This is a genomic window from Paenibacillus antri (assembly GCF_005765165.1).
Lineage (GTDB): Bacteria > Bacillota > Bacilli > Paenibacillales > YIM-B00363 > Paenibacillus_AE > Paenibacillus_AE antri.
The window spans coordinates 1-115343 of the sequence record NZ_VCIW01000009.1; the positions used below are offsets into that span (position 1 = coordinate 1).

A 115343-nucleotide genomic window follows, 5' to 3' on the forward strand; every position below is an offset into this window, starting at 1 on the left:
CCCTTGGGTATCTACCCCCTCATCGGTTCGAAAAGGAATACCATAAGCAACTCCAGGCTTCATAGACTTGTGTCCACTTTCTTGACAGAAGTCCAGCCCCTGCAATATAAGCGCGAATTTGCGCTTATACATGCTGTTGGGGACACGGATCAGCCGGTTAGGCAAATGCACTGTGTCTTGCTTCGCTTCAGCAACGCCTTCGTGCCGCTGCAAGCCGCGGAACGGCTGAACCCCGTGAAGCAGCGGCAAAAAAAGCCGCCGCAGCCTAGGAGCGAGACGCCCCCGGCAGCAACGGCCAGCTCATGCATTACCCGATCTCCACGCCGTCGCGGTAGACGCGGACGATGTCCAGCTCCGGCGTCAGCAGCACAAGGTCGGCGGCCGCGCCCGCGCGGATCGCGCCGAGCTCGTTCCCGAGCCCGAGCTGCTTCGCCGCGTTGGCGCTCGCGAGGCGGCTCGCCTCCGGCACGGACAAGCCGATGCGCTGAACGACGAAGCGGAACGCTTCGATCATCGTCAGCGTGCTGCCGGCGAGGCTGTCGCCGTGCGTCAACCGCGCCACGCCGCCGCGAACGGTGACGTCGAGCCCGCCGAGCGAATACTGGCCGTCCCCGAGGCCCGCCGCCGCCATCGCGTCGGTGATCAAGACGAGGTTGCCGGCCGTCTTCGTCTGCGTCAGCAGCTTCACGGCGGCCGGGTGGACGTGCACGCCGTCCGCGATCACCTCGGCGACGATGCGAGCGTCGGTCAAGACGGCGCCGACGACGCCCGGATTCCGATGATGCAGCGGCGTCATGGCGTTGAACGTATGCACGGCCTGGTTCAGCCCGGCGTCGACGGCGTCGACGAGCTGGTCGTACGTCGCGTCCGTATGGCCCGCCGCGGCGATGATGCCGAGCTTCCGCAGCTCGCGGATCAGGCCGATCGCGCCTTCCGTCTCCGGCGCGAGCGTCAGCTGCTTCACGAGCCCCGGATAGGCGGTCGCCCAATCCTGCAGCCAGTCCGCGTTCGGCGGGACGATGCGGGCGGGATTTTGCGCGCCGGGCCACTTCGGGCTAATGAACGGGCCCTCGAGGTGGACGCCGAGCAACCGCGCCCCGCGCGAAGACGCCGCGTCGCGATACGCGGCGGTCGCCTGCAGCACGGCGTCGATGTCCGGCTTCGTCGCCGTGACCGTCGTCGCCAGCATCGTCGTCGTGCCGTGCCGGCCGTGGAAGCCGGTGATCGTCTCGTAGGATTCTATTGTTGCGTCCATGAAGTCGCCGCCGAACCCGCCGTGACAATGCAGGTCGATAAAGCCGGGGACGACCCAACCGCCTTGCAGGTCGACGTCGACGGCGCCGGCGCCGGCGGAAGACGCGGATACCTCGACGATGCGTCCGGCGTCGATGCGGACGGTGCCATTTTCCAAGATGCCTTCTTCAGTAACGATATGTCCGCGAACCAAGGTCATCGGAAATGCCTCCCCGCTTCGGCGTCGAGCAGCACCACGAGATGCGGATGGGTTTGCAGCAAGCTCGCCGGGCATTCCGTCGTAATCTCGCCCGTCAGCGCGCGGTGCACGATGTCGGCTTTGTCCGCGCCCTTCACGACGAGCAGAATCGTCTTCGCCTTCAGAATCGTGCCGACGCCCATCGTAATGGCGTGCGTAGGCACGCGTTCCGGCGTTTCGAAGAAGCGGGCGTTCGCGTCCCGCGTCTGATCGCTGAGCTTCACGACGTGGGTGCCGCGGATGAGCGAATGGTCCGGCTCGTTAAAGCCGATGTGCCCGTTATGGCCGAGACCGAGCAGCTGCAGATCGATCTGTCCGTACGATTCGAGCAGCGCGTCGTACCGCTTGCACTCCGCCTCCGGGTCCGCCGCGGTTCCGCTTGGGATATGCGTGCGCTCCGGGGACGCGTCGATATGATCGAAGAGATGCTCTTTCATATAGTACGCGTAGCTTTGCGGATCGGAGGCCGGCAGCCCGACGTACTCGTCCAGGTTGAACGTCGTCGCCTGCTTGTAGCTGACCATGTTTTTGCGGAACGTGCGGATCATTTCCTTGTAGATGCCGATCGGCGTGCTGCCGGTGGCGAGGCCGAGGACGGCGTTCGGCTTCGTCTGGACGAGTCCGGTAATGATACCGGCGCCGGCTTCGTTCAGTTCGGCGTCCGTCGGGAACGTGAGGATGTTCATTTGCGAGCTACCTACCTTTCGTTTTCCGAAAATGCTTTACATTCACGTACGTCTGCTCCAACTTCGGCACGTACGCGTCGAAGCGCGAGCTGACGAGTCCGATGAACAAAATGTCGATGACGTGCAGCTGCGCGATGCGCGAAGCCATGTCGCCGCGCCGCATGCCTTCCTCGAGGGAGGAGGCGAACAACGCGATGTCCGCCGCATCGGCGAGCGGATTCGCGCCGTACTTCGTCAGCGAGATCGTCGTCGCGCCTTGGGCTTTCGCGCAGACGAGCGCGTCCAGCGTCTCCTGCGTCGCGCCCGAATACGAGATGGCCAGCGCGACGTCGCCCGGCCCCAAGTTGGAAGCGGATGTGATCTGAAGGTGCGGGTCGGAGAAGGCGTTCGCTTCTTTCCCGATCCGGATCAGCTTCTGATAGGCGTCCTGCGCGACGATGCCGGATGTGGCGACGCCGTACAGATCGATGCGCCGAGCCCGGTCGAGCGCCGCGACGGCCGCTTCCAGCGCGCCGAAATCGAGCAGACGCGTCGTGTCCGCGATCGAGCGGAGGTGATTGGCCTCCATCGCGGCGACGATGCGCTGCAGCGAATTGCCGGCGACGATGTCTTGGTACGTCGGCTGCTGCTCGGAAGGGGCCGCGAGCTCCTCGGCGAGCTTCAGCTTGAAGTCGGGGAAGCCGTCGAACCGCATCGACTTGCAGAAGCGCGTGATCGTCGCCGTGCTGGCCCCCGCGCGCTCGGCCAATTCGGTAATGCCCGAACGCGTCGCTTCCTGCGGATGCTCGAGAATGTATTCGGCGAGGGCGCGTTCCTTCGGGTGAAGGGAAGACAGCCGCTCGCGGATGGCGTAGAGTATGTTGGACATCGGCACGCCTCCGGTGTGGGTTCATGAAAATAATTTAATCCATTATCGGGAAATGACGAAAATAATTTTCCTTCTTTATTATCATATTCTAGGATTTCCATCGGCGCAAGAGGAACATGCCGGAACGAAACAAAAAACCGCGGCGTCCGAATCGTTCGGTCGTCGCGGTCGTCGGCGTTGCGCGTTCGATCTCAGGCGTCGGATTTCGCGTGCGAAACCGGGCAGCCCTTGCAATAGTTCCCGTCCGGCAGATGATACCGGAGACAGCATTTGCGCCGGATCGGCTTCCCGGTCCAGGCGAACGGATTGAAGCACTGAAGCTCGCCGTACAGCTCGGGCGGAGCTTCTCTCTGAATGTAGAGATAGTCGTCCTCGAGTCGCTCGCGAAGCGCTTCGTCCTCGGCTTCCGTAATCCACAGTCGGTAGAAGTGGTTCAGGTACATCGAACCGTTCTCCCAGAGCAGGTCTTCGCGGACGCCGGTTTGCGCGTGGAGACTCTTGAAGACGAGGTTCCAATTGTGCGCGAACAAGCGAATGACCGTCAGCTCCCGCAGCGATTCCCGAGAAGCGTCATCCGTCACTCGGGCGGTGCGCCCGCCGCACAAGACGGCGAACGGCGGCTCCCCGGGGAACAGGACGGCGATATCCCGGAGCGAGGCGGAACGCGCGATGCCGAGCACGCTGAATTCGTATAAGACGGATATGAGAGAACGGCAGTACCACTTCGTGAACTGCGACGCGGCGACCGTCGGCTTATCGGTGCCGAGCATGCCGGCGACGCGGTCCACGAGCGACTTCACCTGCTCCGGAGAGGCGAGCATCGGACCGGGCAGCCGGTCCGAGACGCCTTCCGGCTCTTCGGTGTAGAAGCCGAGCTGCCGCTGCACCGTCAATCGGGTATCAACGGACATAGGCGGTCTCCTTTTCCTTCTCGGGCGTCGGGTTCGGATCGGAGGTAACGGCCGACGCGTCGCCTCGCGGCGGCTGCGGCGGCTGCGACGGCGCCCGCGAGCCGAGCGGGATGCAGAGCGGCGAGCCGTATACCGGATCCGCGATCATGCGGCAGTCCATCTCGAACACATCGCGGACGAGCGTCTCGTTAACGACCTTCTCCGGCGGCCCTTCGGCGTACACGCCTCCGCCCGCGACCGCCACGATGTGGTGCGCGTATCGACAGGCGAGGTTCAGATCGTGCAGCACCATCACGATCGTGCGGCGCTCCCGCTCGTTGAGGGCGGCGAGCAGCTCCAACACTTCGATCTGGTGCGTCATATCGAGGTACGTCGTCGGCTCGTCGAGCAGGATCGTCTCGGTTTGCTGCGCGAGCGTCATGGCGATCCAGGCGCGCTGACGCTGACCGCCGGACAAGGCGTCTACGGGGCGGTCGGCGAACGGCGTCATGCCGGTCGCTTGGAGCGCCTCTCGGACGACCGTCTCGTCGTCCCGCGTCCATTGCTTCAGCCACGTCTGATGCGGGTACCGCCCTTGCTTGACGAGCTGCAGCACGGTGAGGCCTTCCGGCGCGACGGGGCCTTGCGGCAGGATCGCGAGCTTCTTCGCGACGTCCTTCGTCGGCGAACCGTAGATGTCCTTGCCGTCCAACAGGACGGCGCCCCCGGCAGGCTTCATCAGCCGCGCGATCGACCGCAGCAGCGTCGACTTGCCGCAGCCGTTCTTGCCGATCAGGACGGTAATCTTGGCTTTCGGGATCAAGAGGTCGAGACGATCGATAATCGGCGCGCCGCCGTATGCCAGCGTCAGCCCCTTCGCTTCCATGGCCGTCATTTGCCCTTCCTCCTTAAGAGTAGATATACGAAAAAGGGAGCCCCTACCGCCGCCGTAAACACGCCGGCAGGAATGTCGTTCGGCGGGAACGCGGTCCGGCCGAGCGTATCGGCGATCAGCAGCAGCATGGCGCCGATGCACGCCGATACCGGCAGGACGGCGCCGAACGCCGGGCCGACGAGCCTGCGGGCCATGTGCGGCGCCATCAGGCCGATGAAGCCGATCGCGCCGACTTGGGATACCGCGGCGCCGGCGAGCGCGGCGCTGATCGCGATGAGCGCCGAGCGCTCGCGGGATACCCGGCTGCCGACGCTGGCGGCGACGTCCTCGCCGAGCTCGTGCACGTTCGCCTTGCGGGAGAGCATCCATGCGACGAGGCCGAAGCCGGCCGCCCACGGGAGCAGCGCCCCGACATTGTTCCAAGAGCTGCCGTATACGCTCCCGGTCAGCCAGGTGAACGCCTGCGTCGCCAAATACGTCGGGCTCAGAATGATCATGAACGAAGAGAGCGACCCCGCGGCGGTCTGCAGCGCCACGCCGATCAAGACGAGACGCAGCGGCGAGACGCCGCCCTTCCACGCGAGCGCGAACAACAGCGCGGCGACGGCGACGGCGCCGCCGATCGCGGAGAGCGACAGGCCGGTCAGGCCGATCGCGCCGCCGGTCAGGACGAGGCTCGCGACGCCCGCCGCGGCCGCCCCGCCCGTGACGCCGATCATATCCGGCGAGGCGAGCGGGTTGCGGGACACGCTTTGGAGCAGCGCGCCCGAAGCCGCGAGGCAGGCGCCGGCCAAGACGGACATGGCGGCGCGGGGAAGACGGAACGAATACAGCACCGTCCGCGTCGCGTCGTCGCCGAAGCCGAACGCGCCGCGAAGCACTTCGACCGGCGAAATCCATAAGCTTCCGACGCCGGCGCTGACGCAGACGAGCGCGACGAGCGCGATCGTCAGGACGACCGTCCAGAAGACGGCGCGGCGTTCGATCAAATACGAGAACAAGCGCGTGCGAACCGCGTAACGATTACTTCGCATGAACGTCCCTCCTTGCCACCCATACGAAGAACGGGACGCCGATCAGCGCGGTGACGACGCCGACGGGCAATTCGTTCGGCATCGCGACGAATCGGGCGATTACGTCCGCGCCGAGCAGCAGGACGCTCCCGAGCAGGGCGCTGTACGGCAGCAGCCACCGGTGATCGCGGCCGGCGACGAACCGGGCGATATGCGGCACGACGATGCCGACGAAGGCGATCGGTCCCGCCACGGCGACCGACGAGCCCGCGAGGAGGACGACGGCCGCGGCGGCGCCGAGCTTCACCGCGCCGACGCGTTGACCGAGACCGCGCGCGACGTCTTCGCCGAGCGCCAGCGTATTGAGCGGCGCCGCGAGCGCGAAGCAGACGATCGCGCCGATCGCGAGGAACGGCAGCACCGGGAGCAGCATCGGCATCTCGCGGCCCGCGACGGAGCCGACGAGCCAGAAGATGATCTGATCGAACGATCTTCCGTTCACCAGCATAATGCCTTGCGTGATCGAAGACGCGAAGGCGGTCACCGCGGCGCCGGCGAGCGTAATGTTGACCGGCGAACCGCCGCCGCGGCCGACCGAGCCGAGTCCGTAAGCGGCTCCGGCCGCGAGCGCGGCGCCGAGGAACGCGGCCCAGATGAACTGCGACTGCGAATCGATGCTGAGAACGGAGATCGCGACGATAATGCAGAGCGCCGCGCCGCTGTTGACGCCGAAGATGCTCGGCGACGCGAGCGGGTTGCGCGTGACCGTCTGCATGATCGCCCCGGAGACGGCGAGCGCCGCGCCGACCGCCGCCGCGACGAGCGTCCGCGGCAGCCGGGTATTGCGCACGATCAAGTGATCGGCCGACGTGCCGTCGAAGGCGGCGAAAGCTTGCCAGACCGTATATAAGTCGATGCTTCGGCTGCCGTACGCGATCGACAGAAAGCCGAAGCCGCACAGCAGAACAACGCAGGCGAGAAGTCCGAACGGTTTCTTCATGTGTGATTGAAATCCTTATGAGGTAGGATAAGTTACTTACCCATTGTATGAGAACTGTTCTCACCTGTCAATGAAGATGAGAATCGTTTTCAAAAAATACCTTGACAGGTTGCCGCTTCGTTTGTATAGTGAGGTTTGTCATCTTGCTGAGAATCATTATCAGACACCTATGGGGAGTGGAATTTACTTATGAAAAAGCTGTCGAACATAGCGCTTACGTCGATCGCGTTGTTGGCATTGGCCTTCGGGTTGGCCGCCTGCGGCGGAACGGACTCGCAGCAACCTGCTGCGGAGACGTCCGATTCGACCGAAGCGGCGAACGATAACGGGGCGGCGACGTCCGAGGCGGCGCCGGAAGCGGAGCCGGCCACGCGCAGCTTTACGCACGCGATGGGGACGACGGACGTCCCGACGAATCCGCAGCGCGTCGTCATCCTGACGAACGAAGGCACGGAAGCGCTGCTCGCGCTCGGCGTCACGCCGGTCGGCGCGGCGAAGTCGTGGCTCGGCGATCCGTGGTACGACCACATTAAGGATCAGATGAAGGACGTCGTGAACGTCGGGGAAGAAAGCCAGCCGAACCTGGAGCTCATCATCGGCTTGAAGCCGGACCTCATTATCGGCAACAAGATGCGTAACGAAGAAATCTACGACGAGCTGAGCGCAATCGCGCCGACGGTGTTCGCGGAGACGCTTCGCGGCGATTGGCAAGTCAACTTCAAGATGTACGCCGACGTTCTCGGCAAGACGGCCGAAGGCGAGAAGGTTATGGGCGATTACGAGGCGCGCATCGCGGACCTGAAGACGAAGCTCGGCGACAAGCTGTCGACGCAAGTGTCGATCGTGCGCTTCATGGCGAACGATACGCGGATTTATTGGAAGGATACGTTCTCGGGCGTCATTCTGAGCCAGATCGGCTTGGCGCGTCCGCCGGCGCAGGATATCGACGATTTCGCGGCTCGCGGCGTAACGAAGGAGCGGATCGAGGAGATGGACGGCGACATCCTGTTCTACTTCTCTTACGAGCTCGGCGACGGCGGCGCGACGGCCGTCGAGGATAGTTGGTTGAAAGACCCGTTGTGGCAGACGCTCGACGTCGTGAAAGCGGGCAAGGCGTACAAGGTAAGCGACGCGATCTGGAATACGGCCGGCGGCGTCATCGCGGCGAATCTGATGATCGACGATCTGTATACGTATTTCGAAGTGAAATAAAACAATACGAACGCAAGAAGCGAGCCGGGGAGGGATCCTCGGCTCGCTTCTTTGCGTCGAGCGCCGCCGCGGACGGTTAGCGTCAACGAAATTGGAAATCCTATGCATCATCCGATACGAACGGGAAGGGGAATCCGCACCATGCCGTCCGTCGATCTGCCGTCCGCGGCGCTGCTGGTCTTAGCCGCGCTCGGCATTCTCGGCAACAATTCCACCGTCGCCATCGCCGTCGTCGCGCTGCTCCTGCTTCGCGTCACAAAGCTGCATCAGGTATTCCCGTGGCTGGAGAACTACGGTCTTACCGCCGGCGTCGTCATCTTAACCATCGGCATTCTGGCCCCGATCGCCAGCGGGAGCCTCGACCATCGCGCGGCGGTTGCGTCGCTCCTGCGGTGGCAGTCGCTGGCCGCGGTCGCCGTCGGCTTGTTAGTCGCCTATCTCGGCGGCCGAGGCGTGACGCTCATGTCGCAGCAGCCCGCGGTCGTGACGGGGCTGCTGCTGGGGACGATTCTGGGGGTCGCCCTGTTCCGAGGGGTCCCCGTCGGGCCGCTCATCGCCGCAGGTATCCTCTCGGTGCTGCTCGGCGCGAAATAACCCTCGCGCGCTTATTAGAACGCGAAACTGAGCTGCTCCGGCAGCGGCTTCGCAGGCGCCGGAGCCGCGGCCGAGGGCCGAAGGACGGGAGCCGGCTCGGGAAGGCCGTGCCGAGCCGATACGGCTTCGATGCGCCGCTTCATCTTGTCGGCATACGACCGTTCGACGTAGGCGTTCCGATATAACCGAGCGTAAGGCTGGATCAGCTCCGGGAAATGCATCTCGAGCGTATGGTAATACCACATCTTTACGTCGGGGGACAGCCGCAGCAGCGACGTCATCGCGAAGCCGGCGCCCTGCGCCTTCGACTCGGCGAAGAGCGCGTCGAGCGTCTCTTCGCCGTCGGTGAGCAGCGGCAGAATCGGGGCGACGAAGATGCCGACGGGGAAGCCTGCGTTCGCGAGCGCCCGGACCGCGCGCATTCGCCCGGCCGGATGGGGCGAGGCCGGCTCCAGCTTCCTGGCGATCGCTGCGTCTAACGTGTTGACGCTAATGTTGATCGACGTGACGTCGACGTCGCGCAGCACGTCCAGATCCCGCAGGACGAGCGGCGACCGGGTCGTGACGGACGTCGGGACGCGGTAGCGCGCCAGCACCTGCAGGCAGCGGCGCGTCTGCCGCGCCTTCGCCTCGATCGGCTGGTACGGGTCCGTCGCCGTGCCGACGGCGACGGGACCGATGCGGGGGCCGACGTCGGTGTCGCGCAGGCCGTGCCTGCGCCCGAACGTGCGGAGTTGGGATTCCAACGCTTCGGCGGCGTTCTCCTTAATAAATATATGATGCTGAAACTCGTCGGTAGCTTCCTTGCCGAGGAATGTCTGGAAGGCGCGCGCGTAACAGAAGCTGCAGCCGTGCGCGCAGCCGCGGTAGGGGTTGAGCGACCAGTCGAACGGCATGCGTTCGACCTTCACGCGGTTCAGGACGAGCTTGGCGGTAACGGATTCGAATTGTTTGGTCGTCATACGATACGCTCCTGATTCTATAGGAACTTGTGTTCGTAGTTGAAGTATACCACAGTCGTTTCGCGAATGCGAACACAGGTTTGCATGAAAACGGTGCAACCCTGCATCGCCTTGGTGCGTCTAATCGATATGGAAGCCGGTGGAAAGAGGTGGAGGGATGTCATACAAGCTTATTGGGATGCTGCTCGCGGTCGGCGCGATCGCCGCGGGCTGCATGGCGGCGCCCGGAGAGCGGCCGATATTGCCGGCGAAGGCGCAGATCGAGTCCGCGCAGGAGTCGAATCCCGAGAGGAAGCCCGATCCCGCGGAAGCGAGCTATGCGGACGAAAGCAAATACGTCGGCGAAGAGTTGAAGCTGATCCAGACGATTAACCGGTCCGTCCGATTTCAAAACGAAGGGGACCAAGACGGCTATATGAGCTTGCTCGCGGAAAACAGCAATATGGGCTTTCCGGCCAGCAAGGTGCGGAAGATCGAAGTCGTCGGCATTCGCCTGCATACGCCTAAGGAATTGTCCGCGATCGTAACGACGAGAACGTGGCTGGAAGGGGACGGGGACATCTATTCGGACGGGTTTTACTTGCTTAGCAAGGAAGAAGAGGAATGGAGGATCGTCGATAAAGATTAAATCGATACGAGGCGCGGAACATGAAGAAATCCCCCGGAGGCCAAGCCCCCGGGGGATTTCTTTCTATTATTCCGTAGCGACCGATTGATCGGCTTGCATCGTGACCGGCGAAATCCGGACGAAGTGCGCGTCGACATTCTCGAGCATCGAAGCGATCTTCGCCGCGGTTTCCGCTTGGCCGGATTTCTCCAGCTCGGAGCGGTAGATACCGAGCAGCTCCTTCAGGTCGGCGCGGCTCTTGTCGCCCAGCGCCGTGATGCTGACCTTCGCGCCCTTGGCGACGCGGCGCTTGATCGCCGCTTCGTCGAGGCCAAGCTCCGGCTGCAGACGCTGGTAGATGACGCCGCCCGTCATGCCGGCGCAAATCCAAGGTCCCGGATCGCCCATGACGACGGCGCGCCCGTTCGTCATGTATTCGAACGCGAAGCCCTTCAGGTTCGCGCGGCCGGCCATGTTGCCGATGTCGTCGCGGATCGGACCTACGATCTCGCCGCCGAAGATGACGTCGGCGCCCGAGAGACGGATGCAGGCGCGGGAGTCCGCGTTGCCCTGAACGATGAAGGTACCTTTCTGCGCGCCGTAGGCGAACGACTTGCCGACGGAACCGTTGATGAACGCCTTATGCTTGCTCGGCGCCTTGAGAATCGCGATCTTGCCGCCGAACGCCATCTTCGCTACGCCGTCTTCCGCGCCGCCGTGAACCGTAATGTCCACGCCGCGGGCGTTGAACGCGCCGAGACCGTTCCCCGGCACGGAGCCGTCCGTCAGCTCGAGCGAGATGCCCGGAAGCTGGTCGTAGCTGCCGTCGAACCGGTCGCGGACGCGGTTCGAGGAGAAGCGCGAGCCGATGATGCGCGTCTCTGCGCTGATCTTGCTCCAACGCTTCGCGATCGGCGATTCGAAGCTAAGCGCGCTCGGATACATCGCCGCTTCCGCGCCTACGGCCGCGAGCACCGGCTCGGCGGAAGCCGCAGCGGCTTCTTGCGCCGCCGGAGCGATGAATTGCAGCGGAGCCGGACGAAGGATCGCCGACAGGTCGATCTTCTCGAGCGCGTTCACCTGCTGCAGCAAGTCGGAACGACCGACGAGATCTTGCGCGTTCTTGTAGCCGAGCGCCGCGACGATGTCGCGGACTTCTTCGCCGATGCCCGAGAACAAGCGAACCAAGGCGTCGACCGCGTTGTCGTATACGCGGGGAACGAAGCGGCGGAGACCTTTCTCTTCGGCTTCTTCCATCGAGTCGATCTGCGTCGCGATGCCGACGTGGCACGTGTCGAGGTGACAGCCGCGGCACGTCGTGCAGCCGATCGCTTGCATCGAGATGGAGCCGAAGCCGCAGCGGTTCGCGCCGAGCATCATCATCTTCACGACGTCCGCGCCGGACTTCAGACCGCCGTCGGACCACAGCTCGACGCGGTGGCGAAGACCCGCTTCGATCAACGCGACGTGCGCGAGCTTCGTGCCGATCTCCGTCGGCAGGCCGACGTGCTGCAGCGAGTGCATGCGCGCCGCGCCGGTGCCGCCGTCGAAGCCGGACAGCGTGATGACGTCCGCGCCGGCCTTGGCGACGCCGACCGCGATCGTGCCGATGCCCGGAACGACCGGTACCTTCACGATGATTTTCGCGTTGTGGTTGCTAGCTTCCTTCAACTCGCTGATGATTTGCGCGAGATCCTCGATCGAGTAGATGTCATGGTTGTTCGAAGGCGAGATCAGGTCGGAGCCGATCGTCGCGTTCCGCGCGGCAGCGATCTTCGCCGTAACCTTGGAGCCCGGCAGGTGACCGCCTTCGCCCGGCTTCGCGCCTTGGCCGATCTTAATCTCGAGGAACGCCACCGCGTTCGCGAGCTCGACGTTGACGCCGAAGCGGCCGGAAGCGACCTGCGCGCCGCGCGTCCGCTTATAGCGGCCGAGCATATCCTTGATTTCGCCGCCTTCGCCGTTCATCGTCACCATGTTCAGACGTTCGCCGGCTTCCGCGTAGGCGCGGAACGCCGTCTCGTTCTGAGAGCCGAACGACATGGAAGAGATAAGCATCGGCAGATCGTGGTCGCCTACGCCGATGTTAACGTCCTTCGGATCGAGCGGCTTGCGGCCGTCCGACAACGCCTTCTCGTAATCGAAGTCCGCGACGTGGCGAATGCTGATCGGATTTTTCGCTTCTTCTTCGCGCAGCTTGTCGCGGTAATCCGAGTAAGGAGCCGCGCCGGAAGCCGCGTCGCCGAGCGCTTTCCACATCCGTTGGAAGAAGCGGAAGTTCTTGCCCGCCTTGGCCTTCGGATTGTTGTTATAGTCCTCGTAACGAGCGATCGCGTCCGCTTCGAGCTGCGCGAAGCCCGTGCCCGCGTTTTCGCTGCCGAGGTAGTTGACGATATCGAGCACTTCCGCGACTTCCGGGTGGAGGCCGATCGACGAGAAGAATCGCGTATACCCGCGAAGCTCGTGCGTACCGATCGTGGAGATGACCTTCTCGAGACCCTTCTGAAGCGTAGTGAACACCTTCTGAGCCGCCGCCGCGCCTTCCTTCGCCGCCGCCGTCGAGAACAACACGTACGGGGAAATCAGGTCCGCGCCGAGACCGCAAGCGACCGCGATGTCGTGCAGGTTGCGGACCGAAGCGGAGCGAAGCGCGATCGCCGCTTGACGGCGCAGGTTGTCGCCTTGGCCGAGCTTTACGGACTTCAGCGCGATGTCTACGCGGGAAACCGCGAGATGCGCGTCGATCCAAAGACGGTCGTTGCTGTTCGCTTCGCCGTCGTCGAGCAAGAGCAGGCTGGCGCCGCCGCGAACCGCGGCGATCGCGTCGTCCGCGAGCTTGTCGAGCGCGGCCTTGAGCGATTCTCCGCGGCCGAACGTCAGCGACAACGTCGCGACGGAGCCGGCTTGGGACGCTTCGAACGCGGCAACGAGCGATTCGAGCGACGGCTGGCCGACCGCTTCCAGGCTGCCGACGCCGTTGGAGCCTTCGAGCACGAGCGGAGCCGGCAGCTCGACGCGCAGGCGGCCGTCCGGCTCGCCGTAGATCGTCGGACGAGGGCCGACGACGACGCGGGTGGAGAAGTGCTCCTGCTCGCGATCGCGGTCGATCGCCGGGTTCGTGACGACGGCGACGCTCTCTTTAATGAAGTCTGCAACATTTTGCCGTTCCCAGTTCAGCGCCGCGAGCGGGCCGTCATAGCCGAGTGAGCGGATCGGCTCCGCGCCGGTTTCCGACATCGCTTCGACCATCTGGATGCCCTCGCGATCCCAGCCTGCAGCCGCATACAGCGCATCCGTCACTTGGACGTCCGCGTTCGGAGCCGCAGCAGGGAATTCGTTCTGATAGAACAATTGGCCGCGAAGTCCCGCGAAGTCGACGCGCTGCTTCGCGCGCTCGAGTACGGTCGTCTGAAGCTCTTCGTACGGAATGACTTGCACGTGTTCGCCGCGCGTCAGGACGACGCCGATCTTCTCGCCCGGGGCGATCGGCTTCGGGTCCGCGACCATCTCGCCGACCGTGATAACGCCTTGCTCGGAGGAGAAATAAAGCGATGTTTCGCTTTCGACCATCCACAGCGGGCGAAGGCCGAGAGCGTCTACGCTGAATACGCACTCGTTATCGTAACGGGATACGATGGCGGCCGGACCTTGCGCGTAATGACCCCAAATTTGGCGATAATAAACGTAAAGATCTTGCAGCTCGGGACGGAACGACTTCATCTCGTTATGAATCGGAGGGAAGACAAGCTCCATAGCCTCGAAGTGCGAGAAGCCGTGACGGTGAATGAACGTCTCGATCGTCCGGTTCATATCTTGAGAGTCCGAGCCGCCGTCGACGAGCGGAACGCCGATCATGTCGGCTTCGTAGCGCATCTTCTTTACGGTGTTGATCTCTCCGTTATGACCGAGCAAGGAGAACGGCTGCACGCGGAAGAAGCTCGACAACGTGTTCGTGGAATAGCGGTTGTGACCGATCGTCACCTGAGCGGCGAAGAGCGGGTCTTGCGTGTCTTTGAAATATTTCGGCAAAATGCTTGCGGAGCCCATGACCTTATAAGCGGCCGTTACGTTGCTGAGCGACGCGACATGAACATTGTATTTGCTTTCGATTTCGACGTGCAGCTCGAACAGATGGTCGGCGACGTTGACGCCGTCCTTCTCGGTAATCGCGGCGACTTGCCAGAACGTCGGCTCGTCGTTGCGGCCGTTCGGGCCGAGCACGGCGCCGTTCGTTTCGTTTTCCTGTTCCAAGACGATCTTCACGCCGTACTTCGCGAACAGGTCGCGCATGCCGTTCTGCATGTCGCTTGCCGAGATGTCGAGCTTCCGAGGCACGAAAATATGCGCGACGGAGAAGCGGTCGTCGAACGCGAGCTGGCCGTCCAGGCCGGCTTTCTCGAGCTTGCTCTGCCACAGGGCGCGCGGAATGTCCGTGAGAATGCCGCAGCCGTCGCCTTCCCCGTCGATAAAACCGGAGCGGTGCTCCATCTTTACGAGGGCGTCGATCGTCTTCTGAATGTTGTCGCGGGACGGATGTCCGTTCTTCTCGATGATGCAGATGACGCCGCAGCTGTCGTGCTCTTCGAGCAGCAGTCCTTCAAACAATCCTTCGTTCTTCATAGCTTGGTTCATGCGTGCGGTCAGTATTCTGACCCTCACCTCCTAAGGAATTGGGTTCGGGCATGCATAATTATGCAACTGCGCTGAATAAAAAGCGCTCATCCATCGCGGCATAAAGTCGACGATACAAAGGGGGAATAACGTGAAACGTAGTACGAAACGCGCGGCAAATCATCGCAAACCTCACACGGTATGACAGGTTAGACCGCGTCCGTGCTAGAGGCTGAAAAGTAGATATAGAATAACATGAAATGTTACACCCGACAATAAAGAAAAGGACGAATAAAAGACTGAAAGCGTTTTATAATGTATAATAATATTTATAACGGTGAATAATCATATTTTTTGAACAATGGATAATTGTTGCGCACGGGCGATATCCTCTCCTCTTTTTTATACCATTCGCGCGCGAGAATATCAGCAAGCAGATTCAGACAATAACGCCCCGGCGACCAAGAGGTCCCGGGGCGAGCCGATTTATTTCAACTTGGAAAATGCTCTCTCCGCCGCGGCGATCGTCGCCGCGACGTCTTCTTCGGCATGGGCGGTCGTGAGAAACCACGCCTCGTACTTGGAGGGCGCGAGCAGCACGCCCTCGTCCAGCATGAGCTTGAAGAAGCGGCCGAACGTCTCGCCGTCCGCGTCCTGCGCCTCGTCGTAGTTCGTGACGGGGTGGCCGCAGAAGTGCGTGGACAGCGCACCGCGCACCCGGTTGATCGTCAGCGGCACGCCGTGCGCGTTCGCCGCGGCTTGCAGTCCGTCTTGCAGCTTGCGGCCGAGCGCGTCGAGTCGTTCGTACGTGCCGGGACGGGCGAGCTCGACGACGCAAGCGAGGCCCGCCGAGACGCTCATCGGGTTGCCGGCGTGGGTGCCCGCCTGGTACGCGGGACCGAGCGGCGCGACCTGCGCCATAATGTCCTCGCGTCCGCCGTAAGCGCCGATAGGAAGGCCGCCGCCGATAATTTTGCCGAGGGCGGTGAGGTCCGGCTCGATGGCGGCGGCGTCGGTCGCGCCGGCGCCTTCGAGGAACGTCGACGCGGCGCCCCAGTGAAAGCGGAACGCGGTAATGACTTCGTCGTAGATGACGAGCGCGCCAACGTCGTGCGCCAACCGGCGGACGCCTTCGAGGAAGCCGGGCGCCGGCGCCACGATGCCGAAGTTGCCGACGATCGGCTCCACGAGCACGGCCGCCGTTTCGGCGCCCCAGCGTTCGAGCGCTTGCCTCAGGCCGTCGAGGTCGTTGAACGGCACCGTGATCACCTCGGATGCGACGCCTTGCGGCACGCCGGCGCTGTCCGGCACGCCGAGCGTCGACGGGCCGGAACCGGCGGCGACGAGCACAAGGTCGGAGTGGCCGTGATAGCAGCCTGCGAACTTGATGATCTTCGTGCGGCCCGTGTACGCGCGCGCCACTCGGATCGTCGTCATGACGGCCTCCGTCCCCGAGTTCGTAAAGCGCACCTTATTTAATGAAGGAATCGCTTTCTTCAGCTGCTTGGCGAACTCGATTTCGAGCTCGGTCGGCGTGCCGTAGAGGGCGCCGTTCAGCGCCGCTTTGTGAATCGCCTCGGTGACGGCCGGGTGGTTGTGGCCGAGAATGATCGGCCCGTACGCGGCCAGGTAGTCGATGTAGCGATTGTCGTCTGCGTCCCAGAAGTAGGCGCCTTGGCCGCGCTTCATAAAGACGGGAGCCCCCCCGCCGACCGCCTTGAACGAGCGCGAAGGACTGTTTACGCCCCCGACGATATGTTGTAACGCTTCATTATATAGCGCTTCGGATTTGGATCGGTTCATGAGGCTTGCACACCTTTCTGATATGTATGATTCCTGTAAGGGAACCGGCATATACAAATTCAAGGTGTTCCTAGCCTGTTCCTCCTAGAAACCTGTACTTTTTTCGGAGATGGCTTGTATGGTTGTTACCGTTCAAGAGCTGAATTTAGATTTGAACAATCACGTTACCTTTTTTACGTTCGGTCTCTACATATCTGTGGGCATCCGGCAGGCGCTCCAGCGGATACCGATGATCGATCACGGCGTTCAGCGTTCCATTTCTTGCGAGCTCTACGAGAAACGCCAAATTCGTTTTGTTTTGCATAAGGCCGGCTGCTGCAAAAACAGCCCGTTTGCCCTTAAACAGGGAAGTCCACATCATCTGTAAAATGATAGACGGCTTGGGTACGGTAGTCAGATAAATTCCCTTGGAGGTAAGGACACGCTTGCATGCCGAGAAGGAGCGTTTGCCTACAGCATCAAAGACGACATCATAAGCTTTGTCCGTTTTCGTAAAATCCTCCCGGGTATAGTCGATAATGAAATCTGCCCCTGCTTTCCTTACCAGACTTTCGTTGCCGGCAGAGCAAACACCGGTTACTTCAGCGCCGAAGTGTTTGGCTAATTGCACAGCGTAGATGCCGACAGCCCCCGAGGCACCGTTAATCAGCACTTTCTGTCCCTTCCTCAACGTTGCCTTATCTCTTAGAAACGTCAATGCGGTGGCACCCCCGTCACAGACACCTACGGCCTCTTCAAAGGTGATGTTGTCCGGTATGACCACAAGAGGGCTCTCTTCGGAAAGACACTTATATTCGGCATAAGCACCGAAGTTTTTGATGCTCATCCCCAGAATACGATCCCCTACTTTAAACTGCTTTACTTCTTTGCCGACCGCTTCGACCTCGCCGGCTAATTCGCATCCTCCAATTGCGAATTTCGGTCTGGACAATCCATACAACAATTTAACCATAAGCGGATCGCCCTTGCGAAAAGCACAATCCGACGGCCCTACTGCGGCGGCGTGGATCCGTATAAGTACTTCATTGTTTCCTGGCGACGGTTTCGCGACTTCTCGCGGGACGATTACCTCCGGCGGACCATACGAGATTTGGACCATGGCTCTCATGGGTTTTCCCTCCTGCATTTTTTTGTAATCCACCGCAAACGGTCCTTTACAAAAGGCTCTTCGACGAATGAAAATGGATAGGAGAAATCATGGAAAAGAAGGAGATGAAGAGAAGCGTTAATGAAAAACGTTTTTTACAAGTTTATGTCGAGATGGACTTCCCTTAACGAGGAAGATCAGCGAGCCATTGTGGATGAGATTCATATAGAAGAATTTAAAAAGGGAACCGTTCTTTTTAAACAAGGAGATGCCCCAACCAAATGTTATTTTGTCCTGAAAGGCTGCGTAAGGCAGTATACGATCGATGAAGATGGAAGAGAGGTCACATCCAATTTCTTTACAGAAGAGCAATTCATCGCCATCTTCAATCATCACAAACCGGACAAATCGTCCGATTTCACCTTCATGTGCGTTGAAGATTCGGTAATGGTCGTCGGAGATCTGAATACGGAACAGGACATGTACAACAAACACCCTCAATTGGAGTTAATGACCCACAGGATGATCGAGGAGTTCTTAAGTCAGGTCCAAGAGGAATTCGCTGCTTTTATCGCTTCTACGCCTGAAGAACGCTTCAAGACGCTGTTAATGAAACGCCCGTCTCTTATCGACCGGGTACCCCAACATCAATTGGCCAGTTATCTCGGCATTACTCCGGAGTCATTAAGCAGAATTAAGAAGCGAATCCACCAAGACCTTCTCTGAACCGGCTGACCCTTTCCTTGAAATACCCATGACCCCCTGAAGTTCAAGTAATGATTACATTGTAACTAGAGGGATGTTTACGTGCATTGACTTAAGTCAAGAGACGAGGTATATAGTCTATAATTTGATAGCGCACATTTCGGGGGCAATTCGGAGCGGACTGCAAATGTCCAAGGAGCAGCCTTATTTACATTTCCCACCGTTCAGTGCGACCTGATAAGCCGACTCCCAGCGGTCATAGAGCATAATGAGTCCGACCGGAACGACATAACGCAGGACCGACAGGAAGAGATTCCAATGATAGTAAATTAGCCAGCCCTGGCTGTAAGCGAAGACGGCGATAAAGGCCCCGATGCCGGCGATCGCGGCAAATACGGCGGGCTTCAGCCGATGAGGCGTCATTGGAATGAAAAGAGCGCACAGTACGGATAAAATATCGCCGGTGACGAGCTCCGCCACTCGGCAGTCGGTGATGATATTGTGGAATAAGCCGGGTTTGAACTGGTATAGCTTCAGTAGGGGCAGGGCGAACACGGCGCTTACCCACATCAGGATCATGTGGGAGAAGCAGAGAAGCCGGAGGCGATAAGGAATCGGCGGACGGTAGCTGGAGATGCGCGGCGCAAGGTAAGCGCCGAACCGAAACCCGCCCACATAGAAACATGCGGAATACAGTACACTCCAGTGCACATACGTCAAATACCCCAATTTCACATAAATCCACTCCAGGCTGACATGCAGCGCTGCAAACGCGATGGATACCCTCCAAGGGTGAGCGGTTCTTGCGGCATAATGGACGAAGATAATGAATACGAAGGGCAAAATTAAGAAATCGGAGAAGACCACGCCAAGCTCGTTGTCAAAGGCGGGATCCGTTCTTAGATGCGTCGGGAACTGGTACAGCCCGAGGACGACGTTGAACAGACCCTCAAAGAAGTCCGCCACGCCGACGCCGATGACGTAGGCGGTAACAACAGAGTGCAGCGAGAGCGTCCTTTTGCGCAACAAAATCGCCATCCACAGCGAAATCGCAGCTAAATTGACGAGATATAACATGTAAGCCGCCCGCTTCCGTTTTTCATTATTTTGGTACGCGGCGGCCTTTTTATACACCTCCTCAGGCGAAATGTCAGCAGGATACTCCAGAATCGGGCGGGAACAAGTACTCCGACGATGCGACAAAAAAGGGCCGCACCCGCGCGCAAAAGCGCTTCGGGGCGGCCCCTTTCTCCGTAAAATTATCCGTCGCTGCCCTCGTCCGGACCGCCGAGCGCGGCGTCCTTCGGATCGGCGTCGCGGACCGGCGGCGCCGCCGTCTTCGCGAACGACTCCGCGATGAACTCCTGCAGGTCGTCGGGGTCGACCGTCAGCACCGACGCGCCGCCGACCGATTCCTCGCGCAGCAGGTTCGAAGGCGGCAGCTGCACGCCGGCTACCTCGTTCGCCTTCGCCTCGAAGCCAAGCGCGCCGAGCTTGATCATCTCCGTCACCGACAAATTCGACTCGATGTACGGATCGATCGCGGCCAAGATACGCGGCAGCCGCAGCAGCGACGTCGTCGTCTGCAGCTTCTGCGCGACGGCCGTCATGAAGTTCCGCTGACGCTCCGTCCGAGCGAAGTCGCTGAGCGCGTCATGCCGGAAGCGGACGTATTGCAGCGCCGTGCGGCCGTCCATATGCTGCATGCCGGCTTTCAGGTCGATGTCGTACTCCGGACCGTCGGCGCGCGACGTATAACGCATATCCTTCTCGACCTCGAAGTCGATGCCGCCGATCTCGTCGATCAGATGGACGAACCCTTCGAAGTCCGTATATACATAATACTGAATATTAAGGCCGGTCAGTTCGCTCGCCGCGCGCATCGCGAGCTTCGGCCCGCCGAGCACGATCGCCGTGTTGATCCGCTCCGATCCGTGGCCGGGGATGCGCACGTACGTATCGCGCAGCAACGAGAACAGATGCGCCTTCTTCGTCACCGGATCGATCGACGCGATCATCATCGTATCCGAGCGCGGAATTTCGTTCTTCTTGAGACCGCGGGAATCGCCGCCGAGCAGCAGCACGTTCACCCGGTCGGTGCCTTCCCACTTCGGCGTCTCGTATTCGACTTCTTCCACGTTCGTCGTCCCCGAAGTCGCGGAAGGCTTCTGCTCTTCGAAATCCTTGAATCTCGAATCTTCAGGTCGATCGTCCGCGAAGCTGTAAAAGGAATATCCATAATATCCGATGACGCCGAGCGTCAACACGACGATCGTAATGGCGGCGGTCCTCAGCCAGGTCATGTCGCTTTTCCTCCGTCCGGGGTAATGGTATCATTATCATCAAGTTCCGCGCGCTTTAGCCGTTCTACCAATCGCATCCAACTAAAAATATATAACGTCGACACGGCGGCGAAAGTTGCGCGCCCTTAGTATTATAGCGATAAACCATTAACCGCATCAAGGAAAAGGAAAGAGGAACCGTAACGTATGCTAGCGATCGACGTCGAACGACTACGCAAGCAGTTTCGCGTCCAGAAGAGCCGGGAAGGCCTCAAAGGCGCGATCCGCGACTTGTTTCAGAGAGAATACCGCGAAGTGACCGCGGTGAACGATATCAGCTTCCAAATTCCGCAAGGGGAAATCTGCGGGTATATCGGCGAGAACGGCGCCGGCAAATCGACGACGATCAAGATGCTGACCGGCATCCTGGTGCCCACCTCGGGTCGGATCGTCGTGAACGGCTACGTTCCGTTCGAGGACCGCGAGAAGTTCGTCCAAGGCATCGGCGTCGTCTTCGGACAGCGCAGCCAGCTGTGGTGGGACCTCGGCGTCATCGAGTCGTTCAACCTGCTGCGCAAGGTGTACCGCGTGCCCGAGCGCGACTACAAGCTTAGACTCGACGAGCTCGTCCAGCGTCTGGACCTAAGCGATCTGCTGAACCGCCCGGTGCGCAAGCTGTCGCTCGGCCAGCGCATGCGCTGCGAGATCGCCGCGGCGCTGCTCCACAACCCGTCGATCTTGTTTCTCGACGAGCCGACGATCGGTCTCGACATCGTGGTGAAGACCGAAATCCGCGAGTTCCTGAAGTCGCTGAACGAACGGTTCGGCACGACGATTTTGCTCACGACGCACGATCTGCAGGACATCGAAGCGCTCTGCTCCCGCGTCATCATGCTCGACGACGGCAAGATCATTTACGACGGCGGTCTTCAGCGGCTGAAGGAGACGTGGGGCCGAGGCAAGGAGATCGTCTTCCGGTTCGGGACGGGCATGCCGCTCGGCGAGCTCGAACGGCTGACCGAAGGCCTGCAGGTCGCGTGGACGACCGACAACGCCTTCGAAGCGAGAGCCGCGCTTCCGCAAGGCGCGAACGTCTCCGAGACGCTGGCACGCGTCGTCGGCGCCGTCGACATTCGCGACATCAAGATCGAAGAGACGAACACCGACGAGATCGTTAGAGAAATCTACAAGACCGGTTCTTCGGAAAAGACGGGGGCCGCGCGATGAATCCGGCGTATCTCGAGCTCATTCGCATGCGGTTTCTCATGATGCTCGCGTACCGCGTCAACTATTACAGCGGCATCGCGATCTATGCCATCAACATCGGCGCGTACTACTTCGTCTGGTCGGCGATTTACGCCGACAAGCCCGAGCTCGGCGGCTTCACGATCGCGCAGATGACGACGTACATCGCCGTCTCCTGGATGGCGCGGGCGTTCTATTTCAATAACCTGGACCGTGAAATTTCGAACGAAATCCGCGACGGCAGCGTCGCGATCCAGTTCATCCGGCCGTACCAATACATCGTCGTGAAGATGATGCAAGGCCTCGGCGAAGGCATCTTCCGCCTGTTCCTGTTTTCCGTGCCGGGCATGATCATCGCGAGCCTCTTGTTCCCGGTGTCGCTGCCGCGGGATCCGGGCGTCTGGGGCATGTTCCTCGTCATGCTGTTCTTTAGTTTCTTAATCAATACGCAGATTAATATTTTAATCGGTTTAGGAGCGTTCTTCCTGGAAAACAGCGAAGGCCTCATGCGCATGAAGCGCGTGGCGGTCGACCTGTTCTCCGGGCTGATCATTCCGCTGTCGTTCTTCCCCGGCTGGGCCGAATCGCTGCTTGCGCTGCTGCCGTTCCAGGCGATTACATACCTGCCGGCGACCGTATTCACCGGCCGGACGGCCGGGACCGAAGCGCTGTCCGCGCTCGGCGTGCAGGCGATCTGGTTCGCGCTTCTCGTCGGCCCGATGTTCTGGCTGTGGCGGAAGGCGAAAAACCGGTTGTTCGTGCAGGGAGGGTAAGAGGGATGTTTACCGCGGGCATTTTCTGGGACTATCTGAAGACTTATTTGAAGACGCGTATGCAATACCGGTCCGACTTCTGGGTGGAGGTGTTCTCGGACCTGTTGTTTCTGGCGATGAACCTCATCTTCATCGTCGTCATCTTCGAGCATACGCAGCTGCTCGACGGCTGGACAAGGGAGCAGATCATCTTCGTGTACGGGTACTTCATGGTGCCGTACGGCATCTTCTCCGCGTTTTTCGGTTTATGGGGATTTACGGAGCGGTATATCGTGAAGGGGGAGCTGGACCGGGTGCTTACGCGTCCGGTGCACAATCTCGCGCAGCTGATGCTGGAAAATCTCGACCCGCCGGGCCTGCTCTCCTCGATCATCGGCGTCGCGATCATGGCGTACGCCTGGCCGGCGCTCGGCGTCTCGCTCGATTGGTACGACCCGCTCGTCTTCCTGCTGCTCGTCGCGGGCTCGGTCATGGTGTACGGCGGCATCTATATCGCGTTAACCGCGGTCTCGTTCTACTCGGATTCGCCGACGGGCATCCTGCCGCTTATGTACAACATCCAGAGCTACGGGCGGTATCCGATTACGATCTACAACAAGATGTTGCAGCTCGTCCTGACGTGGGCGCTGCCGTTCGCCTTCGTCGGATTTTATCCGGCCGCGTTCTTCCTGGAGGCGGACGACTTGCTCGGCTACGCCTGGCTGACGCCGGTCGTCGGCGCCGTGTTCTTAGGGTTCGGGCTGTTCGTCTGGAATACGGGCATCAAGCGTTATAGGGGGGCCGGATCATGAGCGAAAACGAGAGCAAGGGCAAAAGCGCCCCTAAGGAAATCAAGCTGCCGATCGTCGGCCGCAAGGCGCCGGATTTCGCGCTGCCGACCGGGGACGGCGGGACGTTCAAGCTGAGCGAGCAGAAGGGGAAGAAGGTCGTCTTATACTTCTACCCGCAGGATCAGACGCCGACGTGCACGCAGCAAGCATGCGAGTTCCGCGACTTCCACGGCAAGTTCGCCGAGCTCGGCGCCATCGTCGTCGGCGTGTCGCCGGATCCGCCGAAGTCGCACGCGAAGTTCGCGGAGAAGCAGGCGCTGCCGTTCCCGCTGCTGTCGGACGAGTCGCTGAAGGTATGCAAGAAATACGGCGTCTGGCAGCTGAAGAAGCTGTACGGGCGCGAATATATGGGTGTCGAGCGCTCGACGTTCCTGATCGACGAGAAGGGCAAGCTCGTCCGCGCGTGGCGCAAGGTGCGGCTGAAAAATCATATCGCCGACATTCTGAAGGCGCTGGAATAGAAAACGACCGCTTCGAAGGCGTATGCAGCCTGCGTTAGCGGTCGTTTTCTTCGTCGTGCCATTTATCGGTCTAACGACGGAGCTTCGCGGCGCGCGTCTTCCTGAGACGCCGGACGGCGGTCCGTCGGGACGGTCACCTGCTGAGCGGGACGCGTCGGAATCGGCGCGTAGGGCGCATAAGGCGAATAGGGCTCGGACGGCGGCGTGAACGGGAGCGGGGGATGAACGACTAACACCATAAGTATTCTTCCTCTCTTCTTATCGATGTTTCTTAACCACCACTTATCCTATTCCGCATCTACGAAAATGTGACACCCGCGCCGAATTATTTTATCGGAAGCACGTCCGTCAGCGTCGCCCGTCCCCAAGGCGCGATCTTCGCGACGACGATCATGTCGGCCGCCCGCTCCTCCAGCGCGAGACCGGTGCCTTCCGGCACGTAAAACCGCTCAAGCCCGTATCGGACGACGATCTCTTGCTCCCACCGCCACGTCGCGAGCCCCTTGATCAATACTTGATCCGGCGGGACCGCGACGCGGCTCGGGTACGCGGCGACCGCGGCGTAGACGTCGCCCTTCGGCGCGACCGCGACATAGATCGCGTCGCCTTCTTCGGGAAGCGCCTCGCCGCGCCATAACGACGGAGAGAGCCGACTGATGTCATACGACAACGTCACGTAGTCGCCGTACAGAATGTCGCGCGGGTCGACCGGGACGGTCTGCAGCCGCACCTCCTTGCCGAACCATACGGCGGCGTAGGAGGAGCCGGCGAGACCGAGCAGGACGAGCGCTTGCGCTAGGACTAGAATCGCGACCCACCGAAACCTCGTCATCGCTCTTCCTCCTTCGTCGCTTCCCGAAGCACGACCTTCTTCCGCCGGCCGAGGAACCCGCTCAGGGCGAGCAGCAGGGCGCCGCCGATCAAGAAGAAGAGCGACTTGTCGAGGAACGCCCACGTCAGCTTGAAGTAGGCGGCCATCGTCGCGAGCAGGAACGCGGCGGTGCCGGCGTTAATGCGAGGCCGCGATTCCTCCTCGTAGCCGCGGAGCAGCGCGTACAGCGCGAACGCGAACGCGGCTACGAGGTACAGCACGGGCACCGCGGACGGCGCGGCGTACAAGAAGGGCGCGAACGGCAGCCAATCAAGCAGCGACAAGGCGTCGCCGCGTCGGCGCTTCGCGTACGCCGAGACGGCGAACAGCGCCAGCAGCGCCGGGACGTAGACCCAAGCGTCGAGAGGCGTCGGCGCGCCGAGCGGTCCGGCGAACAGGACGATGCCGAGCGCGAACAGGAACGCCGCGGCGAGCGCGGGCCATTGAACCGCGCGCCGCAAGCGGTCGCCGCGCAGCAGATCGCCGGCGGCGTACAGCAGCGCCATCGGGACGAACATCGCGCCGAACGGCCATTCCATCGCGAGGACGAGCAGCAGCGTCTGCCCGACGACGCCGATCGACCAGAGCGCCGGGACGAGACGAGACCCGCGGCGGACGAAGTCGAACCATGCCAAGCCGAGCGCCAATACGGCGAACGCCGCCCAACTGAAGCGGCCGCCGAACGCGCTGAGGCTGTACCCTTGCGCCACGAACGTCAAGATGATCGCGATGACGTACAAATACCGGCTGCGGAGCGCGTACGCGAGCGCCGCGCCGGCGGCGGACCAGACGACGAGCGTCGCCGCGCCGTACATGACCATGTGAAACATCTGGTGCACGAGAATCATGCCGCCGCCGAAGGCGAACAAGCCGACGCTGGCGATCGCGACGCCGAGCCGTTCGTGCCCGCGCGCGAGCAGACGGCCCCCGGCGGCGTAAGCCGCCAACATGACGGCGAGCAGCAGCGCCAGGCGCAGCTCGTTCGCGAGCTCCTGCCAATTCGCGGCCACGAAGCTGAGCACTCCGAGTCCGAGCAGCAGCCCGCCGAGCAGCGGCAGGACGCCGACGCTTCGCTCCGGGCTGTCGTCGTACAAGGCGCGGATGCGCGCGAGCTGCTCCGGCGTGACGATTTCTTCGCGTACCCAACGGTCGCCTTCGCGGGCGAGCCATTTTCTAGACATGCCGTTCCCTCCTCCCGCTTCCGTTCATAAGATACCCCTATCTTCGCACAGGCCAACGGAGAAGTCGACGGACATACGTTACAGCTTCGTCACCCCGATCGCGTGATGATCGGCGAGAATGCGGGCGACGCGCTCTTGCTTCGCTTCGTCGCCGTTACAATTGACGAGCAGGACGACGTCCGCGTGATGGATGCGGTGCTTGCGGATCGCCCTCGTCTTCTTCGCGAAGCGTTCGACGACGATGCCGAGGGCGATCCCCGCGACGAGCCCGATCATTCCCCAGAGGATGGGTCCCCAGTACAAGAGGAAGCCGTAGATCGTGCCGAGCAGCATCGAGACGGTGGCGACGCACGCGACCGGGAACAAGTTGAAGCCGTCCGTATTGTACGGGTCTACGGGAAGGGAGCGATTCGGGCAGGGCTTCCGAAGCGGGATCGCCAGAATGTCGGAGGCGGTCACGCGGGCTTCCTCCAACGTCGCGAGCGCGAGCTCCAGCTTCAGCGAATGTTCGAATACGGATACGACGTACAAGGGGCGGGCACCTCCAATTTAGACGGGCATCTTGAAGTCGGGCGAGTTGTACCGATTCCATAAATGTCGAGCTTGCTCGATTTCGAACATTCGATTGTTAGCCAGAATGCGGTAATAGCTGTCGCTCGCCGCGAATAGGTAGACGGAAGGTAAATATAACAGCCACTGCGGATCGAGCGACGACGTCGCGAGGGCGAACTCCCCCGTCATCGTGTACAGCGCCGCGGGCATGAAGTTCGATTTATAGACCGCGAACATGTGGGACAGCATCAAAAACAGGCCGGGGGCAAGGTTTCTCGAGATCAGATGGCCCAGACCCGGCATGAACAACGACCAGACGATGCCGATCCAGGGGTTCGTCTTCATCAAGTAATTGATCTCGAAGCTGTTCATTCGGAAGGCGGGAAGCGGAACGCGGTCGCGGTCGGCCAATACGGAAAACTGATTGAGCTCCGTCGCGAGACGATACGAGTCCCACATGACGAAAATATAGATGACGATGTACAAGAAAAACCAACGGGTGTCGAGGCTGGCCTTCGCCGCGTCGAATTCGCCGATCATCGAGAGGTAGATCGCTTGATTCAGGTGGCTCTGCGTATTGAACGTGAACTCCCAGAGGAAAAGGAGAACTCCCTTGACTCCCTTGCCAAGCAAGATGTGGCCGGCCCCGGGGAAGGCGGCCGACCACCATAAAGCGGTATATGGGTTGTGGACCTGAATGATATTGGAATTGAAAGGGGAGATGGCCGCCTTCGGCCGCCGGATCCCGCCGCTTCTGATCTGCATTGCGTCTTCCCGCCCGTCATTGGAGATAATCCTAGTGTTTTACGGGAAGGGAATCATTATCCAAAGGCGCGTCGGACATCAAGCTTCCGGCGCGACCTGGATTCGCAATACCGTCTTCCTCCGGGAGGGCTCCGTCTTCCGCGGGTCCGAAATGTAGATTTCTCTATGGAGGAGCGACGTTCTTCGGTAACCGCGCTCGCGGCAGTACGCTTCCATCGTCGCGAAGCTGGCGGGCTCGTCGTCGTAGCTGCCGACATGCATCATCTGGCAGCACAATCCCTCTTCCATCGAGACGAAGGAAGCCCCGGCGAGGAAGGGATTCGGCTTCTTCCGGCTCGTCTCCCGCCGAAGCCGCTCGAACAGCGCGTCGTCGAGAAACGCGGGCTGGCGGATCATGAGCTTGTACTTCAAGTTGCTCTTCACCGTAGGCGGTACGCTCACGTCGATGAGATCCCAGACGCCCTCAAGCGGGTATACCGTGTATTCGTAGTAGCCTTCCGGCGGGGCTTCGCTCTTGTAGGACATCTTCGCGGCATAGCTAAGGCTGTACAGCGCGGCGGTCGCCGACGCGAATTCGTCCCCGTTCGGATCCCCTTGCCCCTCGATCGCGATGAACGTCATGCGCGGCACCCGAACGATGTCCGGACGTTCCTTCGGCAAATACAACGACTTGTCTTGTTTCTTATAGTCTATTTTCGTCATGCTCGGTTCGACCTCCGATTCGGTTTCGCGTTCAGCATAACATTCGATCACTGACAGGGGCTGTCATGGTCGGAAAAAGAAACAGGAGCCGCCCTGTAGCGGGGGGCTCCTGTCTTCGACGGCGGATTCGGATGGGCCATGCATCGGAGGGAGATTTTCCCGTTCATCGGGCGACGGAGTTACCCGCGCAGCCCGAACCGGTTGCCGGATTCGTCGAAGAACGTAGCGAACGTGCCGAAGCCCATCTTCGCGGGCTCGCCCTCGAAGGACACGCCGTTGCTCTTCATCTCGGCATAGGTGCCTTGGATATCCGAGCATTCGAACACCATGGACGGTTTCAGCTCCCCGGCATTCGGCATCGCTTGTTTCGGATACAAGACCAATACGGTTTCCCCGGCGTTCGGCGGCGATACCTCGATCCAACGCATCGATGGCCCCATGGGCATGTCCTTCCGAACGACGAAACCCGCCTGTGTCGTCCAAAATTCTACCGCTTTGTCCTGGTCTTCTACATAAATGGAAACGCTGGCGATCTTGCCGATCATCGTCGAAAGCCCCCTGCAAGAATGTTTTCGGTACATCTATCGTCATCATAAATCTATTCCTAAGCGAAGTATTGTACAAACGCGACATCCTTCATTTTCCATAGAAGGGGAGCCAATCGACGAACTGCTTCGGCGTCATGTCGTAATATCGCTTGAACTCTCTGCTGAAGTGCGAGTAGTCGTAATACCCCGCGTCGTGCATCGCCTGCAGCGGATCCCGAGTGAACAGCAGCTTGAGCCGGGCTCTATCGAAGCGGACGATGTTCTTCAGCTCCGACGGGGTGAAGGAGGTGTACTCCTTCACCTTGCGTTCCAGCTGCCGCTTGGACAGATGGGCTCTAGCGCTCAGCTCCTCCACGGATGCCTGTTCCTCCCGGTAAATCTTGTAGAACACGTCCAGCAGCTCCGACGGCTTAAGCGCGGCTTGGCAGTAGTCGTTCAACCGATCGACGACGTCGGGACGGTCCATTCGAAGAAGGGACTCCGCGTCGAGTCCGGGCAGCGCGTAGTCGACGATCGAGCCGGCGTACGCGTTCGGATCGAGGCCGAACAGCAAGTACGCTCCGTGATTGTACGCGCGGATGCCGATCAGCTTCGCGTCGCCTTCGTTTTTTAACGTAAATCGCTTACGATGAGCGCCGATCAGCATGCGGTCGGACAAGCGAATTTCTTCCGAGCCGATGACTTGAGTAAAGGAAGAACCGGAAATCATCAAGATTTCCGTCAACCCCGTCGGCCATAAGTATTCGTAGCGGCCGACGCGATCGTCGTAGGTGCGCTCCATGATCCAGAAGCATTTGATGTACTTTTCCAGCTCCGCACAGGGCTTATACTCTTTATAGAACATAACGGGTTTTACCTACGGCAGGGGACAGGGCGCGGGAGTACGCGGTTCTCATCATCCTTCATCCGTCCGTTCTCGCTTTGGCGATTTTCTTCTTCTTACTTTACCATACCGGTCGTCCGTTTCCCTAAGCGCTCGAACCTTAAGGAATTTCGGTTCCCCTCGGCGGTTGGGGAATTATGGTATACTCAGCGGTAGTGAATAAATTTGCGATGGAGGCGGATTCCATGAAATGCCCGGTATGCAATGATGTACGGATGAGAGAAATAGAGAAGAACGGCGTGCACATCGATGTTTGCCCGGATTGCAAAGGAGTATGGCTCGACCGGGGGGAGCTGGATAAGCTGATGCTCGGGGTACGCGAAGTGCGGGAGGAATATAACGAATGGCACCGGGAACCGCCGCCCCAACCTCCGATTCCGCCTTATCCGCAAGGGAAGCCAAGGAACGATTCCGATTATAATCGCTACCCGCCGAAATATAAGAAGAAAAACACCGTGCTGGACATCTTCAACGATTTGTTTTAACGGAACATGGCCCAGAGCTCTGCGCATCGGCGGAGTTCCGGGCCATCTTCGCGTTCTATGGGGACCGGCTTCGGCCGCCGTCGCGGCTTACTCCTTCCTCGAAAGCCAATCCGACAGCGCGCGGACGTCGTCGGCGTCGGCATGCCTTAGCGAGAAAGCCGTTCCGGATTTCCCCGTCGCTACGGCGACCTTGAGGGTAGCGAGCCGCTTCCCTTCTTGCATCGGCGTCTGCGAGCGGCGATGCCATTGCACGCGAGGGCGCGGGATCAACACCGTCTTTTTGGAAAATGCCCCGCTGCGGAGAGCGAGCAGCCCCCCCTCCCGCGACCAAGCCGCACGACGGAATTCCATGAAGCCGAAGGCCCACACGGCCGGCGGGAGCAGGAGCGCGCCCCAACGCCAATCGGTCGGCAGCCAGACGATGGCGGCCGCCGCCGCGAGCGACGCGAGCAGCGCGGGAAACAATGCATAGCTGTGATATGCCTTCTTGCCGACGGGCTTCCACGATCCCGGCCAGCGGTAGTCCGTCAGGAACGTTTCGAACAACGCCGGCAGCTCCGAAACGCGAAGGAGCGGGAAGACGTCGACGGTCTTGTCCTCGTCATCCGTGCCGCCCGCGATCACGATTCTGACGGAGGCCATACCGAACGGCAGAAGCAGGGCGTGCTCCGTCACCCGTACCGCCTGGATGCGCCGAGACGCGATGACCCTGCGTTTCTTCTCCAGCACCCCTCGTTCGATCGTAAGCGTATCGCCCTCCGCCTCCAGCCGGAACCCGTACGTCAGCAGGAAGGTGGCCGCGACGGCAAGCGCCCACGTCGCGGCGGCGAAGGCACCGACCGCAAGAGGGAGGCCGGCGGCGAACAACGGGCCGGACATCGCGTCCCAGATTTCGGTTTTCCGCAGCCATTCGTCCCACAGCTTCACCCCGCCGCCGACGACGACAGTCCAGATCAGCAGGAACTTGCCGCTGGCGACGCTCAGGAGCAGCGTTCGGCGGAGCGAAAAGCGCATGCTCCGAACGCCTTGACCCGGAAGGAGGCGCTCGACAGGGGTTTCTTCAGGGTCCTCGGACGCCGCGCCGCCGCCTAAGCCCAACGCGGCCTGAATGCGGGCCGCCTCCGCCGCCGCGATGGAGCTGAGTACGGCGTTCTCGTCTCCTCCGGCCGTCTCCACCTCCAGTCGGACCAAGCCGAAGAGGCGATCGTACACGGCTACCGTCGTATCCAGGGACTGAATGCGGTCCTGGGCGATCCACATTTTCCGACGAACCCATAACCCTTGCTCGATGTACAGAACGCCGTGCTCTACCCGGTATCGGAAGCGCAGCCAGCGGATCCAAGCTACGGAAACCAACAACATGGCGGCGGCCGCGACGACGAAGGCGGTGAGCCCCCCTCGTTCGATCGATCGGCCCAGCAGCTTGTCGGCGCCCCATATGACGGCGGGAATGAGCGGCAGCAAGCCGGACAGCTCCTTCCCGGAACGGAACAGAAAGTAGAGCATCGACACGGGATGGAGCCGCTTGCCTGCGGGAGCGTCCGCGACCGATTCAGCGTTCTTCATGCTCGGCTACCCTTGCCCACTCGGCGATCTGCCTGCGCACGCGATCGGCTTCTTCCTCGGACAGCGCCGGAATGCGATGGCTGCCGGCCGCCGTGGCGAACGTGACGGTCGACAATCCGTACCGCTTCTGAATCGGTCCCTGCTTCGAGTCGACATGCTGGATTCTCGACATCGGGATCGACGAGCGCTTCTTCACCCATAATCCGTGCTGCAGCTCGATCTCCTTCTCCGTGACGTCGTACCTCCAAGTGCGATAGAGCAGCTTCGGCATGGCGATCAACTCTATGCCGACGAATAAGACCGAGAGGGCGGCCGCCGCGGCGGGGATCCAGATCGGCCAGTCGAACCTCGCCGTCAGTGCCCAGAGAATGACGAGACCGGTCAAGTCGGCCGCGCTGGCGATCCAGCCTTCCGTTCGTCGGGCTTGCACCGCCCGCGGGTCGATTCTCTTCACGACGTTCGCGCTCTGTCCGAATGCGGCTGCCGCTCCTCTTCGGCGCCGAGGTCGAACGCCGCGACGCACTCTACATGGGCCGTGTGAGGGAACATATCGACCGGCTCGACGGACGCGAGCCGGTACGCGCCGCCCGCGAGCAGCGCCGCGGCGTCTTTCGCGAGCGTCGACGGGTTGCACGAGACGTAGACGATCCGCTTCGGGCGCACGCGCCGCAGCGCGTCGAGCAGCCGGCGGTCGCAGCCGGAGCGGGGCGGGTCGACGACGACGACGTCGGGGCGGAACCCGCTCTCGGCCCAGCGCGGCAGCAGCTCCTCCGACAAGCCGACGTGGAACGAGGCGTTGTCGATGCCGTTCGCGGCGGCGTTGCGGCGCGCGTCCTCCACGGCTTCGGGCACGGCCTCGATGCCGCGCACTTCCCCGGCCGCTCCGGCGAGCCAGAGCGAGATCGTGCCGACGCCGCAATAGGCGTCGACGAGAGTTTCGCCGCCGGTCAGGGCGGCGGCCGCCCGGGCGCGCTCGTACAGCCGAACCGTCTGCGACGGGTTCAGCTGGAAGAAGGCGCGCGGGGACAGCTCGAACGTCAGGTCGCCGAGCGTTTCCTTCATGCGCTCCGCGCCCCAGACGATGCGCGTCTTGTCGCCGAACACGAGCGGCGTGTCTTCGCCGTTGACGTTGTGCGCGATCGAGACGACGTTCGGCAGCGCGCGCCGCAGCTCGGCGACGAGCGCCCGCTCGCTCGGCAGCTCGGCGCCCGTCGTCACGAACGTCAGCTGCGTCTCGCCGGTCGATACGGCCGCGCGCGCCACGACCGTGCGCAGCGCGGACGGGCCTCGCCGGGCCGCGCGCCCGCCGCCGCGGGCGCCGCGCTCCGCCGTCCGGCCGCCCGAGCGCACGGCGTACTCGCCGTCCTCCGGCGCGGTCTCGAGGGCGCGGCCGTAGCCTGACGCGTCGGCGAGCGGCAGTCCGAGCGACTGCACGATGCGCTTGACCGTCTGCATGACGTCGTTCACGGCCGTGCGCTGTACGGGGCAGCCGGCGATGTCGACGAGCCGCCGCGAGCCCGACGCATACAGCCCGGCGAGCACCTCGCGGTTCGGTCCGAGCCCGAGCTGCAGCTGCGCCTTGTTCCGGTACGCGCGGGGTTCGTCCATGCCGACGATCGGCGCGAGCGGCAGAGCGTCCGCTTCGATGCCCGCGTAACGGGCGAACGCCTCGCGGACGAGCGCTTCCTTCTCGCAAAGCTGGCCTTCGTACGCCAGATGCTGGAGCGAGCAGCCGCCGCAGTCGTCGTACCACGCGCAGAACGGCGCCGTCCGCTCGGGAGACCGCTTCTCCGTCTTGACCGCCTCGCCGTACAGCAGCCTAGGCTCGACCTTCGTCACTCGGACCCGCACGACCTCGCCGGGCAGGGCGCCGTTCACGAACATCGCCTTCTTCTTGTAATAGCCGACGCCTTCGCCGTTAATGCCGAGCCGTTTGATCGTTACGACGACCGTATCGCCTGGGTTCAGCTTGTCCGCGTCGGCGGCGGACACGGGGGCCGGTCCCGCGGACGGGCGCGGGCGGCGGGGGTTCGTTTTCGCCATGGATAGTCTCCGTTCGTTGTTCGCTTGAGATGATTTCGTTCCTCTCACTTTACCACATCGGCGGTTCGCTCCCAACGGAGGACGCGGAGGCGGAATTTTTTGTAAACCGTCGAACCGTGAGGTAGGATAATTACGTAGTAAGCTGGGAACGGATGCGGAGGGAGCGGGATAAGGTGGAACATGTCATCGAGGCCGAAGGTCTCGTGAAGCGCTACGGCGCGTTCACGGCGGTGAACGGCGTCAGCTTCCAAGTGAGACGCGGGGAAGTGTTCGGACTGCTCGGGCCGAACGGCGCGGGCAAGACGACGACGATGGAGATGATCGAGGGGCTCCGGCGGCCCGACGGCGGGCGCGCGCTCGTGAACGGCTTCGATACGGTGTCGCAGCTGGAGAAGGTGAAGGCGATCATCGGGGTGCAGCTGCAGTCGACGTCGCTGTTCGACTTGCTCACGGTGCGGGAAATTGCCGAGATGTATGCGAGCTTCTATAAGGAATCGGTGCCGATCGAGCCGCTATTGGAAAGCATGATTTTGACGGAAAAGGCGTCCGGCCGCGTCAAGCATCTCTCCGGCGGCCAGAAGCAGCGGCTCGCCGTCGCGCTGGCGCTCGTGAACGACCCGCTCGTCGTCTTCTTGGACGAACCGACGACGGGGCTCGATCCGCAGGCGCGGCGGACGCTATGGGATATCGTGCTCCGGCTGAAGGAGCAGGGGAAGACGATCGTCCTGTCGACGCACTACATGGACGAGGCGCATATTCTATGCGATCGCATCTGTCTGATGGATCAAGGCCGCGTCATCGCCCTCGACACGCCGGCGGACTTGATCCGGGGACTCTCGGCCGACAAGACGATCGAATTCCGCGTGCCGGATTTCGCTGCGATGCCCGGCGAACGGCAGGAGCGGACGCGCGGCTGGCTGCGCGGCATCGACGCGGCGACGAGCGTGGAGGAACGGCAGGAGGGGTTCGTCTTGTACACGGGCGATCTGCAGGCGTCGCTGACGGCGCTCGTGTCCGGCGCGGAGGCGCACGGCTTGCAGCTGGAGGGCCTCAGCACGCGAACGGCGACGCTGGAGGACGTGTTCATCCAGATGACGGGAAGGAGCCTGAGAGAATCATGAAGCGAAGCGCGTATGTCCAGCTGACGAAGGCGCAGCTGACGTTGTTTCTGCGCAATCGGCAGATGTTGTTCTTTACGATGTTCTTTCCGATTCTGATGATGATCGGCCTCGGCACGATGCTCGACGGCGGCGATGTGTCGTTAAGCGGATACGTCGTGGACGAGGATGCGAGCGAGGCGTCCGCGGACGTCGCGGACGCGCTGCTCGGCGTCGAGGCGCTCGGGCTGTCGGCGAGCGAGAATAAGGAGACCGCGCTCGAGGCGCTGCGCCAAGGCGATACGCAGCTCGTCGTCGTGCTGCCGGCCGGCTTCGCGGCGGCGATGGCCGCCGGCGGGGAAGCGGCCGCGGTCGACGTGTTTTACGAGGAGCAGAATATGACCGTCGCGCAGCTCGGCGTCCAGTACGTCAGCGGCGTCGTCGACGGCATCAGCAAGGAGATTACCGGGTACGAGCCGGCGGTCCTGGTGGCGTCGCAGCCGGTACAGTCGCTGGGCCTCCGATACATCGACTTCCTCGTGCCCGGCATTCTCGCGATGATGATCATGTCGACGAATTTGAACGGCGTCGCCGGCCAGATCTCCTCGTGGCGCGAGCGCGGCGTGCTGCGGCGCATGCAGAGCACGACCTTGAAGGCGCGCACGTTCATCGCGGCGCAAATTACGGCGCGGCTTATTCTGAACGGACTGCAAGCGGTCGTCGTGCTGCTGATCGCCGCGCTCGTCTTCGGCACGAAGGTGAGCGGCTCCTGGGCGCTCGTGCTGTTCTACATCGTGCTCGGCACGCTCGTCTTCATGTCGATCGGCTTCATCATCGCGGGCGTCGCGAAGACGCCGGAGAGCGCGGGTCCGATCGCCGGGCTCATCTCGTTCCCGCTCATGTTTCTCGGGAACGTGTTCTTCCCGGTGCGGAACATGCCGGACTTCCTGCAGCCGATCGTGCACGCGCTGCCGATCGTGCATCTGTCCGACGCGCTGCGGTCGGTCATGAACGTCGGCGCCGGCCTCGGCGCGCTTTGGAGCGAGACGCTCATCCTCGGCGGCTGGCTCGTCTTGGCGTTCGCCGTCGCAAGCTGGACGTTCAAGTGGGAATAAGACGAATTTAATGTTTCTCGCCCGCGACCGCATGACGGTTTTCGGCGAGGGGAGGCTGCTCCAGCCAGCCGTTGTCGATCATGATCGACATCCACTCCCCGCCGACCTTCAAATCGTCGGCGATCGCCATCATATATTTCGGCGCCAAGTCCTTCCGCGGAGAAGATGCGAGTCCGGAGCCGTAATATACCATCGCCGAAGAGAACAAGAAGCCTATGAGAAACATCATTAACTTGTCGGAAAACGGTCCCTTCGCGCTGTCGGTAATTTCCGCGGTCAAGCACGTCGGCGTCGGAAGGCCGTCCGCTTCCATGATCTTATTGAACATGGAGATATGCTTCTCCTTCGTTCGAACGGCTTCGTCCAGGAAGGAGCGGACCCGATCGGAGGAAGCGGTTTGCCGGAAGGCGACGGCCAATCCCTTCGCCAATATGCTCTTCTTCAAGTTAAACAAAATATCGGTGATCTCGATGCAGCTTAACGGCCGGGTATCGTGAAACCACCCGGACAAGAAGCTCTCGCGGGTGACGAAGTCGACCCTAGACGGCGGGACGAGAGTAGGGGGCCGAAAATACAAACCCTTTTCCAACAGTAAATCCTTCGTTCGGTTACATAACTCCAGGGCGGTCGTGGCGCATTCGGTGAAGTAGCTCCGGGCGTCGCTCCGCGAGGAGGTCGTCACGGCGCCGCTGTAGCCGTGGCAGCCGTGCAGCGACATGATGTTCAAGTAGTTCAGGCAGAAGACGTCGGTAAACAGCCGGGGCGTCTCCACGGCCAGATCCCGGTCGGAGAAGCCCGTCGGCACCGGATATCCTTCGCTCTTCAGGAACGACGCAATCTTGTCCATGTGTCGGGTTCCGAGATTCGTCGAATAGTCGAAGACGGCTTTCGTATCCGGGTCTTCGAGATGGCGTTGCATGGCGCGGGCGACGCAAAGCCCCGCCGAGTCGTTCATATATTGCGTCCAGAGCGCGGCGACCTCCGCGGAGGTTAGTTTGGGTCGGTGAGCAACGACGTTCACGGGAACACCTCTATCGGGTTTTCCCATAGTTTCCCTCAGGGGATGATGCATTATACAAATTTGGAATAAGCATCCAGACAATAAAAAACCGCCCTCGCCCGTTCCTTGCTCGATACGGGAGGAGAGCGGTATTTTACGTTTCGTCGTTAGTCTACGTTAATGAACGGCGTCGCTCCGCCGGTTACGTTCGGCAGCTGACCGTTCCACTTCTCGATCGCCTTGAGCTGCGCTTCGATCTGACGCAATTCGATCAGCTCCGGCGTTACTTCTTGCTTCTGCAGCCGCAGCGCTTCGGCTTGCGCCTGCGCTCTGGTGATCTCCTGCTCTTTCTCGATTTTGATGCGCTCGAGGTCCAGCTTCGACTTCAGCGCCTGCTGCTCCGCGATTTGCTTCTGCTCGATCGCCCGGTCGAACTCTTCCGAGAACTTGAATTCGGTGATGTTAATTTCGTCGAGGATCATATTATACAGTCCCAGCTTGGCGGTCAGCGCTTCCTTCACCTTCGCGCTCACCTCGGACCGCTTAGAGATCAAATCCTCCGCCGTATATTGCGCCGTCACGGCCTTGAGCGCTTCGCTGATCGCCGGGTCGACGATTCTAGCTCTGTACTCTAATCCGACGTTCTGATACAGGTTGTTGACGCTGCCGCCCTCCAGATGATAGTTCACGGCGAGCGTCGTCGTCACCGTCTGCAGGTCGCGGCTCGCCGATACTTGGCTCGATTCGGCTTTCTGCACGCGCACTTCGACCGGGACGACCGTCTGAATGAACGGTACGACGAAGTGCAGGCCCTCCGACAACACTTGCGGCTGCACCGCGCCGAGCTGCAGCACGATGCCGCGATGGCCCGCTTCCACGATCGTGAATGAACGGAAGCCGACGACGACGAGAACGATCACGATCAATACGCCGATCGCGACACGGGATATATTCTTGGGGTTCGGCATTCTTACGACGTTCTCAGGATTCAAACGGACCACTCCTTAAGATATATGATTCTTTCATACGTTAAGGAACGATCCCGCGTTGCAAGAAGTTATTGGCGATCGTCCGTCTACCGTACGAAGGCCGGGACGTTCTACCCGAGACTGCTCGGCCATAGGACGAGGGAGCCGCCGTCGCGGTCGGCGCCGCGCTCGAGCAGCGGCCGGACGGCGTCTTCGGCGTCCGCGGCTCTGCGGCCGTTCCACGTCTCGATGCGGATGCGCTTCAGCCCGCCGCGGCGCAGGAGCTGCCTCAGCGCCGGGAACAGCGTCGCGGCCTCGTCGGCCGATTCGGTCATGCGGACGATATGCTTGCCGTTCGATTCGAGCCAATAGCGCCAGACGCCGTCCGCGAAGACAAGGTAGTTGCCGGGCTTCCTCGCGAAGTCGGCGCCGGGGACGTCAGGCCAAGGCGCCGCGACGCCGTACGGGACGGCCGGGTCCGCCGCGCTGACGAGCGCGACGCCGCCGGTCGGGGACGCTTCCGCGGGAGGCGGCGTCTCCCAGCCGCGCAGCGCGGAGATCGTTTCGCGTTCCATGAATTGCAGCGTCGTCACGCCTTCGACGAACAAGCCGCGCGCGACGACGCCCCACTCCTCGAGCTGCTTGAAGAGCGGCAGCGCGGCGTCCCAGCCGAACGGCGCGTACGCGTTCACGATGGCGGAGGTGACGCCGCCGAACGCGAGCAGCAGCTGCTTCGCCCAGGCGACGGCGCGCTCCTGCTCTTCGTTCGGTCCCCTGGACGGCGGCTCGACCGCGTACCAGCGGCCGTGGCCCGAGCCGAGCTTCGGGTGGAGTCCGCCCTTCGCGAGCAGGAAGTTGCGGATCGGCGCGAATTGATCGTTCGCGACGCGCCCCTCCCAGACGAGCTCGACGAGCTTCGGCAGCAGCGCGGACGGCGGTTCGCCGGCGTCGGCCGACAGGCGCGTCAGGAACGAAGCGCCCCGCTGCCGAAGCAGCTCGAGCAGCTCGGGATGGGCCGACTCGGCGTCTCGATGGGCGTCGCCGAACGACAAGGCGCCCTCCATCAGACGCTCCGACCCGGCGAGGAAGAAGGCGATGCGGCCCTCCTTCTCGCCGGGGCGCCGCCGGCCGAGCCAGACGAGCTCGCCGGACGCGCACAGCAGGTCGAGCTCGTCCTTGCGGTAGCCGGGGAGGCGCGCCGGCAAAATCGTCGACTCCCATTGCGCGGCGGGGAGGAACAGTCCTTGCAGCGGCGCGAGGGCGGCGCGCAGCGCGTCGGCGCCGGCCGCCGCCGCGGGCCGGTCCAGGCCGTGCCGCGCGAGCAGCAGCCGCTGCCAGCGCGCCGGCTCGACGGGCGCCGCGCCGCCGCGCACCGCGGCGAGCGACAGCCGCACGAGGCGGGAGGCGACCTTGCGGCTCGTCCAATACGTCGGGACGCCTGCGCTTGGCGCCTCGAACGGCGCGGGCTCGATCCGGCCTTCGGCGGCCCAACGGTCGACTTGGGCGTCGGCGTCGGCGGGCGCGAGCCCGAACCGTTCCGCGAGTTCCTCCGCCGTAAAGCCGACGACCCCGTCGATATATCGCAGCAGCACGAACGCCGCCGCCTCCGGGTCGGCGGGGAACCGCGCGTACGTCTCGACCTCGTCCCTGGCGATATACCGCGTCTCGCCGGCGACGCGCACCGTCGCGACGCGGCCCGCCGCGACGGCCGCCTCCGTCCACCGGGCGGCGTCCGGCCCGGCGATCTTCTCGAGCTGCGCCGCGGTCAAGTCGCCTCGGCGCTTGAGCAGCGCCGGCACGTCCTCCGGTCCGGCGACCGGACGGCCTCCGGTTTCGAGGCGCTCCGCTTCGGCTTCGAGCGCGGCCGGATCGAGGGCGAGCTTCGTCCGCTCCTCGCCGAACATCCGCTCCGCCATGTCGCGGCTGACCTGCTGCAGCTGCCGCCGGAGCTCCTCGCTCGGCGCGTCGCCTTCGTACAGCATCTGCGCCACGTAGTCGAGCGTGAACTGCACGGCCAGCGGCGACGGCGCGTCGCTCTCGACCGAGACGACCTCGATCTCGCCGTCGTTCAGCCGGCGCAGGGCGCGCTTCAGGCTCGCCGCGTCCAGCTCGCGCATGCATTCCTCGAGCGCCGCGCCGAACAACGGGAACTTCTCCGCGAACGGGAGCGACGCTTGAAGCAGCTCTTCGGCGCGAATGCGCTTCTGCCACGACGGCACGCGCGCGAAGCCGCGGGAGAGCAGCAGCGCCGTCTCGGCCATGCGCCGGAACGTCACGGCGAACATGGCGGACGCCGGCACCGCCTCCGCGAGCGCCGCCTCCGCCGTCTCCGGCGTCAGCGCCCACAGCCTCGGCAGCGCGTCGGCTTGCCAAGAGCGAAAGACGAGCTCGATGCCGTTGTCCTTGGCGTTCGCATACGGCGGGAACGGGAGGGACTCGTCCCAGATGCGCTGCAGCGCCAGGAGCCACGCCCGGTTAACGCGCCGGCCCCAATAGTTGTGCACGACGACGTGCGTCTGTCCGGACACGTCTTCGTACCGCTCGACGACGAGGCGCCGGTCGGTCGGCATGTGCGACGCCGCCTCCTGCCGGCGGACGAGATCTATTAGCTCCTCCGAGGCGCGAGCGTCGAAGCCGCTCGTCCGAGCGAGAAACTCGGCGAGCTCGAAGTCCGATTGCCTGGCGAGGCGGTCTAGGAAGTCTCGTACGAACGCGCCGATGCGTTCGCCCAGCGCGAAGCCGCGCCCGCCGGCGTCGCCCCGCCAGAACGGCACCTCGCTGTAGCGGTTGGCGGTTTCACTGACGATGACGCGGTCGTGCTTGATCTCGCGGATCATCCAGGCGTGGGCGCCGAGCTGGAACACGTCTCCGACGCTCGATTCGTGGACGAACTCTTCCTCGAGGTCCCCGAGCTGCAGCTTCGTCTCGCCGTGGTAGACCGGGTAATTCGCGCTCGACGGAATCGTGCCCGCGCCGGTCATGGCGGCGAGGCGCGAGTTGCTCCGCGCCGTCAGCTCGCCCGTGTCCCGGTTCCAGTCGAGCACGGGCTTCGCGAACGGGTAATATCCCGCGAGCAAGTTCAATACGCTGTAGAACGTCCCCTCCGGCAGCCCGCGGTAGGGCGCCGCCCCGCGGACGAGCGACAGCAGCGTCTCGGCCTTCGACGGCGCGGCGGATACGGCGGCCGTCAGCTGCTGCGCGAGCACGTCGACCGGCGCGTCCGTCATCGCGATCGGCTCGATGTCGCGCTCGCGGACGAGGCGCGCGAGCACGGCCGTCTCGGGCAGCGCGCCGCGGCTGCGCACGAGGATGCGGCCGACGCTCGTGTCGCCGACGCCGTGCCCGGCGCGGCCGATGCGCTGAATGCCGGAAGCGGCCGACAGCGGCGAATCGATCTGGATGACGATCTCGATATGCCCGACGTCGATGCCGAGCTCGAGCGACGACGTCGCGACGAGGCAGCGCAGCTCGCCCGCCTTCAGCAGCCGCTCGGCCTCGAGCCGCCGCTCGCGGGAGACGCTGCCGTGATGCGCGCGGGCGAAGCCTTCGCCGAACCGCTCGTTCAGGCGCAGCACGAGGCGCTCGGACAGCCGGCGGTTGTTGACGAAGACGAGCGCCGTCTTCGCTGCGCCCATCAGCTGCTTCACGCGGTCCGTCAGCGCCTGCCAGACCGCCTCGCGGTCTTGCGTCGCGACGGCATAGTCCGGCACCGTGACGCGAATGTCGTACGTCTTGTCCATCGCGCTCTCGACGATGGCCGCGTCGCGGAATGCGCCGGATGCGTCCGCGCCGGCGAGGAACGCCGCCGCCGTCTCGAGCGGCTTCTGCGTGGCGGAGACGCCGACGCGCTGCGGCGCCGGGCCGCCGCCGTCCTCGAGCAGCCGCGCCAGCCGCTCGAGCGACAGGCTGAGGTGCGCCCCGCGCTTGCTCGGCACGAGCTCGTGGATTTCGTCGACGACGACGTACCGGACCGTGCGCAGCATGTCCCGGCTCTTCTCCGCGAGCAGCAGCAAGTACAGCGACTCCGGCGTCGTCACGAGCACGTCCGGCGGCCGCTTCAGCATCGAGGCTCGCGTACTCTGCGGCGTGTCGCCGGTGCGCACGCCGGCGGTAATCGGGCGCCACGAAGCTTCGCTCGCCGCTTCCGCCGCCAACGCGTCCAGCTCCGCGGCGAAGCCGACGACGTGATGGTGGATGTCGTTGTTCAGCGCCTTGAGCGGCGTCACGTAGAGAACGCGCACGCCGGGCGCGTACGGCTCGGGGCCGCTCTTCGCGCGCGCGACGAGCTCGAGTCCGGGCAGCAGCGCGGCGAGCGTCTTCCCGGAGCCGGTCGGCGCGGCGATCAGCGTATGGCCGCCGCCCTGGATCGCATCCCAGGCGCGGAGCTGGACGTCGGTCGGTTCGCCGAACGAGCGGACGAACCAAGCGGACAGGACGGGGTGGAACCGTTCGAGCGGATGGGGCTTGTGCGGCATAGGGCGGGCCTCCCGAGGGCGTCGTTTTCCGAAATATGGATAGAGAAATTATACCACACGCGGAGCGAAGAAAATCGCGCGAAACGCGGCGGCGCCGGCAGGGGAAGCCATGGGGAGTGTCGAATCTTGTCAGAGGCGGATATTTTTCCTGCAAAGGGGTTTCCTACATGAAAAAACACAAGATGCTGCGGACGTGCGCCGCGGTTTTGGCTTTGACGGCCGGGATGCAGCTCGGCTTCCCGGCCGTGTCGCACGGGGCGGAGGCGGCGGCGCTGCAGGGCGTCGTCAAGGACGCGGCCGGCGCGCCGATGCCGGGCGTAACGGTGCAGCTGCATACGGATTACGAGTCGCATTCCGTCGTCACGGATACATACGGGCATTACGGGTTTAATGAAGTATACGACGAGGTTTCGTCGCTGCAGGTCGCCACGCCGGGGTATCGGGCGTTCGCGGCGAAGGATGTGGACGTCGGCGGAGGCGGGGCGCTCGACGTGCATTTGACGCCGTACGCCGGGACGGAGGTCGGCGCGTGGAAGGCCGCCAGCCAGACGTCGCGGCATCTCGTCCTGCTGGCGGGGGACGGCACGGTGTGGACCGTCGGCGACAATTCGGACGGACAGCTCGGGGACGGGACGACGATCGACCGATACGTTCTGATGCAGGTGCCCGACTTGACGGACGTCGTGGAGGTAGCGGCCGGCGAGGAGTTTACGCTGGCGCTCAAGTCCGACGGTACGGTGTGGGCGTGGGGCGATAACGGGTCCGGCCAACTCGGCGACGAGTCGGGGTTGGATCGTTGGTTCCCGGCCGAGGTGCCGGGGCTCGCGGACGTCGTCTCGATCGCGGTCGGGAAGTATCACGCGCTGGCGGCCGATGCGAACGGCAAGGTGTACGGCTGGGGGGAGAATTACAACGGGCAGCTTGGCGTCGAGCCGACCGGCGCCGCGTATGTCCTGAAGAAGCCGACGTTGATTCCTGACTTGAACGGCGTCACGAAGGTCGTCGCCGGGGATTACTTCTCGGCGGCGCTGTCCGAGGGGAACGTATTCACATGGGGCAGCGACAGCTTCAGGCAGCTTGGGCGGATGACAGATCCCTACACGAATCTCTATTACAAGCCTTTGCCGGCGACGGGGGTCTCCGACGCGACGTTGATCGCCGCGGCCGACGACTCGATGCTCGCTGCAGGAGGCGGCACGATCTGGGGCTGGGGGAATAACGATTCGGGGCAGCTGACCTATAACTTCGGAGCTAGCGGAAAAAATGAAGTTTCCGGAATCGGTACGATTCTATCGCTGGCGGCGGGAGACCGACATTCGGTCGCGGTCACGGTAACCGGCGCCGTGTACACGTGGGGCGGTAACGGAGACGGTCAGCTCGGCCGCGGTTCCTACCCATTGACTTCGCCGCAGCCGGTAACCGCGTTAAACGATGCGGTCTCCGTCTCGTCCGGCGAAAACACGGTGTTCGCCCTCCGCGCCGACGGCAGCTTCTGGTATTGGGGCTTGGGCGCGGGCATGGAGGACATTCTCGGTCTCCAAGAAAGACGATATGCGCCGTATTTGGTCCCGGCTCTGGAGCAATTGGACGTATGGTCCCGTACGACCGTCTCCGGGACGGTGACGGACGTCGCGAACGGCTCGCCGATCGAAGGCGCGAACGTTCGGGTCTCCTGGGGCGAGGGGGGCAGTACCGAAATGACGACCGAGGCGGACGGCACCTTCGCCTTCCAACTCCCGCCGTACGATAACTATAATATTGTTGTAGAAAAGGACGGGTATTGGTCGTCAACGAACGATTGGTTCGAGCTCGCTCCCGGTTCGGTCGGCGCGACGATCAACCCGGTGCTCGAGGTCGGTATACCTCGGATCGAACTGAACGGCGACCCGATCGTAATCCTGAAGCCGGGCGATCCGTACGTGGATGCAGGGTATTACTCCGTAACGGACGATAAGGACGAGGAACTGTACGTCGAGGTCTCAGGCGCCGTGAACGCCGCCGAACCTGGGGTGTACCGAATCGAGTATACGGTAGAGGATTCCGACGGATACGTAACGACAGTATACCGCACTGTACTCGTCTTGTCGGACGACCCGGAGCCGGCCGCGAGCGAAGCGACGTTCATCGATACACTGCCGATCGAATCCGTTATCGACGGCACCCTGTTCTGGAGAGTCGATGAGGGGACAGCGCCCGAAACGTACTACATCGTCGTCGCGGACGGCGATCGAAACATTCAGTACTCGTTAGGCGAGGTAGAAGTGAACGAGGCGGGACTATACAGCTTCAGATTGCCTGATTGGATCGAGAGCGCGGAATCGAACGCATTCATCGGCATCTTGGCCGGCGCTCATAAAGCGTCGTACGTGCCGATCGCGGATGCGGCGACGCCGGAGGACGTGTTCGCGCAAGTGCGGACGGCCGCCGATCGGGCGGGAGACGGGTTCCGCATGGACGACGCCGCAGCGTTCCTGCGCTACGCTCCCGACCTTACCGGCGACGGATCGTTCGATCGGATCGACGTCACGCTATTGCTGCGTGCGATTCCGAGCATCGCTTTCGAATAAGCGAACGTACCTTTATGAATGAAACCCGCCTTCGCGCAAGGCGGGTTTTCGCGTTATAGCGAAGCAATTATTTTCGCATTGACCGTGAGAATCGTTATCAGTAGAATGAGTCCATATGAAAATACGAATTTTACTGCGAATCTTCCAAGCCGCATTGGTCGCGGCGTTCGCGTGGCTGCTGTGGGCCCACCTCGACCCGAAGCTGCTGTCGGACGGCTGGCGCGCCCTGTCCGCGAGGCCGGAGCTGCTGCTCGCGATGACGGCGGCATACGCCGCGGCGTTCGGCTTACGGGCCGTCGCTTGGCGGCTCTACCTGCCGAAGGCGATGCGACCTCGCCTCTCTCTCGTGTATCACGGCCTCATCTATAGCCTGCTGCTGAACCATGTGCTGCCCGTGAAGGCGGGCGACGTCGCCCGCGTCGGCGTGCTGTGGCGCCGCGGCGGGGTGCCGGGCGCGCTCGCGCTGCAGAGCGTCGCGGCGATGCGCGCGCTCGACCTCGCGGCGCTGGCGCTCTTCGCGGCGGCGGGCGCGCCGCTGCTGCTCGGGGCGGGCGCGGCGACGCCCGCCTACGTTACCGCGGCGGCCGTGCTCGCCGTCGCCGCCGCGGGCGCGCTGGCGCTCCGTCGCGCGCGCAAGCTGCCGTGGCCGGCCGCGCGCCGGCAGGCCGCCTACGCCCGCGAGGCGCTCCGCGGGCGCCGCGGAGCGGCCATCGCCGCGCTCGTGCTCGCCAGCTGGGCGCTCGAGGCCGCCGTCGTCTGGGGCGTCGCCTCCGCCGTCGCCGCCGGCACCGGCGCGCTCGCCCCGTTCGAGGCGCTGTGGGCGAACGCCTTCACGATCGCCGGCGGCCCGGCGTACGTCGGCCCCGGCGGCATCGGAGGCTACGAGAGCGCCATGAGCTACGCGCTCGCGCGAGCCGGGCTGTCCGCCTCCGACGCGTTCGCCGTCGCGCTGCTGTCGCACGGGTACAAATTCGCCTTTTCTTACGCGGCAGGGCTTCTAACGATGCTGCTGCTGCCGATTCGATTACCCGAGTGGCGCGAATGGTTCGCCCGCCGGAAGGAGACCGACCCATGGACCGAATGAACAATGTCGGCGTCTTCGAAAAGACCGCCGCCCGCGCCTGGAACTTCCTGAACGAGGGGAAGTCGTTTTTGCCCATTTTCACGATCGGGGCTTTCGTCTTGTTCCATGCGGCGGATTGGCTCGCCCGGCCGAACGAGGCGATCGTCGGCCTAATCTCGCTGATCATCGTGCTCCCGCTGCTGCTGCTGTACATGTACTTCGATTTCCCCCTGTTCCTCAGAAACTACTTATGGCTGCCCTTGTTCGTTTACGTGCTGCTGCCGTGGCCGCCGGGCTATCCGGCGTTCGACGTCGGGCTGGCGCTGTTCGCGACGGGACTCTTTTTCTTCTTCACCGTCTTCTTCTGGGGCACGTTCTACTACCGGATGCGCATCGGTACGCCGTGGAACAACTACGCGCGCTTCTGGAAGCTCGTGCTGAAGCACAGCGACTCGACGAGCGGCAACGCGCAGGAGCAGATCCCGAAGTTTTTGCTCATTTTGGCGCTGTGGGAATGGACGTACAGGTGGTTCGGCGAAGCGTGGACGCTCTCGCGCGACGGCCTGTTGACTTGGGGCTTTATCGCGGGCGTCGGCGTGTACGCGTGGGTGTTGCATCGGAACTTGTTCGACTGGAAGCCGAAGGAGTACGACTATTTCACGAAGGATCGATACGCCGAGCCTACCGAGCCGCTGGCGCGACGCGTGTACGTTATCGTCATCGACGGGATGCGCAAGGAGCGGTTCTTCGAGGCGAACACGCCGTTCCTGGACAAGTTGCGCCTCGAAGGGACGGAGTATACGCAGATGGAGACGGTGTATCCGGCGCGAACGGTCGTCTGCTTCTCGTCGATGCATACGGGGGCGTACCCGCGCGAGCACGGCATTACGTCGAACCTCGTCATCCGGTACGGCGTGAAGGTCGAGAGCGTGTTCGACGCGCTGCGGCGGGGCGGGAAGAAAGGCCGACTGCTCGGCATCGCGCATCTCGTCGACGCGTTCGGCGACGACGTGGAGAGCATTACGGCGGTCATGAAGCACGACGAGGCGGACCCGTCGATTCTCGAGCGCGCGCTTAAAGTCGTGCGGGAGCAGGACCCGGACTTCCTGACGGTGCAATTCATCGGCACGGATCAGACGGGACATTCCCGCGGCGTGTTTTACGACGATTATATCGAGAAGATCGAAGCGGTCGACAAGCTGACGGAGACGTTCGTGAAAGAACTGGAAACCAGCGGCAAGCTGGAAAATGCAGTGCTCCTCGTCTGCGCCGACCACGGCCAAGCCGACGGCATCGGCGGCCACGGCCATCTGGACGAGGGCGAACGGTTCGTCCCGTTCTTCGTCTGGGGGCGCGGGGTGGCGCGAGGGCGCCGCGTCGAGACGCGGCATTCGCTCGTGTCGCTCGCGCCTACGATTACGCATCTGCTCGGCTGTCCGTTCCCGAGCGCTTCGCACGGCCCGACGCTCGTCGAGACGTTCCGCGACGACCGGTCCGGCGAGGGGGCGTCCAAGCGATGAAGCACATCGTCGTGTTTCTGCCCGCCTATAACGAGGCGGAGTCGCTGCCCGACGTGCTGCCGCGCATCCCGCGCGACGGCGTCGCGGGCGCGAAGGTGACGACGCTCGTCGTCGACGACGGCTCGACCGACGCTACGTCGGCCGTCGCGTCCGCTTGCGGCGCCGACCTCGTGCTGCGCATGCCGCGCAACCGGGGGCTCGGCGCCGCCGTGCGCGAGGGGCTTGCCGAGGCGGTGCGCCTCGGTGCGGACGTCGGCGTCATGATCGACGCCGACAACGAATATCCGCCGGAGTCGATCCCGGCGCTCGTGGCGCCGATCCTGCGCGGCGAAGCGGATTACGTGCTCGGCTCGCGCTTCGCCGGCACGATCCGCGGCATGAAGCGGCATCGACGGCTCGGCAATTACGCGTTCACGTGGCTGCAGCGGGCGCTGTTGGCGGCGGTCGGCCGTCCCGTGACGCTGACCGACGGGCAGTCGGGGATGCGCGCCTTTTCCCGGGAAGCGATGCTCCATGCCGAAATTATCCACGATTACAACTACGCCCAAGTCGTGACGCTGAATCTCGTGCGGAAGGGGTTTCGGCTCGCGGAGGTGCCGATCCCGTATCAAGTGCGAACGAAGGGAGAATCGTTCATCAAACTCCGGGCGTACGCGCGGAAGGTGCTGCCGGCGATCTGGCGCGAGATGCGGCGGAAGGCGGCGCCGCGATGACGACGCTCCGGGAGCGCCCGTTCTTGTCGGCGGCCGCGTTCGCGGCGCTGCTGTGCGCGCTTCGCCTCGCGTACGCGTCGCCGTATGCCGCTTCATGGGACGCGGTCGACTTCGCGCTCGCGCTCGATCGGTTCGATCTGCTGGCGATGCAGCCGCACTTCCCCGGGTACCCGTTCTTCGTATTCGCGGGCATGGCGCTGCGCCCTTGGTTCGGGGGCGACGCGGTCGCCGCGCTGGCGGGCGTCGGCGCGTTGGCGTACGCGAGCGCCGTCTGGCCGATGTACGCCCTCGCGAGGGCTGCGCTGCCCGCATGGCCCGCGGCCGCGGCGGCGGCGCTGCTTCAAGCGTCCGCCTATGCTGGGCTCGCCGCCGCGCTGCCGATGTCCGAAGCGGCCGCGGTCGGCGCGCTATGGTGGTTCGGCTATGCGGCGCTCGCCGCCTTCCGGTCGCCGCGCTTCGCGGTTCGCCTGCTGCCGGCCGCGGCGTTCGGCGCGCTGATGGGCATCCGCTTGTCCTACGTCGCGTTCGGGCTGCTGCTGTTGCCGCTGTTCGTTCGGGAATGGCGTTCGAGCCGTCTGCGCGCCTGCGGGTTTCTGCTTGCCGTCGCGGCGGCGCAGCTCGCCTGGATCGCCGCGCTCGTCGCAAGCGAGGGGAGCCTCGGCGGATTCTGGACGCTCGGCGTCGAATTCGCCCGCGGCCATTTCGCCGAGTGGGGCGGGGCGGCGACGGCGGAGACGTCCCCGCCGCTGCCGTCTCGCTTCGCGACGCTCGTCTTCCGGAACTGGCTCTGGATCGGCGTGTGCGGCGGCAGCGTCTGGAGCGCGGCCGCGCTCGTTCCGGTCGCCGTCGCCGCGCTCGCGTCCGTCGCCGGCCGGCGAGGCCGGGTTCGCGTCTCTTCGTCCGACGCCGCCGCGTTACGCTGGCTCGCCGCCGCTTGCGCCGCGTACTTCCTCTGGGCGCTCTTCGCCCAGAACATCGATAAGCCGCGGCACATCCTGCCGCTCGTCGGACCGGCGCTGTGGCTTCTCGCGCTGGGACTGCACCGCGCGTGCCGCGGCCGCCGGGCCGTCTTCGCCGCGGCGATGGCCGCCGCGTTGGCGGGGCAGCTGTTCGCCGGCCTGCGGCTGCTGGACGCTGCGCATACCGAGACGCCGGCCGTCGTCCAGCTGCACGGCTACGCTTCGGAGCGGCTCGAGGCGCCGTTCCAGCTGCTTACGTGGGAGGAGACGCGCGTGCTGGGGTACTTGGGCGCCGCGTATCCGCACAAGCGCGCGTATACGTTCGCGCTGGCGGAGGAGGAGCGCCGCGCGCGGCCGGACCGGCGAACGTACGTGACCGGCAAGGTCGTCGAAGGCTTCGCCGCGCAAGGGGTCGACGTGGCGTCGAGGTTCGTCTCCGTGGCGACGTTCGCTTCGAACGCGATCGTCGACCCGGTGTATCACGAAATCACCTTATACGAGTGGAAAGAGGAAGAGGAAGCCCTTCGTCCGACGGATTGACCGTCGGCGGGGGCTTTTCTTTTTCACCACAACAACCATTCGGGTATCGGCTCCTCAGTTTTCGTGGCACGCCGCCCCTATATTGGGGGACCCGCGCCGCAATTTCACGCGGCAACGACGGGGGCTCGGATGGACATGGATTTTTCCTTCCCGAAACATGTATTTTTTCGTTGACAGCCTAATTGAAAGTGATTATCATTACACATGGGGCGGGACTGAAAATCATTCTCACAACAACGACGACCACCACCTCCTCAACACATCATGAAGGGCGTGGAATGCCATGAAATGTTCTATCCGATCCATGCTGCTCGCGGTTGCGCTGCTTCTGCTCGTCCCGCAGCAGGTCGGCGCTTATTCCTACGGCGATCCGAATCAAGAGGTCATCGCCGAAGCGATGAAGGAGATGATCGCCAAGCTCCCGTCCGGAGCGCCGGATTGGACGGCGGTCGGCGATATTTATAAAGTGCACCGTCCCGAGATCGAATCGCACTTCGGCGCGTCCGTGGCGACGACGCTCGATGCGGACATCCAGGCCGAAGACAAGGAGCGGTTTCTCTCGAATTACAAAGCGCTGCTCGTCCTGAATCTGGCGCGGCGCTTCGAATACGCGAATAAAGACGTGAAAGACTATTCGGCCGCCAAGCTGCTGCTTGCGAAGGCCAAGGGCACTTACGACGTGCTCCAGCCGTACGTCGCGGACGACGCGACGGACGCGGCGGTGCGGACGGCGTTCGACGAGGCGCTGGCCGCGCTCGGCAACCCCGGGCTGTTCGGCGTCGGCGAACAGCCCGTCGATCCCGAGACGTTCAAGGCGAGGACGGACCTCATCTTAAGCAAGCTGAAGCCGCTCTTCAAGCTGCAAGCGGCCGCGGCGGAGCAGCCGACCGCCGCCGAACCGGCGAAGCCGACTCCGGCGGCGCCGGCCAAGTCCGAACCGGCCAAGACGACGGAGCCCGCCAAGACGGAGCCGTCGAAGACGACCGCCGATTCGCAGAAGCCGGCCGCGTCCGAGCCGAAGGCGGAGGTCGAGCCGGCGAAGCAAGAGGAGCCGGCCAAGACGGCGGGGCCGGAGGAAGCGCAGCCGGAGCAAGAGGCGACGCCGACCGAGGCGCAAGCCGAGACGGAGATCGCCCCGGCGGCGGTAGAGGAAGCGGCGCCCGAACAGGACGCAGCGGCGGCAACGGCGGAGACGACGACCGCAGCCGCGGAGCCCGCGCCGGAAGCGGCGGGCCACGCGCCGATGGAACGGCAGAGCCGCACGAACCCGATGGTCAGCGTCGCGGTGATCGGCGCGGTGGCGATCGCCGCCGCCGGCGGCATCGTCTACGCGAAGAAACGGAAGCTATTCTGAGCAATCATCCTATACATAAAGTCTAAAGGAGCTAATCATGATGAAGAAAAGCATCGCCCTGCTGTTATCCGCATCGCTCGTTTTCGGTTCCGTGCCCGCGGCGTTCGCGGCCCAGACGTCGTTCGAAGTGACGACGGACGTGAAGGCGCAAGTCGCGTTGAGCGACGCCTACAAGAGCATTCTCGCGTTGTTCCCGGCCGACGCCACGGCGCCGCCGGTCGATCTCGCCAAGGTCAAGGCGGAGTACGAAGCGAAGTTTCAAGCCGACGTGAAAGTCGTGAACGCGGAGATCGATACGCTCGTCACGCAGACGCTCGACCTCGCGATCAAGGGCGACCTGAGCGCAGGCCAAGCGAAGCAAGCGATCGACAAGGGGCTGCAATGGTATTTCTACGGCGTCATTACGAACCTGACCCGTTACGAGGCGCTGCCCGCGCTGGAGAAGGGCGACAAGGCGGCCGCGACGGCGGCGCTCGATAAAGCGATCGAGCTGTACGCAAGCGTACTGGAACCGACAGCCCAGAAACGCGACAACTACTATAAAGACTACGGCGTCATGACGGTCGACACGCTCGCGACCGCGGTGGAAGGACTGCAGCAAGCGGTGGATGAAGGCGACGTATTGACGTACAAGATTTACCGCCAGATGTTCGACAAGACGCTGATCAAGGTGTTCCACCTCGCGGCGATCAAGTACGCGAAGACGGCGCCGACGGCGGCGGAAGCGACCGCGGCGATCGAGATGACGGAAGGCTTCTTCTTCTTCGCGCCGATCTACAACTCGCTCAGCGGCGGAAGCAAGGCGGACGCGGACGCGGTTCGCGCGGCGTTCGGCAGCGGCGACCCGGCGCAGCTGAACGAGGCGGAGGTGAAGCATCGGTTCGCGGCGATGTTCAACGGCAAGATCGGCGGCTACGCGACTCGCGTGCTGACCGACGAGCTGCCGAACGGCAAGCATGAGGCGGCGATCGAGCACGCGATGGAAGGCAACATGTTCCTCGTCGCGGAAGAAGTGCTCATCAAGGAGCAGCTCGGGGAAGAAGCGTATGCCGAAGCGCTCGATCATGCGGAGCTGTACTTGGCGGCGGTGGAAGCGAACGACCGGGCGGCGGCGAACGAGCATGTCGTCGCCTACCTGAAAATCATAGCGCAGCTGGACGGCGTCGTCTTCGCGATCGGCTCGAACGAGCTGACGGTCGACGGCGAAGCGGTAACGGTGGACGCTGCTTCCTACGTCAACGCCGAGACGAACCGCACGCTCGTGCCGACGCGCTTCATCTCGGACGCGATCGGCGCGACGGTCGCCTTCGACGAAGCGACGCAGGTCGTCACGCTGACGAAGGGCGAGCAGACGATCGAGCTGAAGCTCGGTTCGGACGAAGTCGTCGTGAACGGCACGGTCGATCCGGCCAAGAAGCTCGACCAGACGGTCGCGACGAAGGACGGACGCAGCTTCATTCCGCTCCGCGCGGTCGCCGAGCTGTTCGGCAACAATGTGTTCTACGCGAACGGCGAAGTCGTCATTACGGAATAATTTTCAGGATTATATAGAGAGAGGGTGACGATCCATGGATTTTCAAGCGTTCCTCATCACGTTTCGCGAAGCGCTCGAAGCGCTGTTGATCATCGGCGTGATCGTCACCTACTTGACGCGCATCGGCGAGAGCAAATGGAACAAGTGGGTATGGCTCGGCGTCTTTCTGGCGCTCCTGTCGAGCTACGGGGTGGCGCTGGCGTTCCAGGTCGTGCTGACCGGCTTCGCGGCGATGGCGAGCCATATTTATCTCAAGATCGGCATTCTGCTCGTTTCGTCGGCGTTGCTGACGCATATGATCTTGTTCATGGCGAAGCAGGGGCGCGATATGCGCGGGGAAGTGCAATCGAAGGTCGCCGCCATCCTGACGACCGGCAGCGTGATCAACATGCTGGTGCACGCGTACCTGATTACGCTGCGAGAGGGCATCGAGACGGTGTTCTTCTTCGCGGCGATTTCGGGCGGCGACATCGAGCAGGCGATCCGAAGCTGGGGGGCGCTGCTCGGGCTCGTCGTCGCGATCGTCGTCGCGTGGACGTTCTTCCGGGGCGCCCGGAAGGTGCCGCTCGGCACGTTCTTTAAGATTACGGGCGCGTTCCTCGTGCTGATCGCCGCCGGGCTGCTCGTGCAGGGCGTCGGCATCATGCAGGACGTCGGCATGCTCGGCACGCTGTATAAGACGCCGGGCGGCCAGATCGGCGCGCTGTACGATCTTACCTGGCTCATGCCGGAGCATCCGCAGGATTACGAGCATTACTTGCGGGATTACGGCGTCGCTCCGTTGATCGACGGGCAGGTCGGCATCTTCTTCAAAGCGTTCCTCGGCTATACGCAAGACCCGTCCGTGGAAGAATTTCTCGCGTATTGGGGATACTACTTCTTGGTATTCGCGTTGATCGTCCGGCAGCGCAAGAAGGAAAGCGCGGCCGTCGAGACGCCGATAATTCAACCGTGAAGGTGAGCGCATGAAGGTCAAAGTCTGCTGCAAAAACTTGAAGCGCTGCGACGGAAAATCGGCGGTGAAGGCGCTGAAGGGCGAATTCCCCGACGTGAAGTGGAAGAAGAAAGATTGCCTCGGCCGCTGCGGCGCCTGCAAGAAGGGCGCGATCGCGGAGGTCGGCAAGGGCGAAGCGTTCCTCTGCAAGAAGGACCCCGACACGTTGTACGCCGAGCTGAAGAAGCTGTTGGTCTCGGCGAAAACCGGATAGTTTCGAAAAAAAACGCGGTCGCCGCTATGGCGATCGTGTTTTTTTGCCGTTTCTCAACAGGAACGCCGCCGGCGACCCGGAATGGGTCGGAGTAGGCGAGCCGAGCGTTCGGCGACCCGGAACGGGTCAGGAGGCGGCATACGACGTTCGCCGTTGACCCGGAATGGGTCGGAGTGGGCGAGCCGAGCGTTCGGCGACCCGAAACGGGTCAGGAGGCGGCGTACGATGTTCGCCGGTGACCCGGAATGAGTCGGAGTGGGCGAACCGAGCGTTCGGCGACCCGAAACGGGTCAGAAGAAGGCGAGCGACGTTCGCCGGTGACCCGGAATGGGTCCGAGGGGGCGAGCCGAGCGTTCGGCGACCCGAAACGGGTCAGGAGGCGGCGTACGATGTTCGCCGTTGACCCGGAATGGGTCGGAGTGGGCGAGCCGAGCGTTCGGTGACCCGAAACGGGTCAGGAGAAGGCGAGCGACGTTCGCCGGTGACCCGGAACGGGTCTGAGGGGGCGAGCCGAGCGTTCGGCGACCCGAAGCGGGTCAGGAGAAGGCGAGCGACGTTCGCCGTTGACCCGGAATGGGTCGGAGTGGGCGAGCCGAGCGTTCGGCGACCCGAAACGGGTCAGGAGAAGGTGAGCGACGTTCGCCGGTGACCCGGAACGGGTCTGAGGGGGCGAGCCGAGCGTTCGGCGACCCGAAACGGGTCAGGAGGCGGCATACGATGTTCGCCGGTGACCCGGAACGGGTCTGAGGGGGCGAGCCGAGCGTTCGGCGACCCGAAACGGGTCAGGAGGCGGCATACGATGTTCGCCGGTGACCCGGAACGGGTCTGAGGGGGCGAGCCGAGCGTTCGGCGACCCGAAACGGGTCAGGAGGCGGCATACGATGTTCGCCGGTGACCCGGAACGGGTCTGAGGGGGTGAGCCGAGCGCTCGGCGACCCGAAGCGGGTCAGGAGGCGGCGAGTGACGTTCGCCGGTGACCCGGCGGAACGGGTCTGAGGGGTGAGCCGAGCGTTCGGCGACCCGAAGCGGGTCAGGGAGGAACGAAGTTATATACTCACGCAACTTCGCATCGTTTGCCGATTTGCAAACGTTCTAAACTTTTGTTTGACCAATAACCGCAAACTCGGTACAATAACGTTTGTCGTAAGGCAAACATTATTGCGAGGTGTTTATATGTTTTCGAATCGTTACGTGAATACGATCCTTCTGTCGAGGGTGCTGCTGCAGCTTGGGATTTGGATCCGCAACTTCGCGATCTTGCTCTACGTCATGGACGTCACGAACAACGACCCTACCTACGTCTCGCTCATCTCGGTGGCGGAGTTCGGGCCGATCTTCTTGTTCGCGCTCGTCGGCGGCACGTTCGCCGATCGCTGGCGGCCGAAGCGTACGATGGTGTGGTGCGACCTGCTGTCCGCTTCGTCGGTCGTGCTCGTCTTGGCCGCGCTCGCGTCCGGCGTGTGGCAGGCCATTCTGCTCGGCACGTTCGTCTCGGCGAGCTTGTCGCAATTTTCCCAGCCTTCCGCCATGAAAATCTTCAAAACCCAGGTGCCGCCGGAACGGCTGCCCGGAGTGATGGCGCTGTTCCAGTCGATGGTGGGCATCTTCACCGTCGCCGGCCCGGCGCTCGGTACGGTCGTCTACCAGCGATACGGTATCGAGACGGCGCTCGCGATGACGACGGTCCTATTTCTAGGCTCCGGTCTCATTCTGACGCGCCTTCCGCGCGACGCGGCATCGCCCGGCCGCCCGTCGTCCGCCGGCAGCATCCGGCAGGAGCTCGCGGCGGGCCTCAAGTACGTGCGCAGCCGCCGGGAGCTGACGGCGCTCGTCGCGGTGTTCGCGGTATCGGGCTTGGCCGCGGGGCTTACGCAACCGCTTATGGCCTTCGTTCCGATCGACAATCTGGGGTTAGACAAGACGTTCTTGCAGTGGCTGCTCATGGCGAACGGCATCGCCATGCTCCTCGGCGGCGCGGTCCTGATGAGCGTCGCGAAGAAATTTCCTCCGCAGCTGCTGCTGACGTTCGGCCTCACGCTCGGCGCGCTGTGCACGGCCGGTACGGGCTTCTCCGTCTCCGTCGCTTTGACGGTCGCCTTGCAGGCGTTCGCCGGGTTCGGCGCTCCGTTCATCCACGCCAGCGTGCAGACGCTCCTGATGCGGTACGCGGAGGCGGGTTTCGTCGGCCGGGTCAGCGGCGTCGTGTCGCCGGTGTTTTCCGGCACGATGGTGATCGGCATGGGGATCGCGGGACCGCTCAAGACCGCGACGACGCTGCCGACGGCGTTCGCCGCGGGCGGCGCGTTGTTCTTGGTCGGCGCGGCGCTGCTGCTGCCGCTCCTGCGCGCAGGCCGTCGCCCCGGCGCCGCCGCGCAGGCGTAACCTGGCCGTTTTGCTAGGGGGCGGCGGTCTGTTACAATGGTAGCGAGTCTGTCATGCGAAAGGAACGAAACCTTTTCCCCAATGAAAACGGTCTTAGCTACCCTGAATGCGAAATACATTCATATGTCCCTCGCGCTGCGCTACCTGAAAGCCTATAGCGAGAAGGAGTTCGACATCGAGCTCGCGGAATATACGATCAAGGATCCGGCCATGAACGTGGTGACCGATTTGTTTCGGCGCGCCCCCGACGTGGTCGGGTTTTCGTGTTATATCTGGAATATCGAAGAGACGATCGGCATTGTTCGCATGCTGAAGAAGATCCGCCCCGACGTGCGCGTCGTGCTCGGCGGACCCGAGGTGTCGTACGACACGCAGTATTGGATGGAGCGCTTGCCGGAGGTCGACTTCATCGTCATGGGCGAGGGCGAGGAGACGCTGCACCATTTGCTGACGGAGCTGCGGGACGGTTCCAACAAGTTCCACTTCGTGTTCGGCATCGCGTATCGCGGACGGGACGGGGCGGTCGTCTTGAATCCGGGCCGGCCGAAGGCGGCGCTCGACGATTTGCCGTCGCCGCATTATTTCGCGGATGACGTACCGCAGCTGCCGACGCGCGTCGTGTACTTCGAAACGTCGCGCGGCTGCCCGTTCTCTTGCCAGTTCTGCTTATCCTCGATCGAGGTCGGCGTGCGGTATTTCGACATCGAGCGGACGAAGCGGGACTTGCTGCATCTGATTCGGTCGGGGGCGCGTCTCATTAAGTTCGTCGACCGGACGTTCAACATCAAGCGCGACTATGCTTTGGAAATTTTTCAATTCTTGATCGACAACCACGGCGGGTCGTGCGTGTTCCAGTTCGAAATTACGGCGGACATTATGCGGCCGGAGGTGATCGCGTTCCTGAGCGAGCATGCGCCCCCGGGCGTGTTCCGGTTCGAGATCGGCGTGCAGTCGACGAACGAGGAGACGAACGAAATCATTCAGCGCCGGCAAAACTTCGCCAAGCTGTCGCGCACGGTGACGATGATCAAGGAGAGCGGCAAGATCGACCAGCACTTGGATTTGATCGCGGGGCTGCCGGAGGAAAATTACGAGTCGTTCCGCAAGACGTTCAACGACGTGTTCGCGCTGGGGCCGGAGGAGCTGCAACTCGGTTTCTTGAAAATGCTCCGCGGCACCGGCGTCCGCGCCCGCGCCGCCGATTACGGCTACGTCTATATGGATCATGCGCCGTACGAAATTCTCGGGAACGACGTGCTGCCGTTCTCGGACATCGTGCGCATCAAGCAGGCCGAGGACGTGCTCGAGAAGTATTGGAACGCGCACCGCGCGGACGCGTCGGTGCGGTACTTGATCGACGAGGCGTTCCCGTCGGCGTGGGACTTCTTCCAAGGCTTCGGCGCATATTGGGAGTCTCGGGGCTGGGAGCGCATCGGGCATCAGCTCGAAGATCTGTTCTCGCGGCTGCGCGAGTTCGTCGCGATGGAGGCGGCCGCCGCGCTGCCCGCGGCGGAGGGGCTCATGAAGCTGGATTACTTCCGCCAGCATAAATACCGCCCGCGCAAGCTATGGTGGGACATGTCGTTGTCGCCGGAGGAGCACGCGTTCTGGATGCGCCGGCTCGTCGAGCGGCCGCTGGACGCCGGCGAGCCGTTCGCCGCGCTGCGATTGTCGGAGCGCGAGCTCCATAAGCAGGTCATGATCGACCGGGTGCCGTTCGATCTGGCCGCGTATCTCGCGGACGGCGTCGTCCGGGTCGGGCCGGGGACCGATTCGCTGCTCGTCGCCCGCTTCTCCGCCGACGCCGAGCGCCGCGCGGACATCTACGCGATGCCTCTCTCGTCCGCCGCCGTTATCTAACGGCGGCTTTTCTTGCGGAGACGGTGCCGGAAGAGAAGGAGGTCGGAAGGAGCTGCAGTTCGCCGAGTCCGCATCCGTCAAGGTAACTTACGCGCAAAGAAATCGCCGCATCCTCCTAGGTCATGGAGGGTGCGGCGATTTCCGTCTTTCGGATGAAACTCTGGGCTTTATCCCGGCACTTGGCCGACCAATAGCATCTCGCGTTCCCAATGACGGTGCTGCGCTATGGCATCCGCGAATGCGGTGCCGAAGGCGGCAAGATCCGTTGCGTTGCGGACGGAGATCGTTCCCATCTCGTTGAACAGCTGCCCTTGGGCGTCGATTCCGGCCAGCGTCGTACCGACGATCTGGGAGGCCGCCAGCAGGTCGACGCCTTCGTTGGACGCGCCGACGGTCTTGGCATGCTTGAAAGCTTCGTTCACGAAGTGGAGCGCGTCGCCATTGCCTTGCAGGGCGTCGACGCTCTGCCGACCGCCCGGAATGTAGACGGCATCATAATAGACGGAGGCGGTATTCAAGAAATGCTTGTTCGCTTCGATCTGAGGACCTTCCGCGCTCGTATACATCCCCAATCGCTTGGCGACGATGTCCGCTTTCACGCCCGCGCCGTTCAACGCATTGAGCATCTGCGTCACTTCGTTATGGCTGAACCCATGATCGAGAACGATCGCCGCCTTGCGGGTCCGCGCCGTCTTCACGGTGTTCATCTGGCTTAACGCGGGAGAAGATGCCGCGGTCTGCGCCTGCTCCGGGGACGCGGCGGGCGGCGTCGCCCCGACCCCTTCGGCGATTTTCACCGCCAGACCGTTGTCTACCCGGTTGAACATGTCGACGACGCGTTGCCGGATTTCCTTGCTCATCACGCTGCCCACCTCGAAATGGAACGCCTTGACGATATGTTCCTGCTCGATCGCCGACATGCTGTTCCAGAACAGTCTGGCTTGGCTGAAGTGGTCGTTGAAGCTTTCGCTGCGCGCTCGAATTTTTTTGCCTTCCACCTTTTCCGCATAGTGCTTGTACCCGTCCGGCGCCGGGAACGGCGAGTTCCCTTGAATCGAGTTCGGCGAATAACTGGTAACGCCCCGGTCGATCGTCATGCGATGATATCCGTCGCGTTGATTGTTGTGCACGGGCGCCACCGGCCGGTTGATCGGGATCTCGTGGAAGTTCGGGCCGCCTAGTCGGATTAATTGCGTATCCGTATAAGAAAATAACCGTCCCTGAAGCAGCGGATCGTTCGTGAAGTCGATGCCGGGTACGACGTTCCCAGGGTGGAAAGCCACTTGCTCGGTTTCGGCGAAGAAGTTCTCCACATTGCGATTCAAGGTCATCTTGCCGACCTTCACTACAGGAATCGTCTCTTCGGGCCAAATCTTGGTCGGATCCAAAATATCGAAGTCGAACTTGAATTCGTCGGCCTCGTCCAACAATTGCATGCCGAGCTCGAATTCGGGGAAATCCCCCATGTTGATGGCGTCGTACAGGTCCCGGCGATGCACGTCCGGATCCTTCCCGGCCAGCTTCTGGGCCTCGTCCCATACGAGGGAATGTACGCCGAGCATAGGCTTCCAATGAAATTTCACGAAGGTGGCTTTCCCTTGCGCATTTACGAGTCGGAACGTGTGGACCCCGAAGCCCTCCATCATCCGGAAGCTTCTCGGGATGCCCCGGTCCGAGAGGAGCCACATAATCATATGAGCGGTTTCGGTGTTGCTCGCGACGAAATCCCAAAACGTATCGTGCGCCGCGGAGGCCTGCGGGATTTCATTATGCGGCTCCGGCTTGATGGAATGCACCATATCCGGGAATTTGATGGCGTCTTGAATGAAGAACACAGGCATATTGTTGGCGACGAGGTCGTAGTTGCCTTCTTCGGTGTAAAACTTGGTGGAGAACCCGCGAACGTCCCGCACCGTATCGGCCGAACCGCGAGAGCCGACGACCGTCGAAAACCTGACGAAGACGGGAGTTTGCGCCGATGGATCTTGCAGGAACTTAGCCGAGGTATATTCCGTCAGGGGCTTGTATACCTGGAAGACGCCGTGCGCGCCGAAGCCGCGGGCGTGGACGACGCGCTCGGGAATTCGCTCATGGTCGAAGTGCGTCATTTTCTCGCGGAAGTGGAAATCCTCCATCAAGGTAGGCCCGCGTCCGCCGGCCTTTAAAGAATCATTCGTATCGGTCACCTTGACCCCTTGATTCGTCGTCAGCGGTTGGTTCGTATGATCAACCGTATACTCCTTCAACTGATCCTGCTTTGCCGTTTCGCTAGGCGGGCGATTCTGTTCCAACGTGAAACCTCCTGACATTTACTTGCTTACCCCTTTTATACCCCGCGCGAGCCAAGAGTAAACTTTCGTATATTACGGTGTCGCGGAGAAGTTGTGGCAAGGCAAAATAAAAGCCCTCCCGGTTCCCGGGAGGGCGATGTTGCTTATAAGGCTTAAGGCACGTAGCTGCGGAGCACGGTCAGGCCGCCGGTCAGCTTGTAATCGCCGAGGTTGGCCGGGAGGAGGAAGCAGTCGCCCGGACGCAGCGGCGCTTCGCCGCCGGCCCAGCGGATGGCGCCGTCGCCTTCGCAGACGATGAGAATCTGGAAGCTGTCCGCGGACGTGGACAGCGCCCACTCGCCGGAGGCGCGGCCCTTCTCCACCGTGAAGTAAGGGGAAGCGGCGAGCGGCAGCCACGCGTTGTCCGCTGGGAGCTCGGTCTTGCCGTACGACGCGCCGGCGCCGTCGTACGCGATAACGTTCAGCGAGTCCTCGATATGGAGCTCGCGCGGCTTGCCGTCCAATCCCGGACGGTTGTAATCGTACAGGCGGTAGGTCGTGTCGGAGTTTTGCTGAATCTCCGCCACGAGCACGCCCGCTCCGAGCGCATGCACCGTGCCTGCAGGGATGTAGAACGTATCGCCCGGCTTCGCCTCGACTTCATGCAAGCAGTCGAGGATCCGCCCCTGGTCGATCGCCGCAGCCAACGTCTCCCGGTCGACGCCTTCGCGCAGACCGTAGATGATCTTCGCGCCCGGCTTCGCGTCGAGCACATACCACATCTCCGTCTTGCCCAGCTCGCCGGCGCCCAGACGCTCGTAGTCGTCGTTCGGGTGCACCTGGACGGATAGATCGTCGCTGCAATCAAGCAGCTTGATCAATAGCGGGAAGCGGCCCGTCTTCGCGCTAATGCCGCGCGCCCCGAGCCATTCCGCCCCGAACCGCTCGCGCAGCTCGTCGAGCCGGACGCCTGCGAGGGCCCCGTCCGCCACGGCAGTCGTCCCGTTCGGATGCTCGCCGATCATCCAGCCTTCGCCGATATTGCCGGCCGGCAAGTCGAAGCCGAACCGCTCCAGCTCCCGCGCGCCCCAGACGCGCTCCTTAAATTCCGGTACAAACTTCAATGGATATGGCGTTACCACGAAATCATCTCCCCAATGAGTGCAATCGCATTAGTTTCGCTTCTCCGCGGCCACCACGTACGGCGGCGCGCTTCGCTGATTCAGAAAACGATACGTCATCGCTTGATACCGCGCCTGCTCCAAAGCCGCCGCCCACGCCTCGACGGCGGCGGCTTCCTCGGCGCCGCCCGGGTGGCCCGGATACACGACGGCGCACAGGACGCCGCCGGGCCGAAGCGCCGCGAGCCCCGCGTCCAACGCCTGCAGCGTGGACGCAGGCGTCGTCACGACGCTGCGATCGCCGCCGGGCAGGTAGCCGAGGTTGAACAGGACGGCGGCGACTCGGCCGTGCTCCTCGGCGGGCAGCGCCTCGGCCAACTCCGCGTGGTCGCGCAGCAGCAGCGAGCATCGCGAGGCCGGCACACCGGCCGCCGCCAACCGCTCGCGGGTGTTCGCCAGCGCGGCCTCCTGCACGTCGAACGCATACACGCGGCCGCCTTCTCCTACGAGGCCTGCAAGAAACAGCGTGTCGCGCCCGTTGCCCATCGTCGCGTCGACCGCGACGTCGCCGGGCCGCACCCGCTCCCGCGCCAAGGCGTGAGCGAACGACAGGATCGAAAGAAAGCCCATCCCGCGCTTACCTCCCGATCTCCGCAGCCGCGGGCCGCCACAGCTTGCCCTGCCACGTATCGCGGCGGATCAGCTCGGCGTCGATCGCGTTCAGCACTTCCCACTTGCGCAGGCTCCACATCGGCCCGATGAGCAGGTCGCGCGGCGCGTCGCCGGTCACCCGGTGCACGATCATCTCCGGGGGCAGCCGCTCGAGCGTATCGACGACGAGGCCGACGTATTCGTCCCGCTCGAGGAACCGCAGCAGCCCGGCCTCGTACTGCTTCACCATCGGCGTCTTGCGCATGAGGTGGAGCAGGTGGATCTTGATCCCCTGCACGTCCATCCGCGACACCGCTTCGCCCGTCTCGAGCATCATCTCGTGCGTCTCCTGCGGCAAGCCGTAAATAATGTGCGCGCACACGCGAATGCCCCGCGCCCGCAATTTCTCTACGGCGCGAAGATACGTCTCCGTGTCGTGCGCCCGGTTAATCAAGACGGACGTCGACTCGTGCACCGTCTGCAGCCCCATCTCGAGCCACAAATACGTTCGCTCGTTCAACTCCGCCAGGTAATCGACGACGTCGTCCGGCAAGCAGTCCGGGCGCGTCGCGATCGACAGCCCCACCACCCCCGGCAGCGCCAAGATCGCCTCGTAATACTCGCGCAGTTCGCTCACCGGCGCGTACGTATTCGTATACGCCTGGAAGTAGCCGATATACTTCGCGTTCGGCCACTTCGCGTGCTGGCGGTCGCGCACCTTCTCGAACTGCACGACGAGGTCGTCGCGCCGGCTGCCGGCGAAGTCGCCGGACCCGCGCGCGCTGCAGAACGTACAGCCGCCCGTCGCGATGGAGCCGTCCCGGTTCGGGCACGTGAAGCCGGCGTCGAGCATCACCTTGAACACCTTCTCGCCGAACTGCTCCCGCATCTCGGTATTCCATGTATGAAACCGCTTGTCCCCCCATAGGAGCGGGGCCGTGGCGACGTCCGTCATTCGAGTCATTCGAACCATCTCGATTCCTAAAAAAATTTTTCGTCTTTCATTGTACCGTAATTAGGCGAAGGAAGGAAACGGAGCGAGTTTCGCCGACTCAACGCCCCTTGGCGCGCGATTTCCGGCGGCGGATCGACCGAAATCCGTACGTTGGGAGAGGGAACGACGATGAAGGTACGGAGTCGGGACAAGCCTGTTTTCGCGAATAGACAGCGCTTTCAACTTGACATATCTCACATGTTATGTTATATTACAAGTGTGTCGCAGCAAGGAAAATCCTTGTATCACTGCCGTGTTGTTTGGGGTTTGTGCGGGAAGGGCACACTGAAATTACCTTCCGAAAATTTGCATAGACGAGGTGATCGACATGGCGCACGAAGTAGCGGTTCCTCATGGCGAGGAGAAAATCGTGGTCGAGTTGACGGTGAAGGAAGCGATCGCCCTCACGGGCATCAAGTTCAACGAGCAGCCGGAGCTTCTCCCGAGCGCTCGCAAGAAGCTGAAAGAAACCGTCGAGAACAAAATGCTGAAGCAATAGTCGAACTAGCGAATGCACGCATATCGAAGAGCTTTCCTGCGGAGCGGGAGGGCTCTTTTTCGTGGGAACGACCTGCGGAACAATGGCGCTTTACAAGCCCGCCCCGAATTGGGCACAATAGGGGAAGCGAATTGCCGATAGGCATGAAAGATAAAGGGGAACGACACCGAATGACGCGTTTACGTAGAAGAACCGGAACGAAAGAGCTGCTGCAGACGTTGGAGGAGCGCGTCGTCCTGCAGCCGAAGCAATACAAGGGCCGCTGGCGCGAGGTGTTCGGCAACGACCGCCCGATTCACGTGGAGCTCGGCATGGGCAAGGGCCGGTTCATCAGCTTGATGAGCCTGCAGCATCCCGAATGGAATTTCATCGGGATCGATATGTACGACGAGCTGATCCGCAAGGGCAGCGAGAAAGCCGAGGAGACGCGCGAGGCGTGGGCGGCGGAGCATGGCGGCGCGGAGGCGCCGAACAACCTCAGGCTGGCGCTCGGCAATATCGAAGGGATCGAGGAGATGTTCGCGCCGAACGAGATCGAGCGTATCTATCTCAACTTCAGCGACCCGTGGCCGAAGACGCGCCATGCGAATCGCCGCCTGACGCACGCGAATTTCTTGACGAAGTACATCGACATCTTGAACGAGGACGGCGAGATCCATTTCAAGACCGATTCCCGGTCCTTGTTCGAATTCTCGCTCAATTCGTTCGCCGAGATGGAGCTGATGATGCGCAACATTTCGCTCGACCTGCACGCGCAAGGTCCGGCGCCGAACAACGTCATGACGGAATACGAGACGAAGTTCTCGGGTCAGGGCGTGAACATTCACCGCGTCGAAGTGATCGTGGGGGAGCGGGCCGTCGCGAGGCGCAGGGAGTTAACGGCCGCGAAGAAGGCATAGGACGCAGCAGAAGCTCTGCTACGTCCTACAGGCAGCCGGTTATGAAATGAACTTGTCGATGTCGAGAATGCCGACCATGCCCTGTTCGGCCACGCCGATCCCGGATAATCGGGAGTTCGCCCCCTCCGCGGAAGCCGGAAGGGGACGAAGCTCCCGATACCGGGTGACCTTGATCACCTCGTCTACGATGACGCCGAGCAACGACTTGCCTTCGTCTTGGAAGACGATAATGCGGGAGCGTTTCTGTTCGGAGTCGCAACGCGTGCCTAGCGTCTCGCCGAGATCGAGAACGGGCAGTACGTCGCCTCTCAAATTAATAATGCCCTTGAATTGCGAGTCGGCGCCAGGCACATAAGTGATTCTGGGGATTCGAATAATTTCCTTGATTTTAAAGATCGTTATCGCGTACTTCTCCGCGCCGATTCGGATTTCCACGAATTGCTCCGCTTGCGTTTGCATACCCGAAGCCCCCCTCTACACCTTGAACGAGGAGACCGATTCCGACAACGATTCCGATAGCTTGGACAGCGATTGGGAAGCGTTAGCCACTTCTTGGGAAGCGGCCGCCGCTTCCTCGCTCGCGGCCGCGATCGTCTCGATGGCGTTTAAAATATTGCCGGATTGGGCGGTTTGCTCCTCGGCGGCGGCTGCGATCTCCAATACTCTAGCGGAAGTGTTCTCGACCATTCCGACGATAGAGCCGAACGCTTGGCCGCTCTGCTCGGTATACGCAGCCGTCTGCTCCGTAGCCTTGACGCTCTGCTTCATATTGTTTTGCATGCTGCGGATGATGCCGGCGATTTCCTTCGTCGCGTCGCTGCTCCGCTCCGCGAGCTTTCGAACCTCGTCGGCGACGACCGCGAAGCCGCGTCCATGGTCGCCCGCCCGGGCCGCCTCGATGGCCGCGTTCAGCGCCAGCAAGTTCGTCTGATCCGCGATCTCGTCGATGACCTCCACGATTTCCCCGATCTTGTCCGAGTCGCTTTCCAGAATGTTGATCTGCCGGCAAAGCTCGTTCATCCCGTCAGAGGTTTTCTGGATGATTATCCCGCCCTCCCGGGCGATTTCGGACGTCTTCCCTGCGATTTCCGCCGCGTGTTCCGTATTGGACGCGATCGTCTCCATGCTGGCGTTGAGCTCTTTAAACAACTCGTTAATTTGAAGCGCGGCCGCGGACTGTTCTTGGTTGCCGCTGGCGATTTCCTCGGTCGAAGCGGAGATTTCCTGAGACGCTCCCGACACTTCGCGGGACGAATCTATGATATTGCGGATGATGGCTTGATAACTGGAGAGCATAGAGTTGAACGATTTCGCCAGCTGCCCGATTTCGTCCTTGCCGGTGTCCGGCAGGCGCCGCGTCAAGTCTCCCTCGTTGTTCGCCAGCTCGCCCATCGTCCGAGCGATCGTCTTCAACGGACGGAGCCTCGCGAATAGCAACCAGATGGAGCCGGCCATCGCGAAGGATACGACGACGATCAAACCGATCATGACGTACAGCATGAAGTAGAAGCGGTTTTGCGCCGTTTCGGTTTCCTGCTCCGCTCGCGTATTCATTACGTTTTGGAATTCGTCGATCGGCTCCATAATCATTTTCTTATCGGCATCGTACTGTTCGCTGAACATAAGCTTGCGGGCCTCGTCGAAGTTGCCGGCCTCCGCAGCCGCGATCGCGGCATCCTCCGTCCGGACGAGCGAGTCGGATCGGCGCTTGGCCTCTTCGATCAGCTCCAATTCTTCGATGGGGGAGCCGAGCTCCTTCAATCGCTCGACGACCCGATCCCGGGTTTTCGTCTCGTTGACCTCTCGCCAGTAGTTATCGTAATGCTTCCGTTCCCCGAACTGTACGAAATTTCTTGCTTCGTTGGTCAAGTAATCGGATGCGTCCGCCAAGTCGATCCCGAGCTGCTTGAATTCCCCCTGGCGGCTCACGGCATCCCGTACATTCGAATAGTCGGATTGAAGCTGCCATACGGAATACGAAAGAGCTCCCCCCAACAGTAAAAACACAATCCCCATAGACTTGAGCAGCGTAGAAATCTTCATCGCGGCATGTCACCCTTTCAGCAGGTTTTCTAGTGATGTTATGGGTTGTACATATGTAGTCTATGAGGATAAAGCCCTATGCGTAAACGCTTTAATAACCGTTTCAAATCCTATTGACGCTGCCAAGATTTATATGGTAAACGGGGTCCGAGGGTTAAAAAGGCAGGACACGAAAAGGGCCCCCCGGCAAGCAGTTCGTCTGCTTGCGCGGGAAGCCCCGACGGGTAATCCTATGGTTTCAATAACTTCAATTCACCATCTGCAAGATCGCCTTCGAGCAATCCTCCGGATTCGTTTGTTTCAGCATCTGCGTCACCGCGCGCCGCCGCTGCAGCACTTCGTCGTATTGCATGACGAGCCGGTTGAACCAGTAATCGATCGTCTCGACCGACTTCAGCTGCTCGCCGAAGCCGTTGCTCGTGAAATACTGCGCGTTCTCCTCTTCCTGCCCCGGAATCGCCTCGTGGAACAGCATCGGCAGCCCCTTCGCGAGCGCCTCCGTGCACGTCATGCCGCCGGGCTTCGTAATGAGCAAATCGGAAATTTCCATCAGCTTGTCGACGTCGCGCGTAAAGCCGAGCAGCTTGATGTTTTCGTGCTTGAACGCTGGATCCTCCGACATCTCGTCGAGCGCCTTGCGGTTGTTGCCGAGCACGAAGATGAATTGGATCCGGTCGCGCCAAGCGACCATGTATTGGAGCAGCTCCTCTTGATTCACGAGCCCCCATCCGCCGCCCATGACGAGCACGGTCGGCATCGGCTTGAGGCCGAATTCGGCGCGGATCTCGTCCTTATCCTGATGCTCCCAGAAGTTCGGATGCACCGGGATGCCGGTGACGCGGATGATGCGGCTCGGGATGCCCCGGGCGATCAGCTTGTTCTTGACCTCCGGCGTCGAGACGAGGTACCGGTTCGTCTCCGCCGAAACCCATGTGCCGTGGGCGTCGTAGTCGGTGATGACGGTGCACAGCGGCACGTCCAAGCCGGCGGAACGCTTCAGCCTCGATACGACGATGTTGGGAAAAGGGTGCGTGCACACGATCGCGTTCGGCTTCAGCGTACGGATGATGTGCGCGGTCTGCGCGTAAAAGATGCGATGCAGCGCGAGCTGGGACAGCCGGCCGATCTTCTTCTTATACTGAGACCGGTACACCATGCCGTACAGCTTCGGCTGGGAATTGATCGTCTTCTTGTATGCGTTAAATATCATCGGGAAAATCGTCGGATGCAGAAACGACCCGAGCTCGAGCACCCGCGTCTGCACGTTGGGAGACATTCGTTTGATGCTGACGGCCAGCGCATGGGCCGCCTGCGTGTGCCCGGCTCCGAATCCCTCCGAAAGGATCAATACCCTCTTCTTTCGTTGCAAGGAAGTTCACCTGACCTTAATGGGCGCCTCTCAACACTTGTGGTAACGTATCGGAAATACCTGGTACAACTGTATATGATTTAACCATATGATGCAAAGAATAACGACATTACCCGAGAAAAGCAACCGTACAGGAAGCCGTGATACAGCCGATGACGCAGCCGGCGGCGACGTCGGAAGGATAGTGCAGGCCGAGATACATGCGGGACATGCCGACGATCATCGCGAACGGGATCAGAATGAAGCCGATCCAATTGAAGGCGATGACGAAGGGGGCGATGACGGAGAAGATCGCCGTCGTATGTCCGGACGGAAACGAATGATCCTTCAGCGGGTTCTTGCAGGCGATCGCGTCCGGCAGGGCGAGATACGGACGGAGTCGCGGGTACAGCTTCTTCACGATGGCGACCGGAATATGACTGAGCGCCAAGGCGATGAACGCTTGCAGGCCGACCGTCGAAACGGGCTTCGGAGCCAGCCACCAGATGCCGAGCGTCGCGAGAATCGTCGCGCGCGCGCCCCCGAGATGCGTGATTCGGCTGAGCAGCATCCCTAGCAGCGCGTGATTGAATCTTCGATTGACGAGGAAGAACATGCGCTGGTCGTGAGCCTTCAGCCAAGTGACGATACGGGTCATTGTATGCGGATCCTCCTCTATTGTCTGTTCTTATTGTACTAGAAATGTCGGTATAATGGCTACAGCCATTATTGTAAAATGCTATTGTTAACGCGGTATCAGGGGAATGTGAAATGTTGCCCGGGACCGAATTTAACGCAGGGATGACGTTCCGCTAATAGATGCCGAATATACTATAGAAGCAATTATCGGCGGCCGGCGGCCGCAAGGGAGGCCAGAGCCATGAGAGTCGCATTGTTTACCGATACGTACGTGCCGGAAGTGAACGGGGTTGCGAAGACGCTCGGAAGATGGGCGGCGTACCTCGAGTCGCAAGGCGTCGCCTGCAAGGTGTTCGCCCCGACGGCGGAGGAGCGATTCGCCGCGGACAGATCGTCGGCGGAACGATTGTTCAGCGTCCCGTTCCTGCTGTACCCGGAATGCAAGTTCGCGCTGCCGAATCCGATCCAGATGAAGAAGGCGCTGCGCGATTTCGATCCGACGATCGTGCATGTCGCGACCCCGTTCAACATAGGCTTCTACGGCAGCCATTACGCCAAGAAACGCGGCATTCCGCTGGTCGGCTCCTACCATACTCACTTCGATCAATACTTGTCCTATTACAAGCTCCAATGGATGGAACCCGTTCTTATGAAATATATGTCGTGGTTTTACGCGGATTGCCTGAAAGTTTATGTGCCTTCGCGATCGGCCAAGGATCATCTGACGCCATACGGCTTCCCGGAGATGGAAATCTGGGGCCGAGGCATCGCCGCGGACCAGTTCGGTCCCGGCGTCGACCGCGACGCGGCGCTCCGCTCGTTCGGAATCGACCCGTCGTCTTTCGTCGCGCTGTATGTAGGCCGTCTCGCCGCCGAGAAGAGCGTAGACATTCTGTTCGAAGCGTATCGGTCGCTGCCGGAGGACGAACGCGCGGGGATCGAACTCGTCGTCGCGGGCGACGGCCCGCTCTACCGCGAGCTGGCCGAGTCGATCGTCCCCGGCGAGAGGATCAAGCTGCTCGGCTTCGTCGAAGGGCGCCGCCTCGCCGAGCTGTACGCCGCATCGGACGTGTTCCTGTTTCCGTCGGCGACGGAGACGTTCGGCAACGTCGTGCTGGAGGCGATGGCGTCCGGGACGCCCGTCGTCGGAGCGCGGGCCGGCGGCGTCGCCGACAACGTGCGGCACGGCGATACGGGCTGGCTTTGCCCGCCGCGGGACGCCGCCGCCTTCGCGGCCGCGCTGTCGACGCTGCGTCGAGACGCGGCGCTCCGAGAACGGCTGGGTGCGAAGGGGCTCGCTTACGCGAGGGAACAGTCGTGGGATCTCATTTTCCAAGGCTTGTTAATCTCATACCGCGGCGTGGTTCGTTCGTCCCGAGAAGCGCTTCTTGTATAGACGACTTGGGAAAAAGAAAGGTTTCGGCAGGCCTTTTGTAACATTTCTGTAACAATCGGTAATCTTTTTGTCATAAAAATCGCGAAAAACGGTAAAATAACAACATAGCGTGAAATAATGAATGAACCGTCGGTGCCGAAGCGCGCGACAATCCCGTTTTCCGAGGGAGAATCGCCGGATTTCGCCGCTGACGGTTTTTGACTTCCTAGCCGTTCTGTCGCAAAATCAGGAAGCGATTTGCCATTTTCCAGAATCGGGTTCGGTTCGGACGAAACCTTCAGGCGGCTATCGTCGTCTGGTAACAAGTACCGTATAAGAGAGAAAAAGGGGGCAACATGATGAACGCAATCGTTCTCGTCGTGCAAATCGGATTGTTCGCAGTGGGGCTTTATCAGTTGGTCTTGTCGTTCTGGGGATTGAAAATCAAGAAGGAACGCAAGGCGCACGCGCCGCAGAAGACGTTCGCGGTGCTCGTGGCCGCGCACAACGAGGAGCAAGTCGTCGGGGCGCTGATCGAAAACTTGAAGACGCTCGATTACCCGCGCGAGATGTACGACATCTTCGTCATCTGCGACAATTGCACGGACGGCACGGCGGACGTGGTCCGCGCGCACGGCGCGATCGCCATGGAGCGTCGCAACAACGCGCTGCGCGGCAAAGGCTTCGCGATCGAATGGATGCTGAAGGAGCTGTGGGGCATGGAGCGGCAGTACGACGCCGTCGTCATGTTCGACGCGGACAATCTCGTCAGCCCGCAATACTTGCGCGAGATGAACAACGACCTGTGCAACGGCTCGCGCGTCGTACAGGCTTACCTGGATACGAAAAATCCGGCCGATTCTTGGATCACCGCCGCCTACGGCGTGACGTATTGGTTCTGCAACCGGCTGTGGCAGATGCCGCGCCGCGCGCTCGGCATGGCGAACTTCCTCGGCGGCACCGGCATGTGCTTCGAGTCGAAGCTGCTGAAGGAGATGGGCTGGGGCGCGACGTCGCTCGTCGAGGATCTCGAGTTCACGATGCGCTGCGTGCAGCGCGGCGTCTACCCGACGTTCAATTACGACGCGAAGGTGTACGACGAGAAGCCGCTGACGTTCCAAGCGTCGGCCCGCCAGCGTCTGCGTTGGATGCAAGGGCACTTCGACGTCGCCCGCCGCTACTTCTTCCCGCTGCTGTGGCAAGGCATCAAGGAGCGGAAGTGGACGAAGATCGACACGGCGCTTTACTCCGTCAGCGTGTACAACGTGCTCTTGTCGCTCATCTTCACCGTCGTCCTGTGGGTCGATCAAATCATGCCGGGCAAGCCGACGTTCATCTCGGTGTACGATTTCGTTCCGATCTGGCTCGGCACGGTGGGCTTGATCGTCGTCTACATGCAGTTCCCGTTGGCGCTGGCGCTCGAGAAGGTCAAGTCTTGGAAAATGTACCTCTCGCTCCTCCTGTTCCCGTTGTTCCTGCTGTCGTGGTATCCGATCACGTTCCACGCGTTCTTCACGCAGAACAACAAGAGCTGGAGCCATACGAAGCATACGCGCGTCCTGCGGCTCGACGACGTTCAGAAATTTTAGTTTGACCGAGGCGGGCGTCTTGTGATATATTAAGAACTCGAGTGAGCAAAAGAAGAAGCGCCCGCTTCTCACCTGACCGATTTCCGATCGGCTGGTTCGCCGCTAACGAGCAGCGCGTACATATGCGCAATGAAGTTCGTCGGTAGACGCGGGCACTGGTGGGTTCCACCGTGCGCCGCGTTTTTTTGTTTGCTTGGATCGACCATTTTTTGGAGGTGGCATACCATTAGCAAGGATCATCAGATTAACGAAGAAATTCGCGCCCGGGAAGTCCGTCTCGTCGGCGCGGAAGGCGAGCAGATCGGCATCGTGTCGTTCCGCGAAGCGATGCAGATGGCCGTCGACGCGAATCTCGACCTGGTGAACGTCGCTCCGACGGCGAAGCCGCCGGTATGCCGGATTATGGACTACGGGAAGTTCCGGTACGAGCAACAGAAGAAAGAGAAAGAAAACCGCAAGAACCAGAAGGTGGTCGAGCTGAAGGAAGTTCGCTTCAGCGCCACGATCGACGAGCACGACTATCAGACCAAGCTTCGCAACGTCGTCAAGTTCATCAACGACCAAGATAAAGTGAAGTGCAGCATTCGATTCCGCGGACGCGAAATCATGCACGCCAGCGTCGGTCAGAAGGTGCTTGAGCGCGTCGCCGCCGAAGTGCAGGACATCGCCGTGCAAGAACGCCGTCCGAAGCTCGAGGGCCGAAGCATGATCATGATTTTGGCCCCCAACAAGACGACCTAACCATAATATCTAGGAGGAACACCTGTCATGCCTAAAATGAAGACGCACAGCAGCTTGAAAGACCGTTTCAAAATCACGGGCACGGGCAAAGTGAAGCGCTACAAGGCGCACAAGAACCACTTGCTCTCCGGCAAGAGCCCGCGCCAGAAGCGCGTATTGAACACGCAGCCGCTCATGCACACGGGCGACTACGCGCGCCTGAAGCAGCAATTGCTCAACCTTAAATAATAACTTTCGCACGACCATATATAGGAGGGTATTTCCATGACAAGAGTTAAAGGCGGGTTCGTGACTCGTCGTCGCCATAAGAAGTTCATCAAGCTTGCCAAAGGTTATTTCGGTGCGAAGCACCGCTTGTTTAAGAAAGCTCACGAGCAAGTGATGAAGTCCTTGCTGTACGCATACCGCGACCGTCGTCAGACGAAGCGCAACTTCCGCAAGCTTTGGATCGTCCGGATCAACGCTGCGGCTCGCACGAACGGCTTGTCCTACAGCCGCATGATGCACGGCCTGAAGCTCGCCGGCATCACGGTCAACCGCAAGATGCTCGCCGACCTCGCCGTGAACGATCTGAACGCGTTCAACGCGCTCGCCGGCAAAGCGAAAGAGAAGATCAACGCGTAAATTCGCGCGTCGTCATAGAACCGCCGTCCTCGCTTATTGCGTGGACGGCGGTTTTTTCGTGCGTGCGAACGGGAAAAGCTCCCGCTTATTTGCGGCTTAGAGCCCGAACTGGGCGATTGGACGGGAAAAGCTCCTGTCTATTTGTCGGTTTCCGCTCGGATCGGGCGATGTCCGCCGGATAAGAGGGAGGATTTCCCGTTCAAGCGATGCGAAGCCGACGATCGGGGCATGCGAGAGGGAGGTTTTCCCTTTCGTTGGGATATGACGGCGGGGGAGCGGCGTCATATGAAAATTGGGGAGCGGGTCCCCGATGGGCAAAAAAATTTTCATTTGTCAAAACCGTTTGCTGCCAACGGCAGTCTAATGTGTAGTTCGAAGCGAGAGAGGGGGAGTCCGGTGGACGTCGAGGAGCTGCTGCGCGCGGCGAAGCATGGGGACGAAGAAGCGTTCTATACGCTCATGTCCTCGCAGAAGGAACGGCTGTATCGCATCGCGTATGCGTATTTGAAGAACGAAGACGATGCCCTCGAAGCGATCCAGGAGACGACCTACCGGGCCTGGAAGACGTTCGGACGCTTGCGGGAGGCGCGCCTCTTCCCGACTTGGATCGTGCGCATCCTGCTCAATTGCTGCAACGACGAATGGAAGCGGAGGAAGCGATTCGCGAAGACGGAGTCGGCGGACCGGGCGGACGAACGAGCGGATGCGCCCGAGAGTCGATGGGCGACGCGGATGCAAGTGGCGCAGGCGGTCGATCGGTTGGAGCCGAAGTACAAGCAGCTGATCGTCTTGAAATATTTCGAGGATATGACGCTGACGGAAATCGCGGAGACGCTGGAACGGCCGATCGGAACGGTCAAGACGCGGCTTCATCAAGCGCTGCGGTTGATGAGGCCGCTCGTGGGGGAGGAGGAGAACGGACGATGAATCGAGACGACGATAGTATCGACCGTCTATTGGAGCAGGCGGGGGACGAGAGCCGGGATACGGTCATGCCGGAAGAGCGGCTGGACGAGGCGCTACGAGCCGGTATTCGTCGCGCGAGCGAGGAGCGACGGTCGCCGAGGAAGCGTCGGGTCGCGGCGAAGCGCATCGGTGCGGGCGCTGCGGCGGCGCTGCTCTTCCTCGCGGTGTCGATTCGCGTCTTCCCTGGGTTCGCGCTGGCGCTTAGCCAGCTGCCCGGCATGGAGGCGATCGTGCGGCTAATCGCGTATGACCGCGGCTTGGCGGAGGCCGTCCGCAACGATTATTACCAGCCGATCGGCGCGTCGCAGACGCTGGGCGGCGTGACCTTGACCGTGGATGGCGTCATCGCGGACGAGAGCCGGCTCGTGCTGTTCTATACGATTACGGATCCCGAAGGAGGCGCAGCCTATATGGACGTCGATCGGCCGAAGTTCCGTCTCCAGGACGGCTCCGAGCTGCAGGCCATGTATTCTTGGGGATTCGTCAATCCGGGGCTCGAAAGCGAAGGGCCGATTCGAACGCGCTCGGGCCACATCGACGTGCAGTTCGCGGGCGGCGCGGCGCTGCCGGACGCGTTCGCGTTGGAGATGGGGCTCCGGCGCGGCGTAACGCCGTTCGGCGGTACGTACGAGATTCCTGTCGCGTTGGAAGCGCGTGACCCGGCGGGACTCCGCACCGAATACGCGATCGATCGAACGGTGGACCTGGAAGGCCAGCGAGTGACGTTTAAGAGAGCGATCGTATACCCGACGCGGATCGCGGTCGAAGCGGAGTTCGACGAGGCGAACTCGAAGCAAATCTTTTCCTTCATGGACTTGAAGCTGATCGGGGACGACGGGGAAGAATATACCGAACAGAGCTCTACGCATGTCGACGAACGAACGAGGATCATCTACTTCGAAGGCAGCTCGTTCGCCATTCCGGATTCGCTGACGCTGACGGGCTCCCGGGTCAGAGCGATCGATAAGGACCGTCTCGATCTCGTCGTCGACCTGGAGCGGGGATCGGTGCTCGAGGCGCCGGACGACCGCATCGCGTTGGAGCAGGTGACGGATCAGGGAGAATGGTTGGAACTCCGGTTCCTCCTTCACGGCATCGACGAGGACGATAAAATGCTGTATTCCGTCGTGGAAGGGGCGTTCGCGGACGGCTCCGGGCGCACATTCGAAACGGGAGGCGGCCGCACCTTCGGCGGCACGGGAGAGAACGGGCAACAATTCGTTTCCTTCCAAATTCCGGACGAAGCGTACGCGCAGCCGCTGACGTTCCGCATTTTCAACTACCCCGGCTATGTGGGCGAACCGTTCGAAATTCGAATTCGGTAAATTAAAACTTGACGCATAATTCACGCAACCCTATAATAATCTTTAAGCAAAATGAACACACTGTATTTGATACATCGATCGGCTGTGAAGAGGACGAAGCTTTACGGGCTCTTATGTTCAGAGAGCGGAAGGATCAGCTGCAACCTTCGCCATAACTCCCGTATATGCGAGCTCACCTCGGAGCTGTTCTTCTGAACCGTGCGACTTTAGCGCTTCAACGCGAATTCGCGCTTACTAGGAGGAATCGGGTTGGCACACGTTATCGTGCCGCAGGCGCCGGAACGCGCAGGGGAGAGTCGACGCCCCGGCTATGTCCGCATGTCTGCTAGAGGCTGAAGCCGTAAGGCTACAGCGAATTATGGGTGGTACCGCGAAAGATAACCCCTTTCGTCCCTTTGTTGCATCGCGTCATGCGGCGACAGGGACGGAAGGGTTTTTTTATTCTTAATTTTCTCGTACATGAATGGAGGGTCTCATGTGAGCGTACAACAACTCAGTGCCGCGAAGCTGGATAGTGAAGAACTGCGCACCCGACTGCTTAAGCCCGACGTAATCTCCGGGTCTGAAATTCTACTTCGCTCCTTGCTGCTGGAAGGCGTGGAGTGCGTCTTCGGTTACCCGGGCGGCGCCGTGTTGTATATTTACGACGCGATGCACGGGAATCCCGACTTTAAACATCTGCTCACGCGCCACGAGCAAGGCGCGATTCACGCGGCCGACGGTTACGCGCGCTCCACGGGCAAGGTCGGCGTCTGCATCGCGACGTCGGGTCCGGGAGCGACGAACCTGGTGACGGGCATCGCGACGGCGTACATGGATTCCGTGCCGCTCGTCGTCATCACGGGCAACGTCGCGACGACGTTCATCGGTACGGACGCGTTCCAAGAAGCCGACATCACGGGCATCACGATGCCGATCACGAAGCACAGCTACTTGGTACGCGACGTCAAGGATCTCTCGAAGACGATTCGCGAGGCGTTCCATATCGCGAATACGGGTCGCAAGGGACCGGTGCTTATCGACATTCCGAAGGACGTCTCCTCGCATTTGACGGAGTTCCAATACCCGGAGGAAGTCAATATCCGCGGATACAATCCGACGGTCATGCCGAATAAGGGGCAAGTGAACAAGCTGCTGCAGGCGATCGAAGAAGCCGAACGCCCGGTCATTCTGGCCGGCGGCGGGGTCGTCTACGCCGGCGCGCACGAGGAACTGCTCGAATTCGCGCAGAAGACGCGCATTCCTGTCACCACGACGCTGCTCGGTCTCGGGGGCTTCCCGAGCGGCAACGAACTGTGGATGGGCATGCCGGGCATGCACGGCACGTGGACGGCGAATACGGCGCTGCAAAACTGCGACCTGCTCATCGGCATCGGCGCCCGGTTCGACGACCGCGTGACGATGAAGGTGTCCGCGTTCGCGCCGAAGGCGAAGATCGCGCACATCGACGTCGACCCGGCGGAGATCGGAAAGACGGTACCGACGGCGATCCCTTGCGTAGGCGACGTCAAGATGGTGCTCGAGCTGGCCAACCAGAAGGCGAAGCCGGCGAAGTCGGAAGCATGGATTCAGCAAGTGAACGAGTGGAAGGCGGAGCATCCGCTGTCTTACAAGGATTCGGAAGAAGAGCTGAAGCCGCAATGGGTCGTCGAGATGATCCACCGCCAGACGAACGGCGACGCGTTCGTAACGACCGACGTCGGCCAGCACCAGATGTGGGCGGCGCAATATTACCGCTTCAACCATCCGCGCCGGTGGATTTCGTCCGGCGGGCTGGGGACGATGGGCTTCGGCTTCCCGTCCGCGATCGGCGTGCAGGTGGCGAATCCGGACGCGACGGTCGTATCGATCAACGGCGACGGCGGCATGCAGATGTGCTCGCAGGAGCTCGCGATCTGCGCGATTCACAACATTCCGGTCAAGATCGCCGTCCTCAACAACCAGGTGCTCGGCATGGTTCGCCAATGGCAGGAGATCATCCACGGCCAACGGTTCAGCCACATCGACCTCGCCGGCAGCCCGGACTTCGTGAAGCTGGCGGAAGCGTACGGAGTGAAGGGGCTCCGCGCCTCCAACAAGGAAGAAGCGGATGCGGCTTGGCAGGAAGCGATGAATACGCCGGGACCGGTGCTCGTCGAATTCGTCGTACGACGCGACGAGAACGTGTATCCGATGGTGCAAGCGGGAACGTCCATCAGCGAAATGATTATGGGGGATGCGGAATGACGAAGAAGCATACGATCGCCGTCCTCGTCAACGACCAACCGGGCGTGCTCCAGCGCGTCTCGGGATTGTTCGGCCGCCGCGGCTTCAATATCGAGAGCATCACGGTGGGGACCTCGGAAGAGCCGGGGCTCTCTCGGATGATCATCGTGACGACCGGCGACGACGGGACGCTCGAGCAAATTCAGAAGCAGCTGTATAAGCTGATCGACGTAATCAAGGTCATCGACCTCAGCGCCAACCCGATGATTTCCCGCGAGCTCGCGCTGATCAAGGTCGGCGCCGAGCCGAGCGCGCGGCCGGAGCTGTTCGCCGTCGTCGATACGTTCCGCGCCAGCGTCGTGGACATCTCGCCGTCGACGGTCATCGTGCAGGTCGTCGGCGACACCGAGAAGATCGACGCGATGGTCGAGCTGATGAAGCCGTACGGCATTCTGCAGCTGACGCGCACCGGCGTAACGGCCATGACTCGCGGAGCATAAGCGATCGCCGTCACGGACGGCGCTCCGCCTTTTCGAGCTAGTACTCGCACCCATGCGTTGAAACCGACCCTTAAACAAGGTCCTTCAATAATAAAAGAAGCTATATATTCCAAGGAGGAATCATACGAAATGGCAGTAACATTGTATTACGACAAAGATGCAGACTTAAGCGTACTCAGCGGCAAGACGGTAGCGGTCATCGGTTACGGCTCCCAAGGCCACGCGCATTCCCAAAACCTTCGCGACAGCGGCGTCAACGTCATCATCGGCCTTCGCCGCGGCAAGTCGTGGACGAAAGCGGAAAACGACGGCTTCAAGGTGCTCGAAGTATCCGAAGCGGCTGCGCAAGCGGATGTCATTATGATCCTGATGCCGGACGAGACGCAAGCGAAAGTATATAACGAAGAAATCGCTCCGCACATCAAGAGCGGCGCGACGCTGTTGTTCGCCCACGGCTTCAACGTACACTACGGCCAAATCAACCCGCGCAGCGACATCGACGTGCTGCTCGTCGCTCCGAAGTCGCCGGGCCACCTCGTGCGCCGCGTCTTCGTCGAAGGCTTCGGCGTACCGGGCCTCATCGCGATCCACCAGAACGCGACGGGCAAGGCGTTCGACATCGGCATCGCGTACGCTCGCGGCATCGGCTGCACGCGCGCAGGGGTCATCGAGACGTCCTTCAAGGAAGAGACGGAAACCGACCTGTTCGGCGAGCAAGCGGTCCTTTGCGGCGGCGTATCCGCGCTGATCAAAGCCGGCTTCGAGACGCTTACGGAAGCGGGCTACGCGCCGGAGATGGCGTATTTCGAGTGCTTGCACGAGCTGAAGCTGATCGTCGACCTTATCTACGAGGGCGGCCTCGCGACGATGCGCGACTCGATCTCCAATACGGCCGAGTACGGCGACTACGTGACGGGTCCTCGCATCGTGACGGAAGAGACGAAGAAAGAGATGAAGCGCGTCCTCGAAGACATCCAGACGGGCCGTTTCGCTCGCGACTTCATCCTCGAGAACCAATCCAACAAGGCGTTCATGACGGCTACTCGCCGCAACGAAGCCGCTCATCAGATCGAAGTGGTCGGCGGCCAGCTTCGCGAAATGATGGCTTGGATCAAGAAGTAATAGGCTTGAATCGCCGCCTCGCGTGGGGTACAATGAAGGAATAAGCTCATAGCGAAAAACGTTGAAGAGGAACAGTAAGACGCTTCTTGTGCACAGAGAGCTGCTGGGTTGGTGCGAAGCAGCCGCGGGAATCGTCCGAACTCGCCTTGGAGTTGCTCCCTGAACCGTATCGTTCGAAGTAGGAGGAGCCGGAACCCTGACCGTTATTTACAGGAGGATGCAGGACGGCTTGTCCTGATCCGCTAAGCGCATATCCGTACGGATATGAACCGGAGTGGTACCGCGTAAGATGCCGAGTCTTTCGTCTCCTTGTAAGAGGAGGCGGAAGACTCTTTTTGTTGTCTGCCAATCGCGAAACGGAGAAGGAAGGGTGAAACAATGAAAAACGTGGAGAAGTACGCCAGAGGATATTTTATGCCTCCCCGGCAGAGTCTGAAGTGGGCGCAGAAAGAGTATATTACCGAAGCGCCGATCTGGTGCAGCGTCGACCTTCGGGACGGCAACCAGGCCCTCATCGTGCCGATGAACCTGGAGGAGAAGCTGGAGTACTTCCAGATGCTCGTGGATATCGGGTTCAAAGAAATCGAGGTCGGGTTCCCGGCTGCGTCCGAGACGGAATTCACGTTCCTGCGGACGCTGATCGAACAAAACCTGATCCCGGACGACGTCACCATTCAGGTATTGACCCAGTCGCGAGAGCATATCATTCGGAAAACGTTCGAGTCGCTCCAAGGCGCCAAACGAGCGGTCGTTCATCTGTACAACTCGACATCCTTGGCTCAGCGGGAGCAGGTGTTCCGCAAGTCGAAGCAAGAGATCGTCGATATCGCCGTGGAAGGCGCGAAGCTGTTCCTCGAATGCGCGAACGAAACCGAAGGGAACTTCCAGTTCCAATATTCGCCGGAGAGCTTCACGGGGACGGAGATCGACTTCGCGCTCGACATTTGCAACGCGGTGCTCGACGTGTGGAAGCCGACGCCGGACAACAAGGTGATCATCAACTTGCCTTCTACGGTGCAGATGTCGATGCCGCACGTCTACGCGAGCCAGATCGAATACATGAGCGAGAATATGAAGTACCGCGAAAATGTGATCCTGTCGCTCCACCCGCATAACGACCGGGGCACGGGCGTCTCCGATGCGGAGCTCGGCATGCTGGCGGGCGGTCAACGGGTGGAAGGCACGTTGTTCGGCAACGGCGAGCGCACGGGGAACGTAGACATCGTCACGCTCGCGCTGAACATGTACTCGCACGGCGTCGATCCGAAGCTGGACTTCCACAATCTCCCTGAGATTCTGAAGGTGTACGAACGGCTGACGAGAATGCGCGTCGGCGAGCGCCAGCCGTACGGCGGAGAGCTTGTATTCACGGCGTTCTCCGGTTCGCATCAGGATGCGATCGCGAAGGGGATGAAATGGCGGGAGGAACAAAACCCGCCGCATTGGAGCGTGCCGTATCTCCCGATCGACCCGCACGACATCGGCCGGGAATACGAAGGCGACATCATCCGCATCAACAGCCAGTCCGGCAAGGGCGGCGTCGCGTACATCCTTCAGCAGAAGTACGGGCTCGACCTGCCGCAGGGCATGCGGGAAAGCCTCGGCTACCGGGTGAAGGACGTCTCCGACAAGCTGCAGAAGGAGCTGGTGGCGGAAGAGATTTTCTCGATCTTCAAGGAATCGTTCGTTAACGTGAACGAGCCGGTCTCCTTCGTCCGTTACCACTTCGATAAGAGCGACGACTATCGCACGATCGTGACGGTGCGGATCGACGGCGAGCTGAAAGAGCTCGAGGGCAACGGCAACGGAAGACTGGACGCGATCAGCAATGCGCTGCAGGCGAATGCGGGCATTTCGTTTTCCAACTTGATCTATAAGGAACATGCCTTGGAAATCGGCTCGGGCTCGCAGGCCATCTCCTATATCGGCATTACCGACGCGAACGGAACCATGCATTGGGGCTCCGGCGTGGACGCGGACATCATGACCTCGTCCGTCAAAGCGCTGTTCAGCGCCGTCAACAACATGGTACGCCGGTAGACCGAACGGTTGGTTGAGCCGTAATCGTTTCAATAGGGACCGCAAGGCAGGATGCTTTGCGGTCCCTTGGCGTACGGGGGAGCGAAATCGTGTCGAATAGGCCAAACCTATAGCGATGATAGGTTTCATATTCTTCACAAATAAGCGGAAGTATGTTACAACCGAACTATGCATATTACAATAGAAACGAGGAATCCAGATCATGGCTGAGACGAAGAAAATTGCGGTCATCGCCGGCGACGGCATCGGGCCGGAGGTCGTAGCGGAAGCGATTAAAGTGATCCGCAAGACGGAAGAGGTATTCGGCTACAAGTTCGAGTTCGAGCACGGCTTGTTCGGCGGCATCGCCATCGACGAGCGCGGCACGCCGCTCCCGGACGACACGCTGCAGCTGTGCAAGAACGCCGACGCGGTGCTGCTCGGCGCCGTAGGCGGCCCGAAGTGGGACAACAACCCGAAGGAACTGCGTCCGGAGACGGGCCTGCTCGGCATTCGCAAGGCGCTTGGCTTGTTCTCGAACCTGCGTCCGGCGTTCGTATTCGACTGCTTGATCGAAGCGTCGACGATTAAGGAAGAAGTGCTTCGCGGCACGGACTTGATCGTCGTGCGCGAGCTGACGGGCGGCATCTACTTCGGCGAGAAGTTCCGCCGCGAAGGGCCGAACGGTCAAGAAGCGGTCGATACGTGCGTGTACAGCGTGCCGGAAGTCGAGCGCATCGCGCGCCAGGCGTTCGAGATCGCGATGAAGCGCGGCAAACGATTGGCGTCCGTCGACAAGGCGAACGTCCTCGAATCGTCCCGCCTGTGGCGCGAGACGGTCATCCGCATCGCTGCGGATTACCCGGAAGTCGAGCTCGAGCACGTGCTCGTCGACAATTGCGCAATGCAGCTGCTGCGCCGTCCGACGAGCTTCGACGTTATCGTCACCGAGAACATGTTCGGCGACATTCTTTCCGACGAAGCGGCGATGCTGACGGGGTCGATCGGCATGCTGTCGTCGGCGTCGATGGGCGAAGGCAGCTTCGGCTTGTACGAGCCGGTGCACGGCTCCGCGCCGGACATCGCCGGCCAAGGCATCGCGAACCCGATCGCGACGATTCTTTCCGTGGCGCTCATGTTCCGCCTGACGTTCGGCTACGAGGACGCGGCGAGCGCGATCGAAGCCGCCGTGAAGTCGGTGCTCGACGCCGGCCACCGCACGGGCGATATCGCCGTCGACAAGTCGAAGGCGATCGGCACGGTCGCGATGGGCGACCTGATCGCCGCAGCGATCGCGAAGTAAGGCATACTCGCAAGAACGAAACCGGTCGGGCCTTCGCGCCCGGCCGGTTTTTTTTGCGTTCGTTGTCGCCGTATTCTCCAACGAAGTCATCTATCTTGGGCGTAGCGAAAGGGAATGGTGTCAAAATTTGAACAGTTCGCCGCGATGGTATCAAATTTTGAGCAATTCGCGGAAACAAAGGCGGAGTAGGTAATGTGAAATGCGGCTCAGCCCGGGTTCTCGGCGAAATGGATCGGGTTGGCGGCAGCGAGGGGAGCCGCGGGAAAGGAGGATAAGAGTCTTCGGAGCGAGTGGGCGGAAGGGGGAGCTTTCCGGAGCCAGGAGGAGGATTAGGCCGCTCGTTGGCGGAGAAGTCTGATCATGATTATCATCATTCTAATTTAATAATCGCTATACATTGACTTCAATTTCCACCGGTGATAAGATAATTTTTGTGAGTTTAGACAAGCTCGGCTAAATAAAAATCATCGGTAGGAGGAATCCCCATGGCAGAACGTTTGGTAGGCAAGAAGGCGCCGGATTTTACAATGGAGACGGCCCTCGGCAACGGCAAAGAGTTCGGCAAAGTTTCCTTGTCCGACTATAAGGGCAAGTGGCTCGTATTTTTCTTCTATCCGCTCGATTTCACGTTCGTATGCCCGACGGAAATCACGGCTCTTAGCGACGCGGCTGCGGAGTTCAGAGACTACGATTGCGAAATCCTCGGCGCGAGCACGGACAGCAAGCATTCCCACCGCGCATGGATCAACACGCCGCGCGACCAGAACGGTCTCGGCGAGCTGAGCTACCCGCTGGCGTCCGACATTCATAAGTCGGTCGCGGAAGCGTACGGCGTCCTGAACGAAGAAGAAGGCATCGCGCTTCGCGGCCTGTTCATCATCGATCCGGAAGGCGTCGTGAAGTACCAAGTCGTTACGGACGACAACGTCGGCCGCAGCGTAGAAGAGACGCTTCGCATCCTTCAAGCGCTCCAATCCGGCGGATTGTGCGCAGCGAACTGGAAGCCGGGCCAGAAGCACCTTACGGCTCAATAAGCAGCACGTTCGAACCCCGAACTCCGACGGCATCATCGCTGTCGGAGTTTTGTGCGCTTGGCGGCGCATCTTGAGGTGCGTCGTCGCGAGTCGGAACTGAAGCCCCGTTCATGGCGGTCCATGAGCGGGGCTTTATGTATATATCAGGAGAATATAAGCATAAGAATCACATAGCCTGACCTTTTTATTAATGCTTTATGATATACTCACTGGAAAGAAGATTCTTCCATATCTGTGCATCCCGGTAATCATGGGTCGAGAGGGGAAGATACATGCGTATATCTCCGATTTATCAGGAAGCGCCGCATCATCTCAGGCGGATCGATGAACATTTCCACATTAGCCTGACCCGAAATGAAGTGATCCGAACGCCGCTTCATCACCATGAATTTGTCGAGCTGGCTTTCGTGACGGATGGGGACGGCGTCGAAACCGTCAACGGCATCGACCATCGCTTACGTCAAGGAACCGCCACCTTTCTTCTCCCGCATCATATCCACCAAATTCACTCCACGTCCAACGCGCCGATTCGCAAATATTGCTGCATGTTCAATCTCGACCTGTTTTCCCGTTCCGCGGAGGACGCCGAGCTGTTCGCCATGCTGCTGCAGGTCGGCACGACGATTCCTTCCTGGGCGGATATCGGTCCCGGACAAATCAACCGTATACAAATGCTGTTCGAACATATGAAGGAAGAGCTTCACGGTCCCGCAGCCATCGGTCAGCCGCTGTTGATTCGGGCGAAGCTGACGGAAGCGCTGCTGCTGTTTATGAGAGCGGCTTGCGGGGACGGGAGACAAATTCAAGAACGGATCCCTCCCGCCGATCGCAACGACGGATTGATCCAGACGACGTTTTGGTCCATTCTCGGATACATTCGCGTTCATTACCATGAACCGTTCACCCTTCGGGAGCTGGCGGAGCGATTTCACATGAGCGCCCCCCACATTAGCCGTTCGTTTAAACGGCATTTAGGATACAGCTTTATGGACTATGTTCATTTGCTTCGAACGAATAACGCCGCGAGCCTGCTCTCCACCACGACAATGTCCGTTACCGATATTGCAGTTTCCGTAGGCTTCGATTCGCTCCGCACCTTTTCCCGAGTATTTCGGGAGATCTATAGACAGACGCCAAGCGAATACCGCAAAGCGTCACATATAAAGCCTATGGAGGGAGTGGAATGAATGAGGGAGCGGTTTCGGTTCCTGCGTCATTGGACCTTTAAGCGAAAACTGATGGTATTCTCACTGCTTATTAGCACGGTACCGGTCATCATGCTGGGGATCGTCTCGGCATACCTATCCGGGAAAAGTATTCAGGAGGAAACCGACCGCAACCACCAGATCATTCTACGGCAGGTTCAACGCCAAATCGATAACATCTTAGTCGGATTGGATACGTTATCTTTGCAGCTGGCCAATGACCCGGTCATCGCTAGATCGATGGAGCGGGGCATCTCCATGGAAGAGCTGGAAACGCTGGAGGCCACGCTCGAGATGCTGGAAAGCGTTCGCCTTTACCGCAGCTACAACGGGTCGATTTCAAACCTGTCGCTGATTTACGAGAAATACGGTCAGGTGTATTCAAGTCAGCACGGCGTGCTGAAGCTGCCCGATTTTCCTTATGCGGAGCTGCTCAAGACGGAAATGGGTAACACCGCCGGATCGTTCATCATCCCTCCGAATACCTATGCCGGGCAAAACGAATATCTGATCATGCGTCCGGTCAGCTCCGACAAGAGCGTCCGGCCGATCGGCCGAGTGGTTCTTCATATCAAGCTATCGCTCATCTACGAAGCTTTCCATTCGGCAGATTTGGGTGCCGATCGCGAGCTTCTGGCCATTGACGGCGAAGGAAGGATCGCGATCAGCTCGAACCCGGAAGAAATCGGCACGCGGCTGCCGCAGACAAGCGATCTGTATCGTTACTGGAAACATCCGACCGCATCGCTCTACCGTCTTAACGGGGAGGAGCATCATCTTTCCTTGCAGCAATCGTCGTACAACCATTGGGCTTATATTGCTGTAACGCCGCTGAAGGAAACAACGGCCAAATCGGATCAAATTCGATTTTTGACCGGGGTGATCGTCTGCTGCATCATCCTTCTGTGGATGCTGATTGCTTTGCTCGGGTCAAGAAAGCTGTACCGTCCGATTCACATGCTGTTTGCCCGGCTTTCGGTCGGAGACCGCGGGAAAGGGGACTTGAAGCTCCTCGGCGATTATATCGATAACATAGTTCACAACAACACCCGTTTACAGGATCGGTGGAACGAGCAGCTGCCGAATCTGAAGGACAATGCGCTGCTGAAGCTGCTTAGAGGCGACATGAGCGAGCGGGAATACGATGCGATAGCGGATCCGTATTCGATATCGCTGGAGGGGACCTGTTTTTATGTGTGCGTTTTGAAAATCGACGATCCGATCGTTTATCGGCGGAGCTTTCAGGCTAAAGACCGGACATTGGTTACCTATGCGTTCACCAGATTAGTCGAGGAAATTAGCAGGGAAATGGAAAGCTGCGAGGTCGTCGTTCCTGTCCCCGGTCAGGTTGTCATCCTCCTCGGCGCCTACGAGGAGGGCGGGGATCCGCGCGAAAGAATGGTCGAGCTATGCGATATGATTCGTTGTAAAGTGAGCGGGCATTTCAACGTTTCGATCACGGCGGCCGTCAGCGAGGGAATTCCCTCCATAGCCGACATTCCTCATGCTTATGAGCAGGCGCTCCAGCTGTTGCGCAACCGGCCTTTACTCGGGCATGGCATCACGCTAACTTCGGAAAGCGTCGAGCATCCGGCGTCCGTCCACGAATATACCCAATCGTTTATCCAAAGCCAGAAGGCCATCGTAGCCAGCATTACGAACCATCAAGTCGAGCTTGCCGGCGAGTATTTCATAAATATGACGGATGAGGCTTCACGTTATTTCGTCACCTTCGAGAGCATGATCGGCATGCTTGTTTTCTTGCTAGGGGATATCGAAGAGGCCATCCGCCGCAAAGGCTATGAGCTTAGCGCCTGGCTGGAGGACGACCTGTACCGGTCGCTTTACGCGGCCCGGGATCTCCATGAGGCGAAAGACTGGTTCGTGGGTCGGCTGTTTCCAGTCATTCAACAACGCCTTCGTCAGACGGCCGCCGGGGAAGCAAGCGGTTCAGACAAGCGGCATATGCTGATCGAGCAGGTCATCGCCTATATTCACGAGCATTTCGAAAAGGATTTGTCGCTTCAGCAGATTGCCGATCACTTCGGCTGTTCGTCGTTTCAATTAAGTCGATTATTTAAAGAATACAAGCAAATCAACTTTGTGGAATATTTAATTCGTTATCGAATGGAAAAAGCGAAGGAGTGGCTGGTTCACACCGATCAATCGATTAAAGAAATTACGGAGCGGCTCCGTTATACGACGACGCAAAATTTCTCGCGCGTATTTAAACAAATTACCGGTATGCCTCCCGGTAATTACCGGAGCATGCACCGCAACAACTGAATCGAACGCCAAAGATCCCCCTCCCTCCAATTGTAAATTGGCGGAGGGGGATCTTTGTTAGCGGGACGATAAGGGCACAAGCCGAAGCGCGTTTTCCGAATAAATTTTGGCCAGTACCGGCTTGGGAAGGTCTAACGATTCCAAAAGCTCTTGATGGATATTGTCGAAATCATCTCTTCCGTAAATGACGCGGTCCTGAAATTCAATCAGAAATCGCTTCGTGAATTCCGGATCGCGGCTTAATGCGCGATGACCGGACCCGGCGGAGATTTCACAATACAGGTTCGGGTATTTGCGCATCATCTCGACGATTTTGCCGCCGGGGAGCACCGGACCTTCGGGGTAAGCAGCCTTATCGTATTGATCGTCTCCGGAAAGATGTGCCCAGAAGCCCGGCGCATGGCCGAAGAAGTTTGTCGCGGGGCAAGCCGCAACCGCTCTTTCGAAGGCTTCGATGCCGCCGCCGTACCACCAATTGGGGCGGGGATACCGATTGCCGGTATCGAATTCGTAGTCGATGTGCACGATCACCGGCAAGCCGCGTTCGCCGCAGAAGCGGTACATGCGGATCGCATCGGGATTGTCGTACATCATTCGCAGCTTGAGCTCTCCGTAAACCCGCACGCCGTACAGATCGATCGCCGCTTCCAACCGGTCGATCGCATCCGGCCGCCGCGGGTCGGGCGCATATCCGATCACGAACCGATCCGGATGGCGCCTGGCATATTCCACGCACCTTCGATGAGAAATCGGGCCGTCCGGTCCGGAATCGGGAATGACCCGGCGATACCTTGGATCGTATTCATCCTCGGGGCATTCCCAGCTTAACATCCAAGCGACGTCGATGTGATACCGGTCCATATTTTCCAAGACCTTATCAACGGAATGCCCGTACCAATCCGGGTGGTTATGCGCATCGATGATCATGGATTCGCCGCCTTGGCCGCGTAATGTAAGGCAACCTTTCGGATGGCGCGGGCGGTTTCTTCCGCATCTTGTTCGGTGAAAAATTCCGAGACCTGCAGCCTGACGGCCGTCTCCAAGATTTTCTCCGCCTCCGGACAATCCCCCGCTTTGTACTCGATATCGGACAAATCGAAAGGAAAGCGGCTTCCCAGGTAAGCCTCTTTCTTCAGAAACATCGGCTGCAGGTACATCACCCGCGGAATATATCCCGCCTGGTTCGGAACGCCTTCGGCGGCCAGCGCTTTCGAGAACTCGTCGCGCGTGACGCCGAGCGCCGATTCGTCGACCCTAAACATGTAGAACCAGAAAGAAGAGCGGGAGCCGTCCGTTACGCGATGCGGAAGCACGCCGGGGATACCGCGGATGCCGGCGCTGATGCTCTCGCCGTAACGGCCCCGCCGCTCGCAGACCCATTTCAGCCTCTTCAGCTGGGCGATCCCGACAGCGCCCTGGAGCTCGGTCATCCGATAATTCGGCGCGAGTCCGTGCAGGTCCTTCACGACGACGTCCGTGCCGAACCGCCGGAAATTTTTGTCCGCGAACGCATGGGTTCGCAAATACAACTCCTCGTCTTCGGAATTGACGGTCACCATGCCGCCGTCGCCGGTGGAGATATGCTTGAAGTCGTTGGTGCTGAAGCAGCCGAAGTCGCCGATCGTCCCGGCCAACCGCCCCTTATAGTAAGTTAGATAGGATTGCGCGCAGTCTTCGATCACTTTCAGGCCGTGCCTTCGGGCGATGTCCATGATCGGGTCCATATCGCAAGCATTGCCGGCGAGATGAACGACGACGATCGCCTTGGTCCGCGAAGTGATTTTCGATTCGATCGATGCGGGCGACATATTATAGGTATCCGCCTCCAGGTCGGCGAATACCGGGATTGCATTCTGATACAGAATGCCGATTAAGGTCCCTTGATCGGTAATCGGCGAGGTGATGACTTCATCTCCGACGCTGATGCCCGCTGCGCCCAGCGCCGTATGAATGGCGGCCGTGCCGGAGGAGACGGCGACGCTGTAGGGTACGCTGTAGATCTCATTGAAATCCTGAAGGAATTTCTTCACCTTCCGGCCGTGGTGATAGAAGAGGGTATTTTGCTCCAGGGCCTCGGATAGTTCTTTTAATTCTTCTTCTCCGAATCTTTTTCCCGTGCCGTAGGGAGTTGTTTTGGTTTTGCCGCCGCCCATGAGCGCAAGCTTCTCCTGTTCCATCTCGCATCACTCCTTTAACGATCTACGTTCATCATATCTTTCGAGGTAACGAATATCTCGCCATCCGTTGAAGCGATGCAGTCAAAAATTGATCTGTTTTGGTGTTATGTTAACGTTATTAAACATATCGCAGATATTCGAATTCGCAGCGTATGAGTATCATTTTTTGCGTACATGTATCATTCCTGTAGTATTTTAAATGTTATCATTGATAACATCGATCGCAAAAATAGAGCCTTTCGATTAGATAAAATCCGTTTTATTGTTGGGGGAAAGGAGGAGACAGCCTCATGCTGAAGTCGGCCATAAGCCCAGCTGTACAGCCTAACCGATGGATTCGGATCCGTAAGAAGGTATGGAAAAGCAGATACATGTATTTGTTTGTGCTGCCGGGGCTATTGTACTTTCTGATCTACAAATACCTCCCCCTGCTCGGCTCCATTATCGCCTTTAAAGACTACAGTGTATTTCGGGGGTTTCAGAACAGTCCTTGGGTGGGTTTGAAGCATTTCGAGCGAATCTTCGATAATCCGGAAGTCGTCCAGGTGCTGGTAAATACGCTTGTATTATCGTTTCTGCAAATCGCGTTTGCGTTTCCCGCTCCGATTCTGCTCGCCTTAATGCTGAACGAAGTACGCTTGGAATGGGTAAAGCGAATCATTCAATCGGTCGTTTACCTTCCTCACTTCCTCTCGTGGGTCGTTGTCGTCGGCGTCGTTACGATTTTTCTGCGCGGGGAAGGATTAGTCAATAATCTGCTAGGTTTATGGTTCGGGATCGAATCCATCCCGTTTCTGCAAATGCCGGGTTTGTTTAAGCCGCTTCTCGTGCTTGAGGTGATATGGAAAGAAACCGGCTGGAGCACGATTATCTTTCTCGCCGCGCTTGCCGGCGTGAATCCCGAACTGTATGAAGCGGCGGTGGCGGACGGAGCCGGGAGGCTTCGTAGAATTTGGCATATTACCCTGCCGGCCATTCGCAGCACGGTAGTGATCCTGTTGATTCTGCGGCTCGGGAGCGTATTGGACAACGGCTTCGAGCAGGTATTTCTGATGCTGAATCCCTATGTTATGGATGTCGGCAATGTTTTGGATACATACGTCTACTATAAGGGGATCGAGCAGTCGGATTTCAGCTTCGCTACCGCCGTCGGATTGTTTAAGTCGGTGGTGGGCCTGATTCTTGTCATAGCCGCCAATCATCTGGCGAAGAGGTTCGGGGAAGACGGCATTTATTAAAAGGAGGAGGGAACGCCGTGCTGTACCGATCTGCGTCGGACCGTTTATTAGATACTGTAAACATCGTATTGCTTGTATGGATCGCGGGGATGATGTTCTTTCCGTTTCTGTACATTTTCTCCGTATCCTTTTCGTCGATGAGGGATTATTTGGAGCATGATTTCTTGCTCTGGCCGAAAACGTGGGTGACGGATGCCTACCAATATATCTTAGGAAATAACCGATTTGTCCGTTCCGTCTTCGTTTCCTTGTTTATCGCGGCGGCGGGAACTTTATTGAATCTGTTGTTCACGACAACGATGGCGTACGGGCTGTCGCGTCCTTTCTTCGGCCAGAGAACGATGATTTTCATGGTGCTGTTCACCTTTTTATTTTCCCCCGGCATTATCCCGACGTATTTGATCGTAAAAGAAACGGGGCTGATCGACTCGCTCTGGTCATTGATTATTCCGGTGCTGATCAGTCCGTGGAACATGATCGTCATGCGGCAATTTTTCCGCAACATTCCCGAGGAGCTGACGGAAGCGGCGACGATGGACGGCGCGAATCCGATAACGGTCTTCACCCGCGTGATCCTCCCGTTGTCCAAGCCCGCGCTGGCGACATTCGGTTTGTTCTATGCCGTCGCGCACTGGAATTCCTACTTCAGCGGCCTGCTCTATATTAACAATCCGTCGAATTGGCCGATCCAGGTGCTGCTCCGGCAAATCGTGATTGTGAACGATAATACGGCACTGCTGGAACAGCAGGGTTTCGTAGAGGCGCCTCCGGCCGAAACGATCCAGATGGCGGCGATCCTGCTGGCTACCGTTCCGATTCTTGTCGTGTATCCTTTCCTGCAGAAGCATTTCGCCAAGGGGGTGATGCTGGGATCGGTGAAAGGATAGGAACATCAAAATTAAGGGAGGTTCCGATTTCAATGTTTCTGCGAAAATCGTCCGTCATTCGTGATCTCATCCTGATCAGCGCCATAGCCGTACTGGTCGCCGGCTGCACCTCTAACGACGGGAGCGGCGAACCGACGGCTCCCTCGTCTACTTCTACTCCGACTTCGACGACGCCGTCGGATCAGCCGTCAGAGGAAAAGATGCACGACATCAGCTTTATGAGCTATTCCTACGTCAGGTTTCCGGAGCCGGAGAGCCCGGGCGTGCAGGCGATTCGAGATAAGTTTGCGGCGAACGTCCAATCCCAGTTTATCCTCGCCTCGGACTTTAATACGAAGCTGTCGGTTGTCATGGCTTCCGGCGATATGCCGGACGTCGTACATATTCAGAGCGCCGACGCCAATTACATCAAATGGGCGAGGGAAGGCGCCTTCCTGCCGCTTGACGATTACATCCAGCAATACGAAACCTTCAAGCTCGTGCCGGACGCCGTATGGAACCAGTTTCGCGTAGACGGAAAAATCTACAGCATACCGATGTATTCCCCGACGTACATGCAAAGTATTACGATTCGCCAAGACTGGCTCGATCGTCTTGGCTTGAAGGTGCCGACCAGCTATCAAGAGCTGCTGGAGGCAGCCATCGCCTTCACCCATAACGATCCGGACGGGAACGGCAAGAACGATACGTACGGCTTCGCCATGGCGGAGAAAAATACCCCCGAATTTTCGGCCGGCGCTTACTGGTCCGGCGGTTGGTACCATAAAGATCAAGACGGAAACTACATTCCGGGTACGATCGGACCGGGACGCAGGGAGGTTGTAGAGACCCTCTCCAAGGCTTATGCCGAAGGGGCGGTGACGAAGGATTTTGCCGTGCTGAATTGGGCGCAGGCCAACCAAGAATTTTATTCCGGGAAAGCGGGCATCTTCATCGGCATTCCGAACGGCATGGAAGAAAGCTACTATATGGGCTTACTTGAGGTACATCCTGACGCTGTGGTTACGTCAATCCCTTATTTTGTCGCCCCGGACGGCTCGCAAGGCTCCTTGCTGAACCAAGGCTATTTCGGTTTGACGACTTTGTCATCCAAGCTGGCGGACGATCCTGAAAAGGTGAAGAAAATCTTGACCATTCTGGATTATGGCCGCACCTTCTTCGATCCGAAGGACAGAACGCCCGACAACGAGCATTTCGACTGGCTGATGGGCGGGGAGGGGAACGGATACGACATGACGGACGGCAGAGCGGTCGTCCGGGAAGGCGCGGAGAGCATCGCGCCCGTCGGCTACATGTTCGCGCGGGAGGAATGGAGGCCGTGGGCTCCGAGCAACGAAGCGAACCAGTATTCCAAGATGGTATACAAGGATCCGCGCATGCAGGAGTTTATCGGCAAGATCGAAGCGATGGAAGTCAATCATAATAAAACGCCGTACGCCGATCCGAGCAGGGGCATCTATTCCGAGACGTGGGCGCAACATGGGTTAGAGCTTACCAATTACCTTAACGGAGAAATTACGAAGATGATTTCCGGCCATCGCCCCGTATCGGAATGGGATCAGATGGTTCAGGAATGGAAGGACCGCGGAGGAGCGGACTACATCAAAGAAATTAATGAAGGGATTAAAGCGAAACAATAACCGGCGGGAAGGGATGAAGCGGACAGCGCTGTTCGCTTCATCCCTTTTTTCATCCGGGGTAAAGACCAAGCTGCCTGGTCCCATGTAATTACGCATGGGTCTATACTCGATTTGTTTTCGCGGAACAGGAACAAAACAAGCCTCCGTCCCGTATTGTTAGTAAACCCGAAGGAGGGCGTGCCGCATGTTTCAAGAACTGAACGACCGGTTGGCGGAATTGAAGGGCAAAGCTCGACAGAAAGCCGCCTGGGAGCGGCGGGAGCAGGAGCTGGCGAAGGAACTCGAACGTAAGCGTCATGAACGCGGGCAATGGGAAGAGCAGCTGCGCGCCGAGCAGAAGGACGTGGACCGATTGACAGGTCTCAGCTTAGGCGCCTTATTTTACGCGCTTATAGGCAAACGCGACGAGAAGCTGACCCAGGAGGAAACCGAAGTCCTTCAAGCGAAGCTGAAGCGGGACGAGGCGGCGGATACGGTCGCCGAATTGGAGGCGGAGCTGGACGAAGCGAAGCGGCGGCTCGGCGAGGTGCGCTTCATCGAGAGCGATATCCAGGCGGCGTTGGAGGAGAAGCGGAGGCTGATCCTCGCTTCGCATCCCGGTTTGGCGGCCGAGCTGCAGCAGTTGACCGACCGCGAAGCCGAAGCGCAAGCGAACGCGAAGGAGCTGAGCGAGGCGGTGTCCGCCGGCCGGGCGGTTATGAACGCTCTGGAACGCGCCGAAGATCGGCTCGGTTCGGCGAAAAACTGGGGAACGTACGACATGCTCGGCGGAGGCCTGATCTCGACGGCGGTGAAGCACGGCCGCATCGACGAGGCGCGATCCGCGATCCATCACGCGCAGAGCGCCTTGCGCCGATTCCAGACCGAGCTGGCCGACGTGCAGCGCGACGTCTCGATTCGGATCGAAGTCGGGGAGATGTTGACGTTCGCGGATTACTTTTTCGACGGGTTCGTTACGGATTGGATCGTGCAGGGCCGCATCAACGATTCGCTTGCGCAGGTGTCGAACAAGCGAGCGCAAATCGCCCGCATCGCGGCCGAGGTCGAGAGCGAATGGCGGAAGGCGGAGGCGGAGCTGCAGACGCTGCGCCGTCGGAGATCGGCGTTGATCGAGAACGCGTAACGCGCCGGTTCTATTGTGCGGCTTGGGGTATGGCGGCGCGTGCGCGAACGTAGACTATTATGCGGAGGAATGATACCATAATGCCCATAAGATGGCGAGAATTATTGCCTGAATTCCCCAGCGCGGGCGCGTGGGTGAACGGAGAGCGAACGAAGGCGCAGCTGACGGGCCGGCCGACGCTCGTTCACTTCTGGGCGGCGAGCTGCGAGACGTGCCGGGCCGGACTGCCGCTGGTGAACGAATGGCATCGGAAATACGGCGGGCCCGACGGACTCGGGCTGCAGACGGTCGGCGTCCATCTGCCCCGAACGGCGGAGGACGAGGACGCCGCGGCGACGGCCGAGATTATCGCTCGGTACGCTATCTCGCATCCGGTGCTGCTCGACGGCGATCGCGCGGCGGCTGCGGCGTTCCGGAACGAATGCGTGCCGGCGTATTATGCGTTCGACCGAGCGGGCCGCCTGCGCCATTACCAAGCCGGAGACCGAGGGCTCGGCTTATTGGAGCAGCGGATCCAGAAGCTCTTGTTGACGAAGGAACCCGAATAGGAGGATTGGTACACGTGAACGTACCCGAGAACCGCAAGTACAGCGAAGAGCATGAATGGGTCAAGGTGGAGGGGAACCGCGCGACCGTCGGCATCACCGACTTCGCGCAAGGGGAGCTCGGCGACATCGTCTTCGTGGAGCTGCCGAAGGTAGGGGACACGATCAAGCTCGGCGACCCGTTCGGCAGCGTCGAATCCGTGAAGACGGTGTCGGAGCTGTACGCGCCGGTCAGCGGCAAGGTCGTGGCAGTGAACGAGGAGCTGAACGACGCGCCGGAACGCATCAACGAAGCCCCGTACGAAGGCGGCTGGATGGTCGTCGTGGAGATGTCGGACCCGACAGAGCTCGACAAGCTGTGGACGCCGGAGAAGTACATAGAAACCTACGGAGTATAACGGGGAACATGCGGCCGGGTGGGCTCGAAAGCTCACCCGGTCGGCGTTCCCGAGAAAGAACGGAGGGATCGATGAAAGAATGGAACATGGCACGTCGCTAACGTCGCTGATGATCGTCGTCGGCGTCGCGTTTCTCGTACCGGTGCTGCTGCATCGGTTCAAGCTGCGGTTTCTGCCGGTCGTCGTGGCGGAAATCATCGTCGGCATCGCGATCGGCAAGAGCGGGTTGAATTGGGTCGCCGAAGATCCGTACCTAGAGATGCTTTCTTCCTTGGGATTGATTTACCTCATGTTTTTAAGCGGGCTGGAGCTGGATTTCTCGCTGCTTACGTCGAAGCCCGGCGCGAAGACGAGCGGGCCGAACGTCATGAAGGTAGGCTTCGCCGTCTCGGCGGGGGCGCTGTTGCTGGCGGTGGGACTAGCCTTCGGGCTCCAAGGCGCGGGGCTGATCGAGGAGCCGTTCTTCTTCGCCATCGTGATGGCCGCGATCTCGCTCGGCGTCGTCGTTCCGGTGCTGAAGGAGAAGCGCTTGATCGAAAGCCGGATCGGACAAGTCATCCTGTTCATCACCGTCGTGCTCGACTTTACCGCGATGATTCTATTGGCATTCTATATTAGTCTACGGTCGCAGGATTTGTATGTCATGCTGCAGCTCGTGTTGTTTTTCGCGGCGGCGTACGTCGCATACCGTCTCATCCGCCGGACGTTGAACCGGAAAGTATCCGAAGCGATCAAGGCGGGAACGATCCAGATCGGTACGAGAGCGGTCTTCGCGCTCATCCTGTTTTTCGTGGTGCTGTCCGAGACGCTCGGCGTCGAAGTGATCTTAGGCTCCTTCCTCGCCGGCGCGATCGTCTCGCTCATGCTGCCCAAGAAGGACTTCGTGCATAAGCTGGAGACGTTCGGCTACGGCTTCCTGATCCCGATCTTCTTCGTGATGGTCGGCGCGGATCTGGAGCTCGGAGCGCTCCTTCGGGAGCCTAGCGTCCTGATGCTGATTCCAGTGCTTCTGGTGTGCTTCTACGTCGCGAAGATGCTGCCGTCGCTGCTGCTGCGCCGCTGGTACGCTTGGCGCGAGGCGGTCGGGGCCGGGGTATTGCTGTCGGCGAATCTGAGCCTCGTCGTCGCCGCGGTGGAGGTGGGCGTCAAGTTCGGCATTATCGACGAGCAGCTGCGGGGCGCGCTCATCCTCGTCGCGATTCTGTCGTGCTTTATATCGCCGATCTTATTTTCGCGGTTTTTCCCGAAGGCGACGCCGAAGCGGCTCTCCATCGGGATCGTCGGCGCGAACCATATTACGCTTCCGGTGTCGCTCGATCTAGAGCGGGAGCAATACGACGTTCGGCTCTATAGCGTCGCTTCGGCGGAGGAAGCGGCCAAGGAGCCGAAGACGAGCCGGTTCCCCCTTCGCGAGGTGGACAAGCTCGAACCCGAGGCGTTAGCCTCGGCCGGCTTGTTCGACCGGGACGTCATCGTCTTCGCGACGGCCGACGACGACGTGAATTTGTCGCTCGCCCGCGAGGCGAAGGAGCGGGGGGCGGCGCGGATCATCGCCCGGGTGGAGGAGCCCGACCGGCTTGACGTAAGCGAGGGCGAGATTCCGCCGGACGTGCAGCTGCTCTCCTCGCTGTATGCGACCCGCACGCTGCTGAAGGCCGTCATCGAGCACCCGAGCGCGGTGAAGCTCATTACGCAGCACGACGATTCGATCCAAGAGGCGGAGCTGCACAACCCGGCCTACGACGGCATGGCGCTGCGCAATCTCCCGTTCCTCGGCGACGTGCTCGTCATGCGCATCTTCCGCGGCGATTCGTTCGTCGTGCCGCACGGCAATACGGAGATCAAGCTCGGCGACCGGCTTCTCGTCAGCGGAGACGTCGAAGAGATCGCCGCGGTGAAGCGGGAGATGGCGTAAGCCGGACGACACGGATATCGCAAAAACGAAAGCCTTGCTTCGCGACGTCAATCGTTCGCGGGGCAAGGCTTTCGCGTCGGGAATCATTTATGCCTTCAATTTCTGATACCGTTCCATATACTTCAGCACCGTCAGCACGAACGTCGCATGCGACCAGGTGAGCGGCGCGACCGAAATCGGGCTGCCGTCGAACGGATCGACCTGCTCGGACAGCACGCCGCTCTCCATCGCATGGTCGACGACCCATTCGATCGTGCGCCGCGGCGACTCGAGGTCGGCGAGCGACTGGGCCGTCTCGATCTCGAACTCGGCCATCCAGAGCGTACAGATGATCCACGGATTGCCCGGCACGACGTCGAGGTCGGAGGACATCTGGAAGTAATAATCCTGATAGTATCTCGCGATGCCGCCGACTTCCGTCTTGATCGACAGGCCGTCCTTGATTTGCCGCATCGTGCGGACGACGCGTTCGTCCGACGCCGGCAGCACGCCGAACTCGAAGATGCCGTAGATGCTGCTCTCGAGCGTCATATCGCGTACCCACTTGCCGTCCTGCTGCTGCAGCCCGCGGGCGAAGCGGCCGGCTTCCTCGTCCCAGAGATGGGTCAGAATGCCGTTCTTGATGCGTTCCGCGGCCTGCTCGTACCGGCTGCAGCGCGCGTCGTCGCCGAACAGTCGGGCGAAGTTCGCCGCCGCGACCATGCCGCCGTAAACGGCGGACGCCGTGAACGTATAGATGCCGTAGCGCTCCTCCCACAGATCGTAGCTGGGCTTCGGCAGCTGCAGCTCGGGATCGACGTACGAATATAGGAAACGGGCGGCCTTGCGGATCAAGCTCGGGTACAGCGACTGCGGCAGCTCGATGACGCCGTGCTTCGCGTAGTCGGCCCACAGCGCGAACAAGACCAAGGCCGTCTCGTCTTCTTGGATCGGGAGCTGCTGTTGTCCGTTATGTACGTACGGATGCCAGGAAGAGCCGACGGTGCCGTCCGGGTTGTACTTATGATGCAGATACCCTTCGTCCGTAATCGCCTTGGCGCAGAAGTGGAAGAACGGGACGACCATGCCTTGGTAGCCGGCCATCGACATCGCGTATGCGACAAGCGCGCCGTCGCGAGGCCACATGTAGCTGTAATGGTCCCGGTTGTAATTGAGAATGTCGGTGTCGTTCGCCGCGATGATGGCGCCGCGCTCGTCGATCTGCGTGCGCACGGTAAGCAAGCTTTGTTTATACATGTCGACGACGTCGTCGCGCAAATCCCCGAAGTCGCGCTCCTGCTTGTTGACCCAGCGCTGCCAGTATATTTTCGTCCGATCGAGCAAGTTGCCGGGGCCGCTCTCCCGAACGTAGGCATTGAGCTTCTTCACCTCGTCGAGCGTATGGCCCGCGGTCATCCAGTAATACATCGTGTGCGTGGAAGACGGCTGAAGGAACAGGCGGAACGAGATCGTGCTGTCCACGGAGCCTTGCGCGATCGGGTTGCCCATCAGATGGCCGTCTTCCGCGTCTTTCCAGGTGCCCTCGGCTTGATGAAATCGCTTGACGCCTGTAGTATATTGATAGATGCCTTCCTGACCGGTCGAACCGTTGAACATGAAGTAGTGGTCGCGCTTGTAGTGAAAAACGGTGTTGTTCGCGGGGTAGTAGGCGGCGGTATCGCCGACTTCGGTTTCGTTAATGACGAGATCCTGGTGGAAGAAGAGGCGGACTTCCCGTTCGTGCTCGGTGTCGTTCTTGACGGCGAAACGACGAATGAAGATGTCCTCGCGTTGGTGGACGCCGTCGTTGATCGTGAGCGTCAGCCCGAGTCTCGGATGCGTCGCGGTGACGCAGGTGACGAGGGAATCGTCCTCGTAATCGAGCGTGCGCCGCCATTCGTCGTCCGCGAGCCATGCGAACTCGCCCCCGGCCCAAACGCCGACGCGGCAGTGATAACCGCTCACATGATTCAATTGTCCGACATAAGGATAGTACAAATCGCGAATGTAGCCGTTCCGATCCAGGTTGATGAGCATTTTACCGTTTCCCGTTACGAGATGCCTTGGCACGCTACCACTTCCTATCGTCTTCGATTCTCTATATGAAGCTTATATTTTCATACAGTATAACCGGAAACGGTCGATTACGCATCAGATTCGTCATCGGTTTCCGTCGCCTCGATTCATTGCGATCCGATTCGGCGCGGCTCGGCCGATATGCGCGGCAGCAGCTTGATCAGCTCGTCGACCTTGTTGCTCGCGTCCAGGACGCGCTGGAATTGCTCCCAGTCGATCGAGAGATGACGGATGGATGCGCCGCGGTGATAGGCGACGACAAGGGAACGTTCCTCCGGATCGTAAGACACGTAGGCGATCTGCTTATGTTCCAGCGGGACGACATGCGCCATTAGTACCGAACCCCTTTCTCGCGGGAAGATGATGGTAGCTTTTTATGATATGCGTTAATAGTATGGAATAGAACGTTCCGCAGGTCCGTAAGGCTGGTCCGATGCGGGTTTTCTGTTAAAAAGTGCTTGTCTTCGGGAAAAAGGAATTGTACGAGTCGAACTCGAATAAGAAGAAGATATCCGAAACGAACGTACCGGGAGGGATCAAGATGAGCTTTTGCTGCGGCGCGAGCATGATCGGCACGAAGGGCAGCATCCGCCACCTTCGGACGCAGATTCATAACGTTCCGATACTGTTTTGTCCGGTATGTCACCGGATCGAGGTACATTATCTCGTCGAGGACGAATACGAAATCCTGGCCGAGTACGCTGGGGGAGACGGCGCATCCGAAGTGGACTTCGAAGATTATTCGGACGCTCCGCTGCACGACGCGTTGTTCGAAAACTGCGTCAATCAGGAGCACGAGGATCCGCTCGCGCTCGTCACGAACCAAATCGATATGGCGCTCGACCTGCTTCGCATCGCCAAGGGCCTCGACGACGTCGAATGGGAATATCAGTTGAAGAACCGGCTGCGCGTCATGAGCGGCCGAAGAGATAAATTGCGCAGGAAAAAGACGACGGGCGGCTATCGATAATGCGAACCCAGCGAAACAAAGCGGGGGGGAGAAGCGTCTCATGAATGGGGCGCTTCTTTTCTTTTTCCAATCGGGAGTACCCCCACAAAGCTCGAAGCCGCATCGAATAGATTAGGAACCGAGGTGAACCGGGTGATCTTGCTGCTCATCCAGAAGTGGTTGAAGCGCACCGACAAGACGACGACGTCGTCCGCCGGCGCGCCGATCGAAGACGAGGTGGCCGCGATCCGCGCGGGAGACGAAGCGCTTCGGGGCGACGTCATCGCTCGGTATCAGCCGTACGTGGCCAAGACCGCGTCACGCTTCTGCAAACGCTACATACACCCCGAATCCGACGACGAATACAGCATCGCGCTCTCGGCGTTCAACGAAGCGATCGACGCGTTCGACCCGCAGGCGGGCCGCGCGTTCCTCAGCTTCGCGGAGACGGTCATCCGCCGGCGGTTGACCGACTACGTGCGCAAGGAGCAGCGTCATGCGTCTCACATTCCCCAGAGCGCTTTCCTCATGGAAGACGACGAGGGGGAGACGTACGATCCGATCGAGGTCGACGCCTCCGTGGATCGATATAAGCTGGATCGGGAAAACGAGGAGCGCAAGCTCGAGATCGAGACGCTGAACCGTGAGCTCGCCGACTACGGCATCACGTTCGGCGATCTTGTCGACGGCAGCCCCAAGCATGAAGACACCCGGCGTTCGCTGATCGGCATCGGGGCGCTCATCAGCCGGGATTCGGCCTTGTTCGGGCCTTTGACGAACAAGAAGGCGCTGCCTCTGAAGGAATTGTCGGAACGCGTCGACGTCTCTCGGAAGACGTTGGAACGGGGACGGAAATATATTATTGCCGTCGCTTTGATTCATCTAGGAAATTATCCGCATTTGCAGTCCTTCGTGGCGCCGGCCGCATCGGTTTCGAGCGGAGCCGGTGCCGCGGCGCAACGCGGCGAGAACAAGGGGTGGGAAGCTTGAAGAAGGGCGTCGTCATGGAAGTCGGGGAGCGTCATGCGGTCGTATTGACGGATTCCGGCGCATTCGTTCGCTTGGCGAAGCGCGGACGAACGTTCGCCGTCGGGGAAGAGATACCGCTTCCCGCCGCCCGAAGAGGGCTTCCGCGCAGGGCGTGGTACGCCTTGTCGTCGACGGCCGCCGCCGCGCTGATCTTCGCCATGTTCCTCTTCTCGGCGCTGCCGGGAGGCGGACCGCCGGTCGCGACGGTGCCGGACGATTTGAACAAGATCGCTGTGACGGAGACGCCGTCGGTCGATCCCGGGTCTACGGATGCGACGCCGCCGGCGAACGACCCGGCGCCTGCGCCGATGCCGGTCGCGTACGTCTCGATCGACATCAATCCGAGCGTCGAGCTCGGCCTCGACGCGGCGGGGACGGTCGTGAAGGCGAGCGGACGGAACGAGGACGCGACGGAACTGCTGGACGGGCTCGAGCTCGTCGGGCTGACGCTCGAGGCGGCCGTCGCTCAGGTGATGGAAGCGGCGGAGACGAAGCTGCTGAGCGCGAGAACGGAAGCGGACATCGTCATTACGAGCGTCGTCGTCGACGAGACGGCGCCGGTGAAGGAAGAGGAGCTGCAGGCTCGCGCGAAGGGCGAAGTGGACCGCGTCATCCAGGAGCACCATGCGGAAACCGCGGAAGCGTACCGCGTTACGGTATGGTCCGCGCCGAAGGAAGTGCTCGAGGAGGCGAAGGAGTCCGGTTTGTCGGCGGGTAAGATGGCGTTCCTTCTGAAGGCGCAGGCGAACGGCGTTCAGGTGACCGCCGAAGAGCTTCAGAAGTCGTCGATCCACGACGTGGCGAAGCAATACGCGGATAAGAAGCTGCTGGACGCGGATCCGACGTGGACGAAGGAGACGATGAAGGAGCTGCTGAAGCAAATCAAGTCGGAGATCAAAGCGTCCGAGGACGACGATGACGACGAGAAGGACGACGACCGAGGCGACGGCGGGAAACCGGGTAACGGCAACGGGAAAGAAAACGGCAACGGCAACGGCAACAGTAACGGCAACGGCAGAGGAAGCGCCGCCGGAAAAAACGGGAGCAGCGGGAATGCCGGGAATGCCGGGAACAAAGGTAATGCCGGAAATGCCGGAAATGCCGGAAATGTCGGTACTCAAGGCAACGGGAAAGCCGACGACGACGATCGCAATCTGAAGATCGACCTTGAATTCAATTTCGATTGGGGAAAATGGAGAGATTGGGGCGGCGGCAACGAGGAAGACGACGATCGGGACGAACGCGAAGACGACCGGAAGAAGGACGACCGGCGCGGCCGCGACGACGACGATCGGAACGAAAGAGAGAAGAGCGAGGACGGACCGCGTCGCGACGACGGGTCCGTCTCGGCGCGTCCGAACGAAAAGGACAAGGATAAGAAACAGGAGACAGACAAAGGGAAAGACAAGGAAAACGACAAAGACGAATCCAAAGAAAAGAACGAAAAAGAGAAGGAAAAATAAGGGCTCCGGCATCGCCGGGGCCTTTGCCCTGTGTTAAAATAGTATCGATTCGCACGGTCAACCTTACAGCGGAAGGATTTGAGAGGCTTGCGATATAACGTGTTCGGCAGAACCGGCCATACCGTCTCCGCACTCGGCTTCGGCGCGATGAATTTGCCCGGCGTGCCGTTCGAGCAGGCGCGCGACGCATTGAATTACGCTCTGGATCGGGGCATTACGTACATCGATACGGCGGCGGGATATCGGAACAGCGAAGAGATCATCGGCGACAGCATCAGCCATCGCCGGAGCGAATATTTCCTTGCGACGAAGACCGCCCAACGCGAATACGAGAAGGCGAAAGAAGAGATCGATCGCAGCCTGAAGCGGATGAAGACCGACTACGTCGATCTGCTCCAGATTCACTATGTGAATACGGTGCAGGAGTTCCAGAAGGCTATGGGGGAGAACGGTTCCTACCGCGCCGCGCTCGAAGCGCAGCGGGAGGGCAAGGTGCGCTTCATCGGCATCTCCGGCCATCGCCCGGACTTGCTCGCGAAGTGGATCGCGCCGGGCCAATTCGACCAGGTGTTGTTCCACCTGAGCCTCGTGCAGCCGTTCGCGCTCGACGAGCTCATTCCGGTCATGAACCGGCTCGGCATGGCGAAGACGGCGATGAAGCCGTTATCCGGCGGCTTCGTGCAGCCGGTCGAGAAGGCGTTCCGTTACACCTACAGCCAGGACGTCCACACGATGATATCCGGCATGGTGAGCGTCGACGAGGTGAAGGAAAACCTCGCCGCTCTCGAGCGCGAGGTCGAGGCGGAGGAGAAGCGGGAGCTGGAGTCGATGGCGGCGAACTTATCCGCCCATAACTGCCGCCGCTGCAACTACTGCTCCTGTCCGCTCGAAATTCCGATCCCCGATATGATGATCTCCAGCGTCGTTCGTCGCGAGCTCGGCCTGCTGCCGAAAGGCCAGGCGTTCTACGAGAAACATAAGAGCAAGATCGTCTCCTGCGCCGACTACGAGCCGTGCCGGGAGAAGCCGCTGTGCGAGGAGAAGTGTCCGTACCATCTGCCGATGCAGCGGACGATCCAGGAAACCGCGGCCACGTTAGCTTAGGAGAACAGCGGATTCGCTCTTCGCCCGCCCTCGCGTTTGGATGCGACGGGCGGGTTTGCTATAATGGGAGCACGATGGATACGGAGGTCGAAGGGTATGTTTTTCAAGAAGACGGATGTCCCCGCGAACGACCGCGTTCCCCCGGGGCAGACGCTGACGACCGGTTTCCCGGTGCTGCATCACGGGGACGTGGCGCGATATAAGGATGTTAGAACGGAATGGAACCTCCGCGTCTTCGGCTTGGTCGAAGAGGAGCTGCGGCTGTCGTACGACGAATTCATGGCGCTGCCGCGCCGCGAGTTCGGCAACGACATCCACTGCGTCACGACTTGGTCGAAGCTCGACAACGTCTGGGAAGGCGTGGCCGTCGGGGAAGTGATCGGCCGCGTGAGGATCAAGCCGGAAGCGAAGTACGTGATGCTGCACGCGGAGCATGGCTGGACGACGAACTTGCCGATCGCGGATTTTCTTCGAGAGACCACGTTCTTCGGCCTGAAGCACAACGGCGCGGAGTTGACCCCGGAGCATGGGTATCCGGTCCGCATGGTCGTGCCGCATTTGTATTTCTGGAAGAGCGCCAAGTGGCTGCGCGGCATCGAGTTCATGGCGAAGGATAAGCCGGGCTTCTGGGAGCGCAACGGGTATCATATGTATGGCGACCCGTGGCGGGAAGAACGCTACGATTTCGATTGAGGGAAGGGGGAAACCCCTTCTTTTTTATTTTGTACAGCAATTGACATGAACCCTCGATAACAATATTCTGAAGTAATACCCATTTTATGGGTCATAATCTAAGGAGTGTTCGGCATGAAGTTACCTGTCCATGAACAATTCATTGAGCAGGCAATTCGGTACGTCAGCCAAGATCGACGATTCGCAGGTTTGCTGGCGGGCGGTTCCATGATGCGCGGAACGATGGACGAATTTAGCGATCTAGATCTAATCATCGTTTATCATCCTGAGTTTCGCAGCGAAGTCATGAGCCAACGCCTTCAAATCGCGGAAGGGATGGGCAACCTGCTTTCGGCGTTTACAGGCGAGCATGTCGGCGAACCCCGGCTGATCATTTGTTTGTATGGTCCAGTCCCGCTTCATGTCGATCTTAAATTCGTACAACCGGAGGAGCTCAGGTCCCGAATTGAAAATCCATTGATCCTTTGGGGACGAGGTTCCGATATTTCAACGATAATAAGCGAATCGACGCCATCATTCCCTTACCCCGATCCGCAATGGATGGAGGACCGCTTCTGGGTGTGGGTGCATTACGGCGCCGTAAAGTTAGGGAGAGGCGAGTGGTTTGAAGTCATCGATCTGATTACCTTTATGCGGAGCGCCGTATTGGGCCCGTTGGCACTCATCCGCTGCGGTCATCTCCCGCAAGGGGTCAGAAAGCTAGAAACATGCGCTGTCGAAGGACTAGAGGAACTTAAAGGAACGATCCCGGTCCATAGCTTCGAAAGCTGCTACCGCGCGCTAAAAAATACGATTCAGCTCTATCTGCGATTCCGCGATGTACGGAAGATCGTTCCGAAAACAGAGGCGGAACGCGTTTCTGTCGAGTACCTGGACGGCATATTCGCATCCCAAACGTTAGAGGGATAGATTCCGATAGGCGATTCGATCCCCCTTCCTCCCTACTTGCATCCGTCTAGGCAATCGTCCAAGCGAAATCGGGTCGGGCCGTGTAATATGTATGGTCTGAAGAAAGGAGGGGAAGTCAATGAGCGGAGTATGCGGTGGATTCACCTCGACTGGAGCGATTTTGGTTCTCTATATTCTTTTGGTCATTATCCTGTCGGCAGGTTACTTCGTCTAACCACAGCTGAAGAAGCCTACGAACAAGAGCCGCAGGGCTCTTGTTCGCGTAATCAGGGGTTATTTCGCAGCCGATGCGGCCGATTGTTTCGATCCGACGAGGAGAATGTACCCCAAGTGTTCGGCGGAATTCCCCATGATAGCATCGTAGGCGTTGGTGACCTCCCAGATGTCCACGTCGAATAGAGAGCCTGTATCGATTTGCTGGTATTCGTCCTTGTATAACTGCTTCTGTTCGATTCCTGTCGGGAACGGGAAAGGGCCGTCGATATGAAAAGGGCGAAACCCCGCATTCCGTGCTTCGACGGTCCAATCCTCGGGCTCCCAAAGCTTCGATATTCCATAAAATCGAGCGATCGCATCATGGGCTTCCGACGGCATGGAGCTTCGACGGATCATCTCTCTGTCGAATAATCGACCCCCTCCCCGCAAGACCCGATAATACTCTCGCAGGGCTTGGGGGGTGTCGGTGAAGATCGACACGGATTCGACGAGGACGACGTCGAACGATTCGTCGGGGAACGGAAGAGCCGTCGCGTCGCCTCTCCTAAATTCGACCGTAAGCTTTTCTTTCTCGGCCCGAGCTTTCGCCTTCGCGATCATATCCGGACGGATGTCGATTCCTGTGACTCGATGACCTTGCGCGGCAACGTAACAAGCCGTTCTCCCCGTGCCGCAACCGACCTCCAGCACCTTGGCATCGGGGGGGAGCGGATACGCTCTCAATTGCTTCACGGTTTCCGCGAAGCCTCCGGGATGGGCGTCGCCGATCCCTAACCTCGCCAACATCTCTAAGTACTCCATGGAGCACGCTCCTTCCTTTTGGGATCGATAACCCCAAGATCGCGTATATCGCGGGAGAAAGGATGGACCGGTACTGCGTATAAGACTATCGATAGATTCGGCCATCGTACGAATACATGGGCATCTTATGCGCCCGACCCCCGTTCGGTGTGCGCCGACATTATTATGGAGTGCCGATGCGAAACTTCGCGTTTGCGGGACGGTACGGTGACGAGGTTTCTGAACGAAGAGAACGTACGGTGCAGAGCGACGGACGATGATAGCTGGTGAACGCTACATATCGTATCCCGCCTTGTGGATGCCCCCCATCGAGCGACAACGCCGTGGATATGTTCCGGCGCCGGGAAGCGGCGAGACGCTAGTTCCTCAATAAGCCCGGCGGATGGTAGGGCGGGGGGATTTTCAGCCAGCCGTTCTTTCGCATGAGATTTTTGGCATGGGCGCCCAGCTTCGCCTGTTCGAAATGAAACTTCGCCCACATGGCTCCGATATCGTTGCGAATGCATTCGGTCATATTCCGCGAGCATTCCATAACGGTGACGAGCAATTTCGTCGATAACATATTCGCGATTTCGACGTCGGTCAATTTCGCGCCCATCGGGACCGCATTCGGATCCGACCGCGGCTTATCTTCCGGCAGAGACGGCAACGGAATCCCCTCGGCTTCCATGAACTTCTTCAATTCGTCCGACTGGGAGGTGCACATCTTGATGGCCTCGTCCAGGATCTCGAGGAGATCTTTTTCCGTCGTCATATTCCTTCCGATCTGCTCCAGAACCACAATTTCTTGGACGAACGCAAGATATTTCCACGCATCCATGACTTCCCCGACATGCATCAGGGGTTTGGGGTCGGGGTCGGAAAGCGTTTGGAAAATCCCTGTCACGGATTCTAATAGGTTCGTCATTCGATCGCCTCCACCTGTAATTTTTCCTAATAAAAGTAAATTCATCCATATAAAAAGAGGACGACCGAACGTGCCGGCCGACCTCTTTCGCTGTTCTATTCGTTGCCCAATAAGGCTTAGATTTCCGATTCGATGGGTTGTCCGAACGAATTATCAATTCACATTCTCGCGTTTCAATCGCATAAAACATGGCGACATGAGGGATTCTTCTCGAGTACCGACAAATTCCAGCATAAAGGAGTCGTCACCCATGGCGAGACCCGACAGTCGAACCGAGAACGTCGATAGACTGAACAAGAACACGAAAAACACGATCGAGAAGTTGAACGAAGCGCAGGAGTACTTACAGGAGCATGCGGACGAGCTGTCTCCGGGGGAAGCCTCGGCGATCCGCGCGAAGAACGAGCGTCGCCGCACGAACATCGAGGCGCTCGAAGGGGAAATCAAGGAAGAGCGGCGGGTAGAGAAGTAACGAGTCCGTCGGAAAATGAGGAAGGGGGGCGGCGCGCCCCCTTCTTTTTTTACGTTCGCTTCAGAACCAGTAAGCCCCCTCGCCGATGCGGGCTCGGAACGGCAAACCGGGCGAACCGCCCGAGGGAGACGGATGCTGCGCGTACGGCGCCAGCTTCATATAGTTCGGCCGCGTCGTCTGCGGCAGCAGGAACGCCGAACGGAGCGCCCCGGGCTTGCGATGCTCGTTCAGCTTCGCGACGATCGCGTCGGCGGAGCGGATGCCGATACCGTGCCCGTAGTAGGAATCGCCGCCCATGTAGATGACGTTCTCGCCCTGCCATTGCATCGTCGCCGGATCGACGTCCGGATTGTCGAAGTACAAGCAGTCGCCGGGCACGAATCGCGTGGAAGGAATCGTCGTGAGCCCGAGGTCTCGGTCGACGTTCCAATGGAACAGGAACGTATTCGCGAACAGCCGGTCGTACGCCGCGCCGCCGATCGTCTCGAGCGCCGCTTTATAAAAGACGATCACGATCGCCGTCGCGCATTCGAACCCGTACATCGGACCGTTCCGGTAAATATCGAGCAGCGCCTCCGACGGCTTCCGGTCGCTCCGCAGCCGGAAAGCGCCGTTCGGCTCCCGCCGCCAATAGTCCTCGTTGCAGCGCGAGTTCTCGAACGTCTCGAAGCCGACGCCGCTGACGTTCAGCGCCCGGGCGGCTTCGAGCGTCGCCTCGCGCATCCGCAGCTCGAAGTCGAGGTCTCGCACGCTCGGATACGCGCCGTTCGTCCGAGCCGCCAGGAGCGTCAGGAGCGCGAGCCGCGTCTCCGAGACGTCGGGCAACGAGCTGCCGTCGGATTGCAAGATATGAATCATATTTCACCTCATTCCGCGTAGTTACCCACATCTTATTCCGCAATGCGGGAGATGCGCCCCCTTTTCCCGCAAAACCCGGTATAATAGAGAGGAATTCGAAATCGCCGCATCGAAACATATCATGTAGAGAGACGTTAGGAGGAGAGAACATGACGAACGAAATTATTGCGCACCGGGGCTGGTCCGCCGAGGCGCCGGAAAATACGTTGGCCGCGTTCCGGAAGGCGCTCGACGCCCCGTACGTCGCCGGATTGGAGCTTGACGTACAGCTGTCGAAGGACGGCGTGCCGGTCGTCATCCACGACTTCACGCTGCAACGGACGACGAACGGAACCGGGTTCGTGAAGGACAAGACGCTGGCGGAGCTGAAGGCGCTCGACGCGGGGATATGGTTCGGCGAAGCGTTCCGAGGCGAGCCGATTCCGACGCTGGCGGAGGCGCTCGCGCTCGCGAAGGGGCGCGGGACGGTGAACATCGAGCTCAAGACGGCGGGTCATATGTATCCGGGCTTGGCGGAGGCCGCGGTGAAGGTCATCCGGGAAGCCGGGATGGAGAAGGATGTCTACTTCACGTCGTTCGATCATCTGGTCATGCTGGAGGCGAAGTCGATCGCCCCGGACATTCGGACGGGACTCCTTGTAGGCGGTCGACCGATCGCGATGAAATATCAGTTCGAGGCGACCGGCGCGGACGTACTGTCGATCGCGTACCCATACATTACGCCGGAGCTCGTGAAGGAGACGAAGGAGCTCGGCATCGGGCTGTTCGCCTGGACGATCGACGACGTCGAGCGAATTCGCGCCGTCGCGGCGCTCGATTCCTCTATCGCGATCTGCACGAACCGTCCGGATCGGGCGCGCGAAGCGCTCGGCGTCTAACGTTGCGGTCGAAGAACGGAAGGAGCACGAGGATTTGACGAAAATATTGCTGGCGGACGATGAACTCGCGCTTCGGTTTCTGATTACGGAGACGCTGGCCGAAGAAGGCTACGAAGTGAAAGAGGCGGAGGACGGGCGGGAAGCGATGCGTCTCCTGCAATCCGAATCGTTCGACGTCGTCATCTTGGATTACATGATGCCGGAGCGAACCGGCGTCGAAGTGTGCGAATGGCTGCGTCGAACCGACGGGGACAACCGCGATAAACCGGTCGTTCTCCTTACGGCGAAGGCTCAGCAGAAGGATAAAGATCAGGCGCTCGCCGCGGGCGCGACCGAATACATGATCAAGCCGTTCAGCCCGCTGCAGCTGCTCGAGCTCGTCGACCGTCTCGCGGGCGGGGCCCGGTAGCCGGTGGACTGGCTGAAGGGGAAAGACAAGCTCGGACGCCGCGCGAATCGGCGCATCTACGGACTGGTGCTCGCGCTGATCGCATGCGTCGTCGCGTTGGGGACGATCGCCGGCGGCGAGCTGCGGCGCACCGGGCGGGAGATCGAAGTCGGCTTCGGCGAGCAGCAGGCGCTCGAGGAGCTTCAGGTGCAATTCGACCGCGTCGTGATGAATGTGCGAGGGTATATCGCGTACGGCAATACCGGCTTCTTGCAGGACGTGGAGGTGGAGCGCGTTCGTTTCGAGAATCGGCTGGCGACGGCGGATTCCGATACGGCGGCGATGGAAGAAATCGCGACGCTCTGGCGGGAGTACGACGGCTTGATCGACGAGGCCGTCGGATATAAGGCCGAAGGCGACGCGGACGCGCTGTCGGCGTTGTCGCGCGAGCGGACGACGCCGGCGATCGATCGGATCAACGCCTTGATCGAGGAGCTCCTCTCCGAGAAGGAGAAGGAGCTCCGCGGCTTGATGGAGGAGAGCCGCCGGGTGTCCGAACGGTTGATCTGGGGCGTTCTGGTCTTCGCGGTGTTGATGTTCGGCTGGGTCGCCGTGTCGCTTCATCGCTTCTTCCAAGCCTCCGTCATTCAGCCGCTCTCCGTCCTTGGCCGATCCTTCGAGCGATTGAGCCGCGGCGTCTCCGCTCGTCTGCCGGACGATTACCGGGACGACGAGATCGGCGCGGTGTACCGCGGCTTCAACTTTATGACCGGCGAGCTCGAGCGTCGTCAAGACGAGTTGGAGCAGAGCAACGCGGAGCTTGCCGCGCAGCGGGACGAGCTGGAGGCCCAGAACGAAGAAATTATGGCGCAGCAGGAAGAGCAGGAGCGGACGCTGCGCAAGCTGACGGAGCGGGAGCGGGATCTGGAGCTGCTCACCCGGTACCAGGAGCGGCTTACGGGCTTCACGGAGATGGAGACGTTCCTTGAAGCGGGCGTCTCGGCCATGCTGAACGCGCTCGGGCTGGACGCGGCGCTCGTCGTGCATCGCCCGGCCGGGGGGAGCGATGCGCGGCTCTTGCATGCGGTCGGGTATCCGGCGACGCTCGCGGACCTGGAGAACGGGCAGGGCCGGTTGTACGGCCCCGCGGACCGCGTGTTCAGGGAGCGCACGATTCTGACGCTGCGCCGCCCGGTCACCGGGGACGAGCGGGGGCTGCATCGAGGCTACGAAGAAGCGGTCGATCATTACTGCCCGCTGCTCGACGACGAGCTCGCCCCGATCGGCTTCCTGCTTCTCACGGGATACGGAAGCAAGTCGGCCGAGCCTGCGTTCCTTCGCGTGATCGCCGGCGTCGCGAAGCAGTTTTCCATCGCGTTCCACGCGCAGCTGCTGAACGAGGATCGACGGCGCCAAGCGGCGGAGCTGGAGACGCTCAACGTCGAGCTGGAGCACGAACAGCAGCGTCTCCGCTCGCAGCGCGACCTCGTCCAGGGCATCGTCCAGTCGATCCACGAAGGCTTGATCATGTGCGATTACGGCATCGTTCGGTTCGCGAATCCGACGGCCGACGCGTTCTTCGGCATGGCGGCGGATCGCGGCGCCGGAGTCGCCCAGTTCTGCGAGCGGCTGGAGCGGGGCAGCGACGGCACGTTGACGGGCTTGTACCGGAAGCTGACGGCGCTGCAGGAGGGCGCGGCGGAAGAGCTCCACGCGCGCTTCTCGTACCGGCCGGCCGAAGACTCGGCTCTGCGGCATTACGAGCTGCATGCGAACGTCTTGGAGTCCGGCGCGTCGAACCGGCAGCTGCTGCTCGTCTTCCGCGACCGGACGGAGGAAGAGAAGGCGGACGAAGCGAAGAACGAGTTCGTGAGCATCGTCTCGCACGAGCTGCGAACGCCGTTGTCGAGCATTATGGGCTTCATGGAAATTTTGCTCCATCGCGAAGTGGCGAAGGAGAAGCAGCGGAAATACCTGGAGACGGTGTACAAGGAATCGCAGCGGTTATCCCACTTGATCGGGGACTTCCTGGATTTGCAGCGCATGGAGTCCGGGAAGCAGACGTATCACCTGACGCCGATCGCGGTGGAGCCTTGGCTTCGAGAGCTGGTCGAAGGGTGGAAGGGGCAATGGCCGCACCGGATCGAGCTGCGGCTCGAGACGGATGCGCCATACGTCGTCGGCGACGCCGACCGGCTGACGCAAGTGATGCACAATCTGATCAGCAACGCGATGAAATATTCGCCGGGGCAAGATCGGATCGTCGTGCGGGTACGAACCGAGGGGGAACGGTGCGTCATCGACGTGACCGACTTCGGTCTCGGCATTCCGGAGGAAGCGAAGCCGAAGCTGTTCACGAAGTTTTACCGGGTCGACAATTCGGATCGACGGCAGATCGGCGGCACGGGTCTCGGCTTGTCGGTCGTGAAGGAAATCGTAGAGGCGCACGAGGGAGCGATGAGCTTCGACTCGGAGCTGGGGGCGGGCAGCACGTTCACGGTGTCGCTGCCGCTGTACGAGGTGCCGTCCGTGGAGGGCCGCGTCGTCGTCGTCGAGGACGACACGAACGCGTCGGGCCTCATCGCCGTCGCGTTCGAGAAGCTGGGCTTGTCGATTCGGCCGTTCGCGACCGCGGAGGCGGCGGCGCTCGCGCTTCGGCGTTCGGACGCCGAAGCGCGTCCGGCGCTGTGCATCGTCGACGTGCAGCTCGGCGGCCGGCAATCGGGCTGGGACTTCCTCGCGGAGATCCGGGAGACGCCGGCGGCGCAGGACGTCCCGATCGTCTTGACGACGGTGCTCGATCCGCCGCAAGGCTTCCACGAGACGCCGAGGATGCGCTACTTGCGCAAGCCGTTCACGGTGGAGCGGCTGCTGCAGGTCGCGAAGCAGGCGCTCGACGGAGAGCCGCTGTGAGCGGGCTAGCCCCTACCCTGCGAACCATTCGCCGCGGGCGATGAGGAAGCAGCGGCCGCCGACGACGATGTCATAGTCGTCGGCGCTCTTCCTGGTTCCGCGCAGCGACAGGAGAGACGGGCGACCGACGGCATACCCTTGCTCGGCTCGGAGCTCGAACGCGTCACCGTATAGGCCGTGGCGCAGCAAGTACCCGATCAGCGCGCCGTTCGCGCTCCCGGTCGCCGGGTCCTCCGGGATGCCGAGCGATTCCACGAATACGCGGACATGCAAGTCGCGTCCGGGCTCGACGGCATCTCTTGCGAACGCTAGGATGGCCTTCGACTCGATCGCTTGCGCGAGTTCGAGCTGCTTGTCCCGGTTCGGGCGAGCGGAGCGGAGCGCGTTCAGCGAACGAAGCGGCACGATGAGAGACGAGAGTCCCGTAGATACTTCTTGCACAGGCAGCGAATCTTCGATATCGCCGGCGTCCACGCCCAGGACGTCGGCGATTCGCGTATGGGGGACTTCCGCGCCGAACGTCGGCCGAAGCTGGCGCATCCAGAGCCGGCTCGGCGCTTCGGAGGCGCCGTCGTCGTACTCGAGCGCGACGTCGATCGGGCCGACGCCGAGCCGCAGCGTCAGCGCGTCGATCGGCTCGCGACTGCGAATGCGCTGCAGGACGTACGCCGTCCCAAGGGTCGGATGTCCGGCGAACGGCAGCTCCGACTCGGGCGTGAAGATGCGGACGTGGTACGAGCCGTCGGCCTCGGGGGCGTTCGCGACGAAGGTCGTCTCGGAGAAGTTGACTTCCTTCGCGATGCGCTGCATCTCTTCGGAAGTCAGATCGTCCGCGTCGAGGAAGACGGCGAGTTGGTTTCCGGCGTATTTCGATTCGGCGAATACGTCGACGATATAATACGGTACGGTGAACGGCATGGCGAAGACCCCTTTTTCCCGATGGAGTTGGATAGGATTGGCAGCGTGTGATCGCATTATAACCTAGTCATCGTGTACAATGGAACAAAGGAGCGTGGAAACGATGAACAGACGGTTTTTCACTCCGCGTGAAGCGAACGAGCTTCTCCCCTTTATTCGCGAAGACATCGTACGCTTACAGAAGACGAAGCGCGAGTTCGTGGAGATCGCATTGAAGCTGCGCGAGATGCGCATTACCCATGAGCAGGCTTCGAAGGAGCCGCCGGAAGACGACTTGTTTCAGATGGAAGCGAGCATGGAGTTTTTGCAGATGGAGGCGAAGACGTTGTCCGACAGCATTCGGCTCAAGGGCGCCGAGCTGAAGGACGTGGATCACGGTCTGGTCGACTTCCCCGCTAGGATCAATGGAGAAGAGGTATTGCTTTGTTGGAAACAAGGAGAGGAACGCATCGAATTTTATCACGGACGGGACGACGGCTTTCGCGGGCGACGTCCGATTCCCGAAGGCTTGGAATAGACGGAATCGGCGGCGGTCGAGGCGAAGGCTGGTTTCGCCGGATCTGGTTCGCGGCGCTTATATGGATCGTAGTCGCCTTCGCGTTGGGCGGAGGCGGGGGAACGGCTTACGCGCACACGTCGTTGTCCGGCTCCGCGCCGGCGGACGGCGAAACGCTGGAGACGCCGCCGGAGATGCTGCATCTGACGTTCAGCGGCAAGCTGGAGTCGACGGCTGCGCTGCATTCGGTCACGCTGACCGGGCCGGAAGGGGCGGGGGTTCCGCTGGAGCCTCCGGCGCTGGACGGCAGCGGGAAGTCGCTGATGGCGGCGCTGCCGCCGCTCTCGAACGGAACGTACGACGTTGCGTTCCGGGTCATCTCGGCGGACGGGCATCCGATCGAGGGCGGGTTCGCGTTCGAGGTCGCGGCGCCCGAGCCCGTGCAGGAACCGACGCCGGCGCCCGAGGCGCAGGAGCCTGAGGCGCCGGTCGAACCGCCTGCGCCGGACGGCGGCGCGGAGGAGCCTGCGGCCGAGCCGGGGACGGCGCCGGACGAGGCGGACGAGCCGGGGACGGCGCCGGACGAGGCGGACGAGCATGCGGGGCACGATTCGCACGGCGAGACGAAGGTCTCGTCTTCCGCCGGCGCGGGCACCGCGTTCGCGGCCCTCCTGAACGCCAGCCGCGTCGCGTATTACGCCTCGCTGCTGCCATTGCTCGGGTGGGCGCTGTGGAGCGCGCTGCGGCCGCAGGTCGGAGCGGACCGGCTCGCGTACTGGCGGCGTATCGGGATGCGATTGCAGGCGCTGCATCTCGCGTTGTTCGTCGTTCACGTCGCCGTGCAATGGGCGGAGCTGTCCGGCGGCAATGCATCGGCGTCCTTCCTGGACACGCTGCGCTCGACCGGAACCGGCCAATCGTGGCTGTTCACCGGCCTGCTGTCGCTGGCGGGCTTCCCGCTCTTGTTCCGCAGTCGCGCGGTGGACGGCTTGTGGCCGCTCCTCATGATCGCGGCGAAGACGCTGCGCGGCCACGCGAGCGCGTTCGAGCCGATCGCCTTGGCGCGGCTGATGGACGCCGCGCACCTCGTCGCCGCGGCGATCTGGATCGGCGGGCTGCTCGCGCTCGTCCTGCTGCTGCGGAAGTTCCCGGACGGCTTCCGGGCGTTCGCGCCGTCGTTCTCGACCGCGGCGCTCGCGTCCTACGCCGTGCTCGTCGCCACGGGCGTCGTCGCCGCCCTCCTGTATACGGAGTCGCTGGCGGACATCGTGCGGACGACGTGGGGATGGCTTCTGATCGGTAAGGCGGCGCTCGCCGTCGCGGTGCTGCCGGTGGCGGCGCTGCTGCGGAAGCGGCTGCTCGAAGCGGACGGCCGCCCCGACGCGTTCCGCGCGTGGCTTCGCGCCGACGTCGCTTTGCTGCTCGGCATCGTCGTCGTTACCGGCATCATGACGCACCAGAGCCCGATCGTCGAGCGCGTGGTATTCCACTGGCACGTCATGGGGACGGAGGCGCATCTGACCGCGGACATCGCCGATCTGCGCGAAGGGACGAACGCGCTCTCGCTGAAGGTATGGGTGCCCGAGGACGAAGCGGAGCCCGCCGTCACCGTCGTCGCCGTCGTCCCGGGCGAGCCGGACCGTATG

The 115343-nt window shown here is 60.9% G+C and carries 103 protein-coding genes and 1 other annotated feature (1 of these 104 running past the window's edge); of the genes, 59 read left to right on the top strand and 44 right to left on the bottom strand.

Going from position 1 to position 115343, the window contains the following annotated elements; all coding sequences use genetic code 11:
* The 8 genes from FE782_RS32885 to FE782_RS14630 all read right to left on the bottom strand — a co-directional run.
* Positions 1 to 249, bottom strand: a 249-nt coding sequence (locus FE782_RS32885) for a hypothetical protein (protein ID WP_238392495.1), incomplete at its 3' end; no start/stop codon positions are given.
* 58 nt (positions 250 to 307) lie between these two features.
* Positions 308 to 1453 carry an N-acetylglucosamine-6-phosphate deacetylase gene (nagA, locus tag FE782_RS14600; protein WP_138194956.1) on the bottom strand — a complete coding sequence of 382 codons (1146 nt, stop codon included), beginning with the start codon at positions 1451 to 1453 and terminating at the stop codon, positions 308 to 310.
* On the bottom strand, positions 1450 to 2178 hold the full coding sequence (gene nagB / locus FE782_RS14605; protein WP_138194957.1) for a glucosamine-6-phosphate deaminase: 729 nt from the start codon (positions 2176 to 2178) through the stop codon (positions 1450 to 1452). Before nagB ends, nagA begins: the two co-directional genes overlap by 4 nt.
* A gap of 7 nt (positions 2179 to 2185) precedes the next feature.
* On the bottom strand, positions 2186 to 3046 hold the full coding sequence (locus FE782_RS14610) for a MurR/RpiR family transcriptional regulator (protein WP_138194958.1): 861 nt from the start codon (positions 3044 to 3046) through the stop codon (positions 2186 to 2188).
* Positions 3047 to 3237: 191 nt separating this feature from the next.
* The gene (locus tag FE782_RS14615; protein ID WP_138195138.1) at positions 3238 to 3957 is read right to left on the bottom strand and encodes a (2Fe-2S)-binding protein; all 720 of its coding nucleotides are present in this window, start codon (positions 3955 to 3957) and stop codon (positions 3238 to 3240) included.
* Positions 3947 to 4831 (bottom strand): ABC transporter ATP-binding protein, encoded by an 885-nt coding sequence (locus FE782_RS14620; RefSeq protein ID WP_138194959.1) that lies wholly within the window; start codon positions 4829 to 4831, stop codon positions 3947 to 3949. The genes FE782_RS14615 and FE782_RS14620 overlap by 11 nt, the downstream gene beginning before the upstream one ends.
* A complete protein-coding gene (locus FE782_RS14625) occupies positions 4828 to 5865 on the bottom strand; it encodes a FecCD family ABC transporter permease (RefSeq protein WP_138194960.1) in 1038 nt (345 codons plus the stop codon). The genes FE782_RS14620 and FE782_RS14625 overlap by 4 nt, the downstream gene beginning before the upstream one ends.
* Positions 5855 to 6844 carry a FecCD family ABC transporter permease gene (locus tag FE782_RS14630; protein WP_138194961.1) on the bottom strand — a complete coding sequence of 330 codons (990 nt, stop codon included), beginning with the start codon at positions 6842 to 6844 and terminating at the stop codon, positions 5855 to 5857. The genes FE782_RS14625 and FE782_RS14630 overlap by 11 nt, the downstream gene beginning before the upstream one ends.
* Positions 6845 to 7033: 189 nt before the next feature.
* On the opposite strand from FE782_RS14630, the gene FE782_RS14635 reads away from it, so the two are divergent.
* Both FE782_RS14635 and FE782_RS14640 read left to right on the top strand, forming a co-directional pair.
* Entirely contained in the window at positions 7034 to 8056 is a 1023-nt protein-coding gene (locus FE782_RS14635; RefSeq protein ID WP_138194962.1) for an ABC transporter substrate-binding protein, read from the top strand.
* Positions 8057 to 8197: 141 nt separating this feature from the next.
* A complete protein-coding gene (locus tag FE782_RS14640) occupies positions 8198 to 8650 on the top strand; it encodes a DUF441 domain-containing protein (protein WP_138194963.1) in 453 nt (150 codons plus the stop codon).
* 14 nt (positions 8651 to 8664) lie between these two features.
* Here the strand turns inward: FE782_RS14640 and FE782_RS14645 are convergent, their stop codons facing one another.
* Positions 8665 to 9612 carry an SPL family radical SAM protein gene (locus FE782_RS14645; protein WP_138194964.1) on the bottom strand — a complete coding sequence of 316 codons (948 nt, stop codon included), beginning with the start codon at positions 9610 to 9612 and terminating at the stop codon, positions 8665 to 8667.
* Between the two features lie 157 nt (positions 9613 to 9769).
* Between FE782_RS14645 and FE782_RS14650 the strand changes: the two genes are divergently transcribed.
* The gene (locus FE782_RS14650; RefSeq protein WP_138194965.1) at positions 9770 to 10240 is read left to right on the top strand and encodes a hypothetical protein; all 471 of its coding nucleotides are present in this window, start codon (positions 9770 to 9772) and stop codon (positions 10238 to 10240) included.
* 66 nt (positions 10241 to 10306) lie between these two features.
* Here the strand turns inward: FE782_RS14650 and FE782_RS14655 are convergent, their stop codons facing one another.
* From FE782_RS14655 to FE782_RS14665, 3 genes are all read right to left on the bottom strand, one after another.
* Positions 10307 to 14851: a glutamate synthase-related protein gene (locus FE782_RS14655; RefSeq protein ID WP_238392496.1), complete on the bottom strand. Its 4545-nt coding sequence runs from the start codon at positions 14849 to 14851 to the stop codon at positions 10307 to 10309.
* Positions 14852 to 15316: 465 nt separating this feature from the next.
* A complete protein-coding gene (locus FE782_RS14660) occupies positions 15317 to 16633 on the bottom strand; it encodes a glutamate-1-semialdehyde 2,1-aminomutase (RefSeq protein ID WP_138194966.1) in 1317 nt (438 codons plus the stop codon).
* Between the two features lie 145 nt (positions 16634 to 16778).
* Entirely contained in the window at positions 16779 to 17741 is a 963-nt protein-coding gene (locus FE782_RS14665; protein ID WP_138194967.1) for an NAD(P)-dependent alcohol dehydrogenase, read from the bottom strand.
* Between the two features lie 120 nt (positions 17742 to 17861).
* Between FE782_RS14665 and FE782_RS14670 the strand changes: the two genes are divergently transcribed.
* Positions 17862 to 18446, top strand: coding sequence for a Crp/Fnr family transcriptional regulator (locus tag FE782_RS14670; RefSeq protein WP_138194968.1), 585 nt, complete (start codon positions 17862 to 17864; stop codon positions 18444 to 18446).
* Between the two features lie 183 nt (positions 18447 to 18629).
* Here the strand turns inward: FE782_RS14670 and FE782_RS14675 are convergent, their stop codons facing one another.
* Together FE782_RS14675 and FE782_RS14680 are read right to left on the bottom strand one after the other, a co-directional pair.
* Positions 18630 to 19502 (bottom strand): hypothetical protein, encoded by an 873-nt coding sequence (locus FE782_RS14675; protein WP_138194969.1) that lies wholly within the window; start codon positions 19500 to 19502, stop codon positions 18630 to 18632.
* Between the two features lie 182 nt (positions 19503 to 19684).
* Positions 19685 to 20728: an LCP family protein gene (locus FE782_RS14680; protein ID WP_138194970.1), complete on the bottom strand. Its 1044-nt coding sequence runs from the start codon at positions 20726 to 20728 to the stop codon at positions 19685 to 19687.
* 186 nt (positions 20729 to 20914) lie between these two features.
* Here FE782_RS14680 and FE782_RS14685 point away from each other — a divergent pair, with 186 nt between their 5' ends.
* The 4 genes from FE782_RS14685 to bcp are packed head-to-tail and all read left to right on the top strand — an operon-like array spanning position 20915 to position 24016.
* Positions 20915 to 21934 (top strand): ABC transporter ATP-binding protein, encoded by a 1020-nt coding sequence (locus FE782_RS14685; protein WP_138194971.1) that lies wholly within the window; start codon positions 20915 to 20917, stop codon positions 21932 to 21934.
* Positions 21931 to 22725, top strand: coding sequence for an ABC transporter permease (locus FE782_RS14690; RefSeq protein ID WP_138194972.1), 795 nt, complete (start codon positions 21931 to 21933; stop codon positions 22723 to 22725). The genes FE782_RS14685 and FE782_RS14690 overlap by 4 nt, the downstream gene beginning before the upstream one ends.
* A 5-nt stretch (positions 22726 to 22730) precedes the next feature.
* Entirely contained in the window at positions 22731 to 23516 is a 786-nt protein-coding gene (locus FE782_RS14695) for an ABC transporter permease (RefSeq protein WP_138194973.1), read from the top strand.
* On the top strand, positions 23513 to 24016 hold the full coding sequence (gene bcp / locus FE782_RS14700) for a thioredoxin-dependent thiol peroxidase (protein WP_138194974.1): 504 nt from the start codon (positions 23513 to 23515) through the stop codon (positions 24014 to 24016). Before FE782_RS14695 ends, bcp begins: the two co-directional genes overlap by 4 nt.
* 62 nt (positions 24017 to 24078) lie before the next feature.
* Here bcp and FE782_RS32300 read toward each other — a convergent pair whose 3' ends face one another.
* From FE782_RS32300 to FE782_RS14735, 8 genes are all read right to left on the bottom strand, one after another.
* Positions 24079 to 24255, bottom strand: a complete 177-nt coding sequence (locus FE782_RS32300) for a hypothetical protein (protein ID WP_158299400.1) — start codon at positions 24253 to 24255, stop codon at positions 24079 to 24081.
* An 86-nt stretch (positions 24256 to 24341) separates the two neighbouring features.
* On the bottom strand, positions 24342 to 24848 hold the full coding sequence (locus FE782_RS14705; RefSeq protein WP_138194975.1) for a GDYXXLXY domain-containing protein: 507 nt from the start codon (positions 24846 to 24848) through the stop codon (positions 24342 to 24344).
* Entirely contained in the window at positions 24845 to 26068 is a 1224-nt protein-coding gene (locus FE782_RS14710; protein ID WP_138194976.1) for a DUF2157 domain-containing protein, read from the bottom strand. Before FE782_RS14710 ends, FE782_RS14705 begins: the two co-directional genes overlap by 4 nt.
* Positions 26069 to 26146: 78 nt before the next feature.
* Entirely contained in the window at positions 26147 to 26599 is a 453-nt protein-coding gene (locus tag FE782_RS14715) for a hypothetical protein (RefSeq protein ID WP_138194977.1), read from the bottom strand.
* An 18-nt stretch (positions 26600 to 26617) separates the two neighbouring features.
* Positions 26618 to 27385: a hypothetical protein gene (locus FE782_RS14720; protein ID WP_138194978.1), complete on the bottom strand. Its 768-nt coding sequence runs from the start codon at positions 27383 to 27385 to the stop codon at positions 26618 to 26620.
* 78 nt (positions 27386 to 27463) lie between these two features.
* Positions 27464 to 28087: a GyrI-like domain-containing protein gene (locus tag FE782_RS14725; RefSeq protein WP_138194979.1), complete on the bottom strand. Its 624-nt coding sequence runs from the start codon at positions 28085 to 28087 to the stop codon at positions 27464 to 27466.
* A 179-nt stretch (positions 28088 to 28266) separates the two neighbouring features.
* On the bottom strand, positions 28267 to 28632 hold the full coding sequence (locus FE782_RS14730; RefSeq protein ID WP_138194980.1) for a VOC family protein: 366 nt from the start codon (positions 28630 to 28632) through the stop codon (positions 28267 to 28269).
* Positions 28633 to 28723: 91 nt separating this feature from the next.
* Positions 28724 to 29479, bottom strand: coding sequence for a helix-turn-helix domain-containing protein (locus FE782_RS14735; RefSeq protein ID WP_138194981.1), 756 nt, complete (start codon positions 29477 to 29479; stop codon positions 28724 to 28726).
* 224 nt (positions 29480 to 29703) lie between these two features.
* Between FE782_RS14735 and FE782_RS14740 the strand changes: the two genes are divergently transcribed.
* Positions 29704 to 30003: a TFIIB-type zinc ribbon-containing protein gene (locus FE782_RS14740; RefSeq protein ID WP_138194982.1), complete on the top strand. Its 300-nt coding sequence runs from the start codon at positions 29704 to 29706 to the stop codon at positions 30001 to 30003.
* Positions 30004 to 30090: 87 nt separating this feature from the next.
* Here FE782_RS14740 and FE782_RS14745 read toward each other — a convergent pair whose 3' ends face one another.
* From FE782_RS14745 to rlmD, 3 genes are read right to left on the bottom strand one after another with little or no spacing between them, the layout of a single operon-like run.
* Positions 30091 to 31569 carry a PH domain-containing protein gene (locus FE782_RS14745; protein ID WP_138194983.1) on the bottom strand — a complete coding sequence of 493 codons (1479 nt, stop codon included), beginning with the start codon at positions 31567 to 31569 and terminating at the stop codon, positions 30091 to 30093.
* Positions 31556 to 32023, bottom strand: coding sequence for a PH domain-containing protein (locus tag FE782_RS14750; RefSeq protein ID WP_138194984.1), 468 nt, complete (start codon positions 32021 to 32023; stop codon positions 31556 to 31558). The genes FE782_RS14745 and FE782_RS14750 overlap by 14 nt, the downstream gene beginning before the upstream one ends.
* Complete coding sequence (rlmD, locus tag FE782_RS32890) at positions 32020 to 33612, bottom strand: 23S rRNA (uracil(1939)-C(5))-methyltransferase RlmD (RefSeq protein WP_238392497.1); 1593 nt, start codon at positions 33610 to 33612, stop codon at positions 32020 to 32022. The genes FE782_RS14750 and rlmD overlap by 4 nt, the downstream gene beginning before the upstream one ends.
* Positions 33613 to 33764: 152 nt before the next feature.
* Here rlmD and FE782_RS14760 point away from each other — a divergent pair, with 152 nt between their 5' ends.
* Together FE782_RS14760 and FE782_RS14765 are read left to right on the top strand one after the other, a co-directional pair.
* On the top strand, positions 33765 to 34733 hold the full coding sequence (locus FE782_RS14760; RefSeq protein WP_138194985.1) for an ABC transporter ATP-binding protein: 969 nt from the start codon (positions 33765 to 33767) through the stop codon (positions 34731 to 34733).
* Positions 34730 to 35824, top strand: a complete 1095-nt coding sequence (locus FE782_RS14765; protein WP_202914540.1) for an ABC transporter permease — start codon at positions 34730 to 34732, stop codon at positions 35822 to 35824. Before FE782_RS14760 ends, FE782_RS14765 begins: the two co-directional genes overlap by 4 nt.
* Before the next feature lie 7 nt (positions 35825 to 35831).
* Here FE782_RS14765 and FE782_RS14770 read toward each other — a convergent pair whose 3' ends face one another.
* The 3 genes from FE782_RS14770 to FE782_RS14780 form a co-directional block, all read right to left on the bottom strand.
* Complete coding sequence (locus FE782_RS14770; protein ID WP_158299401.1) at positions 35832 to 36845, bottom strand: DUF3231 family protein; 1014 nt, start codon at positions 36843 to 36845, stop codon at positions 35832 to 35834.
* 146 nt (positions 36846 to 36991) lie between these two features.
* Positions 36992 to 37816, bottom strand: coding sequence for a prohibitin family protein (locus FE782_RS14775; RefSeq protein ID WP_238392498.1), 825 nt, complete (start codon positions 37814 to 37816; stop codon positions 36992 to 36994).
* 107 nt (positions 37817 to 37923) lie between these two features.
* On the bottom strand, positions 37924 to 42267 hold the full coding sequence (locus tag FE782_RS14780; protein ID WP_138194987.1) for a DEAD/DEAH box helicase: 4344 nt from the start codon (positions 42265 to 42267) through the stop codon (positions 37924 to 37926).
* A 167-nt stretch (positions 42268 to 42434) separates the two neighbouring features.
* Here FE782_RS14780 and FE782_RS14785 point away from each other — a divergent pair, with 167 nt between their 5' ends.
* From FE782_RS14785 to FE782_RS14835, 11 genes are all read left to right on the top strand, one after another.
* Positions 42435 to 44834, top strand: coding sequence for an RCC1 domain-containing protein (locus FE782_RS14785; RefSeq protein ID WP_158299402.1), 2400 nt, complete (start codon positions 42435 to 42437; stop codon positions 44832 to 44834).
* 115 nt (positions 44835 to 44949) lie between these two features.
* Entirely contained in the window at positions 44950 to 45918 is a 969-nt protein-coding gene (locus FE782_RS14790; protein WP_138194989.1) for a lysylphosphatidylglycerol synthase domain-containing protein, read from the top strand.
* A complete protein-coding gene (locus FE782_RS14795) occupies positions 45915 to 47417 on the top strand; it encodes an alkaline phosphatase family protein (protein ID WP_138195143.1) in 1503 nt (500 codons plus the stop codon). Before FE782_RS14790 ends, FE782_RS14795 begins: the two co-directional genes overlap by 4 nt.
* Entirely contained in the window at positions 47414 to 48130 is a 717-nt protein-coding gene (locus tag FE782_RS14800; RefSeq protein ID WP_138194990.1) for a glycosyltransferase family 2 protein, read from the top strand. Before FE782_RS14795 ends, FE782_RS14800 begins: the two co-directional genes overlap by 4 nt.
* A complete protein-coding gene (locus tag FE782_RS14805; RefSeq protein WP_138194991.1) occupies positions 48127 to 49629 on the top strand; it encodes a nucleoporin-interacting protein in 1503 nt (500 codons plus the stop codon). The genes FE782_RS14800 and FE782_RS14805 overlap by 4 nt, the downstream gene beginning before the upstream one ends.
* A gap of 283 nt (positions 49630 to 49912) precedes the next feature.
* Entirely contained in the window at positions 49913 to 50983 is a 1071-nt protein-coding gene (locus FE782_RS14810) for a hypothetical protein (RefSeq protein ID WP_138194992.1), read from the top strand.
* A gap of 37 nt (positions 50984 to 51020) precedes the next feature.
* Positions 51021 to 52517, top strand: a complete 1497-nt coding sequence (locus FE782_RS14815) for a copper amine oxidase N-terminal domain-containing protein (protein ID WP_138194993.1) — start codon at positions 51021 to 51023, stop codon at positions 52515 to 52517.
* 34 nt (positions 52518 to 52551) lie between these two features.
* A complete protein-coding gene (locus FE782_RS14820; RefSeq protein ID WP_138194994.1) occupies positions 52552 to 53472 on the top strand; it encodes an FTR1 family iron permease in 921 nt (306 codons plus the stop codon).
* Positions 53473 to 53482: 10 nt separating this feature from the next.
* Entirely contained in the window at positions 53483 to 53725 is a 243-nt protein-coding gene (locus tag FE782_RS14825) for a YuzB family protein (protein ID WP_138194995.1), read from the top strand.
* Positions 53726 to 54898: 1173 nt separating this feature from the next.
* A complete protein-coding gene (locus tag FE782_RS14830) occupies positions 54899 to 56107 on the top strand; it encodes an MFS transporter (protein WP_138194996.1) in 1209 nt (402 codons plus the stop codon).
* Positions 56108 to 56188: 81 nt separating this feature from the next.
* Positions 56189 to 57967 (top strand): B12-binding domain-containing radical SAM protein, encoded by a 1779-nt coding sequence (locus tag FE782_RS14835; RefSeq protein WP_138194997.1) that lies wholly within the window; start codon positions 56189 to 56191, stop codon positions 57965 to 57967.
* Between the two features lie 167 nt (positions 57968 to 58134).
* Here the strand turns inward: FE782_RS14835 and FE782_RS14840 are convergent, their stop codons facing one another.
* From FE782_RS14840 to mnmL, 4 genes are all read right to left on the bottom strand, one after another.
* Entirely contained in the window at positions 58135 to 60276 is a 2142-nt protein-coding gene (locus tag FE782_RS14840) for a catalase (protein ID WP_138194998.1), read from the bottom strand.
* Between the two features lie 134 nt (positions 60277 to 60410).
* Entirely contained in the window at positions 60411 to 61379 is a 969-nt protein-coding gene (locus FE782_RS14845) for a type I phosphomannose isomerase catalytic subunit (protein ID WP_138194999.1), read from the bottom strand.
* Between the two features lie 30 nt (positions 61380 to 61409).
* Positions 61410 to 61988, bottom strand: a complete 579-nt coding sequence (gene mnmM / locus FE782_RS14850) for a tRNA 5-(aminomethyl)-2-thiouridylate-methyltransferase MnmM (protein ID WP_138195000.1) — start codon at positions 61986 to 61988, stop codon at positions 61410 to 61412.
* 7 nt (positions 61989 to 61995) lie between these two features.
* A complete protein-coding gene (gene mnmL / locus FE782_RS14855; RefSeq protein ID WP_138195144.1) occupies positions 61996 to 62964 on the bottom strand; it encodes a tRNA modification radical SAM protein MnmL/YtqA in 969 nt (322 codons plus the stop codon).
* Positions 62965 to 63331: 367 nt separating this feature from the next.
* On the opposite strand from mnmL, the gene FE782_RS32610 reads away from it, so the two are divergent.
* Both FE782_RS32610 and trmB read left to right on the top strand, forming a co-directional pair.
* On the top strand, positions 63332 to 63502 hold the full coding sequence (locus FE782_RS32610) for a hypothetical protein (protein ID WP_202914541.1): 171 nt from the start codon (positions 63332 to 63334) through the stop codon (positions 63500 to 63502).
* 170 nt (positions 63503 to 63672) lie between these two features.
* Positions 63673 to 64401, top strand: a complete 729-nt coding sequence (gene trmB / locus FE782_RS14860) for a tRNA (guanosine(46)-N7)-methyltransferase TrmB (protein ID WP_138195001.1) — start codon at positions 63673 to 63675, stop codon at positions 64399 to 64401.
* A 39-nt stretch (positions 64402 to 64440) separates the two neighbouring features.
* On the opposite strand, the gene FE782_RS14865 is transcribed toward trmB, so the two are convergent.
* From FE782_RS14865 to FE782_RS14880, 4 genes are all read right to left on the bottom strand, one after another.
* Entirely contained in the window at positions 64441 to 64860 is a 420-nt protein-coding gene (locus FE782_RS14865) for a chemotaxis protein CheW (protein WP_138195002.1), read from the bottom strand.
* A gap of 15 nt (positions 64861 to 64875) precedes the next feature.
* Positions 64876 to 66444: a methyl-accepting chemotaxis protein gene (locus FE782_RS32305; protein ID WP_158299403.1), complete on the bottom strand. Its 1569-nt coding sequence runs from the start codon at positions 66442 to 66444 to the stop codon at positions 64876 to 64878.
* Between the two features lie 247 nt (positions 66445 to 66691).
* On the bottom strand, positions 66692 to 67813 hold the full coding sequence (locus tag FE782_RS14875; protein WP_138195003.1) for an MGDG synthase family glycosyltransferase: 1122 nt from the start codon (positions 67811 to 67813) through the stop codon (positions 66692 to 66694).
* A gap of 109 nt (positions 67814 to 67922) precedes the next feature.
* Entirely contained in the window at positions 67923 to 68450 is a 528-nt protein-coding gene (locus FE782_RS14880; RefSeq protein WP_138195004.1) for a phosphatase PAP2 family protein, read from the bottom strand.
* A 222-nt stretch (positions 68451 to 68672) separates the two neighbouring features.
* Between FE782_RS14880 and FE782_RS14885 the strand changes: the two genes are divergently transcribed.
* The 15 genes from FE782_RS14885 (at position 68673) to FE782_RS14955 (ending at position 86725) form a co-directional block, all read left to right on the top strand.
* On the top strand, positions 68673 to 69827 hold the full coding sequence (locus FE782_RS14885; RefSeq protein WP_138195005.1) for a glycosyltransferase family 4 protein: 1155 nt from the start codon (positions 68673 to 68675) through the stop codon (positions 69825 to 69827).
* Between the two features lie 335 nt (positions 69828 to 70162).
* Positions 70163 to 71395, top strand: a complete 1233-nt coding sequence (locus FE782_RS14890) for a glycosyltransferase family 2 protein (RefSeq protein WP_138195006.1) — start codon at positions 70163 to 70165, stop codon at positions 71393 to 71395.
* A 189-nt stretch (positions 71396 to 71584) separates the two neighbouring features.
* Positions 71585 to 72136 carry a translation initiation factor IF-3 gene (gene infC / locus FE782_RS14895; RefSeq protein WP_238392499.1) on the top strand — a complete coding sequence of 184 codons (552 nt, stop codon included), beginning with the start codon at positions 71585 to 71587 and terminating at the stop codon, positions 72134 to 72136.
* 27 nt (positions 72137 to 72163) lie between these two features.
* Positions 72164 to 72364: a 50S ribosomal protein L35 gene (gene rpmI / locus FE782_RS14900; RefSeq protein ID WP_138195008.1), complete on the top strand. Its 201-nt coding sequence runs from the start codon at positions 72164 to 72166 to the stop codon at positions 72362 to 72364.
* A gap of 36 nt (positions 72365 to 72400) precedes the next feature.
* On the top strand, positions 72401 to 72760 hold the full coding sequence (rplT, locus tag FE782_RS14905) for a 50S ribosomal protein L20 (RefSeq protein WP_138195009.1): 360 nt from the start codon (positions 72401 to 72403) through the stop codon (positions 72758 to 72760).
* A gap of 396 nt (positions 72761 to 73156) precedes the next feature.
* Positions 73157 to 73687, top strand: a complete 531-nt coding sequence (locus tag FE782_RS14910; RefSeq protein ID WP_138195010.1) for a sigma-70 family RNA polymerase sigma factor — start codon at positions 73157 to 73159, stop codon at positions 73685 to 73687.
* The gene (locus FE782_RS14915; RefSeq protein WP_138195011.1) at positions 73684 to 75051 is read left to right on the top strand and encodes a DUF4179 domain-containing protein; all 1368 of its coding nucleotides are present in this window, start codon (positions 73684 to 73686) and stop codon (positions 75049 to 75051) included. The genes FE782_RS14910 and FE782_RS14915 overlap by 4 nt, the downstream gene beginning before the upstream one ends.
* 507 nt (positions 75052 to 75558) lie before the next feature.
* Complete coding sequence (gene ilvB, locus FE782_RS14920; RefSeq protein ID WP_238392505.1) at positions 75559 to 77277, top strand: biosynthetic-type acetolactate synthase large subunit; 1719 nt, start codon at positions 75559 to 75561, stop codon at positions 77275 to 77277.
* Positions 77274 to 77756, top strand: coding sequence for an acetolactate synthase small subunit (gene ilvN / locus FE782_RS14925; protein WP_138195013.1), 483 nt, complete (start codon positions 77274 to 77276; stop codon positions 77754 to 77756). The genes ilvB and ilvN overlap by 4 nt, the downstream gene beginning before the upstream one ends.
* A 129-nt stretch (positions 77757 to 77885) precedes the next feature.
* Positions 77886 to 78878, top strand: a complete 993-nt coding sequence (gene ilvC, locus FE782_RS14930; protein ID WP_138195014.1) for a ketol-acid reductoisomerase — start codon at positions 77886 to 77888, stop codon at positions 78876 to 78878.
* A gap of 52 nt (positions 78879 to 78930) precedes the next feature.
* Positions 78931 to 79190 (top strand) — a binding site (T-box leader).
* A gap of 66 nt (positions 79191 to 79256) precedes the next feature.
* On the top strand, positions 79257 to 80918 hold the full coding sequence (gene leuA, locus FE782_RS14935) for a 2-isopropylmalate synthase (protein WP_138195015.1): 1662 nt from the start codon (positions 79257 to 79259) through the stop codon (positions 80916 to 80918).
* 202 nt (positions 80919 to 81120) lie between these two features.
* Positions 81121 to 82200, top strand: a complete 1080-nt coding sequence (leuB, locus tag FE782_RS14940; RefSeq protein WP_138195016.1) for a 3-isopropylmalate dehydrogenase — start codon at positions 81121 to 81123, stop codon at positions 82198 to 82200.
* Between the two features lie 485 nt (positions 82201 to 82685).
* The gene (locus tag FE782_RS14945) at positions 82686 to 83234 is read left to right on the top strand and encodes a peroxiredoxin (RefSeq protein WP_138195017.1); all 549 of its coding nucleotides are present in this window, start codon (positions 82686 to 82688) and stop codon (positions 83232 to 83234) included.
* Between the two features lie 272 nt (positions 83235 to 83506).
* The gene (locus FE782_RS14950; RefSeq protein ID WP_138195018.1) at positions 83507 to 84421 is read left to right on the top strand and encodes a helix-turn-helix domain-containing protein; all 915 of its coding nucleotides are present in this window, start codon (positions 83507 to 83509) and stop codon (positions 84419 to 84421) included.
* Entirely contained in the window at positions 84422 to 86725 is a 2304-nt protein-coding gene (locus FE782_RS14955) for an AraC family transcriptional regulator (protein WP_138195019.1), read from the top strand.
* A 57-nt stretch (positions 86726 to 86782) separates the two neighbouring features.
* On the opposite strand, the gene FE782_RS14960 is transcribed toward FE782_RS14955, so the two are convergent.
* Together FE782_RS14960 and FE782_RS14965 are read right to left on the bottom strand one after the other, a co-directional pair.
* Entirely contained in the window at positions 86783 to 87652 is an 870-nt protein-coding gene (locus tag FE782_RS14960; RefSeq protein WP_138195020.1) for an amidohydrolase family protein, read from the bottom strand.
* Positions 87649 to 88902, bottom strand: coding sequence for a DegT/DnrJ/EryC1/StrS family aminotransferase (locus FE782_RS14965; protein ID WP_138195021.1), 1254 nt, complete (start codon positions 88900 to 88902; stop codon positions 87649 to 87651). Before FE782_RS14965 ends, FE782_RS14960 begins: the two co-directional genes overlap by 4 nt.
* A gap of 290 nt (positions 88903 to 89192) precedes the next feature.
* On the opposite strand from FE782_RS14965, the gene FE782_RS14970 reads away from it, so the two are divergent.
* From FE782_RS14970 to FE782_RS15000, 7 genes are all read left to right on the top strand, one after another.
* A complete protein-coding gene (locus FE782_RS14970; RefSeq protein ID WP_138195022.1) occupies positions 89193 to 90140 on the top strand; it encodes an ABC transporter permease in 948 nt (315 codons plus the stop codon).
* A gap of 17 nt (positions 90141 to 90157) precedes the next feature.
* Entirely contained in the window at positions 90158 to 91027 is an 870-nt protein-coding gene (locus tag FE782_RS14975; protein ID WP_138195023.1) for a carbohydrate ABC transporter permease, read from the top strand.
* A 32-nt stretch (positions 91028 to 91059) separates the two neighbouring features.
* Positions 91060 to 92667 (top strand): extracellular solute-binding protein, encoded by a 1608-nt coding sequence (locus FE782_RS14980; RefSeq protein WP_138195024.1) that lies wholly within the window; start codon positions 91060 to 91062, stop codon positions 92665 to 92667.
* Between the two features lie 184 nt (positions 92668 to 92851).
* Positions 92852 to 93790 (top strand): hypothetical protein, encoded by a 939-nt coding sequence (locus FE782_RS14985; RefSeq protein WP_138195025.1) that lies wholly within the window; start codon positions 92852 to 92854, stop codon positions 93788 to 93790.
* A gap of 80 nt (positions 93791 to 93870) precedes the next feature.
* Positions 93871 to 94338 carry a redoxin family protein gene (locus FE782_RS14990; protein ID WP_158299404.1) on the top strand — a complete coding sequence of 156 codons (468 nt, stop codon included), beginning with the start codon at positions 93871 to 93873 and terminating at the stop codon, positions 94336 to 94338.
* A gap of 14 nt (positions 94339 to 94352) precedes the next feature.
* Positions 94353 to 94733 (top strand): glycine cleavage system protein GcvH, encoded by a 381-nt coding sequence (gene gcvH / locus FE782_RS14995; protein ID WP_138195027.1) that lies wholly within the window; start codon positions 94353 to 94355, stop codon positions 94731 to 94733.
* A gap of 79 nt (positions 94734 to 94812) precedes the next feature.
* The gene (locus FE782_RS15000) at positions 94813 to 96648 is read left to right on the top strand and encodes a monovalent cation:proton antiporter family protein (protein ID WP_138195028.1); all 1836 of its coding nucleotides are present in this window, start codon (positions 94813 to 94815) and stop codon (positions 96646 to 96648) included.
* A gap of 87 nt (positions 96649 to 96735) precedes the next feature.
* On the opposite strand, the gene FE782_RS15005 is transcribed toward FE782_RS15000, so the two are convergent.
* Together FE782_RS15005 and FE782_RS15010 are read right to left on the bottom strand one after the other, a co-directional pair.
* Positions 96736 to 98697 carry a glycoside hydrolase family 15 protein gene (locus tag FE782_RS15005; protein ID WP_138195029.1) on the bottom strand — a complete coding sequence of 654 codons (1962 nt, stop codon included), beginning with the start codon at positions 98695 to 98697 and terminating at the stop codon, positions 96736 to 96738.
* Positions 98698 to 98810: 113 nt separating this feature from the next.
* Positions 98811 to 99035 (bottom strand): KTSC domain-containing protein, encoded by a 225-nt coding sequence (locus FE782_RS15010; RefSeq protein WP_138195030.1) that lies wholly within the window; start codon positions 99033 to 99035, stop codon positions 98811 to 98813.
* Positions 99036 to 99244: 209 nt separating this feature from the next.
* Between FE782_RS15010 and FE782_RS15015 the strand changes: the two genes are divergently transcribed.
* From FE782_RS15015 to FE782_RS32895, 7 genes are all read left to right on the top strand, one after another.
* The gene (locus FE782_RS15015; protein ID WP_138195031.1) at positions 99245 to 99673 is read left to right on the top strand and encodes a hypothetical protein; all 429 of its coding nucleotides are present in this window, start codon (positions 99245 to 99247) and stop codon (positions 99671 to 99673) included.
* Positions 99674 to 99805: 132 nt separating this feature from the next.
* Positions 99806 to 100642, top strand: a complete 837-nt coding sequence (sigI, locus tag FE782_RS15020) for an RNA polymerase sigma-I factor (protein ID WP_138195032.1) — start codon at positions 99806 to 99808, stop codon at positions 100640 to 100642.
* A complete protein-coding gene (locus FE782_RS15025; protein WP_138195033.1) occupies positions 100639 to 102144 on the top strand; it encodes an anti-sigma factor domain-containing protein in 1506 nt (501 codons plus the stop codon). Before sigI ends, FE782_RS15025 begins: the two co-directional genes overlap by 4 nt.
* An 87-nt stretch (positions 102145 to 102231) precedes the next feature.
* The gene (locus FE782_RS15030; protein WP_138195034.1) at positions 102232 to 103248 is read left to right on the top strand and encodes an aldo/keto reductase; all 1017 of its coding nucleotides are present in this window, start codon (positions 102232 to 102234) and stop codon (positions 103246 to 103248) included.
* Between the two features lie 96 nt (positions 103249 to 103344).
* Positions 103345 to 103941: a sulfite oxidase-like oxidoreductase gene (locus FE782_RS15035; protein WP_138195035.1), complete on the top strand. Its 597-nt coding sequence runs from the start codon at positions 103345 to 103347 to the stop codon at positions 103939 to 103941.
* A 114-nt stretch (positions 103942 to 104055) separates the two neighbouring features.
* Positions 104056 to 104850, top strand: a complete 795-nt coding sequence (locus FE782_RS15040; protein ID WP_138195036.1) for a nucleotidyltransferase domain-containing protein — start codon at positions 104056 to 104058, stop codon at positions 104848 to 104850.
* A gap of 118 nt (positions 104851 to 104968) precedes the next feature.
* On the top strand, positions 104969 to 105064 hold the full coding sequence (locus tag FE782_RS32895; RefSeq protein ID WP_138195037.1) for a sporulation protein YjcZ: 96 nt from the start codon (positions 104969 to 104971) through the stop codon (positions 105062 to 105064).
* A 59-nt stretch (positions 105065 to 105123) separates the two neighbouring features.
* On the opposite strand, the gene FE782_RS15050 is transcribed toward FE782_RS32895, so the two are convergent.
* Together FE782_RS15050 and FE782_RS15055 are read right to left on the bottom strand one after the other, a co-directional pair.
* The gene (locus tag FE782_RS15050) at positions 105124 to 105867 is read right to left on the bottom strand and encodes a class I SAM-dependent methyltransferase (RefSeq protein ID WP_158299405.1); all 744 of its coding nucleotides are present in this window, start codon (positions 105865 to 105867) and stop codon (positions 105124 to 105126) included.
* 358 nt (positions 105868 to 106225) lie between these two features.
* On the bottom strand, positions 106226 to 106774 hold the full coding sequence (locus FE782_RS15055; RefSeq protein ID WP_158299406.1) for a DUF3231 family protein: 549 nt from the start codon (positions 106772 to 106774) through the stop codon (positions 106226 to 106228).
* A gap of 250 nt (positions 106775 to 107024) precedes the next feature.
* On the opposite strand from FE782_RS15055, the gene FE782_RS15060 reads away from it, so the two are divergent.
* Positions 107025 to 107246: a small acid-soluble spore protein Tlp gene (locus FE782_RS15060; protein ID WP_138195040.1), complete on the top strand. Its 222-nt coding sequence runs from the start codon at positions 107025 to 107027 to the stop codon at positions 107244 to 107246.
* A gap of 60 nt (positions 107247 to 107306) precedes the next feature.
* Here FE782_RS15060 and tgl read toward each other — a convergent pair whose 3' ends face one another.
* Positions 107307 to 108104: a spore coat transglutaminase TGL gene (gene tgl / locus FE782_RS15065; protein WP_138195041.1), complete on the bottom strand. Its 798-nt coding sequence runs from the start codon at positions 108102 to 108104 to the stop codon at positions 107307 to 107309.
* Between the two features lie 149 nt (positions 108105 to 108253).
* Here tgl and FE782_RS15070 point away from each other — a divergent pair, with 149 nt between their 5' ends.
* Genes FE782_RS15070 through FE782_RS15080 form a run of 3 tightly spaced genes read left to right on the top strand, consistent with a single transcriptional unit; the run spans position 108254 to position 112283 of the window.
* Positions 108254 to 108982 (top strand): glycerophosphodiester phosphodiesterase, encoded by a 729-nt coding sequence (locus FE782_RS15070; protein WP_138195042.1) that lies wholly within the window; start codon positions 108254 to 108256, stop codon positions 108980 to 108982.
* Positions 108983 to 109016: 34 nt separating this feature from the next.
* Positions 109017 to 109391, top strand: coding sequence for a response regulator transcription factor (locus tag FE782_RS15075; protein WP_138195043.1), 375 nt, complete (start codon positions 109017 to 109019; stop codon positions 109389 to 109391).
* Between the two features lie 3 nt (positions 109392 to 109394).
* Positions 109395 to 112283 carry an ATP-binding protein gene (locus FE782_RS15080; RefSeq protein WP_138195044.1) on the top strand — a complete coding sequence of 963 codons (2889 nt, stop codon included), beginning with the start codon at positions 109395 to 109397 and terminating at the stop codon, positions 112281 to 112283.
* A 12-nt stretch (positions 112284 to 112295) separates the two neighbouring features.
* Here FE782_RS15080 and FE782_RS15085 read toward each other — a convergent pair whose 3' ends face one another.
* Complete coding sequence (locus FE782_RS15085; RefSeq protein WP_138195045.1) at positions 112296 to 113201, bottom strand: PhzF family phenazine biosynthesis protein; 906 nt, start codon at positions 113199 to 113201, stop codon at positions 112296 to 112298.
* Between the two features lie 103 nt (positions 113202 to 113304).
* Between FE782_RS15085 and FE782_RS15090 the strand changes: the two genes are divergently transcribed.
* Both FE782_RS15090 and FE782_RS15095 read left to right on the top strand, forming a co-directional pair.
* On the top strand, positions 113305 to 113718 hold the full coding sequence (locus FE782_RS15090; protein ID WP_138195046.1) for a DUF2203 domain-containing protein: 414 nt from the start codon (positions 113305 to 113307) through the stop codon (positions 113716 to 113718).
* Positions 113628 to 115343, top strand: the 5' portion of a protein-coding gene (locus FE782_RS15095; protein ID WP_138195047.1) for a copper resistance CopC/CopD family protein. 180 nt of this gene lie beyond the right edge of the window; the window shows 1716 of its 1896 coding nt (coding positions 1–1716); it begins with the start codon at positions 113628 to 113630; its stop codon lies off the right edge, out of view. Before FE782_RS15090 ends, FE782_RS15095 begins: the two co-directional genes overlap by 91 nt.

Coding starts and splice junctions, on each gene's coding strand:
- FE782_RS15010 (WP_138195030.1), bottom strand. CDS start 99,035: ATGGCGCATGTCGTCCCGCTGGAACATAAGCAGATCGCCTACGTGTCT.
- FE782_RS14695 (WP_138194973.1), top strand. CDS start 22,731: ATGTTTACCGCGGGCATTTTCTGGGACTATCTGAAGACTTATTTGAAG.
- FE782_RS32895 (WP_138195037.1), top strand. CDS start 104,969: ATGAGCGGAGTATGCGGTGGATTCACCTCGACTGGAGCGATTTTGGTT.
- FE782_RS15085 (WP_138195045.1), bottom strand. CDS start 113,201: ATGCCGTTCACCGTACCGTATTATATCGTCGACGTATTCGCCGAATCG.
- FE782_RS15040 (WP_138195036.1), top strand. CDS start 104,056: ATGAAGTTACCTGTCCATGAACAATTCATTGAGCAGGCAATTCGGTAC.
- FE782_RS14945 (WP_138195017.1), top strand. CDS start 82,686: ATGGCAGAACGTTTGGTAGGCAAGAAGGCGCCGGATTTTACAATGGAG.
- FE782_RS14610 (WP_138194958.1), bottom strand. CDS start 3,046: ATGTCCAACATACTCTACGCCATCCGCGAGCGGCTGTCTTCCCTTCAC.
- FE782_RS14830 (WP_138194996.1), top strand. CDS start 54,899: ATGTTTTCGAATCGTTACGTGAATACGATCCTTCTGTCGAGGGTGCTG.
- nagB (WP_138194957.1), bottom strand. CDS start 2,178: ATGAACATCCTCACGTTCCCGACGGACGCCGAACTGAACGAAGCCGGC.
- FE782_RS32300 (WP_158299400.1), bottom strand. CDS start 24,255: ATGGTGTTAGTCGTTCATCCCCCGCTCCCGTTCACGCCGCCGTCCGAG.
- FE782_RS15055 (WP_158299406.1), bottom strand. CDS start 106,774: ATGACGAACCTATTAGAATCCGTGACAGGGATTTTCCAAACGCTTTCC.
- FE782_RS14660 (WP_138194966.1), bottom strand. CDS start 16,633: ATGAACCGATCCAAATCCGAAGCGCTATATAATGAAGCGTTACAACAT.
- FE782_RS14810 (WP_138194992.1), top strand. CDS start 49,913: ATGAAATGTTCTATCCGATCCATGCTGCTCGCGGTTGCGCTGCTTCTG.
- FE782_RS14665 (WP_138194967.1), bottom strand. CDS start 17,741: ATGAGAGCCATGGTCCAAATCTCGTATGGTCCGCCGGAGGTAATCGTC.
- FE782_RS32610 (WP_202914541.1), top strand. CDS start 63,332: ATGGCGCACGAAGTAGCGGTTCCTCATGGCGAGGAGAAAATCGTGGTC.
- leuB (WP_138195016.1), top strand. CDS start 81,121: ATGGCTGAGACGAAGAAAATTGCGGTCATCGCCGGCGACGGCATCGGG.
- FE782_RS14790 (WP_138194989.1), top strand. CDS start 44,950: ATGAAAATACGAATTTTACTGCGAATCTTCCAAGCCGCATTGGTCGCG.
- FE782_RS15090 (WP_138195046.1), top strand. CDS start 113,305: ATGAACAGACGGTTTTTCACTCCGCGTGAAGCGAACGAGCTTCTCCCC.
- nagA (WP_138194956.1), bottom strand. CDS start 1,453: ATGACCTTGGTTCGCGGACATATCGTTACTGAAGAAGGCATCTTGGAA.
- FE782_RS15060 (WP_138195040.1), top strand. CDS start 107,025: ATGGCGAGACCCGACAGTCGAACCGAGAACGTCGATAGACTGAACAAG.
- FE782_RS14820 (WP_138194994.1), top strand. CDS start 52,552: ATGGATTTTCAAGCGTTCCTCATCACGTTTCGCGAAGCGCTCGAAGCG.
- rpmI (WP_138195008.1), top strand. CDS start 72,164: ATGCCTAAAATGAAGACGCACAGCAGCTTGAAAGACCGTTTCAAAATC.
- mnmM (WP_138195000.1), bottom strand. CDS start 61,988: ATGGGCTTTCTTTCGATCCTGTCGTTCGCTCACGCCTTGGCGCGGGAG.
- rplT (WP_138195009.1), top strand. CDS start 72,401: ATGACAAGAGTTAAAGGCGGGTTCGTGACTCGTCGTCGCCATAAGAAG.
- FE782_RS14890 (WP_138195006.1), top strand. CDS start 70,163: ATGATGAACGCAATCGTTCTCGTCGTGCAAATCGGATTGTTCGCAGTG.
- FE782_RS14650 (WP_138194965.1), top strand. CDS start 9,770: ATGTCATACAAGCTTATTGGGATGCTGCTCGCGGTCGGCGCGATCGCC.
- FE782_RS14880 (WP_138195004.1), bottom strand. CDS start 68,450: ATGACCCGTATCGTCACTTGGCTGAAGGCTCACGACCAGCGCATGTTC.
- FE782_RS14655 (WP_238392496.1), bottom strand. CDS start 14,851: ATGAACCAAGCTATGAAGAACGAAGGATTGTTTGAAGGACTGCTGCTC.
- ilvC (WP_138195014.1), top strand. CDS start 77,886: ATGGCAGTAACATTGTATTACGACAAAGATGCAGACTTAAGCGTACTC.
- FE782_RS14865 (WP_138195002.1), bottom strand. CDS start 64,860: ATGCAAACGCAAGCGGAGCAATTCGTGGAAATCCGAATCGGCGCGGAG.
- FE782_RS14740 (WP_138194982.1), top strand. CDS start 29,704: ATGAAATGCCCGGTATGCAATGATGTACGGATGAGAGAAATAGAGAAG.
- FE782_RS14825 (WP_138194995.1), top strand. CDS start 53,483: ATGAAGGTCAAAGTCTGCTGCAAAAACTTGAAGCGCTGCGACGGAAAA.
- FE782_RS14955 (WP_138195019.1), top strand. CDS start 84,422: ATGAGGGAGCGGTTTCGGTTCCTGCGTCATTGGACCTTTAAGCGAAAA.
- trmB (WP_138195001.1), top strand. CDS start 63,673: ATGACGCGTTTACGTAGAAGAACCGGAACGAAAGAGCTGCTGCAGACG.
- FE782_RS14690 (WP_138194972.1), top strand. CDS start 21,931: ATGAATCCGGCGTATCTCGAGCTCATTCGCATGCGGTTTCTCATGATG.
- mnmL (WP_138195144.1), bottom strand. CDS start 62,964: ATGACGGACGTCGCCACGGCCCCGCTCCTATGGGGGGACAAGCGGTTT.
- FE782_RS14805 (WP_138194991.1), top strand. CDS start 48,127: ATGACGACGCTCCGGGAGCGCCCGTTCTTGTCGGCGGCCGCGTTCGCG.
- FE782_RS14885 (WP_138195005.1), top strand. CDS start 68,673: ATGAGAGTCGCATTGTTTACCGATACGTACGTGCCGGAAGTGAACGGG.
- FE782_RS14615 (WP_138195138.1), bottom strand. CDS start 3,957: ATGTCCGTTGATACCCGATTGACGGTGCAGCGGCAGCTCGGCTTCTAC.
- FE782_RS14675 (WP_138194969.1), bottom strand. CDS start 19,502: ATGTTATATCTCGTCAATTTAGCTGCGATTTCGCTGTGGATGGCGATT.
- FE782_RS14990 (WP_158299404.1), top strand. CDS start 93,871: ATGCCCATAAGATGGCGAGAATTATTGCCTGAATTCCCCAGCGCGGGC.
- FE782_RS14840 (WP_138194998.1), bottom strand. CDS start 60,276: ATGTCAGGAGGTTTCACGTTGGAACAGAATCGCCCGCCTAGCGAAACG.
- leuA (WP_138195015.1), top strand. CDS start 79,257: ATGAAAAACGTGGAGAAGTACGCCAGAGGATATTTTATGCCTCCCCGG.
- FE782_RS14730 (WP_138194980.1), bottom strand. CDS start 28,632: ATGATCGGCAAGATCGCCAGCGTTTCCATTTATGTAGAAGACCAGGAC.
- FE782_RS14620 (WP_138194959.1), bottom strand. CDS start 4,831: ATGACGGCCATGGAAGCGAAGGGGCTGACGCTGGCATACGGCGGCGCG.
- FE782_RS14745 (WP_138194983.1), bottom strand. CDS start 31,569: ATGAAGAACGCTGAATCGGTCGCGGACGCTCCCGCAGGCAAGCGGCTC.
- FE782_RS14735 (WP_138194981.1), bottom strand. CDS start 29,479: ATGTTCTATAAAGAGTATAAGCCCTGTGCGGAGCTGGAAAAGTACATC.
- FE782_RS14815 (WP_138194993.1), top strand. CDS start 51,021: ATGATGAAGAAAAGCATCGCCCTGCTGTTATCCGCATCGCTCGTTTTC.
- tgl (WP_138195041.1), bottom strand. CDS start 108,104: ATGATTCATATCTTGCAATCCGACGGCAGCTCGTTGCCCGACGTCTCG.
- FE782_RS14625 (WP_138194960.1), bottom strand. CDS start 5,865: ATGCGAAGTAATCGTTACGCGGTTCGCACGCGCTTGTTCTCGTATTTG.
- FE782_RS14835 (WP_138194997.1), top strand. CDS start 56,189: ATGAAAACGGTCTTAGCTACCCTGAATGCGAAATACATTCATATGTCC.
- FE782_RS14680 (WP_138194970.1), bottom strand. CDS start 20,728: ATGACCTGGCTGAGGACCGCCGCCATTACGATCGTCGTGTTGACGCTC.
- FE782_RS14950 (WP_138195018.1), top strand. CDS start 83,507: ATGCGTATATCTCCGATTTATCAGGAAGCGCCGCATCATCTCAGGCGG.
- FE782_RS14795 (WP_138195143.1), top strand. CDS start 45,915: ATGAACAATGTCGGCGTCTTCGAAAAGACCGCCGCCCGCGCCTGGAAC.
- FE782_RS14965 (WP_138195021.1), bottom strand. CDS start 88,902: ATGGAACAGGAGAAGCTTGCGCTCATGGGCGGCGGCAAAACCAAAACA.
- FE782_RS14720 (WP_138194978.1), bottom strand. CDS start 27,385: ATGCAGATCAGAAGCGGCGGGATCCGGCGGCCGAAGGCGGCCATCTCC.
- FE782_RS14645 (WP_138194964.1), bottom strand. CDS start 9,612: ATGACGACCAAACAATTCGAATCCGTTACCGCCAAGCTCGTCCTGAAC.
- FE782_RS14725 (WP_138194979.1), bottom strand. CDS start 28,087: ATGACGAAAATAGACTATAAGAAACAAGACAAGTCGTTGTATTTGCCG.
- FE782_RS14785 (WP_158299402.1), top strand. CDS start 42,435: ATGAAAAAACACAAGATGCTGCGGACGTGCGCCGCGGTTTTGGCTTTG.
- FE782_RS15050 (WP_158299405.1), bottom strand. CDS start 105,867: ATGGAGTACTTAGAGATGTTGGCGAGGTTAGGGATCGGCGACGCCCAT.
- FE782_RS14780 (WP_138194987.1), bottom strand. CDS start 42,267: ATGCCGCACAAGCCCCATCCGCTCGAACGGTTCCACCCCGTCCTGTCC.
- FE782_RS14980 (WP_138195024.1), top strand. CDS start 91,060: ATGTTTCTGCGAAAATCGTCCGTCATTCGTGATCTCATCCTGATCAGC.
- FE782_RS14760 (WP_138194985.1), top strand. CDS start 33,765: ATGCGGAGGGAGCGGGATAAGGTGGAACATGTCATCGAGGCCGAAGGT.
- rlmD (WP_238392497.1), bottom strand. CDS start 33,612: ATGGCGAAAACGAACCCCCGCCGCCCGCGCCCGTCCGCGGGACCGGCC.
- FE782_RS14970 (WP_138195022.1), top strand. CDS start 89,193: ATGCTGAAGTCGGCCATAAGCCCAGCTGTACAGCCTAACCGATGGATT.
- FE782_RS14630 (WP_138194961.1), bottom strand. CDS start 6,844: ATGAAGAAACCGTTCGGACTTCTCGCCTGCGTTGTTCTGCTGTGCGGC.
- FE782_RS14635 (WP_138194962.1), top strand. CDS start 7,034: ATGAAAAAGCTGTCGAACATAGCGCTTACGTCGATCGCGTTGTTGGCA.
- FE782_RS14670 (WP_138194968.1), top strand. CDS start 17,862: ATGAAAAACGTTTTTTACAAGTTTATGTCGAGATGGACTTCCCTTAAC.
- FE782_RS15000 (WP_138195028.1), top strand. CDS start 94,813: ATGGAACATGGCACGTCGCTAACGTCGCTGATGATCGTCGTCGGCGTC.
- FE782_RS14640 (WP_138194963.1), top strand. CDS start 8,198: ATGCCGTCCGTCGATCTGCCGTCCGCGGCGCTGCTGGTCTTAGCCGCG.
- FE782_RS32305 (WP_158299403.1), bottom strand. CDS start 66,444: ATGAAGATTTCTACGCTGCTCAAGTCTATGGGGATTGTGTTTTTACTG.
- FE782_RS15070 (WP_138195042.1), top strand. CDS start 108,254: ATGACGAACGAAATTATTGCGCACCGGGGCTGGTCCGCCGAGGCGCCG.
- FE782_RS14685 (WP_138194971.1), top strand. CDS start 20,915: ATGCTAGCGATCGACGTCGAACGACTACGCAAGCAGTTTCGCGTCCAG.
- ilvN (WP_138195013.1), top strand. CDS start 77,274: ATGACGAAGAAGCATACGATCGCCGTCCTCGTCAACGACCAACCGGGC.
- FE782_RS14765 (WP_202914540.1), top strand. CDS start 34,730: ATGAAGCGAAGCGCGTATGTCCAGCTGACGAAGGCGCAGCTGACGTTG.
- bcp (WP_138194974.1), top strand. CDS start 23,513: ATGAGCGAAAACGAGAGCAAGGGCAAAAGCGCCCCTAAGGAAATCAAG.
- FE782_RS15015 (WP_138195031.1), top strand. CDS start 99,245: ATGAGCTTTTGCTGCGGCGCGAGCATGATCGGCACGAAGGGCAGCATC.
- FE782_RS14985 (WP_138195025.1), top strand. CDS start 92,852: ATGTTTCAAGAACTGAACGACCGGTTGGCGGAATTGAAGGGCAAAGCT.
- FE782_RS15035 (WP_138195035.1), top strand. CDS start 103,345: ATGTTTTTCAAGAAGACGGATGTCCCCGCGAACGACCGCGTTCCCCCG.
- FE782_RS14800 (WP_138194990.1), top strand. CDS start 47,414: ATGAAGCACATCGTCGTGTTTCTGCCCGCCTATAACGAGGCGGAGTCG.
- FE782_RS14705 (WP_138194975.1), bottom strand. CDS start 24,848: ATGACGAGGTTTCGGTGGGTCGCGATTCTAGTCCTAGCGCAAGCGCTC.
- FE782_RS14960 (WP_138195020.1), bottom strand. CDS start 87,652: ATGATCATCGATGCGCATAACCACCCGGATTGGTACGGGCATTCCGTT.
- FE782_RS14710 (WP_138194976.1), bottom strand. CDS start 26,068: ATGTCTAGAAAATGGCTCGCCCGCGAAGGCGACCGTTGGGTACGCGAA.
- FE782_RS14915 (WP_138195011.1), top strand. CDS start 73,684: ATGAATCGAGACGACGATAGTATCGACCGTCTATTGGAGCAGGCGGGG.